This is a genomic window from Streptomyces sp. NPDC028722, assembly GCF_040637655.1.
Lineage (GTDB): Bacteria > Actinomycetota > Actinomycetes > Streptomycetales > Streptomycetaceae > Streptomyces.
Genome location: NZ_JBEZWU010000014.1, coordinates 55,244 through 167,305, shown reverse-complemented (window position 1 = coordinate 167,305; position 112,062 = coordinate 55,244). Strand labels below are relative to the sequence as shown.

Sequence of the window (112,062 nt, the reverse complement as noted above, 5' to 3'; positions counted from 1 at the left end):
TCGATGCCTCACCCAGTGTCATATGCGCCCGATGCCCCGATCCACGCGTGCCGGGGGCGGCACCGGCTGGTACGCGGTCCCACCGGTGCCGGGTTCGCCGCCCGCCCCGCCCCCCCTCTCGGCGGACCGGTGCCGACCCGTCGAGGAGCCGATGCCAAGGAAGTACCGTACGGGAGGCGGACGCGCACGGCCACCGGGGTGACCTGCGTCGACGGCCGCGGCGACCGCCGCTCACGCGGACCGGACCAGCGGTGTCCCGGAACGTGGGAGAGTCGGGGGGCAGCCCCCGGGAACCGGGCCGTCCGGGCAGGTGCACGGGGCGCCGGCCGGGGCACGAGGGGGTGGCGGGCCCGGTCGTGCACGACGTACGAATGATCACACCACGATCTGGCGGGTACCGGAAGTGAGGGAGCGGCGGATGGCTGGACGGGACGACACGGAGCGGGGGCCCTCGGCCCGTGCCGGCGTCTTCTCCGCCGACGAGGTCATCGGCGCTGACCTGGCCGCCGTGGACTGGGCCGCCACGCCTCTGGGGCCCCCGGAGGAATGGCCGCAGAGCCTGCGGACGGCCGTGAGCATCCTGCTGTCGTCCCGCTTCTCGATGTGGATGGCGTGGGGGCCCGAGCTGACGTTCTTCTGCAACGACGCCTACCGCCGCGCCACGCTCGGCCACAAGTACCCCTGGGCCCTCGGCCGCCCGGCCCCCGAGGTGTGGGCCGAGGTCTGGGACGACCTCGACCCGCGTGTCCGCTCCGTGATGACCACGGGCGAGGCCACCTGGGACGAGGCGCTGATGCTGTTCCTGGAACGGTCGGGATACCCGGAGGAGACATATCACACGTTCTCCTACAGCCCGCTGCGGGACGACTGCGGCGCCGTGGTGGGCATGCTGTGCGTGGTCAGCGAGGAGACCACACGGGTCGTCGGTGAGCGGCGCATGACCACGCTGCGTGACCTCGGCTCCGATCCGAGCGTGGTGCGCACCGAGCAGGAGATGCTGGAGTTCGTCGCCCGCCAGCTCGCCCGCAATCCGCGGGATCTGCCGTTCACCTGCACCTACCTCTTCCAGGACGACGGTTCGGCGCGGCTGGCGGCCGCCACGGGGATCGAGGAGGGCCATCCGGCCGCACCCGTGGTCCTGCCGAGCGGTGACCCCAAGGCCGTCTGGCCGGCGGGGCGGCCGGCCGACGGGCAGTCCGTGCGGGTGCCGCTGAGCGGCCCGCCGTACGACCGCCTGCCGTCCGGCGCCTGGCCCCAGCCGCCGGCGCAGGCCCTGGTGGTGCCCCTGCTGAGACAGGGCGAACCGCCGTACGGATTCCTGGTGGCGGGGCTCAACCGGTTCCGGCCGCTGGACGACACCTACCAGGGCTTCGTCGAGCTGGTCGCGGGCCACGTCGCGGCCGGTATCGGCAGCGCGCGCGGGTACGAGGCGCAGCAGCGCCGGGCCGAGGAACTGGCCGAGCTGGACCGGGCGAAGACGGCGTTCTTCTCCAACATCAGCCACGAGTTCCGCACCCCGCTGACCCTGATCATGGGGCCGGTCGACGAACTGCTCACCGGGCGGAACCACGACCCCGGACTGGGCGAGCGGCTGGAGGTCGTCCGCCGCAACGGGCTGCGCCTGGGCAAGCTCGTCAACGCGCTGCTGGACTTCTCCCGCATCGAGGCCGGCCGGATGCAGGCGACGTACGAGCCGGTGGACCTGGCAGCCGCCACGGCGGACCTGGCCAGTGTCTTCCGCTCCGCCATCGACAAGGCGGGGCTGGCCTTCGAGGTGGACTGCCCGCCCATGGACCAGCCGGTGTACGTCGACCGCGGCATGTGGGAGAAGGTGATACTCAACCTGCTGAGCAACGCGCTGAAGTTCACCTTCGAGGGCACCATCCGGGTCACCGTGCGCACGGAGGACGGCGGGGCCCGGGTCACCGTCTCCGACACCGGCATAGGGGTGTCCGCCGAGGAGATGCCCAGGCTGTTCGAACGGTTCCACCGGATCGAGAACGCGCGCGCCCGGTCCCACGAGGGCAGCGGTATCGGCCTGGCCCTCGTCAGGGAACTGGTCGGCCTGAACGGCGGGACGATCACCGCGGACAGCACCGAGGGTCAGGGCACCGCCTTCACCGTCCGGCTGCCGTTCGGTACGGCGCACCTGCCCGCCGGCAGCGTGGCCCCGGCGGACGGCGGGGCCACGGTGTCCGCGGCCGCCGACCCGTACGTGCAGGAGGCGCTGCGCTGGCTGCCGGGCGCCCCCTCCTCCGGGGCGGCCCAGGCCCTGGCGGCGGCATCGGAGAGCGCCCCCGGCCACCGCGCGGCCGGACGTGTCGTGGTCGCCGACGACAACGCCGACATGCGGGAGTACCTGGCACGCCTGCTGTCGGGCGCCGGGTACCGGATCACGGCCGTCACCGACGGGATGAGCGCGCTGGACGCCGTGCGGGCCGATCCGCCCGACCTCGTGGTCAGCGACGTGATGATGCCGGGCCTGGACGGGCTGGCCCTGGTGGCGGCGCTGCGGACCGACCCGCGGACCGCTTCGGTGCCGGTGCTGCTGCTGTCGGCCCGCGCCGGGCAGGAGGCCTCCATCGAAGGCCTGCAAGCGGGTGCCGACGACTATCTCGTCAAGCCGTTCGCCGCCGCCGAGCTGCTGGCCCGGGTCCGCGCGAACGTGGAACTGGCGCGGCTGCGCACGCATCACCTGCGGTGGCGCAACGCCCTGATCGACTCCCTCCAGGAGGCCTTCTTCGTCTGTGACGAGGAGGGCACCGTCATCGAGACCAACGCGGCGTTCACCGACATGCTCGGCTACCCTCCCGAGGGCCTGCCCTACCGACCCGTGCATCCCTGGTGGCCCGACCCCGACACGGACCCCGACGGGTACCGGCAGGCCGAGGCCGCCTTCGGGCGGCTGACGGGCAGCAGCGCACGCAGGACGAACGCCCTGCCCATGCGGCACCGTGACGGGCATCAGCTGTGGGTGAGCGCGACGTTCAACCAGGCCGAGGACCCCGACACCGGACGCCGGATGACCGTGGGCACGTTCCGGGACGTGACCGCGGAGCACTACGCCATCCAGCGGGAGACCGCTCTGGCGGCCCTGAGCACGCGGCTCTCACAGGCCACCAGCCTGTCCGACGCGCTCACGGGCGCCCTGCACGAGCTGAAGCAGCTGTGGCGGGCCCGGACCGTCCTGGCCGGCATCTTCGGCCGGCACGGTGAACCGGCCGTGACCGGTACCGACCCGTCCCTGTCCTGGCCGTCCCTGTCCGCCGGGCGCAGAAGTTTCCTGGAGCGGCTGCGGCAGCAGCCCACGCTCACCCCGGTCACCGCCCCGGGCGGGGCCGGGATCCTCCTCGAACACCCGCACGGCCCGCTGACGCTCTGGGTCGACCTGGGCGAACGCCGGCCCTTCACCGGCGAGGACCAGCTGCTGCTGACCCTGCTGGCCGGGCATCTCGCCCAGGGGCTGGTCCGTGTCCACCAGATCGACCAGCAGCGCGAGACGGCCATCGCCCTCCAGCGGGCCATCCTCGGACCGGCGCTGCTCCCCGACGGCTTCGCCGTGCGCTACGAACCCGCGACCCGGCCGCTCGAGGTCGGCGGCGACTGGTACGACACGGTGCCCCTGCCCGACGGCCGCATCGGCATCGTCGTCGGCGACTGCGTCGGTCACGGTCTGACTGCGGCCAGCGTCATGGGGCAGATGCGCAGCGCGTGCCGTGCCCTGCTGCTCCAGGAGCCGAGCCCCGCGCGGACGCTGATGGCGCTGGACCAGTTCGCCGCCGGTATCCCGGGCGCCCTGTGCACCACCGTCTTCTGCGGTGTGCTGGAACCGGCGACCGGACGGCTGGTCTACTCGAGCGCGGGACATCCGCCCGGGGTCCTCGCCCACCCGGACGGCACCGTCCAGCTGCTGGAGGAGGGCCGTGCACTGCCCTTGGCGGTCCGCCCCGGCCGGGCGCGTCCGGAGGGGGTCCGGACGATGCCGGGCCGTTCCACCCTGCTGCTGTACACCGACGGACTCGTGGAGCGGCGGCGCCGTTCCCTGGCCGCCGGCATCGAGCAAGCCGGCCAGGCCGTCCAGGAGGGCAGGGACACGGCGGTGGAGGAACTGGCCACGCAGATCATGAAGCGCCTGGAACCGGACGGCGGATACGAGGACGACGTGGCGCTGCTGCTCTACCGTCATCCCGCGCCGCTCCAGGTGACGTTCCCCGCCGAGTCCGCGCGGCTCGCCTCGGTGCGCCAGGCCCTGCGCGACTGGCTCGACCAGTGCGGACTGCCCCGGCACACCGTCCAGAACATCATGGTCGCGGCGGGTGAGGCGTGCGCCAACGCGATCGAACACGGGCACCGGGACGGCCCCGGGGGGACCATCCGGCTGAGCGGGCTGGCCCACACGCACGACCTGCTGCTCACCGTCACCGACACCGGCCGGTGGAAGGTTCCGCAGCCCGAGCTGAACCCGCACCGCGGACGCGGACTGAAACTGATGCGGGCGCTGATGCAGCAGGTCACCGTCACACCCGGCCCGAACGGCACCGTCGTCGAGATGCAGACGAGGATCACCTGATGACCATCCCGCTCACGCTGACCCGGGCGCGGCGCGCCGACGGCACGTCCGTGCTGACGGTGGTCGGCGAGATCGACCAGAGCAACGCCGGCACGCTGGCCGCGGCCCTCGACGGGATCGGCGGACCTGTCGTCGTGGATCTGGCCGGGGTGGAATACCTCGACAGCGCGGGCCTGAACGTGCTGTTCGCCCACAGCACCCGGCTGGAACTGATCGCGCCGTCCCTGCTGGCCCCGCTGCTCAGTATCTCGGGCCTGACCGAGCTGGTCCCGGTGCACGCGGCGAAGGACTGCGCGCCGGACGCTCCCCCGCCGTGACCACGGCCGGCGTGCGGGCGCGGTGCTCACGCGAGGGGGCGCGCGTCAGTCGGAGGAACGGTGCGGACGTCAGAGCGACGGGGTCTTCCCAGGTGTGAGGGTCATGACGGAGTCGAGCCCGAGAATGGTGAACATACGGAGCAGGCCGTCATCGAGTCCGGTGACGCTGAGGGAGCCACCCAGGGTGTCCAGCCGCTGGTACCAGCCCACCAGGGCGCTGACACCGGTGGAGTCCATGTGCTGCGTGCGTGAGGCGTCGAGAACCAGGTGACGGCACCCGGCGTCGATCAGGCCGTCGACCGCCGTCCGGAGCGAGGATGTCGTGTACAGATCCACGTCCTCGGGCAGTTCCGCCCTCGTCCGGTCGCCCTGACTCCCGGTGATGTGCAGCAACGTCCCACCTCCCCGTCCCGTGCGGTGCCCGCTGTCGGGTACCCAGGCTACCCGGCGGACACCCGGCCGACTTCCGCACCGCACGCCCCGGACGGCCCGGGGCCCCGGGAGCGCGCCTCCGTCGGCCGCCCCGGCGACCTGGGCCCGCTGCCTCGCGCGCGTGCCGACCGATCCGTGCCGTGGACGCCCGCGGCGGTCGCGGAGCCGTACGGGATCGTTCCGCTTCGTTCCACTGGGTTCCGGCGCCTCACGGCCGGGCCGCACGTACAGCCCGGCCGGGCGCAGGCCGAGCCCGCCACCCCGGGCGGCGAACACCTCCTCGAACACCGGGGCGCCCGTCACCGAGCCCGGTGGTGATCGCTCCTGTCAGCGTCGACACGCACAGCAGGGCGATCAGCCCCAGCAGCATCCAGCGGCCGCGGTGCTCGCGACACGCCTCGCCGACGGCCTGTTCATCCTTTCCGGAGCGGCCTCGCGGCCCGGTGGCCGGCGGGCCGCGCGCCCGCGACGACCGGAAAGTCCCCTTCCGTCCGCCGATTTGGCGCGGTACGGACTTCAAGGGCCGGTTCCGCGTGTGGTGAAGTCGTCAAGTGTGGGTACCGGCAGGACGACGCGACGCGACTTCCCGGAGGGGTGACGATGGGTTCGGTAAGTCAGCTACGGCAGTTGAGGGCCGTGTACGCAGGTGGTGTGGCGGCCTGGTCCTTCTGTCTGCTGTGGGAGATGGTCCGGGACGACGGGTCGGCGCGGCAGACGGTGGTGCTGCTCGGGCTGCTCGCCGTCTTCCTCGTCGCGCTGCTGTGGTCGACCTGGCGCCTCTGGGAGGCCGGGCCGCGCCGCTCCGGGAGCCGGGCGGAGGTCCTGTTGACCACGCGGGCCGACCAGGTCTGACGGCGCGCGGGCGGCGTTCCCGCCGGCCCGGGCATCGCCCGTCGCAACCGTGGAAGAAGGGCCCCATGACTTCACTCACGGAACAGCAGAACGCCGCCGACTTCTACGACTTCGAGACCGCCCTGACGGAGGAGGAACGCGAAGTCCTCCTCCGCACAAGGGCGTTCATGCGGGACGAGGTCCGGCCGCTGGTGGCCGAGCACTGGGCCGAGGGCACCTTCCCCGAGGAGCTGATCGGCCGTTTCCGTGCGAGCGGGCTGGCCGGGCTGGCCTACGAGGGGTACGGCGATCACGGTCCCGCCGCCAGCCATCTGCTGACCGGGATGATGGCGATGGAGATGAGCCGCGTCGACGCCTCGGTCGCCACCTTCTTCGGCGTCCACAACGGACTGGCCATGTACGCCATCCACCTGGGCGGTGACCGGGCCCAGCGTGAGCGCTGGCTGCCGGGCATGGCCAGGATGGACACCATCGGGGCGTTCGCGCTCACGGAGCCCCTCGACGGTTCCGACATCGCGGCCGGTATGCGCACCACCGCCCGGCGCGAGGGTGACACCTGGGTGCTCAACGGTGCCAAACGCTGGATAGGCAACGCCACGTTCGCCGACCACGTCGTCGTCTGGGCCCGGGACGTCGCCGACGACCAGGTCAAGGGGTTCGTCGTCGACAAGGGCACGGAGGGCTTCACGGCGGAGAAGATCGCCCACAAGGCGTCGTTGCGCATCGTCGAGAACGCGGACATCACCCTCACCGACGTCCGGGTGGCGGAGGCCGACCGGTTGCAGAACGTGTCCTCCTTCCGGGAGGTCGCCGAGATCCTGCGGGCCACGCGCAGCGGGGTCGCCTGGCAGGCGCTCGGCGTCATGATCGGCGCGTACGAACTGGCCCTGCGCTACGCCACGGAGAGGCAGCAGTTCGGCCGGCCCCTCGCGGGCTTCCAGCTCGTGCAGGACCTGCTGGTGAAGAGCCTGGGGAACATCACGTCCAGCTGGGGGATGCTGTTGCAGCTCGCCCGGTTGCAGGACGCCGGGGTTTTCCGGGACGAACACTCGGCACTGGCCAAAGCGCATGTCACCGGCCGTATGCGCGAGGTGGTGGCCTGGGCGCGGGAGATCTTCGGGGGCAACGGCATCGTCCTGGACTACGACGTCGCGCGCTTCTTCGCGGACGCGGAGGCCATCTACTCCTTCGAAGGCACCCGGGAGATGAACACGCTGATCGTCGGCAAGGCGATCACCGGGGAGAGCGCCTTCGTCTGACCGGCGCACGTACGGGATCCCGACTTCCGCCAGCAGGACGGCGGTTGCGCGCCGGACGCGGTCCGTTCCCGGAGAGCGGGAATGTCTGCGACAGCAACCGCTGGCACCGGCGCCTGCGCGCGATGACGCCGCGCTGAGCGCCGGTGGACCGGCCCGGGCACCCCGGTAGCGGACACGGCCGGGGTGCCGGACGCCTTCTCGTGCCGCTCAGTGTCTGCGGCCCCGGGCCGTCCAGCCGCTGCCCACCCCCGCGAGGTGCAGGGCGAGCACGGTCAGCCCGAGGAGCATGATGTTCGTCGAGGTGAAGGTGTCGTTGGTCGAGATGTCAGCCGCGTTGATCAGGAAAGCGATGAAGAACAGGACCGCCGAGACGATGGCCAACATGATGCTGATCCCTTCGATGCCGGATGGTGACGCACTCAGTGCACTGCGGATGCCCCTGACGGGACCGGCCACACCCTGACGGCCGGTGGGGGCGGGGGACGTCGTTCGTCCGCCGCCCCGGCGGGGGGACGGGGTGTGCGAGGGCGGTTCAGTCGCGGCGCGCGTCGACGTCGCCGTTGACCGTGGTCAGCTTCATCGCGGGCTCGTGGCCGGCGTTCCGGGTGGGAACGTCCACGGTGGTACGGCCGTTGGCCGTGGTGGCGGTGACCCGGTAGGCGGGGCTGTCGTGCGGAACGGTCACGCCGACCGAGCCGTTGGTGGTCGTCGCCGTGACGGCCGTCGGCGCGGAGCCGCAGGAGAGGGTCACGTCCCCGTTGGTGGTCGCGGCCGTCAGCCGGCGTGCGTCGAGGGCGACGGCGCGCACCGAGCCGTTGCGGGTGGCCAGCCGCGACACGGCCCCGCTCCGGCCGGAACGGGTCACCGTGACATCGCCGTTGACCGTCGTCAGGTCCAGGCCGGCGGCGACTCCCGCGGCGTCGATGCCGGCGTTGCGGGCGGTCACCGTGACGCTGACACCGTGGGGGACGCGCACCTCGGGCATGCGGGGGCAGGGCGTGTCGTCCGGGCTCCGGTCCGCGCAGGACAGGTCGAGGACCCAGGTGCCGTCGTGGTGGGACCAGTGACGGTCGGCGTGGCCGACGTGGTCGTCCACGGTGACCCGGTGGCCGTCGGCCGGACGTAGCCTCAGTCCGTTCTCGCTGGTGATGACAAGGGTGTCGCCCAGCGCGCCGGGCGCCGGTCCTGCCTCCGCCGTCCCACCGCCGGTCGCCCGGTGTTCGCCGCCGCAGGAGACGGCCAGGGGCAGCAGCGCCAGGGCGACGGTCAGGCGGGGCAGGCGTCTTGTCGTGGTCACCTTCATGTGCCTTCGGGTGCCCCGGGGTGGACCCGCCATGACCGTGCGGTGCCCGGCCCCTCTTCCTGGTCCCCGTTCTTCCGGTCGTGTACCTCGGTCGTCGTGGCCCGGGCGCCCTGGGCCGGACGGGCACCGGCCGGTGGCACCGCCGGACCCGCCGGGCCGAGCCGGCGGCTCCCACCACCCGGCCGCCGGCTCGGCCGTACGGATGGGACTCGTGTGCCGAGGGCCGCGATCCCGGGGAACCCCGGATGTGCGCGCCCATGGTGGGACCATGTCCCCTTCTCAGCACCCAGGTACGTCACGGCCACCGGGGCGGGAGGTTGCCTCATGATGAGCGCGCCACCGCCCCCGGGAGGGGACGCCGGTGACGGCCGCTACGGCGAGGATCTCTTCGCACCGGAACGCCCCGGGGAGGCCGCGCGGATCGACGCCGCCGCGCTCGTCTACGACCCGGTGACCACGCGCCGCCTGCGTGCCCTGGGCGCCGGGCCGGGCAGCCGCTGCCTCGACGTGGGTGCCGGCACGGGGACCGTGGCGCGCTGGCTGCTGGAGGAGGCGCGGGTCGACGAGGTGGTCGCCCTGGACCGGGACACCGGCCAACTCGACGTCGCCGCGAACCCCCGGCTGCGGGTGGTCACCGGCGATCTCACCGACGAGAGCCTGCGGCTCGGCGGCTTCGACCTCATCCACGCCAGGTTCGTCCTGATGCACCTGCCCCAGCGCCGCGGGCTCGTCACGCGGCTCGTGCGATGGCTCGCTCCCGGGGGCCGGCTGCTGCTGGGCGACGCCCTGGAGGTGCCGAACGCGCTGGACACGTCCTCCGCCTACCGGCGCACCATGGACGCCCTGTGGCTGGCGCTGCGGTCGACGATCGGCACCGACACCTCCGCCGTCCCGGCGTACCCGCACTTCCTCAGGGAGGAGGGCCTCCAGCACGTCGCCGCGGAACTCTTCGTCCCTCCGCTGGTCGCGGGCGGTCCCCTGGCCCGGTTCTGGTCCGAGACGTGGAGCCGGATGCGTCCCGCCCTGGAGGAGACCGGCCTGGTGGACGCCGCGGTCATCGACGAAGCGCTCGCCTACCTGGCCTCGCCCCGGCTGGCCGAGCTGGGCCCCGGCATGGTCATGGCCTGGGGGCAGCGGCCCTGACACGGTCATGGCCTGGGGGCGGCGGCACGGCCGTCGGCCTCCGTGCCGGGTCACCCGGGATCAGCGCCTTGGCCCGCGGCGCGGTCCGCTCACCGGCGGGCGCGTCGAAACGGGGCTGCCCGGACCCGGCGGCCCGCGCGGCCCGGTACCGCTCGGCGTCCGGCAGGCCCGCGCGACCGGGCACTGAGCGGCACGCACTGAGCGGCACCGGGCCGTGCCCTCACGGCGTGCGCGGACGGGCCGCCACCGGCAGCCGCGCCGGCACGGCCGGCCCGTGCGGGTTCCGGCCGGCGTCCGGGCCGGGCGGGTGCGCGCGGTGCAACCACTTCCGGTAGGCCGGCGCCTCGAGGGCCGCCGCCCAGTAGGCCGTCTCCAACTCCGGGTAGACATCGTCAAGTTCGTCCTCCGTACGGGCCGCCAGGAGGAGCCGTACCCCTATCGGGTCGCCCGCCAGGGGGCGGATCGCCAGATCGGTGCGGGGAGGGGCGGTCGGCTGGCTGACCGTGACCACCTCGCCGATCGCGGCCAGCGAGTAGGCGGTGAGGTAGTCACCGTGCAGGATCTCGGAATCGAGGCCCGCGGCCCGCAGCACCCGGCACAGGGCGTCCCACTCGCCGTCGACCGTGGAGTCGATCATCCAGCGGTCGCCGGACAGGTCGGCCAGGCTCACCTCCGTCCGCACCGCCGCGCGATGGTCCGCGGCGAGCGTGACGAACTGCGGTTCGCGTTCGACGAGCACGCGCAGGCACAGGCTGGACGGAACACGCAGCGGACTGCCCTCGACCTCGTGCACGAACGCCATGTCGAGGCGGCCGGCGGCGACCATGCCGAGCAGGGCATTGGCGGACACGTTCATCTCCAGCGCCGGCTCCACGCGCGGAACCCGTGCGCGCAGCAGGCGCAGCCAGCCCGGGATGGCCCGGCTCGCCGTGGCCCCGATGCGCAGCTGGAATCCCCCGGCGGCACGGGCGGCGGCGGTCCTGGTCTCCGTGACGAGTGCCGCGAACTCCGCCACCAGCGGCCTGGCCCGGCTCAGCACGGCCAGCCCCAGCGGGGTCGGCCGGCAGCCGGTCCGGGCCCGCACGAAGAGCTGCGCACCGAGAGCCCGTTCGATGCGCGCCAGCTGTGTGCTCAACGACGGTTGCGCCAGGCCGAGTTGCCGTGCCGCTTTGTGCAGACTGCCGGTGTCGGCGATGGCGCAGAGGACGCGCAGATGCCTCACCTCTAGCTCCATGGGGGGAGCGTAAGGGGGCGTGCGGCCCCGCACCAGATGTTCAAGTTCCAACGAAAGTGGACGAGTCGGCCGCCGATAGCCTCGCGCAATCCCCGATTGCCATCATCCGCCGTCCCGTTGGCCTGCCCGAGACTCACTGGCAACCGATCGTTCAACCCCACAGGACGAGTAGGAGCCCCCCATGACGTCGTTCCGCACCAGCACCGGGCCGAAGAACAGACGACTGCTGGCCCTCGCGCTCGGTGTCGGTCTGGCCTCCGCCGCGCTCGGCACCGCGAGCCCGGCGAGCGCCCAGAACACCGCCACGACACCGGCCCACTCCGCCACCGCCGGCTACGTCGGCTCGGGCGAGAAGACCGGCAACAAGGCGTTCTTCGACGCCGTACTGAAGTCGGTCGCCAAGAGGCAGGCCGCCCACCCCTCCCTCCAGTCGGTGACCGTCTACTACAACACCGCCCAGGCGCCGAGCTTCCGCTCCCAGATATCGAGCGCCGCCTCCATCTGGAACAGCTCCGTGTCCAACGTCAAGCTCCAGGCGACGACGGGCAGCGCCGACTTCACCTACTACGAGGGCAACGACTCGCGCGGGTCGTACGCCTCCACCGACGGCCACGGCAGCGGTTACATCTTCCTGGACTACACGCAGAACCGGCAGTACGACTCGATCCGGGTCACCGCTCACGAGACCGGCCATGTGCTGGGCCTGCCGGACCACTACAGCGGCCCGTGCAGCGAGCTGATGTCGGGCGGCGGCCCCGGCACCTCCTGCACCAACCGGTACCCGAACAGCACCGAGCGCGCCCGCGTCAACCAGCTGTGGGCCAACGGCCTCACCAAGGCCCTCGCGCAGGTGGCGAAGACCGGCTGACCCGGTGCACGAGCGGGCCGGTCTCCCCCACGGGCCGGCCCGTCACGGCGGTGCGGACCGCGGCGCCGATCCGCGGTCCGCACCGCCCCCGTGCACGACGGCAGGGGCCCGGCCTTCGTTCGATGAAGGCCGGGCCCCTGCGTCGAGAAGTGTCCGACGTGACCGGCAGGCCCCGCGGCCCGGCCTCACGTCCACGGCACGGCATTGCGCGTGGCATCCGCCCGCGTGTGCCTGCCATGCGTCAGAAACGACCCTGGGTGAGGCGCGTGAGCGGTCCGTGCGTGTGACGCTCGGCTCGGCGGCCCATCGCGTACGACGCCACGGTCATCGCGGTCAGGCCCGCGCTGACGCCGGCGGCGACCAGCTTGCGGTGGGCGACCACCGTCCAGGCCGTCTTGGCGGTGGCCGCGACCTGGCCCGACGCCGTGACCAGCGCCTGACGCCCGGTCTCGACGCCCCGGGCCGCCGTACGGACGGCGCCGCTCGTCACCTCCGCCGTCCGCTCGGTGCCGGCCTTCACGGCCGACGTCGCGCCGTCGGAGGCCGCCACGGCCTTCTTCGCCGCGTGACCGGCCGGCGCCGTCGCCTTGTCCGCCGTCCGCCGGGCCTTCGCGGCGGTCCGCTGCTCCTGGTCGGACTTTCTGCTCGTTCCGCTGCTCGATTCAGTCATGGGCTTCGCGTTGCCCGCCGCAGCACCGGCAAACGTGCCGGTGCGCACCCAGGAGCCGGGCGGGCGAAGGGAGATGGCGGGAAGGGCGGCCGCGGCCCGCGCGAACCGTCCGTCAGACCCCGTCGTCCGGCGGCAGGCTGGGCACGTCGGCACGGAAGAGGCTGAGCAGCAGCCCGTACGCCCGGCCACGCCCGGGGTCCCCCGGACGCGCCCCGGCGGTCATCGCGCCCGGCCTTTACGCCCCCCGCGCCCTGGCCCTCCCCCTGCCCGCGTCGGCAGGGGGCGTCTGACCTGCCGTCAACCGGCCGGGCGCTGCGGGCACCGTCGGAGGAATCCCGCCGCGCCACGGACGCTCGCCCGGTGCCGTGTGTCAGGCTGCCGCCGAGTGCCCCACTCAGCGGTCCGGGCCCGGCACAGCGCAGGAGGAAATGATCATGATGGCCGACGAAGACGCTCTCGGCTGGGACACCTCCGCCGCGGCCGACGCCTACCGCCGCCGCGACATGCGGCTGGCCGAGCGGCTGATCTTCCCCGCCGTGCTGCAACGCCTCGGCGGCGGGTCGGGCCCCGGCCGACTGGCCCTGGACGTCGGGTGCGGCACCGGCGCGGTCGCGGCGCGACTCGCCGGCACCGGGGAGTGGACGGTCCAGGCCGTCGACCCGTCGGCGGGCATGCTGGACATCGCCCGGGCCGACCGGCCCCACCCTCGTGTCTCCTACCGGCAGTTCGACGGCCGCACCCTGCGCTGGCTCGCCGACGACAGCGTCGATGCCGCCGTGTGCTGCCTGGTGTACTGCACCGACCCCGACGACGACCGGCTGGCCGGCCTCACCGCCGAGATCCACCGCGTCCTGCGCCCCGGCGCACCGTACGTCCTCGCCGACCTCAACCCGGCGGCGACCGGCGTGGCCTTCTCCATGCTGCGGCACGGCGAGCCGGACGCCGTGTACGGCGACCGCGACACCGTGGCCACGCTGCTGCGCCTGCGCGACGGCACCACGATGACGACCACCACTCACTACCGCTCCCTCGACCGCTACCGGACCCTGCTCGCCGACGCCGGTTTCCCCTCCCCCGCCGTGGACCTGCCCACGCTCCCCGCCGACGGCCCCCCGGACGAGGCTCCGGCGGAGACCCGGATCGCGCCGTACATGATCCTGACGACCCACGCCTGACCCGGCACGGGCCGGCGGGAGGCGGGTGCGAACGACAAGGAGGCCCGGACGCTTCTCGCCTCCGCCGCCGTCACTCGCCTCTGTCGTGCGGTTCCGGGCCTGGGCCGGGCGGGTCGGCGGGCCGGGGCGGGTAGTGGGTGGTGTCGTCGTCCGGCGGTGTGCCGTGACGGGGTTCGCGTGCCTTGCCGAACGCCGGATACGTGAGGGTGTCCCCCCTCCCCCACCCGAGCAGCACGGCCGCGAGGACGAACAGCAGGGTCAGGGCGGCGAAGGCCAGACCCAGCCACAGGCCCACACCGGTGCCGATGGTGGCACCCGTGAACGATGCCGCCAGCCGGCTGTACAGCTCGGCCAGGTCGGACACGTCCGCCGCCTTCAGGATGTAGACAGCCAGGAGGACGGACGACGGGACGAGTGCCGCTTCCAGGTACCGTCTGCCGGCCGTCACCGCGGCCATGACCAGCAGGGCGACCGTGGCGAACACCATGGCGACGATCAGCGCCGGTCCCGCGGTCGGGAGGTCCACCCCGAAGGCGTTCTCGCCGGCGCCCCCGCTGGTGGTCAGCCAGGGCAGGAAGAGCATGCCGAGACTCAGCAGCGCGCAGACCGCGGCAGCGGCCAGAGGCCAGTCACGTGACGTCTTCCATCGCGGGGCGAAACGGGAGCGGCGAGCCGAAGTCGTCGTCATTGCGTCCTCCTGGGGGTTCCACGACACCCGGGGGTCCGAACCCGGTCCCGGACGCGCCAAGGGCAGTGACCCGGTGGCTCCCACCCTCTCCCGCGTCCGGGGCAGCCGCACGTCGTACCGCTCTCCCGGTCCGCCGGTGTCCGTGCGCCGTGTGCGGGTGCAGGCCCCGACGTGCCGGGGTGGTCGTTGCGCCGGTGACGGGGGGGCCACCGTGGGCGGGGTGATTCTCGTTCCGGGCTGGTGGTGGGTGCGGGGTGTGGGGGCCGGTGGGCCGGGGGTGCGGGGGCCGGTGGGCCGGGGAGCGGGGGCCAGGTCTCCGCGTGGGTGTCTTCTCCGCGGCGTTCCTGCTCGCCGAGGCGGGCTCATGGCCGGGGGCCGCGGTGGTTCTCGTGGTGCTCAGCCTGTTCTACTGCATCCGGGTGACGCGCCGGATGCACAGGCTGCGGCCCGGGGCCGCACAGCTGAGCGGGGTCGAGGACGCGGGCCGAGCCGCGGGGGGCTCCTCAGAGCGGCGGGCCGTCGGGGAACGCCGCGGTACGCGGCGCCGCCCGCGTGGGGTGCCGTACGGGCGCACGCCCGCCGGTGTCAGAGGTCGAGGACGTCGAACATCGCCGAGGCGTCCGGTGCGGCGGTGCGGTCCAGTTTCTGTTCGGCCCAGATGACCTTTCCGCGCGCCGCGTAGCGGGTGCCCCAGATGTCCGCGAACTGGGAGACGAGGAAGAGGCCGCGGCCGCCCTCGTCGGTGGTGGCCGCGTGCCGCAGCCGGGGTGAGGTGTTGCTGCCGTCCGACACCTCACAGACCAGGGTCCGGCCCAGCAGCAGCCTGACGCAGATGGGCGGGGCGCCGTAGCGGATCGCGTTGGTGAGGAGCTCGCTGAGGATCAGTTCCGTGGTGAACGCCGACTCCTCCAGATGCCATTCGGCGAGTTTCCGGCTCACCTCGTTGCGTACCCGGGGCACCGCCGTGACGTCGAACGGGACTTCCCAGCTAGCGGCGCACGAAGGATCGAGGCGCCGGGTCCGGGCGACCAGCAGCGCCACGTCGTCGACAGGGTGTTCGGGCAGCATCGTCTCCACCAGGGCGCGGCAGGTCTCCTCCGGTGCGGGGTCGGCGCGGGCGATGGTCACGGAGAGCGTCTCCAGGCCCTCGTCGATGTCCCGTCCGCGGTCCTCGACCAGACCGTCGGTGAACAGGACGAGCCGGCTGCCCTCGGGCAGGTCCAGCTCGCCGGCCTCGAAGGGGTGTCCGCCGACGCCCAGCGGCGGTGACAGGGGCAGGTCGGGGAAGGTCACCCGGCCCTGGGGATCGGCGACGGCGGGTGCGAGGTGGCCGGCGCGGGAGAAGGTGCAGCGCCCGCCGACCGGGTCGTAGATGGCGTAGAGGCAGGTGGCGCCGGTGAGGGGTTCGCGGTCGTCGTCGGCGGTCGCGGTCTGCGAGTCCAGCCGGGTCACCATCTCGTCCAGGTGGCCGAGCAGTTCGTCTGGTGCCAGGTCCAGGGAGGAGAAGTTCAGCACGGCGGTGCGCAGCCGTCCCATGGTCACCGCGGCCTGTAGTCCGTGGCCCACGATGTCACCGACGACGAGCGCCACCCGGAAGCCGGGCAGCGGGATGACGTCGAACCAGTCGCCGCCCACGCCGGACTGTGCCGGCAGATAGCGTGAGGCGATCTCCAGCGCGTCCTGGTCCGGCAGGCCCAGCGGCAGCAGGTTGCGCTGGAGGGTCATGGCCATGGCGTGTTCGCGGGAGTACCGGCGTGCGTTGTCGATGGCGACGGCGGCGCGGGCCACCAGTTCCTCGGTCACGGCGACGTCCTCCTCGTCGAACGGGGGGGCGTCCGCACCGCGCCAGAAGTTGACCATGCCGAGGACCACTCCGCGCGCCCGGAGCGGCACGGTGATCAGTGAGTGGATGCCGTGCTCCAGCGCCCGCCGTGCTCCCTCGGGGTCCTGCGCGCGCCAGTCCCGGGCGGCGGCCAGGTCCGGCACGAGGACCGCTCTGCCCCGGCGCAGCGCCGCCACCATCGGGGTGTCGGCCATCACGAACCGGATCACGTCGCCGACCGGCTGGAGGGGGTGTCCGGGCTGTGAGGCGCGCAGGGCGGTGCGGCGCATCTCGTGCACCGCGCTCGAGGGCTCCTCGCCGCGCAGCACGGAGTCGAGGATCTCCACGGTGACGATGTCGGCCAGGCGCGGGACGGCCACCTCGGTCAGTTCCTCGGCCGTGCGCCGTACGTCGAGTGTGGTGCCGATCCGCATGCCCGCCTCGTACAGGAACGACAGCCGGCCCCGCGCCAGCTCGGCCTGCCCGGTGAGGGCCCTGAGGTCGGTGGTGTCACGGAAGGTGGCGACGAGCCCCTGACCGCCGCCGTAGGGGGCGGTGGGCCGGATGTTGACCGCCAGCAGCCGGTCCCCGGCCGGGATGATCTCGTCGGACACGGCCTCACCCGCCTCCAGCAGCCGGGTCAGGGCCGGTCCCAGGCCCAGTTCCCGCACGTGCCGCTGGTCGGCGTCGTCGGGGAGGTCCAGCAGACGGCTCGCCTCGTCGTTGGCGAGCAGTATCCGCCCGTCGCCGCCGACGATCAGTACGCCCTCGCGCACCGCGTGCAGCACGGCGTCGTGGTGCTCGTACATCTGGGTCATCTCGGCCGGGCCGAGCCCGTGGGTCTGCCGCAGCAGCCGGCGGCTGATCAGGGCGGCGCCGCTGGTGGCCAGCACGAGCGCCCCCGCCGCCGCGCCGAGCAGCGTGGGCAGCTGCTGGTTCAGGACGTCGCCCACGTTGGCGTACTCGATGCCGGCGGTGATCATGCCGACCACGCGTCTGCTCGCGTCCATCACCGGTACGACCGCGCGCACGGCGTCGGTCGGCCGGCCGTGGAACGTCTCGGTGAACGTCTCCCCCTCGGCGGCCCGGCCGACGCCCTGGGCCTTGGTGCCGATCAGCGCGGGGTCGGGATCAGTGAGCCGGACCCCGTGTGCGTTCAGGACGGTGACGAAGTCGACGCCGGAACCCTTCCGGGCCTGTTCCGCCGCCGCCTGCAAGCGGGCCGTGGGATCCGGTGACCGGAGCGCCAGTGCCGTGCCGGGCGCGTGTGCGAACGACTCCGCGGCGGCCAGGGACCGGTCCCTGGCGTTGCGTTCGGCGTCGTACCGGCCCTGTACGACCAGGGCGGAGGCGGCCACCGCCACCAGGACCAGCATGATCAGCGCCTGGAGCAGGAAGACCTGCGCGGCGAGGGTCCGGACGCTCAGCGAAGAGGACAGGCGGCGTCCGCGTGGCGGCCAGGGCTGCCTTCTCCTGCGGGACGGATCGGATGACCACCGGCTGCCGGGCGGCGGCGCCGCTCTCGCCCATGGCCGGCGGGAACGTCCGCTCATCTCCCTGTTCTAACACCCCCTCTCCGTGATCGGCGACCGGTGCGCCGGCCGAGGGGCCGGGCATGCCGGCGTGCGGCGCGGCCGCGAGCCCCGTGCCGATGCCCGCGCGGAGGGCCCGCGAAACATGCCGTGAGGTGGAGCAATCACCGGTGTGCCGTGGCCCGGCGCACCAGGGTGGGACTCTTGTCGAGTTCCTGTGACAGGAGTCCGTGTGCGAGGAGCACGTATCCCGAGACCTGGACATACCGGTCGGGTGTCGGAGGACGGCACCGGTACACGGGCGGGGGTGCCGGCCCCGCCGGCGTGGCTGCGGTGGCTTCCGGCCCTGTACGTCGCGGTCGTCCTGCTGCTGGAGCCCCTGACCCCGGTGGACTGGCCGGTGAGTTTCCTGCTGGTCGGTGTGTCTGTGGTGGCCGCTTTCGCCTACGGTCCCGTGGTCGTCGGCGTCGTCACCGTGTTCGCCGTCGCCCTGGAAGGCGTCCTGGCCGGTACCCCGTGCTGTGCCGGCCGGCCCGTCGGCTACCTCTGGGACCGTCACTACGTGGCCGACTACGTCTGCACCGGCCTGGTGGGCGTCCTCGGCACGATCCTGGCCGCGCACCGCATCCGCCGTGAACGCACGCTGGCCGACGTTCGGTCCGTGGCCGAGATCGCCCAGCGCGTCCTGCTCCGACCGGTTCCGCAGCGGATCGACGGTCTCGTGCTGGAGAGTCTCTACCTGTCCGCCGCCGCGGAGGCCCGCATCGGCGGTGATCTGTACGAGGCGGTCCGCACCCGGTACGGAGTCCGGCTGCTCATCGGTGACGTGCGCGGCAAGGGGCTGCTCGCGGTCGAGACCGCCGCGGCCCTGCTGGGCGCGTTCCGCGAGGCGGCGCACGACGAACCCGCCCTTCCCGCCCTGGCCGACCGGGTGGAGACGAGCATGGACCGCAGGGCGGCGCAGCTGGGCGGCGGTGAGGCGGGCGAACGGTTCGTCACCGCCGTCTTCGCCGAGATCCCCGCCGACTCCCCCGTGGTCCGCGTCGTCAACTGCGGCCATCCGCCGCCGGTGCTCATCCGTTCCGGCACCGTGGAGGAGCTGGACCGGGGCCGGTCGGCGCCGCCGCTGAACCTCGGCGTGCTGGTCGGGGAGCCGTACCACGTCGACGCGTACGCCCTGCGGCCCGGCGACCAGCTGCTGCTGTACACGGACGGCATCACGGAGACACGGGACGCGGCCGGGGCGTTCTATCCCCTGCTGCCGCGCCTGCGCTCCTGGGCCGCCCTGCCGCCACGGGACCTCCTGGAACGGCTCCACCAGGACCTGCTGGTCCACAGCGGCAACCGGCTCCGGGACGACATCGCGGCACTCGCCGTCCGCGTCCCCGCCGAGGAGCCGTCCCAGGGGCCCCGGCCCCCGGCCCGGTGACCACCGCCCCCGGCCGGCCGGTGGGTCGTCGCGGTCGACTCCCGCGCGTGTCCGCCGCCGTCGAGTCGTGTGAGGGTGCCGCCGGTTAGGCGGCGGGTGGACGGGAACCTGGTTCGCCGGGGTGTCGAGCCGGTAGGAGGAGTCCGGTGACAGCGTCGACGTCAGCGGCAGGCGGTCGCGGCCCGGACGCTCAGGAGAGCGGGTACGAGCCGGATCCGCAGCGGTGGCGTGCCCTGTGGGTCACTCTGGTGGCCGGTTTCATGAGCCTGCTCGACGTGACGATCGTGGCGGTCGCCCTGCCCACCATCCAGCGCGATCTGCACGCCTCGCCCGCGCAGGTGCAGTGGGTGGTGTCCGGGTACGCCCTGACCTTCGCCCTCGCCCTCGTCACCGCCGGCCGCCTCGGCGACGCGCTGGACCGGCGCCGTATCTTCCTGCTGGCCCTCGGCGGCTTCGTCCTCTTCAGCGCGGGCTGCGGAGCCGCTCCCGACATCACGCTGCTCGTGGCCGCCCGCCTCGCCCAGGGTCTGGCCGCCGGGTTCATGGCCCCCCAGAACTCCGCGCTCATCCAGCAGATGTTCCGCGGCGCCGAACGCGGCCGGGCCTTCGGTTTCTTCGGCGCCACCGTCGGCATATCCTCCGCCGCCGGTCCGATAACCGGGGGCACCATCCTCGCCCTCGCCTCCGGTGAGCAGGGCTGGCGGTGGATCTTCTACGTCAACGTCCCCATCGGCATCCTCGCCGTCCTCCTCGGCCGCCGCCTGCTGCCCCGCACCCGCCGCTCGGGACGGGGACACCTGGACGTGCCCGGCATCCTGCTCCTCGGTCTGGGTGTCCTCGCGCTGATGTACCCGCTGGTCCAGGCGGACTCCGGCGGCATCCACCGCCTGTGGTGGCTGTTCCCCGTGGGCGCCGCGGTCCTCGTCGGCTTCGCCCGGTGGCAGCATCGTCTCGTCGCCCGGGGCACCCAGCCGCTGCTCGACCCGCGCCTGTTCAGCACCGTGCGCGGCTACGCGGTGGGCGCCGGCATCGGCACCCTGTACTTCGTCGGCTTCAGCGGCGTCTGGCTGGTCTTCGCCCTGTTCTACCAGCGGGGCCTCGGCTTCTCCCCGCTCCAGTCCGGCCTCGCCGTCACCCCCTTCGCCATCGGCTCGGCCAGCGCCGCCGTGGTCGCCGGCCGGCTGGTGGAGCGGTTCGGCCGCCTGCTCACCGTGTGCGGCCTCACGGGTGTGATCGCCGGCTTCGGCGGCACCGCGCTGCTGCTGCGTCTCGCGCCCCTGCACAGCGCGCCGTGGATCGCCGCCCCGGTCCTCTTCCTCGGCGGCATCGGCAGCGGCTTCGTGGTCTCCCCCAACATCACCATGACCCTGCGGGACGTACCCGTGCGCATGGCGGGCGCGGCGGGCGGCGCCCTCCAGACCGGGCAGCGGCTGGGCGCCGCGCTGGGGACCGCCGCTCTGCCCGGCCTGTTCTACCTGGTGCTCGGCGGCAGCGGCGACTACCGCGGCGCCGTCGTCACCGCGCTGTGCTGCGCCCTCGCCGGCATGCTGGCCGCCCTGGCGCTCGCGCTGTTCGACCGGCAGCGCGACCGGCACGCGGACCGACCGCACCGGAAAGGTCCGGACGAGACCGCCGACGACCCGCTGCACGCCCGGCACACCTGACCGGCGTGCCACCTGGCCGCCGCCCCACCTGACCCGCGCTTCACCGGACCCCGCCGCCCGACCCGCGGAAACCCCGGCCCGGCGCGGACCCGGGCGTCGGCCGTCCGCGCCTCCCGGCCGGAGGAACAGGCCGCCGACGCCCGGCGCGCCGGATTACAGCGCGCGTTCCAGACGGTCCGCCATCAGCTTGACGAAGCGGGCCGGTTCCTTCGGCTGGCCTCCCTCGGCGAGGACCGCGAGGCCGTGCAGCAGCTCGGCGGTCTCGGCCAGTTCCGCACGGTCCTCGCGCTCCTTGTAGGCCTGGTTCAGGCCCTTGACCAGCTGGTGGTCGGGGTTGAGCTCCAGGATGCGCTTGGCGCGGGGCACCTCCTGGCCCATCGCGCGGTACATGTTCTCCAGGGCCGGGGTCAGGTCGTGCGCGTCGGAGACCACGCAGGCCGGGGACACGGTCAGCCGGGAGGACAGGCGCACCTCCTTGATGTCCTCGTCCAGCTGCTCCTTCATCCAGCCGAGCAGCCCGGCGTACTCCTCGCTCTGCTTCTCCCGCTCACCGTCGGCGGTGTCGTCGTCCTCGGCGTCGAGGTCGATGCGGCCCTTGGCGACGGAGCGCAGCTTCTTGCCCTCGTACTCGCCGACGGCGTCGGCCCACACCTCGTCGACGGCGTCGGTGAGCAGCAGCACCTCGATGCCGCGTTCCCGGAACGCCTCCATGTGCGGGGAGTTCTCGATGCTCTGCCGGGACTCGCCGGTCAGGTAGTAGATGTCGTCCTGGCCGTCCCGCATCCGCTCCACGTACTGCTTGAGGGTGGTCGGCTCGGTGTCGTCGTGCGTGCTCGCGAACGACGCGACGGCGAGGAGGGCGTCGCGGTTCTCCGCGTCGGTGACCAGGCCCTCCTTCAGCGCCGTACCGAACTCCCGCCAGAACGTGGCGTACCGGTCCCGGTCCTTGGCCATCATGTCCTTGACCGTGGACAGGACCTTCTTGGTCAGCCGCCGCCGCATCATCTCGATGTGGCGGTCCTGCTGGAGGATCTCGCGGGACACGTTCAGCGACAGGTCCGCCGCGTCCACGACGCCCTTGACGAAGCGCAGGTACGGCGGCAGCAGCGCCTCGCAGTCGTCCATGATGAACACGCGCTTGACGTACAGCTGCACGCCCCGCTTGGCGTCGCGCGTGAACAGGTCGTGGGGGGCGTGCGCGGGCAGGAACAGCAGCGCCTGGTACTCGAAGGTGCCCTCGGCCTGGAGCCGGATCGTCTCCAGCGGGTCGCGCCAGTCGTGGGCGATGTGCTTGTACAGCTCGTGGTACTCGTCCTCGGACACCTCCTCGCGCGAGCGGGCCCACAGGGCCTTCATGCTGTTGAGCGTCTCGGGTCCGGGTGTCTCACCGCTCGCGTCGGCCGTGGCGGGCGCCTCGGGCACCATCCGGATCGGCCAGGTGATGAAGTCCGAGTAGCGCTGGATGATCTCCTTGATCTTCCACGGGGAGGTGTAGTCGTGGAGCTGGTTCTCCGGGTCGGCCGGCTTGAGGTGGAGCGTGACCGAGGTGCCCTGCGGCGCGTCGTCGACCGCCTCCAGGGTGTACGTGCCCTCGCCGCGTGACGTCCAGCGGGTGCCCCGGCCCTCGCCGGCGCGCCGGGTCACCAGGGTGACCTCGTCCGCCACCATGAAGCCGGAGTAGAACCCGACGCCGAACTGGCCGATGAGCCCCTCGGTGCCGCCCCCGTCCTGCGCCTCCCGCAGTTCCTTCAGGAACTCGGCGGTGCCCGAGTTGGCGATCGTGCCGATGAGCTGCCCGACCTCCTCGTACGACATCCCGATGCCGTTGTCCCGCACGGTGAGGGTGCGGGCGTCCTTGTCGACGTCGATCTCGATGTGCGGGTCGGACACGTCGGCGTCCAGGGAGTCGTCCCTGAGTTTCTCCAGACGCAGCTTGTCCAGTGCGTCGGAGGCGTTGGAGACGAGTTCGCGCAGGAAGACGTCTTTGTTCGAGTAGACCGAGTGGATCATCAGCTGGAGCAGCTGACGGGCCTCTACCTGGAACTCGAATGTCTCGGTCGGCATGTTCGCGTGTACCTCACAGGTCCTGTTGCCGGAACTGGTGCCAGACACTGTAAAACACCACGTCACGGCGGTGGCCGGAATACGGGGCGGTGGCTGGATCCGTATCGCTCATGACCGGCGCGTCCCCGGGTACCCGACCGGCCCCGGCCCGGGTCCGCTGCGCGGGCCGACGGGCCGTCCGGCAGTCGAGCCAGACCACGGAGGCGCACAGATGAGCACGGTCAAGGAAGTGGTGGAAGTCGACGTCCCCGTCCACACCGCCTACAACCAGTGGACGCAGTTCGAGGAGTTCCCGAACTTCATGGAAGGCGTCGAGGAGGTCACCCAGCTGGACGCCAGCACAATCACTGGACCACGAAGGTCGCCGGAGTACGCCGGGAGTTCGACACCGAGATCGTCGACCAGCTGGCCGACGAGCGCATCACCTGGCGCACCACCACCGGCGACACCCGGCAGAAGGGCACGGTCCGCTTCGAGCGCCTCGACGACTCCCACACCAAGGTCGAGCTGGTGATGGAGGTCGAGCCCAGTGGAGCCGCGGAGAAGGTCGCGGACATGGTCGGCACGATCGACCGGCGGGTCAAGGGCGACATGCGGCGGTTCAAGCAGTACATCGAGGAGCGCGGCACGGAATCCGGCGCCTGGCGCGGTCGCGTCCGCCCCGGCGACCCCGGCCCCGCCCTCTGACCACCCCACCCGGGACAGGCGCCGTCGGTGTGGCCCCACCCCGGGTCAGGGGCCCCCGTCGGCGCCTACCCGCGTCCACGCCGCGTCGCCGGAGATCCCGGCCGGGCTGCGAACGCCGGGCTCGGCAGCAGGCTCCCCCGCCCTCGGCGGCATCCGCCGGCGGATCCGGTCCGGGACCGTGGGCTGGAGGTCGCTCGGGGGTGTCAGGTCGCCGGGACGACCTCGTGGCCCGCAGACCGCAGGACGTCGGCCGCGTCGTCGTACCTGTCGGTGGGGACGAGGACGAGGTCGGAGTGGTAGGTGGAGGTCACGAACACCGGGATCCCCGCCGAGCCCAGCGGCCCGACCACGGCGGCCAGCATGCCCGGCAGGTCGAGGCCGTGGGGGTCGTCGCCGTACAGGCCGGCCCAGTGTTCCTCTTCGCCGGAGGCGTCGGCAGTGACCTCCCGGAGAACGGTCAGACCCTCGGGAGCGCGTACGACCGCGTACCAGTCGTCATCGGCGAGCCGCGCTCCACCGGAGACGTGCTCGATCCGGAATCGGGCGGGCAGTGTCAGGAGTTTCCGGCGGGGAGGAGTCATGCGGCGAGCGTAGCCGTGCCGTTGCTCCCGCCGGCGAGCCGTTCAGCTCGGCTCCCACCGCTTCGGGGGAGGCGGCGGGCCCTCCAGCGCGCCGCGGAGCTTGTCCTTGATGCTCTTCGGCGGAGCTTCCTTCTCCTGCGTCGTGTGCATGAGGCGGGCCGTGGTCACCCGTATGTGACATTCGCGGTGCCGCTGCCGGAGGAGCACCACCCAGGCGCCGTCCTGGGTGAGGAGGGCGTGTCGCGCCGGTTCGTCCCCCGGCCGGGCATGGCGTGCCAGCGTGTCCGGCAGGTGGTGCAGGGCCGCGTCCTCGGCCGCCTCGACCGCCCGCGCCTCGTCGCCCTCGACGGGGTGAACGCCCGTCAGCATCCACCGGTGCAGCTTGAGCGACGTGCCGTCGACACGCTCCGTCACTCTCGTGTCCTCCTCGATGAGGACGTACCACTCAGCAGTCATGCCCGATGCCTGTCTGTCTTGGCGTTCACCTCTGCGCATCCTGCCATGTTGATCATCCGCGGCGGACGTCAGTGCCGGGCGGGCAGGACCTGGACGGTGTCTCCGACGGCGCGCTCGCCGGTGGCGTCGGACGGCTGGTTGACCAGCGTGCCGTTCACGGCCATCGCGGTGGAGCCGCCGCCGTCGAGGTTCATCGCCTGTACGGCACCGAGCGACTTCATGAACACGGCGGCTTCGTGGAGGGTGAACCCCTCGCTGCCGTTCGTCAGCCGCCCGTCGGCCGTCACGAGGAGCAGCCGGCCTCGCCTGTCGATGCCCGCCAGGGTGCGGGGCTGACGCACGTCGGCCCACGCGTAACCGAACGACGTGTCCGCGGGGTCGACGACTCCCTCGGCGGCGGCGTCGATGTCGACGCGGCCGTTGCGCACCAGCGTCGGGGCCGCGCTGACGAGGGAGTCGCCGCCGTGGAGCGTGATCCGCCCGCCCCGGGTGTCGCGCACGGTCTCGTCCACCCTGATCCGGTCGTACGGCCCGGCGTGCGCCGTCAGCCAGCCGGCCGCCCGGCCGATGCCCTGGAGCACGCGTCCGTCCGCGGGTACCCGTCCGCCGCGCGGGCCGGCGGAGACGACCCGGCCGGACGCGTCCAGCACGACCTGGGCGCCGGCACCGGTGGGCAGGGCGGCCCGGAAGGCCGGGGTGAACGCGACCATGTCGTCGGCCAGCCGGCACGTGACGTCCTGCCGCGGCAGCTCGGTGGGCGTGCCGCCGGGCCGGCCGCAGTCCCGAACCGTGCCGGGCAGCCGGTCGATGCCCTGGATCCGGTAGGCGGCGTCGGCCGATCGGGCGGTGACGGTACTGGTCAGGTCGGCGATCCGGAGGTCGTGGCCGCCGTCCGCGAGGAGCAGCGCGGAGCGGGATCCGACCGCCATCGACTCCAGTTCGCCGTCGTAGGCGCCGATCCCGGACATGGTGCCCGGTACCCCGTCGGCCGGTGACAGGACGAAGAATCCGCCGTTGACGGCGACCAGGGAGCGCAGTTCGCGCGCCACCGCCGAGGTGGTCGCGCGCCGCGTCACATCGCCGTCATGGGTGGCCTCGACCGATCCGTCGAAGGTCTCCGGGTCGATCACCGCGACGTGGATGTTCTCCAGGTCGGCCGGTTCCTGCGCGTCGTACCCGGTCCAGGACAGGGTCGGGTGGAACCCCGCCGCGGTGACGGCCGACGCCGTGGCCCGGGCCTCGTCCCGGGTGGTGAAGCGGCCGACGCGGACCCGGTACCCCATCAGGCCGTGCGGGGTGTCGGCGTAGCGGGGCCACCGCACGCTCTCCACGCGTGGCCGCAGGCCCGCCCCGGTGAGCCGGCGCGCCGTGTCGTGCGCCCAGGTACGGGTGGCGACCTCGGCCCAGGTCACCGGCGCGTCCGGGTCGTCGGGGGCCGGCCGGGTGCCGCGGGGGGCCTGGACGGTCACGGTCCAGGAGTGCGTGATGCCGGGGTGGCGGATGACACCGGTGCGGACCGTGACACCGGGAGCGGGGGTCCGGGTCGTCCACCGCTCGGCCGGGGCGGTGTGCGCGGCGCCGGCCTCCGCGGGGCCGGGCAGGGACGCGGACAGCGTCATGGCGAGCACGGCGGTCGTGGCGAGCCGCGCGCGGACACGAGCGGAGCGCCGTGCGGCGTCCTGGGTACGGGAGTGACGCATGCCCGTCCACCTCACCTCTGGTTCGGGGGCGGCCGGCCCGGCGGGCCGTCCGGCCGCCCGGCACGCGGCCGGAAACGGTGGTCCACTCCACCGGTCGTGCGTGACGGCCACCGCCCCGTGAGCCGACGTCGGCGCGACGGGCGGGTGAACTCGACGGCTCCCGCCCCGACGTGAGCGCGGCACTCAGACCCGGTGGGCCGCCTCCAAGTCCCGTTTGAGGTTGCCCAGGGTCCTGTCGATGTTGCCCGTCTGGAAGTCGGCGAACGTCTTCCCCCCGGTGGCGATCCGGTCGAAGAGCTGGGCGACGGGAGCGGGCCACGCGCGCCGGTCGTCCGTCCAGGTCTCCGTCACCCGGCAGCCGGTGCCCTCCGGCGCGAAGGTGTACTCCCAGGTGGCGATGGGACCCCGCAGTCGGGGGCGCCTGACCCCGATCGCGTGGACGCGGAAGGCGAAGCGGCGGCCGGGATCGGCCGCTGTCACCGTGCACCGGGTGACCCAGCGGAACGTCCCCCGCTTGTTGCGTCCCTCGAACGTCGTTCCCACGATGGCCCGTTCGCCCGGCACGCCGCCCACCGTGCCCTGGTTCTCCGGGCTCCACCGGCCCATGTCAGCGGGGCGGCACACCGCCTCGTAGACCGTCTCCGGCGGGACGTCGATGAAGATACTGCGGGACACGGTGAATACGCGGGTCACGGCGACGTCCTCCCGGGGACACATTCGGTACTTGCGGGTGGCGATCGTGTCATGTCAGGGGCGGACCGTGGTGTCCGGTGCCCGGGGAAAAGGGGTCGTGGTGCCGGCCTCCGCGGAACCGGGTCGCGGGCGCGGCCGGATCCTTTCGGTCGGACCGGCGTTCGCGAACATTCCCGGGACGTACGGCATCTCACCCGGGGAAGGCAGACCCGGAAGCCGACAACGAAGGAGTACACGACTCATGACGACTCGGCAGCACAGGAGTCACACCCCCCAGGCCCCGACGACCGCCCGGTCCGGACGCCGCCGGCACCTCGGCCGGGCGATACTCGCCGTGACCACCGCCGCCGGACTGGGCCTCGCCGGCACGGGCGCCGCGCGGGCCGCCGGGACGCGAACGGCGACCACGGCGCCCACCTGCTCCGTATCCGCCCTGAGCGCCTCGTTCGGCAAGCAGCTGGCCGGCGGCATGAACCACCAGGGCGTGGTCGTCAAACTGACGAACACCGGTGCCCGCACCTGCCTGCTGCGGGGCTTCCCGGGCCTCGGCCTGGAGAACGCCGCTCACCGGACGCTTCGGTCGACCACCCACTGGGGCGACACCTGGTACGCGAAGAGCCCCGCCAAGTCCACGCTGACCCTCCGCAAGGGCGGGAGCGCCGAGGCGGTCATCTCCTGGACCCATGCCAACACCGGCACCCCGGACGCCGTCCGTGCCGCGTACCTCCAGGTGACGCCGCCGGCCGCGACCAGCCACAAGACGCTCGCGTTCCCGCAGTGGGTGGACCAGGGTGACCTCCAGGTCACGGCTCTCGCGTACCGGATCGACGTCCAGGACTGAGCGCCGCGGGCCGCGCCGGGGCCACGCCGTCCCCACACCTGGCCCACGCCGTCCCCGGGCCAGGGCCGCGTCCCCTCCGCACCACTGCCGGGACGGCCGCGCCTCCTCCGCACCATGGCCGGGATCGAGCCGACCTCGGGCCGGCCGGTCGGGGGCCGGCCGGCCGACGGGGATTGGACGGCCCGGGTTCGGCCGAGGCGGACCGGCGTGGGGCGGGACCGCCGGGACCGCCGGGACCGCCGCGCTCCCCCCGCACCACGGCCCGGATCGAGCCGACCTCGGGCGGGCCGGTGCGGGCGGGACCGGATGGGGTCGGTCTAGGTGGACCGGCGTCGGCCGGGACGGACGGACCGGCGTAAGCCGAGGCGGCCCGGCGTGGGCCGAGGCGGTCGCGCCCCCTCCGCACCACGGCCGGGATCGAGCCCACCTCGGGCCGGCCGGTGCAGGGGGGCGGCCGGTGCGGGCCGGGGTCAGCCGGATACCCCTCAGGAAGCCGGGGCAGGCCGGGCCCCGCAGGAAGCCGGGTCAGCCGGATGCCCCCGCACGACGCCGGGCCCGGACGGATGTCACCGCACAAGGCGCCGGGGCCGGACGGCCGATCGCGTTCGTGCCCCGCCGTTCTCCGGCGCGCGCGACCGCCGCACTCGACGGACCGTGGCATGACCGTGGCATGAACGCGCGCACGAAGGGAACCCGCCCGCCCATGCACATCGACCTCACAGGACGTACCGCCCTGGTCACCGGCTCCACGCAGGGCATCGGCGCGGCCATCGCCCTCGCTCTCGCCCGGGCCGGCGCTCGCGTGGGCGTCAACGGCCGCGACGAGCGGCGGGTGGCCGACAGCGTCGAGTCGCTGGCCGGCCAGGCGCCCGGCGCGCAACTGGTGCCGGTGGCCGCCGACGTGTCCGGCGAGGAGGGCGCGGCCCGAGTGGCGGAGGTGCTGCCGCAGGTGGACATCCTCGTCAACAACCTGGGCGTCTTCGGCGCGGCCGACCCGCTGGAGATCAGCGACGCGGAGTGGCGGCGCTACTTCGAGGTGAACGTGCTGGCCGCCGTACGGCTGACCCGGCAGTACCTGCCGGGTATGACCGAGCGCGGCTGGGGGCGCGTCCAGTACGTCGCCAGTGACTCGGCTGTCGCGATCCCGGCGGAGATGATCCACTACGGGATGTCGAAGACCGCGCTGCTGGCGGTGAGCCGTGGGTTCGCCAAGAAGGCGGCGGGCACGGGCGTGACGGTCAACTCGGTCATCGCCGGGCCCACGCACACCGGGGGCGTCGAGGACTTCGTGTACGAACTCGTCGACCGGGACGTGCCCTGGGACGAGGCGCAGCGTACGTTCATGCGCGAGCACCGCCCGCAGTCCCTCATCCAGCGGCTGATCGAGCCGGAGGAGATCGCCCACATGGTGGTCTACCTCAGCTCGGAACAGGCGTCGGCCACGACCGGCGGAGCGCTGCGGGTCGACGGCGGATACGTCGACTCGATCCTGCCCTGAGCCGGGGCTCCTGAGGGACACGTCGGGCCGCCGGTTCACGTGCCGCGTCCGCCGACGGGCCGCGAGCGACCGTGCCGTTCACCCGTAAGGGCCAATCTGGCGGCCGGCTCGGGGCCCGGGCGCATGACCGGCCCGGCGTCGGCGAGATATCGGACATGGACGAACCTGCACTGGGCGGACCGCTTCCGGCGCCGCGCCGCCCGACCGTGTACGACGTAGTGTTCAGGGCGGACTTCACCTCGACGGCACAGTGGGTCGCGGGCCGCTCGTGGGCCTATCCGGGAGGAGGCCCGGTCAATCCGGGCGACGACAAACTGGACTACCTGGTGCCCGATGCCGGCTACAGCCGCTCGGGCGTCTTCCGGGCCGGCCGCCGGCCGGACGGGAGATGGAACACGGGCCTGCTGACCACCGAGGGCAGCGAGGAGGGGTTCACCGTCCGGCCGGGGGACGTGCTCGAGGCCCGCGTACGGCTGCCGGAGGAGACCGGCGCCTGGCCGGCCATCTGGACGTGGCGGGACGGCGACCAGGAGATCGACGTCTTCGAGTACCACCCGGACAACCCGGACCTGCTGGAACTCACCAACCATGTGCACGGCGCCAACCGTTACCTGCGGGACGACGCCGTCCGCCCCGGCGCCTGGATCGAGCTGCGCACCGAGTTCGGGCCCCGCTCCGTGGTCTGGTGGCTGAACGGCGCGCAGGTCTTCTCGGACGGACGGGGTGTGGGACACCACTGGTACGCGTACCTCATCGTCAACCTCTCGGTGTGCGGCGGGCGGTACCACCCGCCGCCCGAACCCGGGACGACCGAGATGTCGTACGAGGTGGCCGACCTCGTCGTACGGCGCCCCTCCGCCGGCGGCACCGGCCACGGCGCGGCAGCCGCCGCCGGGCGTCCCGGGACGGCGTCCGCGGCGGGAGGCGGCGAGCAGTCGCCGGCCGGGCCGTGACCCGCGCCGCCCGGTCCTCCTGCCGCGCGGCCACCCGGCGGCCCGCGGACGCCGTCCGGGCCCGGCGGATCAGCCGTGGGAGACCGCCAGCCCGTAGAAGGCGACCCGTGCTCCCTTCGTGGTGCTGTCCGAGGACGACTGGTTGTACGAGCCGGCCTTGAAGTACTGCTTGTACGGCTTGAAGGAGGACGGGATGGCGTAGTGGGTGGTGCTGCCGTTGACGGTCAGGTCGATGGTGTTGCCGCCGGAGACGGCGATCGTGTAGGTCCAGGTCTTGCCGGTCGCCACGTGCCCCACGGCGTGCGGTGTCTGGCCGCCGGACGGGGAGTCCTCGGTGCCGAGGACGATGTCGCCGCCGGCGTGGTAGTACAGCTCGAGCAGCGGCTTGGTGGAGGAGCCCCCGGTGCCGAGGTGGATCTGGCCCACGCAGACGTTGGACGTCACCGACACCACGCGGAGTGTGGCGCTCATCCGGTGGGAGCCGCTCAGGGACCAGTCGGCGGCGCTGCCGTCGCGGTTCATCTCGCGCAGTTCGGAACGGGCGTAGTGGGAGTTCGGAGTCGTGACCCCCTTCTCCGGTGCCCAGAAGGTCATCGCACCGTCGCGCGTGTCGGTGTAGAAGTACGCGTCCTGGTAGCCGTCGGCCCCCTGGAGCCGGGACGAGGGGATGGTGGTCGGCGATCCCGGGGAGCCGACCGGTTCCTGGAGCTGCCATACGGACAGGTCGAAGTTGCCGCCGGGCGCGACATGCGGATCCGCGGCGTTCGCGCTGCCGTTGCCGAGCGCTGCCAGTGTGCCGACGAGGCCCGCGACGGTCATCGTCGCGAGGAGTCTGGAACGGGTCATGTGGGGTGAACCTCCCGGATACGGCGGTGGGTGGATCATGACGATCGTTCAGCCTGCTGAACGCTGAGCGCATTCTTGGATGGCTCGTGGGTCCGTGAACCTAAAAGTCTGAACCAGACACGTCAAGAGGTGCCGCGAGAATCCGCTGCGGCGATCCCCCGCGGCCCGCTCGCGCGAGACCGGTGGGACTGCCGGTCCGGTCGTCCCGCACAGCGCCCACAGCGCCGCCGCCGGGCCCGGGCCCGGGCCCGGCGGCGGCGCCATCGGCCGGCGTACGCCCGCGCGTGCCGGCGGATCCGCGGGCGCGCCCGTTGTGCCGGTGCACCGTACGGGGGCACCGGCGTTGTGCCGCGTCACAAGGCGGCCCGCGCCGGCTTCCCGCAAAAGCGCAGGTGGCGGTGGTGCCGGCCCGGCCGGGTGACCCGGACGTACGGCTTCCGCCCTTCCTTACGCGTCAGTAAGGTCGCGGGAATGACCGGACAGACCCCCCTGGGACCCGCCGCCCCGCGGTACCGTCCGGGCCCGCCACGGCACGCGACGGCCGTGCTGTGGGACCGGTTGCGCGGCGACGGAGCGTGCGTCGTGACCGGCGAGCCCGGCAGTGGCCGCTCGGCCTTCCTCGGCTGGGCCGCCCGCGCGTTCACCGCCGGGCCGGTCGTGACCGTACCCGCCGGCCCCGCGCGGTTCCGCCGACCGCTGGCCGGGCTGCGGGCGTTGTGCCGCGCGGCCGGGGTGCCGGCCGGCGCCGGGTGCGCCGCCCGCCCGGAGCGGGAGATCATCGACGCGCTGGAGGCGACGGCCGGGCCCCGGACCGTACTCCTGTGCGTCGACGACGCGCATCTGTGGGACCCCCTCTCCCGGGCCGCTCTCGGCCGGCTCGCCGCCCGTCCCGCCGCGGGGGGCCGGATCGCCGTACTGCTCAGCGTCGCCGGGCACCGGCCCGTGGACCCGGAGTTCGGCGGTCTGCCGCTGCTGTGCCTGGACCCCCTCGCCTCACCGGACGCCGCGTCCCTGCTGGACGACGCCGCGCGGGGCGTGCTGGACCCCGCGGTACGGGACGAGATCTCGGCCGCGGCGGAGGGCAATCCCGCGCTCCTGCTGCACCTGCTCCACCGGCTGACCCCGGCTCAGCTGAGCGGCCTCGCGCCCCTGCCGCGTCCCCTGGCCGACGCCGGGACACTGAGCGCGCTGGCCGGTGGACACCTCGCCGGACTGCTCCCGGGGCAGTGGGACCTGCTCCTGGTGACCGCGGCAGCCGTACAGGTCTGCGGTGAACCGGCCGTCGATGCCGATGTCGTACGCCGCGCGGCCGCCGGACTCGCCGGGCACCCGCCATGGCCCGGACCCCGGCCGGGGCCACGCTCCACCGACGCGAGCGGACGTGTGCCGATTCCCCTCCCACCGTTCGAGCCGTTCGAGCCGTTCGCCGGCGACGGCCCGCTCGCGCTCCGCCCGTCGCCCCACCCCCAGGAGCCCGGCGCCGACGAGGGCGGACGTGTTCCGTGCCCCGTCCCGTTGCCCGAGCCGCTCGTCGCCGCCGACGGACGGCTCGGCTTCCGCAGTGGGCTGCTGTGCCGCACGGTGTACGCGACCGCGCCGGCCGGGCGGCGCCGTGCCGCCCATGACGCCCTGGCCCGTGCGCTGCCCGACGGGCGCGGCCTGCCGGCGTTGCTGCACCGGGCCTGGGCGGTCACCGCCCCCGCCCCGTCGCTCGCGGCCGACCTGGCGGCCGCCGCGTCCGACCCGGCCCCGTCGGCCCCGCCCGCGTTGCGCTGCACCGCCCACACCCGCGCCGCCGAACTCACGCCGGACGGCACCCGGCAGGTCCGGTGGTACACGGCCGCCGCCGAACTCGCCGTGCTGGCCGGGCAGTCCGCCCGCGCGCTGCGGCTGCTCGACACCGTCCGCGGTCGCCCGGCGCCCCCGGCGCTGCACGCGCGCGCCGAACTGCTGCGCGGGACGGTACTGCGCTGGGACGGCCCGGTGGACGACGCCCGGGAGACCCTGCTGCTCGCCGCGGCGTGGTTCGCCCCCCACGACCCCGAGCAATCCGCCGAGGCCGTCCTGGGCGCCGCGGACGCGGCATGGTCGGCGGGCGACCTCGCGGCATGCCTGCGAGCGCTGGCGGAAGGCCCGGCGCCCGCACACCCCTCGTCCGGCGCGTGCGGCGGTGAACACCCGCCCCATCCGGGCCGAGTGCGTCCGCCGGCCGGGCCCCCTCTCCCGCCCGCCCGCTCCCGCGCCGCGACCCGGTCGTGCGATGCCGCCCTCGCACCCACCGATCCCCGCTCCGCGACTCCGGCACCCGCGATCCCCCGGCCACCCACCGGTCCTCGCCTCCCGACCCGGCCGGCCGGCGCCGCCGTCACGCCGTCCGCCGTCCTGTGTGACCACCGCGCGGGCCTGCGGGCGGTCCTGCTGGGCCGCTTCGACCAGGCCGCCGCCCCGCTGCGGCGGGTCGTGCGCCACGCGGACGCCCAGCCGGCCCTCCCCCGCCCGGCGGACGATCCGGAGCGGTTCCTGCGGGCAGCAGCAGCGGCGCTGCTCCTCGGGGACACCGCCGCCGCCCGGCGGGCCGGTGCGCGGGCGCTCGCGGTGGCCCGTACGAACCGGTCCGCCGTGCACGAGGCGCGGGCCCTGGAGTACCTGGCCTACGGCGAACTCCGCGCCGGACGGCACGCGCTGGCCCGTACGCACGCCGAGGAGGGCCTGCGCACCGCGTACCGCACCGGGCAGCGCAACACGGCCGCCCACCATCACGCCGTACTGGCCCTGGCTGCGTCGATCGAGGGCGAGGCGCACACCGTCGCCGAGCAGGTGACGGCCGCGCTGGCCGTCGCCCGCCGGCACGGACTGGCCCAGGCGGCCGCCCTGGCCCAATGGGCGGCCGCCCGCGCCGATCTGGGCCACGGCCGGCCCCGGGAGGCCGCCGAACGGCTCGGCCCGCTGGTCCGGCCCGGCCCGGGGCGCGGTCACTTCGCCGTCTGGATGCTCGCCGTACCGTGCTACGTGGAGGCGTGCGCGCTCGCCGGGCAGCCGGACCGGGCCCGGGACGCGGTCGAGGACCTCGCGCGCTGGGCGGCGTGCGACGCCGATCCCCAGGCTCCCGCCCAACTGCTGCGCTGCCGTGCCCTGCTGGCCCCGCCCGAGACCGCCGACCCGCTGTACCGGCAGGCGCTGCACCGGCACGGGGAGGTCACCGGCGGTGACTTCGAGCGGGCCCGTACGGAGCTGCTCTACGGCAAGTGGCTGCGCAGACGCCGCCGGCCGCGCGAGGCGCGTGCCCAACTGCGGGCCGCCCAGTTCGGTTTCGAGCGGTGCGGCGCCCGCCCGTGGGCGCAGCAGGCGGCGGCGGAACTCCGGGCGAACGGGGTGGCCGGGGCGGGCGGAGCCGCGGCGGCGGGTGGAGCGGTGTCCCGGGGCGGTGACACCCGGCCGGACGCGCTGGCCCGGCTGACCCCGCAGCAGCTCCGCATCGCCCGCGGGGTCGCCCAGGGCCTCACCAACCGGGAGGTGGCCCTGAGTCTGTCGGTCAGCACCCGCACCGTCGACTACCACCTGCGCAACGTCTTCTCCGCTCTCGGCGTCCGTTCCCGGACGGAGCTGGCACGCCTGGTGGAGCGGACGGAAAAGTCCGCTGCACACCCCTAGGGACCGACCAGGCGGTATGTCATTCTTCGAGCACGACGAGTCAGCCGCCCCTGGGGAGAACCGCGATGCACCCTGCCGTACGGCCACGGCCCGTGCCCCGGCCGGGGCCCCAGCCCGCACCCCGGTCGCGCGCGCCGCGCTCCCGGTCGCTGATCGACGCCGAGGCGCTGCGGGTGCTGCACCGTGCCGCCCGCACGCTGCTGGACGGCCTGCCCGGCCTCACCGACCGGCTGGTCGCCGCCCTGCGGGAACGGCAGCCGGCGTACCGGGCCGCGCTGGACGGCGACCGTCCCGGCACCTGGCAGGAGGTGCACCGCTCGCTGCGGCACAGCGTCGCCTCCCTGCTCGATCCGCGCGGCACCCGCGAGACCGCGCGCCACTGCTCCTGGCGCATCGGGGTCACCCGCGCCGAGCAGGGCATCCCCCTGGACGCGGTGCTGCACGCCTACCGCCTGGGCGGTGCCCTGGTGTGGCAGGAACTCCTCGACGTGACGTCCCGTACCGCTCCCGAGGACGTACGGCTCCTGGTGCATGTGGCGGGCGGCGTCTGGGACTTCGTCGACGAGCACTGCACGCTGGTCGCGGACGCCTACCGGCAGACCGAACGGCAGCTCGCCCGGCGGCGCGAGAACCGGGTGCGGCTGCTGGCCGCCGCCCTGCTCGACGGCACCGGCCGCATCGCCGACCTGCCCGAGACGGCCCAGGCCCTCGGACTGCCCGAGCGGGGCCGGTACACCGTCGTGGCGGTCGCGGGCGCACGGTCCGCCGACGCCGTGCGCGCCCTGCTGCCCCCGCGGGTGCGGGTGCACTGGCACACCGGCCCGGAGACGGACTACGGCATCGTCGCGGCCGGGGACGGCGTCCCCGCGGCAGGGGACGGCCTGATCCCCGTACCGGCCGCACCGCCGGACGGGCTGCGCGTCGGGATCGGTGACGCCGTGGACGGGCTGGCCGCCGTCGGCGGGGCGCGCCGGCTGGCGGACACCGCCCTGCGGCTGTGCTCCGGGTCGGGTGGCACGGTACGGCTGGCCGGTCACCTGCCCGAGGCGCTCGTGGTGTCCTGTCCGGACCTCGCCGCCTTACTGGCCGAGCGCGCGTTCGGTCCGCTCGCGCGGCTGGACCCGGCCGACGCCGGCGTGCTCTTGGACACGGTGGCCACCTGGCTGGCCTGTGACGGTTCCGCGCAGCGGGCGAGCCACCGGCTGTACTGCCACCGCAACACCGTCCTGAACCGCCTGCGCCGCTACGAGCAGCTGACCGGCCGTTCGCTGTCCCGCCCCGCCGATCTGGCCGAGACCGTCCTGGCCCTGGCCGCCCGCCGGCTCCTCCCGGCTCCCCAGGCCCCCTGACACCCCGTCGCGCCCGGTCTGCCGGGCGGTGTGGCGCGGCGGCCGTCACGGGCCGCCGTGCCCCCCGCCCTGTCAGGCGGCCCGCCACAGAGCCGGGACCGCGGGGGGCTCCCAGCCGGGCTGGGCCGTGTGCGGCTGGAGGCAGGTGTAGGTGCGGCCCGCGTAGGTGACCTGGTCCCCCGCCCGGTAGGTGGCGCCCACGGCCCAGGTGCCGCCCGGCGGCGGGGGGTCCGTCGGGGTGGGGCCCGGGCCGGGGTCCTGCGGGACGTCGAGGACGAAGTCGAACGCCGCCTCCCGGCCGCCGCCGGCGTCCCGCACGGTCATCAGCAGCCGCGGGTCGAAGATCGTGTCGGTGCTGTTGCGCGGCTCGTTCGGGAAGTACAGCTGCGTGGTCAGGATCGGCCGGCCGGGCGCCTGCACCTTGACGTGGAGGTGCCGGGTGCGGCCCGGGTAGAGGCCCGGCACGATCGTGGTGAGCGCGAACGAGCCCCGGGAGTCGGTGTACTGGTGCCCCCGCAGCCGGAACCCGGTGTTGTCGTACGCGCCGTTGGTGTCGGCCTGCCAGAAGTCCAGTAGAACGCCGGTCAGGGGGCGGCAGGCCCGGCCGAAGACGTAGCCCGTCACGGTGAGGGGCGTTCCCGGCATGCCCGGTTCCAGGAGGCTGGTGCGCTCCGGCGAGCGGGGTTTGAAGTAGGGGCCCTCCATCTGTTCCGGAGTGGGGTCGTCGCCGTCGTCGCACGGCGGGGTGAGGCCGGGTGCCGTGCCGCCCGCGGCCAGGGTACGGGCGAGGGCCGGGCCGCCCATCAGGGCGACGGGGATCGCCGCGGTGGCCGCGAGCGCCGCGCGCAGCACCGTCTTGCGGCCGACGAGCCGGGGAGAGCGCGTCCCGTCCGCCGTGCCCGGGCCGTTCGCACCCACGTCGTCCATGTGCGCTCCGTCCGTGCCTGCTCCGTCCCTGCGTGCTCCGTCCATGGCTGCTCCTCCTGTGGGGGGTCGGATCGGCAACGAACCTAGGCGCGCGCCGACGGGGCTTCGAGGGACTGGTGAGGGCGGCTGTGGTGTTTTCGGAAGTCGCCGGGGCTGATGCCGGTCTCCCGCCGGAAGAACCGGCTGAAGTAGGCGGGGTCGGCGAATCCGGTGCGGGCGGCGACCTGCCGTACCGACAACTGGGTGTGGGCGAGCAGCCGTTGCGCCTGGTACGCGCGCGCCTCGATCAGCAGCCGTCCGGGCGGGCGGCCGGTGGCGGTCCGCACCGCCTGCGTGAGGTAGCCGGGTGTCACGCCCAGCCGGCCGGCGCACTCCCGTACGGACCACCCCGCCGCCTCGGGACGGGCGAGCAGCCGGGTGAACGCCTCGGCCACGGCGGCCGGCCGCCCCCCGGACTCCGGTTCGCGGCCGTCACCGGTGCGGCCCGGCAGCCGGGCAGCACGCACGAGGAGCACGTGGAGCAGGGAGCGCAGCACGCTCTCGTGTCCGGGGGCCCGCTGCCGGTGTTCCGTGACGAGTTCGGCCATCAGGCGCCCGACGGAGCGGTCGTGTTCGGCGTCCAGGGCGAACCAGCACTGCCGGCCGAGTCTCCGCAGTATCTGGCGGTCGCGGGGGTGGTCCACCAGGAAGTCGTCGGTGAACAGCACGAGAGTCCCCTCCGGCCCCCGGCCGCCCTCCCAGTGGTGCACCTGGCCGGGCAGGACGACCGCGAGGTGCGGGGGCCGTACCGGCCAGCGGGCGAGGTCGACGACGTGGGTGCCGGAACCCGCGCTCACATGGACGATCTCGTAGAAGGTGTGCCGGTGCGGCCGGTCCCAGCGGGACAGCGGGCCGACCGCCTCGAAGGTGCCGGCGGCGAACGGTACGGCGGCCGGCCCGGCCACCTCCAGCCGGTGCAGGGGTACGTCCCCGGCCGGGGGCGGCAGGCCGGGAGTTCCCGGTAGGACGGTGGTGCTGCGCATCGGCCGTGGTCCCCTCTGTGGACGGTGTCGGGTCTCTCATCGGTACCCCATCGGCACGGGGTAGGTACAGACCAATCCGGTCGGTGTGACGATGCGCGGGCGCGGAGGCCGGAAAACGGTGCCGGGCCGCCGCTCACCCGCACGCCCTGGTCCGTACCAGCCTCTTGCCCCTCGGCCGCCCGCGCCGCAAGCTCCCTCCATGGAGTTGGAGTTGCGGCAGCTCAGGACCATCCGGGCCATCGCGGACGCGGGCAGCCTCACCCGGGCGGCGACGGCCCTCGGGCTCGCGCAGCCCGCGCTCAGCGCGCAGCTCAGGCGCATCGAACGAGCCCTGGGCGGCGCGCTGTTCGAGCGCGGGCAGTACGGGGTGCGGGCCACCGCCCTCGGGGAGCTGGTCCTGGAGCGCACCCGGATCGTGCTGCCCGCGGTGAGCGAACTCCAGCAGGAGGCGGCCCGGTTCGCCCGCACCCGGCGGGACGGGGAGCGGCTGCGGATCGGCGGCACCCACGGGCCGCTGCTCGGCGCGCTGGTGGACCGGCTGGCGGACGCGGCCCCCGGCACCGCCGTGACCACCTGCGCCTCCTGGTCGGAGCGGGAACTGGCCGGGCTGCTGGCCGAGGGGCGCCTGGACTCCGCGCTCACCGGCGCCTGCGGCTCCGCGCCCCCGCCCGACACCTCGCACCTCGTCTGGGAGGAGATCGCCGCCGACCCGGTGTTCGTCATGCTCGCCGACGGCCGTCCGCTGGCCCGCGGCCGGGAGATCGACCTGGCCGCGCTCGCGTCCGAGGAGTGGGCGTGCGTACCGGGAGACGGCTGTTTCGCGGACTGTTTCACCGCGGCCTGCGCCCGGGCCGGGCCTCGCTTGACCTTGCCCCCAGGGGCAGGGTTTAGCGTGAGGCGAGGTGAACGGCATGAGGATCAGCGAGCTGGCGCGCCGGGCCGACGCGACGGCCAAGGCGGTGCGGTACTACGAGTCGCTGGGGTTGATCACACCCCAGCGGCTCGCCAACGGCTACCGGGACTACGACGAGGAGGACGTACGCCTCGTACGGGAGATCAGGGCTCTGACCCGGCTGGGCCTCCCGGCCGAGCGCACGCGGCCCTTCCTGGAGTGCCTGGCGGCCGGGCGGGCACACGCCGACGACTGCCCGGCCTCGCTGGCGGGCTACCGCGAGGCCATCGACGAACTGACCGGGCGTATCGAGGCGCTGACCGCTCGCCGCGCGGCGCTGATCACGCAGCTGGACACGGCCGCCCACCGGGGCAGCGGCGTCGCACCACCGGGCGGGGAACACTACCTGTCGCTGCCCGCCGGGCTGCCCGTCCCCGAGGACGACGGCGCCGCGGACCATCTGCCGGGCATGAGGGTGCCGCGGATCTCCCTGCCCACCACGGCGGGCCGGGAGGTCCGGCTCGACACGCTCGGCCCCCGCCGGACGGTGCTCTACGTCTACCCGCTCACCGGCCGCCCCGGCACCGATCTGCCGGAGGGCTGGAACAGCATCCCCGGGGCCCGCGGGTGCACCCCGGAGTCCTGCGGCTTCCGCGACCACTTCCAGGAGCTGCTCGACGCCGGTGCCGGGCGGGTGTACGGGCTGTCCAGCCAGGACTCCCGGTACCAGGGCGAGGTCGTGGAGCGGCTCCGGCTGCCGTTCGACATGCTCTCCGACCCGGGACTCCGGCTGGCCGGCATGCTGCGCCTGCCCACGTTCACGGCCGGCGGGACACGCCTGTTCCGGCGGCTGACGCTCGTCGTCCGCGACAGCGTGATCGAGCACGTCTTCCATCCGGTCTTCCCGCCGGACGCACATGCCGGCCAGGTGCTCACCTGGCTGCGCGAGAACCCCCTGTGAGCGACTTTCCCCGTACGGCGTGCCGCCGCGACGCCGGAGCCGTGTCCCCGACCGACCGAGAGACCGACCATGTACCTACCGCACCACTTCACGGCCGACGAGGCCGCCGTCCGTGACCTGCTCGCCCGGCAGGGCGCGGCCGACCTGGTCACCATGACCGGGCGGGGCCTCCTGGCCACACTGCTGCCCTTCGAGTACGACCCGGAAGCCGGTGAGCACGGCTCCCTCGTCGGGCACCTGGCGCGCGCCAACGACCAGTGGCGGGAGCCGGTCCAGGGCGAGGCCATGGCGATCGTCCGGGGACCGGAGGGCTATGTGACACCGTCCTGGTACCCGTCCAAGGCCGAGCACCACCGGGTGGTGCCCACCTGGAACTACATCACCGCCCATGTGTACGGGCGGCTGGTCGTGCACAACGACCCCGCCTGGGTGGCCGCGCAGCTGCGCCGGCTCACCGACCGGCACGAGGCCGGCTCCGCCGAGCCCTGGTCCGTCGACCAGGCGCCGGCGAAGTTCGTGGAGGCGCGGCTGCGGGCGGTCGTCGGCGTCGAGCTGGTCATCAGCCGGATCGAGGCCAAGTTCAAGCTGAGCCAGAACCAGCCGCGGCCCGACGTCGAGGGAGTCGCCGCGGGCCTGGAGGCCCGGGGCCGGGCCCATGACGCGGCGCTCGCGACAGCCGTGCGCACCCACAACCCGCCCGCCACCGCCACCTGCTGAGCACGGCTCGTCGTCGCTCACCGCCTGAGCCGCCCGTCTCCGCCGCGTGGTTCGCGGAGGCGGTCGGTCGGTCCGTGGCGTCCCCGGGGCGCAGGAGCAGGCCGAGAAGACCGGGGAAGCGTGCGTCGAACTCCGCGCGGCGCAGCCGGTTGACCCGCCGGGGGCCCTCGTCCCGCTGCTAGACCAGCCCGCCACCGCGCAGTACGGACCCCTGGGGGCCGTGGCCACGATCGCGTTCCTCGGCCCGCTCGTCATCGCCTTCGCCGGCTCCTGACGACCGGTCACCCCGCTGCCCGGGTGCGGGGCGGCCGGTGGGGTCCTCGCGCTGGGCGGGGCGGCGTGCCCCCGGGCGCCGGCCGGGCCGGCTCCGGGCCGCGGTGGCGGTGGCGGCCTGCTGCGGGCCGGTGCGTGCTCGGCCCGACCCGCATGGCCCGGCGCGTGCGCGGCGGTCAGGCGCCGGCGCTCGCGGTGCCGGGCGCCGTGCTGCTGAGCGCACGGTACCGGTGTCGCGTCGTACGGCGTCGCGCAGGCCGGGGCCGCGCTCCTGGACCCCGCTCCCCCCTGCGCCCGGCACCGGCCGAGCCGTGACGGCAACCCCGCGCACGGCCCTCAGGCGGACGGACGGCCGTCGGGGCCGAAGCTCGCGAAGTAGGCGGCGGCCATGTCCTCAGCGCCGTGACCCTGCGCCGCGGCACGCTCCAGGCGCTCCGCGCTCGCGGCGGCCACGTCCAGGCGCACGCCCGCGCGTTCGCCCGCCTCGACGATGAGCCGGGCGTCCTTGGCGGCCGTGTCCACCGCGAACTGGGGCGGGGACAGCTGGTCGTCGAGGATCAGCCCGGCCTTGACGCGCAGGTACGGCATGTCGAGCGGGCCGCCGTCGATGGCGTCGAAGAAACTCTGCGGGTTCACACCGAGCCCCTGTGCCAGGGCCATGGCCTCGCCGGCCGCGGCGGTGGCCGCGATGACCCAGCTGTTGGCGACCAGCTTCAGCCGCGTCGCACTGCCGGCCGCGCCGTCCTCGCCGGTCCACACGGTGCGGGAACCGACCGCGTCGAACACCGGGGCCACGGCGTCGCGGTGCTCGCTCGGCCCCGCGGCGAGGACGAGCAGTCGGCCGGCCTCGGCGGGCCGGCGGGTGCCCAGCACGGGCGCGTCGAAGAGGACGAGGCCGTGTTCGTGCGCGAAGGCGGCCAGTTCGCCGATGGCCTCGGTCCCCACAGTGGTGGACTGGGCCCACAGGGTGCCGGGGCGCAGTGCGGGGGCGGCCTCGTGCAGGACGTCCAGGACGGCGCGGCCGTCGTAGAGCATGGTCAGGACGGCGTCGGCGCCCTCGACGGCCTCGGCGGGTGTGCCGGCGACGTGCGCGCCGTGGGCGGCCAGGGGTTCGGCCTTGGCGCGGGTGCGGTTCCAGGCCCGGACGGTGTGCCCGGCCCGGACGAGGTTGCGGGCCATCGCGGCGCCCATGATGCCGGTGCCCAGGACGCTCACGGTGAGCTTGGCGGACATGTCGTCACCTTCCTGATGGTTGCTTGCGGGCGTTTCGGGGCCGGGCGGCGCGCCCGGGCGACGCGGTTGCCGGGCCGGCCGGAGCCCGGTACGGATCCGGATCGTTCAGGCGGCGGTCCGCGCCGAGGCGGCGCGGACGAGGCCGCCCGGCCACGTCCGGTCGCCGAGGAACACCGGCTTCGGCGTCTGCCGGACCGGCTCCGCGGCCGCCCGGCCGATCTGTGTCTCCCGGCTGAGGATACGGACCCGGCCGCCGGGCAGCTCCTCCACGCCCCGCAGCCTCCCGCATGCGCCGGCGGCCGAATCCATGCACTGTGGCTAAACCGGCGGTGCGCTGACGGGCAACCGTCCCGCGCCCGCCGTTCTTACGGTGGCGAGGCACCCCCGAACCAAGGAGAACGTCGATGTCCGATACCGTGACGCCGGTGAAGCCGGTACTGGAACCCGCCGCAGCCGATTTCGTGGCGGCGACCGCCCAGCCGCCGTACCTGTTCGACCTGCCGCCGGCGGAGGGCCGCAAGGCGGTCGACGAGGTGCAGTCCGGCGCCGTCGACAAGCCCCCGGTCGACGAGGAGTGGATCACCGTTCCGGGTGGCCCCACGGGCAGTGTCCGTACCCGCGTCGTCAGGCCCGCCGGCGTCACCGGCACCCTGCCGGTCATCCTCTACATCCACGGCGCCGGCTGGGTGTTCGGCAACGCCCACACCCACGACCGTCTGGTACGCGAACTCGCCGTCGGCGCACGGGCCGCCGTCGTCTTCCCCGAGTACGACCTCTCCCCCGAGGCCCGTTACCCCGTCGCCATCGAGCAGAACTTCACCGTCGCCCGGTGGATCGTGGAACAGGGCGCCGACCACGGCCTGGACGCGGCCCGCATCGCGGTCGCCGGTGACTCCGTCGGCGGCAACATGACCGCGGCCCTGACCCTGATGGCCAAGGAACGCGGCGGCGTCCCGCTGGTCCAGCAGGTGCTGTTCTACCCCGTCACCGACGCCGCCTTCGACACGTCGTCCTACCACCAGTTCGCCACCGGCTACTTCCTGCGCCGCGACGGCATGCAGTGGTTCTGGGACCAGTACACGACCGACGCCGCCGAACGCGCGGAGATCACCGCCTCCCCGCTGCGCGCCACCACCGAACAGCTCACCGGCCTGCCCCCGGCCCTGGTCATCACCGGCGAGGCCGACGTGCTGCGCGACGAGGGCGAGGCGTACGCCAACAAGCTGCGCGAGGCCGGTGTCGCGGTCACCGCCGTGCGCTTCCAGGGCATCATCCACGACTTCGTCATGCTCAACGCCCTGCGCAGCACCCACGCCGCCACGGCCGCCATCGACCTGGCCGTCCGCACCCTGCGCACCGCGCTGCGCACGGACTGAGCCGGACCGGCGGCTCGGCTCCGGTCGTCACACCGGCTGGAGCCGGGTGCGCAGGAGGCAGAATTCGTTGCCCTCCGGGTCGGCGAGGACGTGCCAGCTCTCGGTGCCGGTCTGGCCGACGTCGGCGGGCCGGGCACCGAGAGCGAGCAGCCGCTCCAGCTCGGCGTCCTGGTCACGGTCGGTGGCGCTGACGTCGATGTGCAGCCGGAGCTTCCCGGTCCGCGGCTCGCCGCTGGGGCTGAGGACGAGGGTGGGCTGCGGGCCGCCGAAGCCGGCGCCGGGCGGCCCGATCTCGATGCTTCCGTCGTCCTCCCGGGCGAGTTCGACGTAGCCGAGGACCTCGCTCCAGAACGCGGCGAGCCGCTCCGGGTCGGCGGCTTCGATGACCAGCTCACTGATGCGGCATGCCATGCCCGTCAGTGTACGAAGACGACCGGACCCCGCGGCACCACGGCACGTCAGGTACGCCTCAGGTCTCGTCGAGGCGGCGTACGTCCTCCTCGTCCCACTTCCGGGTGTCGCGGGGCTGGGTGTAGGGCTCGGCCTGCGGCGGATGGCCGCCCGCGATGGCCCGCTGCCGTACGGTCTCCGCGTCGAACTCCAGGCCGAGCAGGATCGCCAGGTTGGTGAGCCACAGCCAGACCAGGAAGACGATGACGCCGGCCATGGTGCCGTAGGTCTTGTTGTACGACGCGAAGTTGGCGACGTAGAACGCGAAACCGGCGGAGACGACCATCCAGATCAGCAGGGCGAGGACGCTGCCCGGGGTGAGCCACTTGAAGCCCTTGACCTTGGCGTTGGGGGTCGCCCAGTACAGGATGGCGATCATCACGGTGACGAGCAGGACCAGCACCGGCCACTTCGCGATCGTCCAGACCGTCAGGGCCGTGTCGCCGATCCCGAGCGCCTGTCCGGCGCGGCGGGCCAGGCCGCCGGTGAAGACCACGATGAGGGAGCTGGCCACGGCGAGCACCATCAGCACGACGGTGACGCCGACACGGACCGGGAGGATCTTCCAGACCGGACGGCCCTCGGGCATGTCGTAGACGGCGTTGGCGGAGCGGATGAAGGCGGCCACGTAGCCGGACGCCGACCACACGGCCAGCACGATGCCGAGCACGGCCACGAGCGAACCGGTGCCGGAGCCGTTCTGCAACTGCCGCACGGCCTGGGTGATGATGTCCCGGGCGGGACCGGGGGTGAGGTTCTTCAGGTTGGCCAGCACCTTGTCCGTGACGGACCTGCCGGCGACGGCCAGCAGCGAGACCAGCACGAGCAGCGCCGGGAACAGGGACAGGACCGCGTAGTAGGTGAGCGCAGCGGCCCGGTCGGTCAGCTCGTCGTCCCGGAACTCGCGCAGGGCCCCCTTGAACACCGCGGCCCAGGCCCCCTTGGGCAGCTTCGCGGGATTGTCCGGGGCCCGCCGTTCGACGTCCTCGCCGGGACCGGCCTCCTCGGGCGCCGGGATCCGCGTCTGCGGAGTCTCGTCATCGGACTGCCGGTCGTGTCGCCAGGGGACATGCAGCTTTGCCATACGACCCGGGTATCCCTGCCGCGCGGCCTCAAGCACCCGTGCTCGCCCCCGCACCCGGAGACACGGCACGGCGAGGTTCCGTGGTGTCCGGGCCGGAGTCGCGGACGGTCAGCCCCTGCCTCCGCTGAGGTTTCCCCACCGGGGGCCTATCTGCTTCCACTCCTCGTCCCACTCGGCCATGCGCCGCCGGATGAGACGGTTCCGGATCACCCATCCCACGCCCCAGACGGCCGCCCCGGCCGAGGGGGCGAGGAGGGCTCCGGTGAGGGCCGCCTGGAGGTCGGCCCCCGCGCCGGTGACGGGCGCGGACACGATCCGGTCCGCCTGGTTCGTCCACACCGTGACCGGGGACCCGGCGGGGTGTCCCGGGAGGACCTTCATCCGGTCGGTGTGCACCGAGCCGTCCGGATCGGTCCAGCGCACCGCGGCCCACACCCGTCCGTCGTCGTATCCGGTGCCGGCCGCCGGGGTCCTGGCCACGTCGTCGGTGAGCACCGCGGACACGGCGTGCAGCCGGGCCTGCCGCGCCGCGAACACCGACTCGGACGTCTGGGCCGCCGCCAGGCCGGCGAAGACGCCGGCGGCCAGCGCGAGCACCCAGGTGGCGAGGACGATCCAGGCCTCGACGACATCGCTGTGCCGCCGCAGCGGGTTGCGGCGCCATCGCCACAACCGCACCTGGGTGACCGTCGTGGGAGGTGTCTGTGTCATCGTCACCGCCTCCTGGCGCGCGGTCTCGCGGACCCGGGCCGCCGAACCTCACGACACCATCGTGCACCCCGGCCGCGACCGGGGCGCGTCCGCGCCGAGGAAGCCGTACGGCGGGCCGGTGCCTAGGAGGGCGTGAGCGGCAGGTCGTCGGTGTAGGCGTTCACGGGCTGGGCGACCGGGCGGGCGTCCGTGACATCGAGGGCCGCCTCGGCGGTCCTCGTGCCGAGGCGGCCCCGCGGGTGCCAGGTGCCGGTCACCGCGAGCCAGGTGTCGGCGGGGGGCGCCTCGGTGCCGTACACGCGCACCTTGACGGTCTGCGAGTCGGCCGCGCAGCACGAGAAGACGATGCGGGTCAGGTACCAGCCGTCGCCCTCGCCGGCCGGGGTGACGAAGCCCGTCAGCCGGACGGTGCGGCCGCGGACGGCGTGGCTGCGGTCCTGCTGGACGCGCCTGGTGAAGTCCGTGAGGGTCAGGGGCAGGGGCGAGGTCGCGGGCAGGGGGGCGAACCCGGTCCGTACGGCGACGGGCTTGCCGTTCGCGCGGGCCGCCGTGTACGCGCCGAGGGCGGGCGGCGCGTAGAAGAGCAGGCTCAGGGCCGGGAGGAACAGCAGCCAGGCGATGCGCGGGGCGGCGGTGTGATCGTGCCCGTGCCCGCCCCCGTGCGCGTGGCTGTTACCGTGCCCGCCCCCGTGCGCGTGGCTGTTCCCGTGCCCGTGTCCGTGGTCGTCGTGGGATGCGGGCCGGCGTCCGCCCCGGGTGGCCGCCGCCGCCAGGCCGAGCAGCAGCAGGATCACCCCCGAGGTGATCAGCATGGGGCGCAGTCCGGCCCTGACGTACCGCAGGTAGGTGTCGGTGAGCAGGGCCGAGTGCAGGAGGCCCGCGCCGGTCAGGGCCAGGAGCAGGGTCTGGACGTGGCGTCTCACAGCAGCGCGCCTCCGGTCAGGACGCTCAGGGCGACCGCGACCACGGTGGTCGCCGCGGAGAACCGCCAGGCGAAGGCGCGGCCGAAGGTGCCCGCCTGGAGGGCGATCAGCTTCAGGTCGACCATCGGGCCGACCACCAGGAACGCGAGCCGGGCGGTGGGCGGGAAGCCGGTGAGGGAGGCGGCGACGAACGCGTCGGCCTCCGAGCAGACGGCCAGCAGCACGGCGAGGACGGCCAGGAAGAGCACCGCCGACCAGGGGGTGCCGGAGAAGGTGTCGAGGACGGCGCGGGGCACGGCGACGTTGAAGGTGGCGGCGGCCATCGCGCCGAGCACCAGGAAGCCGCCCGCGTGCAGGAAGTCGTGCTGGAAGCCGAGCCGGAACTCGGTCCAGCGGCTGTGTCCGTCCCGGTGGCCGGTGTGCCCGGGGCGCAGGAGGGGCCGCAGCCACTCCTCCTTGCCGAGCCAGAGCCACAGCCAGCCCATCACGGCCGCCGTCGCGAGGGAGGCCAGTAGCCGGGCGGCGACCATCGCCGGGTTGCCGGGGAAGGCGACGGCGGTGGCCGTGAGGACGACGGGGTTGATCGCCGGCGCGGAGAGCAGGAAGGCGAAGGCGGCGGCCGGGGTGACGCCCCGGCGGATCAGGCTGCTCGCGACGGGTACGGAGGCGCACTCGCAGCCCGGCAGGACCGCGCCGGCGACACCGGCGACCGGTACGGCGAGAGCCGCCCGCTTCGGCAGCACCCGGGTGAACAGCTCGGCCGGGACGAAGGCGTTGATCGCGCCGGACAGGGCCGTGCCCAGGAGCAGGAACGGCAGCGCCTGGACGGTGATGGCCAGGCAGACGGTGCGCCACGCCTGGACGGCCGGCTGGTCCAGCCACCGCGTGCCCGCCGCGAGGAGTACGACGGCGGTGCCGGCGGCGAGCGCGAGGACGGCGGTGCCGGACGGCCGGGGCCGGACGCGGCGCACGGGCGGGCCGGCGGGTGCGACCGCCGGGCGTTCCGTCACGCCAACCAGTTCATCCGTTTTTTCCATGATCGCTCCGGATGTCGGTGTCCGGCCGACGATAGGCGAGAGGGGCCGCTCGGCGGCGCCTACACGCCGCGCGAGGCCCGCCCGGACGCGCGTACACGCCGCCGGGAGGTGACCGGACGGCACGTGCGCCCGTCGGTGGCTCTTCTCACAATCCGGCGTGAAAGGGCCCGGGAGTGACGGCTGCCACGTCGCCGGACGCGCGGGATGGCTACGTTCGTGACCCATGCCGTCCCTCCCCTCCCCCACCGCACGTGTCCGCGCCGGCGCCCTCCTGGCCTCGGCAGCGACCCTCCTGTCCGCCGGTCTCCTCCAGCCGGCGACGGCCGCCGCCGCGTCCCCCGTCACGGGCGCGGCGCACGCCACGGCCGCCGTCCTCGACCTGGACGGCACCGGCCGCACGCCCGTGATCCACGGCGAGGACAGGGCGTACGACACCGCCAGCATCGTCAAGGTCGACATCCTCGCGGCGCTGCTGCTCCAGGCACAGGACGCGGGACGGCAGCTCACCGCGCGGGAGCGGAAACTGGCCGAGCCGATGATCCGGCGCAGCGACAACACGGCGGCCGACACGCTGTGGCGGCAGATCGGCCGGGCCTCCGGGCTGGCGGCGGCCAACAGGCGGCTGGGGCTCACCGCCACGACGGGCGGGCCCGGAAACAGGTGGGGGTTGACCCGGACGACCGCGAGCGACCAGGTACGACTGCTGCGGAACGTGTTCGACGCGGGCGGCCCGGCGCCCACCGCGCTGGACGCGGACTCCCGCGCCTACGTCCGCACCCTGATGAGCCGGGTCCTGCCCGAGCAGTCCTGGGGCGTCTCCGCGGCAGGAGCCGAGGGCGCCGGGCGGATCCTGAAGAACGGCTGGCTGGAGCGCAGCACGACCGGCCGGTGGGACGTCAACAGCGTCGGCGAGGTCACCGTCGGGGGGCACCGTTGTCTCGTCGCGGTCCTGACGGACGGCAGCGCGTCCATGAGCGACGGGGTGGCCCTGGTGGAGCGGACGGCGCGGGCGGCCGTGGCCTGAGGGGCCGGCCCTCCGCCAGGCGACGGGGGCCGCTCACCCAGGGTGTCCACACCCATACCCGGACCCCTGTGACGCGCCTGTGACAGTCGGCGGACACCCCCATGAAGTCCGGCAACCAATCTGGTGGAACAAGGGCAAAACGCCCTAATCGGAACAGCCCGAGCCGTTCTGCCGGAGGAACCACCATGAGCGCCACTCTCGTCCCGTCGCCCACCGAAGCCCCCGCCCCCGCGCTGGCTCCGCGCGAGCGGGAGACGCTCCGGCACATCGCCGCCGGCCGCACCTACCTGCAAACGGCCCGCCACATGGGACTCTCCACCCACACCGTGGACGCCTACCTGCGCCGCATCCGGGCCAAGCTCGACATCACCAGCACGGCCCAGCTGACCCGCACGGCCATCGCCATGGGCCTGTGACCGCCATGGGCCTGTGACGGCGGGCCGGAGCGCGATCCGCAGGCCTTGGCGCGGCCAGGGCTTTTCGGCCGGCGTGGAACGGGCACGCGGTCCGGGTACGACTTCCGAACCGGAGGAGCTGTACCACGATGGCCGAGTACGAACGTTCCCGCACGATGCCCGCGCAGCCCGAGCACGTCTTCGACCAGGCCGCGAACGTCGCCCAGCTCGACGCCTGGCTCCCGGACGGCCTCCACGTGGACGCCGGGGACCCGCCCGCCGTGACCGTGCACGAGGACGGCACCGGCCAGGACGTGCCCGCCCTGCTGCGGTCCCAGCCGGACCAGATGCGTCTGGAGTGGGGCACCCGCGGACAGGGCAGCTACACCGGCTGGCTCCAGGTGGCGGGCATCGGCAGCGGTGCCAGCGAGGTCACCGTGCACCTGTCCTTCTTCGCCGGGGGCCACGACCCGGGCGAGCAGGCCGTGTACGAGGCCCTGGACGGCAGTCTGCAACGGCTGGAGGAACAGGTGCGGATGCGGGTCGACAACCCGGCCGGCTGACATGGCGGGGCAGGTTCACCGGTATCCGCTGACCCTGACCACACCCGTCAAGCAGCACGTCTTCGGCGGCCGTGCCCTCGCCGACCGGCTGGGCCGCTCCGGGTTGCCCTCCGGCCCGGTCGCCGAGACCTGGGAGGTCAGCGACGTCGACGGCGAGGGTGCGGCCGTCACCGAAGGGCCGCTGCGTGGCCGGACCCTGCGCGAGCTGATGGCACAGGACCCCGGCGGCCTGCTGGGCGACCGCCCGCACGGGCCGCGCTTCCCGCTCCTGGCGAAGTTCATCGACGGCAGCCGTCCGCTGCCGGTGCATCTGCACGCCGACGACGAGACGGCCCGCCGCCTGGAGGGGGAGCCGAACGGCAAGACGGAGGCGTGGCACGTCCTGGACGCGGCGCCCGGGGCCACCGCCCTGGTCGGGGTCCGGCCCGGGGTCGGCGGGGAACGGCTGCGCCGCGCGCTGCTCGCGCAGGACTTCGACGCGGTCATGCGCCGGCTGCCGGTGCGCGCCGGGCAGACCGTCTACGTACCGGGCGGAACCCTGCACAGTTTCGGGCCGGACACCCTGGTCTACGAGATCGAGCAGACCTCCGACATCCAGCAGCACGCCATGCCCTGGCGGATGGAGGACGGTGCGCCGCTGGACGAGGGCGAGCGCGAGGCGAACATCGCACGGCTGCTCGACGAGTGGCGGCCCGGGCCGCGGCCGGAGTTCCAGCCCGGGCTGAGCGTCACGGTCGAGGACGCGGTCGTGCGCACGGTGCTGTGCGCGGGGCCGTACTTCGCGCTGGAGCGGTGGACCGCGGGCACGGCGGCGCCGGTCAGCCGGACGTTCTCCACGGCCCAGATCCTCAGCAACGCCGGCGCCCCGGTGACCGTCACCTCCGGTGACTGGACCGGGCGGCTCGGCCGGGCGCGGACGCTGCTGCTGCCGGCCGCGCTCGGCCGGGTGCGGGTGGACGGGCCCGCCGATGTGCTGTTCGGCTTCCTCCCCGACCTGGAGGCCGGCATCCGGGCCCCGTTGACGGCCGCCGGACACGGGCCCGCAGCGATCGCCGCGCTCGGGGAAGGCCTCTGACGCACCGGCACCGGCCGGCACCGGTCCGGGCGGACGCCGGAACCGGTGGGCACCGGCTCCGGCGCGGTCAGGTCAGTTCACGGAGGACCCCAGGGTCTGGGTCGAGTAGGCGCATTCCGTGTAGAGGTAGCCGGGCCTGAGTTCGGCGGTGTCCGAGGCCGGGGTCGTGACTCTGTCACCGTGCGGCTTGTGCACGAAGTACGTCGTGCCCGCGGGAAGAGCGATGGTGCGCTGCGGATAGTCCCTGCCGCTGTGGTTGCACGGCTTGAAGCGGGCGGCCAGCGTGTCGGCGAGCGAGTAGGACCGGCAGCCGCCGCATCCCTTGAGGGTGAAACTGCCGGTGACCGGGCCGGTGTACAGGACGGTGATGTCGTCCGGGCTGTCGTTCTTGACCGTGATCGAGATGCTGCCGCCGGACGCCGTGGTGGGCAGCTTCCGGCCGGCCGCGGGGAGCGTCTGGGCGACCTCGGCGGCTATGGCGGTCTTCTGCGCGCGCGCCCGGTTCCGGTCGTGCTCGTGGTCGGCGGCGAACTGCTCCATCGTCTTCTGGGCGGCGGCGAAGTCACCGTCCCGGTACTCGTCGACACCACAGGCGTACGCGCCCGAGTCACCGGAGCGCACCGCCCGGCCCGCGGCCCGCGCCAGCCCGCCGCCCGTGTCGCCCGCCGACCGGGACAGGTCGCCGATCCGGGTGTTCAGGGTGTGCAAACGCTCCACGGCCGCGCAGGGTTCGTCACCGCCGACGGCCTTCTCCGCCGTCTTCACCGCCGAGTCCACGGCGGGCACCACCTTCGCCGCCGGCGCGGACCGCGGGAAGGTGTCCAGCAGGTCGCCGAAACGGGTCACCCAGTCGGCCCCGCCGGCCGCGAGGCGCTGTGCCCCGCACTCGTACAGGGCGTTCGCGAGCCGGTCGTCGGGCCAGTGGACCAGCGAGCCGAGCCGGTCCCGCGGCATCGTGCCGGGCACGGTCCGCAGGTACTTCAGCGGCTCGACGGCGTCGCAGTACTGCTGGTGGCCGTACGGAGCGCCGACCGTCGTGTAGTAGGTCCGCAGGCTGTCGGGGACCTTGCGGGCGGCGCGGGAGCCGGGATGGCCGGCGGCGAGGTCGCGGTAGACCTCCAGGGCCGTCAGGTACTCCGTGCGGGAGGTGCGGAACGGCTGCCGGCCGCTCGCGGCCACCAGGTCGTCGGCCCGCTCCAGACGGCCGAGAAGCTGCTGCTCCACCGCCTCGTCACGGGCGTCCTGGTACCAGAGGGCGCCGCCGGCCGGTACGGCGAGGAGGAGCACGCCGAGCAGCAGCGCCAGGGGCGCGCTGCCCGGCCGGACCAGCGGGGTGCGCAGTCCGGTGAGAGCGCCGTGGACGGCCGCCGCCAGCAGGAGAACGGCGTAGCCGGCGAGCGCGGCGCCCGGGACGCCGTCGGCGTCCGCGGGGAGCGCGAAGAGCAGGAACAGGCCGGTCACCACCCAGCACGCGGCTGTCGCGAGCCGGCGCCGCAGCAGGGCGTAACCGAGTCCGAGACCGCTCAGGTTGAGCACGGCGACCGCGACGGCCCGCCGGACGTCCGGCGGCCCTGGCGGCGGCCCCGGCGGCATCGGCGGCATCGGCGGCGGGCCCGGCGGCAGGTGCGGCTGCGGTGGTCCCGCCCACCCCTGACCCGGACCGTACGGACCTTCGGACATGACGGCTCCCCCCGGTCAACTGCGCCCGCATGTCTGCGAATTCGCAGTGTACGGGCGGGGGCGTGGGCCCGACAGGGGTCTTGGAATCCTCCTCCCGACGACGCGGCGCCGGTCGCGCTGGAGCGGCTGAACGGGTCGCCGCACAGGACGTGACGTCCGCCGTCCCGGCCCGTGCACGGCCCCCTTTCGGCCCCTTTTTCCCGTCCGTGGCCCGGCGGGGCACGGTGTCGCCGATGATGGGCAGGACGTAGCCCGGCGAGGGGAGGGAGACGGCCGTGGGGTGGACGACCGAGGAGTTCGGGGAGTCGCACGAGGGCATCGTGGGTGCCGTCCTGGCCGACGGCAGCGAACCGAAGCCCGCCTACTTCGACATCGGCAGCGGCGCCGAGATGTACGCGACCAGCGAGTGGTGGGCGTACGACGGCGGCATGACCCGGCCGAAGGCGGCGGCGGTGCGGGCCTCGTGCAGCTGCGGCTGGCGCGGCCCGAGCGTGCCGGTCCCGTGGGAGGAACTGGCCGAGGACGGTCTGGAGGACCTGGACGTCTCGCGTGCGCGCCGGGACTGGAGCGAGCACATCCATGCGGTCGAGCGGCAGACGGTGCCGCTGCCGGAGGAGCTGGCCCAGCTGCTGAACGCCGTGGAGGACAGGCTCTTCGCGCTGGCCGAGGACGCACCCGCCGCCGCCCTGCGAGCCGTCGCCGCCCTGGACCGCCTGACCCGGCGCGCCGGGCGGGAAGCGGCCTGCGTGATCGAGGAGGACCCCGACCGGCGGTGGGAGGACCTCGGCAGGGCCCTGGGCGTCGGCGCGGACCGGGCGCAGTCCCTCGTCACCCACTATCTGCTGCTCCGCTGAACCGGCCCTCCGTCCGCGCCGCGCCCTGCCGCGCCCTGCCGCGCCCTGCCGCGCCGGCGGAGTTCCGCTCACCCGCCCCCGTGCAGCGGTCACGACGCGTGCCCTCCCCTGTCCGGCGCAATAGCGGTGCGCCTGAGGGGCGGGCGGGCGCGCCGGGTGTGACCGTGGGGGGAGAACCGCGGACGCGCCGGTGAGGAGAGGGCATGGCCAACAGGGTCGGCGAGAGCTGTGAGCAGCTGAGTGCCGTGGCGGACGCCGTGCTCTACGAGGGATATCTGCTCTATCCCTATCGCCGGTCCTCGGCGAAGAACCGGGTCCGCTGGCAGTTCGGGGTGCTGCTGCCCCGGAACTGGGTGGAGCGGGACGGGCCGGTCACGCCGGGGATCTCCGGCTCCGCCGACTCGTGGTACCAGCTGACCGAGTGCCCGCTGCGGGTCCACGGCGACGACGCGGCCGTACGGGTGCGGGTGCGCTACCTCCAGATGCAGCACAAGCAGGTGGAGGCCACTGACGGCGACGGGCGGCACCGCCCGGTGGAGTCGCTGCGGACGGCCGACGGGGTGACCCACCTGTCGTTCGAGGAGGCGGTGCCCCGCGAGACGGAGCTGGTGCTGCCGCTGGCGGAGCTGCTGGGCGACGGGCGGACCGTGCCCGTGGGTGCGCCGGCCGGGGCGGAGTACGAGCCACTGCCGTCGGGAGCCGGACGGACGGTGCGGCGGCGCCGGGAGGTGCGGGCCGCGACGACGGTCGTGGCCGAACCGCTCGGGCCGGGGCTGTACCGGCTGCGGGTGCGCACCGAGAACACCGGCGACGCCACGGATCCGCAGGCCCCGCGGGGTGCGGTGCTGGGGCAGGCGCTGCTCGCCACCCACACGCTCCTCGCCGGTGAGGCGGTGGAGTTCGTGTCGCTGATCGATCCGTCCGCCGCGCTCGCGGAGCACGTGGCCGGCTGCCGCAACGCGTTCACGTTCCCGGTGCTCGGCGGCGCGTCGCCGGCGTCGGCGGACGGTGACGGGGCGACGGGCGCGTTCCTGCTCTCCGCGCCGATCATCCTCCCCGACCATCCGCAGGTGGCGCCCGAGAGCCCGGGCGACCTGCACGACGCGGCGGAGATCGACGAGATCCTCACGCTGCGCACGATGCTGCTGACCGACGAGGAGAAGGCCGAGGCCCGGGCCACCGACCCACGGGCCGCCCGGATCCTGGACCGCGTGGAGACCATGCCCCAGGAGGTCTTCGCCCGGCTGCACGGCACCATCCGCTCCCTGGCCCCCGCGCAGGCACCGGACTCCGGGCGGCCCGCCTGGTGGCAGGAGCACGGCGACGACGGACTGTCCCCGACGACGGACACCGTGCCGGTGGGCGGGGTGCCGGTGGGCGGCGGCAGCCGGGTGCGGCTGCGCCCGCGCGGGCGGGGCGCCGACGCCCAGGACATGTTCCTGGAGGGACGGACCGCGCAGGTCGCCGGCGTCTTCCACGACGTGGACGGCAGCGTCCACCTGGCCGTCACCGTGGACGACGATCCCGCCGCCGAACTGCACGGCTGGTACGGCCGGTTCCACTACTTCCGGCCCGAGGAGCTGGAGCCGCTCGGCACCGGCGGCGCACCGCACCCTCCCGGGCCGCCCCGGCCGCAGGCCCCACGGCCCGCGCGGCCGGCCGACCGGCCGGAGCGGGGCTGGTCCGATGCCCGCACGTGAGACACCGGCGGGCGGCCACCGGACGGCCGCCCCCGGGGAACCCCCCGTACCGACGCTCGCGGCCCCCTCGGCCGCGGCCCGCAATCCATTCCGCAACCGGCTGCAACGGAGGCCGCAGACATGACCACACAGAGCGGTACGACCGAAGTGCGTGGTGAGCCCAGCAGGGCCGAGGCGCGGGAGGGCTTCGACGAGATCACCATCCTGTGGATCTCGGAGGGGATGAGCTGCGACGGCGACACCGTGTCGCTGACCGCGGCGGGGCAGCCGTCCATCGAGGACGTGGTGCTCGGGCTGATCCCGGGCCTGCCGAAGGTGAACCTCGTCAACAAGGTCCTCTCGCCCAGCCTGGGCGGGGAGGACTTCCTGGCCCCGTACCGGGCGGCGGCCAACGGCGAGCTGGCACCGTTCATCCTCGTCATCGAGGGCTCGATCCCGAACCAGAACATCATCGAGGGCGACGGCTACTGGACGTCGTTCGGCAACGACCCGGACACCGGCGAGCCGCAGACGCTGAACTGGTGGATCGACCAACTGGCGCCCAAGGCCTGGGCGGTGGTCGCCGCCGGTACCTGTGCGACGTTCGGCGGCATCCACGCCATGGCCGGCAACCCGACCGGCTGCATGGGGCTCGCGGACTACCTGGGCTGGGACTTCAAGGCGCTGTCGGGACTGCCGATCGTCAACGTGCCCGGCTGTCCGATCCAGCCGGAGAACTTCATGGAGACCCTGATCTGGACGCTCCAGCACGCGGCCGGTGCCGCTCCCCCGCCGCCGCTGGACCACATGCTGCGACCGCAGTGGCTGTTCGGCAAGACCGTGCACGAGGGCTGCGACCGGGCCGCGTACTACGAGCAGGCCGACTTCTCCAAGGACTACAACTCCCCCAAGTGCCAGGTGAAGATCGGCTGCTGGGGCCCGGTGGTCAACTGCAACGTGCCCAAGCGCGGCTGGATGGGCGGCCTCGGCGGCTGCCCCAACGTCGGCGGCATCTGCATCGGCTGCACCATGCCGGGCTTCCCCGACGCCTTCATGCCGTTCATGGACGAACCGCCGGGCGGCACCCTGTCGTCGATGGTGATCAGGCCGTACGGGGCGGTCATCCGCCGGCTGCGCGGCCTGACCAACGACATGGTGAACCACGAGCCCAGGTGGCGTCACAACAAGGAGAAACTGACCAGCGGTTACGACCCGTACTGGCGCGCGTGACCCGGCAGGCCGCCGCGCCCGTCCCGCAGTCCGTCACCTATCCGCCGCACCCGAACAGCGAGGGGCACCACCGCAGATGACCACCACCGAGTCCCGGCCCACAGGACGCAAACCCGCCCAGATCGTGGACATGTCCTGGGATCCGATCACCCGGATCATCGGCAATCTGGGGATCTACACGAAGATCGACTTCGCCAACCAGGAAGTCGTGGAATGCCACAGCACCTCGTCGCTGTTCCGCGGCTACTCGGTGTTCATGAAGGGCAAGGACCCCCGTGACGCCGGGTTCATCACCTCGCGGATCTGCGGCATCTGCGGCGACAACCACACCACCTGCTCCAACTACGCCCAGCAGATGGCCTACGGCGTCAAGCCGCCCAAGCTGGCCGAGCACATCACCAACCTGGGCGAGGCCGCGGAGTACATCTTCGACCACACGATCTTCCAGGACAACCTGGTCTTCGTGGACTTCTGCGAGGCGATGGTCAAGGCCACCAACCCCAGTGTCCTGGCCCGCGCCGAACGCACGGACGCGCCCCGCGGGGACATCCACGGCTACCGGACCATCGCCGACATCATGAAGGCCTTCAACCCGTTCGAGGGCGAGGTCTACAAGGAGGCGCTGAAGGTCAGCCGGATCACCCGGGAGATGTTCTGCCTGATGGAGGGCCGGCACGTGCACCCCTCCACGCTCTACCCCGGCGGGGTCGGCACGATGCCGCAGCCGAACACCTTCACCGACTACCTGAGCCGGCTGATGCACGTCATCGACTTCATCAAGAAGGCGGTGGCGATGAACGACGACGTCTTCGACTTCTTCTACGAGGCCCTGCCCGGCTACGAGGAGGTCGGCAGACGCCGCATCATGCTCGGCTGCTGGGGTGCCTTCCAGAACCCGGACGTCGTCGACTACCGCTACGCGACGATGAACGAGTGGGGCCGGGCGATGTACGTCACCCCGGGCATCATCGTGGACGGCAAGCTCGTCACCAACAACCTGGTAGACATCAACCTGGGCCTGCGCATCATGCTGGGCAGCTCGTTCTACGAGGACTGGGTCAACGAGGAACCCTTCGTCACCCACGACCCGCTCGGCAACCCCGTCGACATGCGCCACCCGTGGAACCAGACCACGGTCCCGGTGCCGCAGAAGCGCAAGTTCGACGGCAACTACAGCTGGGTGATGAGCCCGCGCTGGTACCACCAGCAGAGCGGTGAGCACCTCGCCCTGGACACCGGCGGCGGCCCCCTCGCCCGGCTCTGGTCGACCGCGCTGAGCGGCCTGGTCGACACCCCGTACGTCAAGACGACCGGCGGCGGCATCCGCATCACCCTGCCCAAGGGCGAGAAGCTGCCGGAGACGACCCTGGAGTGGCGCATCCCGAAGTGGAGCAACACCCTGGAACGGGACCGCGCCCGGCCGTACTTCATCGCCTACGCCGCCGCCATGGCCCTCCAGTTCCTGGAGGAGGCGATGCAGATGCTCCGCAGCGGCGACACGAAGGTGTACGAGAACTTCGAGGTGCCGGACGAGGCCATCGGCTGCGGGTTCCACGAGGCGGTGCGCGGGGTCCTCTCCCACCACCTGGTGATCCGCGACAAGAAGATCGCCAACTACCACCCGTACCCGCCGACCCCGTGGAACGCCAGCCCCCGCGACATCTACGGCACCCCGGGCCCGTACGAGGACGCCGTGCAGGGCCAGCCGATCTTCGAGGAGAACGGGCCGGACGACTTCAAGGGCGTCGACATCATGCGCACCGTGCGCAGCTTCGACCCCTGTCTGCCGTGCGGCGTCCACATGTACATGGGCAAGGGCAAGACCCTGACCACCGTGCACTCGCCGACGTACGGAGCCGACCATGGCTGATGCCGCGCGGCTCGCGGACCCGGCGGTGGAGGCGCGGCTCGCCCGTCTGGACGAGGTGCTGGCCGGGCTCGAGGCCATGCCCGGCCCGGCGCTGGAGGCGGTGGCGCTGCTGACCGAGGTCTACGGCGAGGCCCTCGCCCGGGTGCTGGACCGCGCGGAGGGACCGCTGCGGGAGCGGCTCGCCGAGGACGAACTGCTCGGGCACCTGCTGGTCCTGCACGACATCCACCCCGAGCCGCCCGAGCGCCGGGCCGCCCGCGCGGTGGAGAAGCTGCGGCCGGCGGTGCGCGAGCGCGGCGGTGAGCTGGAGTGGGCCGGCCTGGAGGGGCAGGTGGCACGGGTGCGGCTGAAGTCCGGTGGCGGCGGCTGCGGCTCCGGCTGCGGCAGCGGCGGCGGCAGCGGCTCCTCGGACGTCACCGAGGCGGTCCGGGCGGCGGTGCTGGCCGTCGCTCCCGAGCTGACCTCGGTGGAGACGGTGGAGGCCACCCCCAAACGCGTCGCGGCCCCCGCGTTCGTGCCGCTGACCAGCATCCGACGCCGGCCCGTGGCCCAGGAGACGCCGTGAGCGTGGACGGAGCGCTCGCGCGGATGATCCGCTCCGCCGCCGACCGCGTGGAGCGGGCCGGGGCCGAGTCCTGCGAACTGTGCGCCGCCCCGGTGGGCCCCGAACACGCCCACCTGTACGAGACGGGTCCCGCCGAGGTGCGGTGCGCGTGCCGTCCCTGCTCGGTGCTGTTCGCCGCCGACGGGGCCGGTGAGGGCCGCTACCGGCTCGTGCCCCGGCGCCGGCTGCGGCTGCCGCCGGTCGACACGGCGGTGCTGGGCGTCCCGGTGGGGCTGGTGTTCTTCGTGCCCCGCTCCGACGGCACGGTCACCGCGCAGGGGCCGAGCCCGGCCGGGGCCATGCGGTGGGAGGTGGACGCGGCGGCCTGGCAGCGGCTGACGGCCGTGGTGCCGCAGCTCGCCTCCATGGCACCCGACGTCGAGGCGCTGCTGGTGAACAGCGTGCGCGGCCTGGACGAGCACTGGATCGTGCCGGTCGACGACTGCTTCCGGATGACGGCCGTGATCCGCCGCGAGTGGCGGGGCCTGTCCGGTGGCGGCCGGGTGTGGCCGGCCGTAGAACAGTTCTTCGAAGAGCTGACCGAACGGTCGTAAACACCGAAAAGGAGATCGGACATGGGCAGCATCCGAGTGGGCCGCCCCCAGGCGAAGCCCGACACGCCCACCCACGTGCGCGGACTGCACCAGGGCAACTGGGGCCCTTACCACCGTCAGACCGGACACCACGAGGACGGCACCTCCGACGCGCGCCGCTCCACCGGTATCCACTGGAAACGGCACGACGCCCTGGTGCAGGAGATGCCGAACATCTCGCCGGGATGACAGAGCGGGACGAGAGAAAAGGAAGTGACCGTCATGGACGTCCGCAGGCGAAGAGGGACCGCGCGCGCGGAGTTGTCGGGACGCCGGCTGCTGCTGATCCAGGCCGCGCTGGCCGGCGGCGTGGTCGCGGCGCTGGTCGTCAAGGAGTTCCCGGGTCTCGTGCGCGAGGTGCGGATCTACCGGATGAGCGGGGGCCTGCGCGCCCGCCGCCGGTATCCGTGAGGCCGGCGTGCACGAGCTGTCGATCGCGACCGCGATCGTGGAGCGGGCCGGGGAGATCGCCCGGGCGGACGGCGCCGGCGGTGTCTCGTCGGTGACCGTCCGGGTCGGTGAGCTGGCGGGTGTGGTGCCGGACGCGCTGCACTTCGCCTTCGAGGTGGCCCGTGACGGTACGGCCCTCGCGGCGTCCCGGCTCGTCGTCGAGCGGGTGCCCGCCCGGGCCTGGTGCGGGGAGTGCGCCGAGGAGTTCGCGGTCGGCATGCCGCCGTTCTTCTGGTGCCCGCGCTGCGACCGGCCGTCGCGGGAGTTGCGCAGCGGGCGCGAGCTGGAGATCACGGGGGTCGAGGCGGTGCCGGTCCCGCCCTGACGGCGGGGCCGGCACCGCCCGGCCGCTCAGCAGATGCGGGGCAGCTGCTCTCCCAGCGGCAGGTCCACCACGCGGGTGCCGCCGAGACCGGTGGCGACTACCACCATGCCCGGGTGGTCCGCCACGCACTCGCCGATGAGGGCCGCGCCGGTGCCCTGCGGGTGGGCGCGCATGGCCGCCAGCACGCCCTCGGCGTGCTCGGGGGGTACGAAGGCGACGAGCCGGCCCTCGTTGGCGACGTACAGGGGGTCCAGGCCGAGGAAGCCGCAGGCGTTGGCGACCTCGTCCGGGACCGGGACGGCCCGTTCACGCAGCCGGACCCCGGTGCCGGAGGCGCGGGCGATCTCGTTGAGGGACGCGCCGAGGCCGCCCCGGGTGGGGTCGCGCAGGACGTGGATGTCCGGGGTGACCGCCAGCATGGCCGCCACGAGGCCGGCCAGGGGCGCGGTGTCGGAGGCGATCTCGATACCGAACTCCAGGCCTTCCCGCACGCTCATGATGGCCACGCCGTGCAGGCCGATGGGGCCGCTGACGATGACGGCGTCACCCGGCCGGGCGCGCTGCGGGCGGATGTCGACGCCGTCGGGCACGAGGCCGACGCCGGCGGTGGTGACGTAGACGCCGTCGCCGTGCCCGGACTCCACGACCTTGGTGTCACCGGTGGCGACGGTCACGCCCGCCGTCCGGGCCGCCGCGCCGACGGCACGTGCGACGCGCTCCACCACGGCCAGTTCCACGCCCTCCTCGAGGATGAAGGCGGTGGACAGGTACGCCGGCCGGGCGCCGCTCATGGCGAGGTCGTTGACGGTGCCGTTGACGGCCAGGTCGCCGAGGCTGCCGCCGGGGAAGAACAGGGGGCGTACGACGTAGGAGTCGGTGGAGAAGGCCAGCCGGGCGCCCCCCAGGTCGAGGACCGCCGAGTCGGCGAGGGCGGCCAGGATGGGGTTGCCGTACGCGGGGCTGAAGATCTCCTCGATCAGTTCGGCGGACAGCGTGCCGCCCCCGCCGTGGCCCATGACGACGACCGGCTGGTCGCGCAGGGGCGCCGGGCAGGTCCAGTTCGCGGGGTCGACGGCCGACGCGTCCGCCGCGTCGGTGACGGCGGCTTCGGTGGCTTCGGTGGCTTCGGTGGCGAGGTCAGCCAACGGAGTTCATCTCCTCCTGCGGGATACGGGATCCCTGCTGTGCCGGGGCGTTCATCCGGCGGTACAGGTAGTAGGCGGCGCAGGCGCCCTCGCTGGAGACCATGGTGGCGCCGAGCGGGGTGCGCGGGGTGCAGGCCGTGCCGAACGCCTCGCACTCGGTCGGCTTGATCAGCCCTTGCAGGACCTCACCGGCCCGGCACACGGCGGGTTCCTCCGTGCGGATGCCGGTGACGTCGAAGCGGTGCTCGGCGTCGTAGGCGCGGAAGGCGTCGGTCAGGCGCCAGCCGCTGGCCGGAATGCGTCCGATGCCGCGCCAGTTGCGGTCGGTGACCTCGAAGACCGCCTCGATCATGCGCATGGCCGCCGGGTTGCCCTGGTCGCGTACGGCGCGCGCGTAGGCGTTGTCCACCCCGTACTGTCCGCGCTCCAGCTGGTGGACGGCGCGGCGGATGCCTTCGAGGATGTCGAGGGGCTCGAAGCCGGTCACGACGATGGGCACCCGGTGCTTCGCGGCCAGCTCCGGGTACTCGGCGGTGCCCATCACGCTGCACACGTGACCCGCGGCGAGGAAGCCCTGCACCCGGCAGCTGGGCGAGGTCATGATGGCCTCGATCGCCGGGGGGACCCGGACGTGGGACACCAGCAGGCTGAAGTTGTCCAGGCCGAGCCTGCGGGCCTGGTGCACGGCCATGGCGTTGGCGGGGGCCGTCGTCTCGAAGCCGATCGCGAAGAACACGACCTGGCGGTCCGGGTTCGCGCGGGCGAGGTCGAGGGCGTCGAGCGGGGAGTACACCACGCGTACGTCACCGCCCTCGCCCTTGACGCGGAACAGGTCGCGGTCGGTGCCCGGCACGCGGAGCATGTCGCCGAAGGAACAGAAGATCACGCCGGGGCGGGCGGCGATCTCCAGTGCCTTGTCGATGACGTCGAGCGGCGTGACGCACACCGGGCAGCCGGGTCCGTGGATCAACTCCACGTTCTCGGGCAGGAGTTGGTCGATGCCGTGGCGGATGATGGAGTGGGTCTGGCCGCCGCAGACCTCCATGAGCGCCCAGGGGCGGGTGGCGGTGGCGCGGATCTCGTCCAGCAGCCGGTGCGCCAGGGCGGGGTCGTTGAACTCGTCGAGGTACTTCATCGGGTCTCACTTCCGCTCTCCTGCCGGGCCGCCTGCTCCCAGGCGTCACCGAACTCCTCGTCCAGCAGTCCGAGTTGCTCGAACAGTTCCAGGGACGCCCGGGCCGACTCCTCGTCCAGGCGCTGGAGCGCGAAGCCGACGTGGACGATGACGTACTCCCCCACCCGCACATCGGGCAGATACTCGAGGCACGCCTGTTTCTGCACTCCGCCGAAGTCGATCAGCCCGGTGAGCGGGTCGGCGCGATGGTCGATGGACACGACCTTGCCGGGCACTGCCAGACACATGGGTCACTCCGTCTCGTGGTGGACGGCTGTTCCCGCGACCATCAGCTGGCCGAGCGCGAGACCGCCGTCGTTCGGGGGGACTTCGCCGTGCCGCAGGAGCGTGAAGCCGTCCCGGCCGAGCAGGGCGGCGCACTCCTCCTCCAGCAGGGCGTTGGCGAAGACGCCGCCGGTGAGGGCGACGGTGGCCAGGCCGGTGGCCGTGCGGGCGCGGCGGCAGATCTCGGTGACGGCGCGCGCGACGCCGCGGTGGAAGCGGGCGGCGAGTACGGGGGCGGGGGTGCCGCGCGCCCGGTCGTGCAGGAGCGCCCGCAGCATCGGTGTGGGGCTGCACGTGAGGCGGTCGGTACCGCTGAGCCCGAACGGGTAGGCCACGGCGTCCGCGCCGGCGGCCTCCAGCGCCGCCGCCTCCAGTTCCAGGGCGGCCTGCGCCTCGTAGCCGGCCCGGTGGCACACGCCGACGAGCGAGGAGACGGCGTCGAAGAGCCGCCCCATGCCGGAGGACGGCACACAGGCCACCTGGCGTTCCAGCTGGCGCCGCAGCACCGCGCGTTCGGTGTCCGAGCAGGCGGCGACGCTCGGCAGTTCCGGCGTCCACGGCAGTCCCGCCGCCCACAGCCGGGCCAGGGCCGTTCGGCAGGGGTTGGCCACGCCGGCGTCTCCGCCGGGCAGCGGGGCAGGGGCCAGGTGCGCGAAGCGCCGGTAGCCGGTGTAGTCGGCGAGCAGGACCTCGCCGCCCCACACCGTGCCGTCGTCGCCGTAGCCGGTGCCGTCGAAGGCGACGCCGATGACGGGTGTGGTGCCGTCCAGACCGTGCTCGGCCATGGAGGCGGCGACGTGGGCGTGGTGGTGCTGGACCAGCACCGGCCCGGGCAGGCCGAGCCGGGCGGCCCGGGTGTGCGCCCGGCGGGTCGAGTGGTAGCCGGGGTGCCGGTCGGCGGCCACCCGCCGGGGGGTGACTCCGGTGAGGCGGGTGAGGTGCCGCTCGGCCCGTTCGGCGGCGTCCAGCGTGGCCAGCTCGCCCATGTCGCCGATGTGCGGCCCGAGCCAGGCGTGGTCGCCCTCGCCCAGGCAGAGGACGTTCTTGAGGTCGCCGCCGACGGCGAGCGTGGGCCGGACCGGGACCGGCAGGCGCACCGGGCGGGGGACGTAACCGCGGGAGCGCCGCAGGACCTGTGCGGTGCCGTCGGGGCGGACGCGCAGCAGGGAGTCGTCGCACGGGGAGGCGATGGGCCGGTCGTGGGTGAGCCAGGCGTCGGCGAGGCCGGCCAGCCGGGTCAGCGCCTGGGCGTCGTCGGTGACGATGGGCTCGCCCGAGCGGTTGCCGCTGGTCATGACCAGGACGCGGGGGCCGGGGGGATCGCCGGGCAGCCCGAACAGCAGGGTGTGGACGGGAGTGTAGGGCAGCATCACGCCGACGTGCGGGCTGCCGGGGCAGACCTGTCCGGCGAGGCGGAGGCCGTCGGGGGGTGTGCGGGGGCGCAGCAGGACGACGGGGCGCTGCGCACCGGTGAGGGCGGTGCGTTCCGCGTCGGAGAGGACCGCGATCCGTTCGGCCGTGGACAGGTCCGCGCACATCACCGCGAAGGCCTTGCCGCCGCGCTCCTTGCGGTCGCGCAGCGCGGTGACGGCCCGGGCGTCGGTGGCGTCGCAGGCCAGGTGGTAGCCGCCGACGCCCTTGACGGCGACGATCCGCCCGGCGGCGAGCAGCGCGCGGGCTCCCGCGAGGGCCGCCGCGTCCCGGGCCGGGCGGACCCCGGAACCGTCGGCCGGGACCAGGGCGAGCCGTGGGCCGCAGTCGGGGCAGGCGACGGGCTGGGCGTGGAAGCGCCGGTCGGCCGGGTCGCCGTACTCCCGGGCACACGCGGGGCACATCGGGAAGCCGGCCATGGTGGTGGCGGCGCGGTCGTAGGGCATGCCGGTGGCGACGGTGAAGCGGGGGCCGCAGTGGGTGCAGGTGAGGAAGGGGTGGCGGTGGCGGCGGTCGCCCGGGTCGGCCAGTTCGCGCAGACAGTCGGCGCAGGTCGCGGTGTCGGGCGGGAGGTGGGTGCGGCCCGGGGAGCGCTCGGTGGAACGGATGCCGAAGGGGCCGGTGGCGCCGGTGGCGGGGACGTCCTCGCAGCCGACGCCGGTCACGGTGGCCAGCGGGGGCGGCCGCTCGGCCAGCCGGCGGACGAACAGGTCCACCTCGTCCGGCGGACCCTCGACCTCGATGAGCACGCCGTCGGCGGTGTTGCTCACGAACCCGGGCAGGGCGAGAGCGGCGGCCAGCCGGTGGACGTACGGCCGGAAGCCGACCCCCTGCACCGTGCCGCGCACGGTGATGCGGCGGCGGACCGGTCCGGTGGCGGGCGCCGTCACGCGACGGGGGCGGAATCGGGGTCGTGGACGTGCGGGTGGGGGGCGAGCGGCGGGCGGTGGGGCGGGGTTCCGTCGCGGGCGGCGAGGGCGCGGTCGAGCAGGGTGCCGACGCCGGAACCGGTCCGGGCGCAGGACCGTACGATCTCCACGCCCGGGTTGACCTGGTGCACGTTCTCGTGGAAGAGGCTCTCGTCGAAGCCGGCCGGCCCGGCGAGGTCGGTCTTGGTGATCACCACGAGGTGGGCGGAGCCGAACGCCGTCGGGTACTTCAGCGGCTTGTCCTCGCCCTCGGTGACGGCCATCAGCACGACGCGCAGGGTCTCACCGAGGTCGTAGGCGGCCGGGCAGACCAGGTTGCCGACGTTCTCCACGAAGAGCACGGAGGTGTCCGGCGGCAGCCAGCCCGCCAGCCGGGCCCGGACCTGACGGGCCTCCAGGTGGCACAGTCCGTCGGTGAGCAGCTGCTGGACGGGGGCGCCGGAACGGGCCAGCCGGACGGCGTCGTTCTCGGTGGCCAGGTCGGCGGTGAGCGCGGCCACCGGGACGCCGCGCTCCACCGCTCGGGCCAGGACCCGGCCGAGGAGTTCGGTCTTGCCGCTGCCGGGGCTGGACAGCAGGTTGACCACGGTCACGCCCTGCCGGGCGAGGTCGCCGCGCAGGCTCGCGGCCAGGTCGTCGTTCTTCGCCAGGACGGCCTGTCTGACGTCGGACCGGCACATGGGCGCTGCTCCTCGGGTGGGGTGACGGGACGCGGGCCGCATCGCGCGCGGCCCGGCGTCTCACCGATTCTGGGTGCCGCCGGGCGCCGTCGCGGGCAGCGTTGCCGGGGGCGGGGTACCGGATTCCACCGGGCGGCCCAACGGAGGCAGCGGGCCGGCCGGATCGTCGAGCAGGGCGGGGACGAGTGTGTGCAGCGCGTCCACGGCCCGGCCGACCGCCTCCCGCACCGGTGCGCTCAGTGAGCCGAGAAGGTCGTCGCCGTCCGGCAGCACACCGGGTTCGCAGGCCAGGACGAGGACCCTGGGCAGGGGCTCGTCGCCCAGGTGCCCGGCCAGGGCCAGGACCGTCGCCGGGTCCATGCCGTGGGCCTCGGGCGCGACGGTCCCGTCGGGGGGTTCGGCCTCGATCAACGAGAGGGTGCCGGGGCGGTGGCCGCGCGGGGCCGCGTCGACCAGGACTGCGGTGGCACAGCCGGCCAGCAGGTCGTAGGCGAGGTCCATGCCGCGGATGCCGTAGTCGCGCACCCGTACCCCGGGCGGCAGCGGGCGCTGTCCGAGTGCGCGGATCACCTCGGGGCCGAAGGCGTCGTCGGCGAGGAAGATGTTGCCGACGCCGGCCACCAGGATCCGGGGCGTCACCGGGCGTCCCCGGCGGCCGGGGCGAGGGGCCGGGGTGAGCCGGCGGGTGTCTTGCGGACGAAGGCCGAGCGCAGGGCGTGGTAGGGGGCCGAGGGGTCGAAGAAGACGGCGTGCATGCGGGCCAGTTCCGCCTGCCGGTGGTCGGCCAGGGGGCGTTCCCGCTCGTCCTCCGCGCGGGCCGCCGCCTTGGCGGCGATCCGCCCGTCGAGGTCCGGGGCGGTGGCGAGCGCGGTCGCCAGCCGCCGCACCCGGGCCGTGAAGTCCCCGGGCGCGGCCGGCACCAGCCGGTCCACGAGGCCCAGCCGTTCGGCGGACGCGGCGCTGACCGGCAGTGCCTCCGTGGTCAGGCGGCGGGCGTGGCCGGGGCCGACGCGGCGCGGCAGGGTGTAGGTCCAGAACTCGGAGCCGTACAGGCCCATGCGCCGGTAGTGCGGGTTGAGGACGACGCCCGTGCGGCACCACACCTCGTCGGCGGCGAGGGCCAGCATGGCCCCGCCGGCCGCGGCGTTGCCGGCGAGGGCGGCCACCACCAGCCGGTCGGTGGTGCGCAGCACGGCCTCCACGAGGTCGTCCATGGCGTTGAGGTTGGTCCAGGACTCCTGGGCCGGGTCGGGGGCGGCCTCGATGACGTTCAGATGGATGCCGTTGGAGAAGAAGTCGCGCATCCCGCCGAGGACGAGGACGCGGGTGGGGCGGGTCAGGGCCTCCCGGTAGGCGGCGAGCAGTCTGCGGCACTGGTCGGTGCTCATCGCGCCGCCCGGGAAGGAGAAGGCGAGGAAGCCGACGTCATCGTGCTGGTGGTAGCGGATGTCGGTCCAGGTGCGCCGGCCGGGCGGGAGTTCCAGGGGGGCGGGGTCGTCCGGGAGCCGCAGGCCGGGCCGGCGGGAGGCGAGCACCGAGACGGCCGGGCGGCGGAAGGGCGCCGGGTCGCCGGAGTCGCGGCGGGGACGCAGTTCCGGGATCCAGACCGCGCCGTCGCGGGTGGCCCGGCAGACGGCTCCGGCGCGCTGGGCCAGCAGGGCGCCCGGACGGCCGCGCAGCCGGTCCTCGGGGTGCCCGCCGTGCAGGAACACCTCCTGGCCGAGGAGCTCGTCCAGGACGCCCGGCTGGGAGTCGGCGCCGCGGAGCTTGCGCAGGACCGTCTCGGTGTCGTCGCGCTCCCAGTCGATCCGCCGCTGCTCCTGCCGGAAGAAGTCGCGCCAGACGACCGTGACCGACGCGTCGGTCTGCTGGAGGGGCTTGTACGAGGCTTCGGCGTAGCGCCGTACGGCCGTCAGGACGGCGGTGACGGCGGCGTCGGAGGCCTCGTTGCGGTAGAGGTCGCTCTTGCCGACGGGCGGCACGGGGAACGGCTCGGCCGCCCAGATCGCGCCCGCGTCCATCGCCGCCTCGGCCCGGAGCACGGTCACACCCCACTGCTCCGCCCGGCCGGCGACGGCCCAGTCCAGCGCGGACGGGCCGCGGTCGCCCGGCGGGCCGGGGTGCACGATCAGGCAGGTGTGGTCGCGCCACACGTCCTCGGGCAGGGCCGTCCTGAGCATCGGCGCGATGATCAGCTCCGGCCGCAGCTCGCGCACGGCGGCGCGGACCGGGTCGGGGCCGTGTGCGGCGAGCACCACGTCCACCCGGTGCCCGAGGTCCGACAGTTCGGCGTACACGCGCTGGGAGAGGCTGTTGAACGCGCTGGCGACCAGCAGGATGTCCATGGGACGGCATGGTCGCCGTTCGCCGCGGTGCCGCGAAGAACCGCCGCGGCGTTTCGCCGGCCTCACCCGGGTCGCTTCCGCCATCCGGAGCGCACGGCGGGGCGGGCGGCGGGGGCGCACGGTCGTCGTACGGCGGGGCCGCGCGGGTGTCGTACGGCCGGCCCGGCTCGTCGCGGCGGTGACCGCTCGCCGACGCCGGGCAGAGGCGTGAGCAGCGGGGTGGCCGCCGTCCGTAGGGGATCGACCGGGAGCGGGTCAGGCCGCGAGGGGCCGGCCGGGGGTGAGGCGGTCGAGGAGCTGGTCCTGGTGGAGTTCGGCCACCGGGGCGAGCAGGTCGGGGTGGCGGAGCAGGGCGGCGGCGCGCCGGTCGCCGGCGTCCGGGGCGAGCAGCCGGCGGAACTCGACCGGCGCGGACGCGGTGTGCTCTCCCCCGGCGAGTGCGGCGACGGCCGCCCCCGCCAGTGCGGCGTCGGTGAGCAGCGCGGCGGCCCAGCTGGCCACGATCTCGTCCACCCAGGTACGCCACGCCCGCTCGCCGGCCGGGTGGCCGTCGGCCGGCTCCGCGCCGCTGAGCCAGTCGAGGCGGGTCGCGCCCCCGGGGCCGGCCAGGGCGACCAGGGCGGCGTCGATCTCGGTGGGATACCGCAGCCAGGCGGCCACGGTCACGGCCTGCCGGGCCTGCGCCTCGCACAGCGCGGCGGCCAGCGCGCCACCGCACGGCGGGTAGGCGACGGTCAGCCAGCGTGCCGTCGCGGCTATCAGGGGAGACAGGTCAGTGAGCACAGCCGGGCCGTCCGAGGTGCGCGGGGGAAAGGACTTCCACGTCACGGTAGCCGGGAGCCGGGCACCTGAAAAAGGGGGTGCGAACCAGGTCATATGTGTCCTCGCCCACGTCGGACGCGGTTCCGCCGGGTGACGCGCCGGATGACCACGTGTCGCCCTCCCCGGCGAGGGAACCCGGTGCGCGCCCCCAGAAGGGCACGTGAACACGTACGGGAGGTCTCATGACGACGGACGCCGCAGGCTACGACGACCAGGGCGAGGTTCCCCTCGCGGGATACGCGGCTCTCGCCTCCGTCTTCGCGGCGGGCGTCGGCACTTTCGCGGTCGTGGCCCGGCAGCGGGGAATCCGGCTGCCGGAGGAGGTGCCGCCGTGGGACGTCGCACTGCTCGGCGCCGCGACGTACAAGGCGTCGAGGGTGCTGACCCGAGACAAGATCACCAGCTTTCTGCGGGCCCCGTTCACCCGCCGTACGGGCCAGGGAGAGGCCAGCGAGGTCATGGACGAACCCCGGGGCACCGGCCCCCGGCGGGCCGTCGGCGACCTGCTGGCCTGCCCGTTCTGCACCGCCGCCTGGACCGCCGGCGCCCTGGTCTGCTCCTACGCGGCGGCGCCCCGGCTCACCCGGCTGGTGTGCGGGGGCCTGAGTGCGCTGACCTTGTCGGACTGGCTGCACTACGCCTGGACGTGGACCCAGCAGGCGACCGAGGACTGAGCCGGCCGCGGCACCGCCCGCGTGGACGGTATGCCGTCCACGCGGGCGGTCGGCCGTCCACGCGGGCGGTCGGCCGTCGCCGTCCGTCCCGTGCACGTGGAGGTCCGGGGCGCCCACCGTCCCGCGTACGGCGGGGTCCGGGGTGCCGACCCGCGCGCGGGGAGGTCCGGGGCGCCCCCGTGCGGGCTATTCGTCGTCCGCCGCGGAGGTCAGCTCCACATCGAGTACGCCGTCGTCCTGGAACAGTTCCGACGCCAGCCGGGAGGGGTCCGCGGTGCCCTCCAGCCGCAGCAGGACCCGGGCGGCGGCATCGGCGCGGTCGGGCAGCCGTTCGACCTTGACCTGGACGATCCGGAAGCCGCGCCGGGTGCAGGCCTCCATCAGGCGCGGCAGCAGCGCCGTGCCTGTCCGGTAGGTCAGGCGCGCCTCGAAGGTGGCGGCGGCCGCGCCGGGGACCAGACGGTGCGAGAGCCGCGAGTAGCCCCGCACCACCAGGAAGTGCAGCGCCGTCACCACCACCGCGAGCAGGGGCAGCCCGCCGCCGCAGGCCATGCCGACCGCACAGGTCAGCCAGACGGTGGCGGCGGTCGTCAGGCCCCGTACGGCATCACGGCGTACGAAGATCAGGCCGCCGCCGATGAAGCCGATCCCGGAGACGATCTGCGCCGCGACGCGGGAGGGGTCGAAAGAGACGTTCTCCAGGCCCAGCACCGCGCTGAACCCGTGCTGGGAGACCTCCATCATCAGCGCGCTGGCGATGCCGACCAGCGTGTGGGTGCGCAGGCCCGCGCTCTTCTGCTGGGCCGCGCGCTCCCAGCCGATCAGGCTGGACAGCACGAGCGCCAGGCCCAGTTCGGCCAGCTGCCGCGGCCCCTGCCCGTTGTGGATGTCCCACAGCGGTGCGGCCAGTCCCACTCCTGTCATGCGCACCTCGCACGATGATCAGCCGATCCTACGCCGCCGACGCCCGCCCCGCGCCACGGCGACGGCGCCGCCGGACGGCCGGAGACGGTGACGCGGGGCGGCTGCGGGGGTACCCGTGCGGGGCCGCCACGCCCGCGGGACGGCGCTGCCGTCAGGACTTCGCGCGAAGGGACCGGCATCATGCGGCACGACGAGATGATCGGGAAGGTGCAGGCGCTGGCCCAGCTGCCCGACCGGGGAACGGCCGAGCGGGCCGCGCACGCGGTGGTGACCACGCTGTCGGAACGGCTGCCGTCCGGGCTGGCCCGGCATGTGGCCGCCCAGCTGCCGCACGACATGGCGGCGGCCATGCGGGAGGCGGCCGACGCCTCGGCCGGGCCGGACTCCGGCACGTCGGGCGAACGGTTCGGGCTGACCGCGTTCGCCGGACGCATCGCCGTCCGGGCCGGTACCGACGAGGACACGGCACTGCGGGAGGCCGCCGCGGTCCTGGAGGTGCTGGACGCCGCCCTCGCCCCGGAACTGACCGAACGGATGGCCGGGGCGCTGCCCGCCGACATCCGCGAGCTGCTGCCGACGGGCCGGGCCGTGTAGGACGCGGACCCGTACGGCGTGACCGTAACCGGTGTTACTGGTTGAATTCGTATGCATACGCTCACCGGGGGCAGGCGGAGCAGTGACGCCCCCACTCCGAAAAGGTGCTCCAATGGCCTTCTTCGCCGTCTCCCGGAACAAGCCGCTCGTCCTGCTCTCGATCACCGACCTGGTGACCGAGCACGACCGGATGCACGAGGAGAACCAGCAGCTGCGGCGCGCGATCACCTCGCACGCCGTGATCGACCAGGCCATCGGTGTCCTGGTCGTCCTGGGGCAGCTGACGCCGGAAGGGGCCTGGCGGGCGCTGCGGGACGTCTCCCAGCACACCAACACCAAGCTGCGGGCGGTCGCCGAGCACGTCCTGGACCACGCCCAGGGCGGCGCGCTTCCCGAGTCCGAGCGGACCGAACTCGGGAAGGCGATCGTCCGTCACCGCTGGTGCGGCGGGACGCCGGTCACCGCCGGCCCGCCCGGCTCCCCCGGCGGTGCCGGGAGCGACGGGACGCCGGAGGCCGCAGCACCCACCGGTCCTCAACCTGATCCAGCCCGTACAGCAGGAGGCTGAGGACCGGGAACAGCAGAACCGCGACGATGATCACTGGAGGCTCCCCCTCCTGCCGGGGACACCGACGCGAGTGCCCTGCTGCGGCGTGCCCACCCTCGCCGGCTGTGAAGGTCCTGTGACCGCCGTGGACCGGCCCGGCCCCTCGGCACGGGAGCGGACCGGCTGACGGACGCCCGCCCTGACGCGGTCCGCGTCCCTGCCCGGCCCGGTGGGGGCCGGCGCCGCGCACACCGCCCCGGCCGAGCGGCCGCACTGGTTCGGAGGCGGCCGGCCCGGCGGGCCGTCCGGCCGCCCCAACCGGCGCCTGTTCGGCGTACGGCCCGTTCGACGGCGTCGCCCGTGCGACTCCGCCCCGCAAGCCCCTGGGCCCCGCAGGGACCTTCGGCCCCGCCGGTCCGGTACGCCGGTTCGGCCGCGACCGGCGGGTGCCGTATGCGCACCGTGGCGTGCGCGCGGGTGGCACCGGTCGCCGGGAGGCGGGCCCGACGCGTGCGCTCGGCGCGCCCCCTCGCCGCCCTGTGCTTACGGTGCTGTGGAGGTGACCGGCCGTCATGGGTGGCGAGGAGGCGCGAGCGGTGGTGGGTGAGCAGCGCCGACGGGTGACCGGGCGAGGCGGCGGGCGGCGGCCCGCCGGCCGGGTGCCGGGCAGCCGGCCGGCGTACTCGGTGCGGCTGCCGGCGCCACCCCGGCCGGAGCCGCCCGCGCCGCCGGCCGAGTGGACGGTGCCGTGGCTGCGGGTAGCCGCGGCCTTCTCCTGGCGGCTGATCCTCGTAGGCATCGTCGTCTACGGCGTTTTCAGCGTCCTCGGCAGCTTCCAGCTGATCGCCGTGGCCCTGTTCCTCGCGCTGGTCGTGACGTCCGTCCTGCGCCCGCTCGTCGACCTGCTCGGCCGGTTCCTGCCGCGGCCGGTCGCCGTGGCCCTGGCGCTGATCGGCAGCCTGCTGCTCCTGCTGGCCCTGCTCGCCCTCGTGGGCAGTGCGGTGGTGAACGAGTCGGGCCGGCTGGTGGGTGACTTCCGCGGCGGTACGCACCGCATCCAGGAGTGGCTGCAACGGCCGCCGTTCCGGATCAGCGCGGGCCGGCTCTCCGCTTTCCAGGACCAGCTGACGGGTTATGTCTCCGCCCACCAGGCGGCTCTGCTCAGCAGCGCCGTCAGCGAGTTCGGCCGGGTGGTGGAGGTGGCCGCGGGCGGCGCGCTCGCGCTGTTCGCGTCGGTGTTCTTCATGCACTCCGGCGAGCACCTGTGGGGCTGGGCACGCGACGAGCTGATGCCCGCCGGTGCCCGTGCGGCCTGGGACCGGGCGGGGCGGGCCGCCTGGCACAGCTTCGCCGGGTACACGCGGGGCATCATCATCGTGGCCGCCACCAACGCCGTACTGGTCGGTGTCGCCCTGCTGGTGCTGCGGGTGCCGCTGGCGCTGCCGCTGGCCCTGCTGGAGTTCTTCGCGGCGTTCGTGCCGCTGGTGGGCTCGCCGGTCGCCCTCGCGGTCGCCACGGTCGTCGCGCTCGCCGGGCGCGGACCCTTCACGGCGGCGTGCGTACTGGTCCTGATCGTCGTGATCGGCCAGCTCGAGGGGCATGTGCTGCATCCGCTGGTGATGAGCTGGGCGGTACGGCTGCACCCGCTGGTCGTCGCCCTGTCCGTGATCGCGGGCAGCATCGTCGCCGGGGTGATCGGTGCCATCGTGGCGGTTCCGCTGGTCTCGGTGGTCTGGTCGGTGCTGCGCGCCCTGCGCGCCGTACCCCCCTGACGATCCGCCGGACCGCGCGGTGGTGCGCGTTGTCACAGTGCCGGTGACCGGTCGGGCGGCATGGACGGTGCCGACCGGTGGCACCCGGGTCACCGTGCGTGGGACAGGAGTGACCTTGCAGGCTGTACGGCGTGATCTGTCGGACGCGGTACGGACGGTACGACGGGCCTGGACGGGACCGGGCCGGGAACGGGACATGGCCCTCCAGGCGGTGAAGGCCGCGCTGGCCGCGTGGCTGGCCTGGGTGGTGGCGGGGTGGTGGCTGCACGCACCGGTGGCGTTCGTCGCGCCCTGGGTGGCGGTCGTCCTGGTGGAGTCGACCGTCTACCGGTCGATCGCCCACGGGCTGCAACAGCTCGCGGCGATCGCGGCCGGCACGATCGCCGCCACCGCGGCCGGGCTGCTGCTGCACAGCACGGTGGCCGCGATGGCGGTCGTCCTTCCGCCGGTGATGCTGCTCGGCCGGTGGCGTCGGCTGGGCAGCCAGGGCATCAACGCGGCCACCGGCGCCCTGTTCGTCCTCACCAACGCACCCGTGAGCGTCGCCACCTCCACGGCCCGGCTCACCGAGGCCCTGTTCGGGGCGGTCGTCGGCATCGCCGTCAACGCGCTGGTACGGCCCCCGCTGTATCTGCGCGACACCCGCTCCGTGCTCCAGGACGCGACCGAGGAGGCCCACGACATCCTGCGGGACGTCGCGGACGGGCTGGCCGGGGGACACTGGGACGCCGAGGAGGCCGGGGCCTGGCACGAGCGGGCCCTGCGGCTGAACCGGCTGGTGGAGGAGGCCCGCTCGGCGGTCGAGTGGAGCCGGGAGAGCCTGCGGGTCAACCTGCGCCGCCGGCGCGCCGGCGCCGTGCCGCCGCCCGGCAAGGAGTACGACGACGCGCTCGTGGTCCTGGACTACGCGTCCGTCCACACCGCGGGGGTGACCCGCACGGTCATGGAGGCAGCCGCCGAGGACCGTCCGCCGCCCCGGCCGCGGCCCGGTCCGGCCCGGCGCTACGCCGAGTTCCTGCGCCAGACCGCCCACGCGCTGCGGCTGTACAGCCGCAGCCGGTTCGGCGACGCGTGCGAGGACGAGCTGAGCGAGTCCGTGGCCCGGCTGCGCGACACGCTCGGCGAGCTGCGCCGGGACCTGGCCCGCTCCGTCAGGGAGGATCCCGACGAGGTCGCCACCTACGGCGCGCTGCTCGCCCAGGCCCACCGGCTGGCCGGCCAACTGGCCGCCTCGGGCACCTGAGCGCTCCGGCCGCAGGGCGTCACTGACGTCCACGAGGCCGGTGGGCGACACCCTTGGGGGTCACCGCCGGGGCGAATCCCTCGGGGTCACCGCCGGGCCGGGCGGACCGCCGGTGCCGTGGCCCGGCGCCGGGTCCGCTGGGCGGGCCGCTCGGGCCCTCGTACTCACGCGCCGCCCGCCGCCGTCTCCCCGGGTTCCCGCACTCCGAACACCGCCGGGCCCACCGTGAGGACGCCGTCGGTCAGCGGCCGGCAGCGCACTCCCCCGCCGCCGCGCAGCGCGCGCTGGGCACCGGGCCCCAGGGTGGTGTCCATCCAGGCGCACGGCCGGGCGGCCCGGCGCACCTCCAGTTCCACCGGTCCGGCCCCGCAGTCGAGGTAGACCGTCGACCCGATGTACGCGTCGATGTCGACGCCGCGCAGCAGGACGTTGCGCCGGGTCCGGAGCAGCCCGGCCGGGTGGGGCCCCGGCTGCGGCAGCCGCTCGGCAGCCATGAGGGTGACCGACGCGTTGCGGTGGGCGGGGCGGTTGAAGTAGCGGTCGCCGACGATGCCGAGGCCCGCACGGACCTCGGCCGTCGTCACCAGTTCCCCGGGCGGCAGCTCGGGCGGACCGTCGCCGGGCCGGCCGGAGAACCGGTGCACCGGGGAGACCAGCAGCTGGAGTATCTCGACGTGCGGCACGCACCGAGCCTAGTCACTCCCGCTCACCGCGGTGGGCCTGCTGCTCCTGGCCCGGCTGCCGGCCCGCCGGCTGCCGGCCCTGGCCGGGACCGGGCCGACGGCACGGCCCGGTCCCGGCCGCCGGGTTCCCCTCAGCCGGTGGCGAAGTCCCGCAGCGAGTCCTGGGGGCCGTTGAACCGGTCGTGGTCGCCGACCGTCTTGCCGGTGGAGGTGTACTGCCACATGGTGTGTGTCTTCCAGCCCGACGGCAGTGCTCCGACCGTGGAGGCGTAGCGCGCGATCCACAGCGGGTTGGTCGCGCCGAAGCCGGCGTAGTTGCCGGTGCACTGGGTCCACCAGCTGGTGGCCGTGTAGATGACCGCGGCACGCCCGGTGCGGGACTTGTACCGGTCGAGGAAGGCGCGGATCCAGCTGACCATGCCGCTCTTGGACTTGCCGAAGCAGTCGGCGCCGTACGGGTTCCACTCGATGTCGAGCACTCCGGGCAGGGTCTTGGCGTCGTTGGACCAGCCACCGCCGTGCTGCACGAAGTAGTCGGCCTGGGCGGCACCGCCGGAGGTGTCCGGGGTCGCGAAGTGGTAGGCGCCGCGGATCAAGCCGGTGTTGTACGAACCGGTGTACTGCGAGCTGAAGTAGGGGTTGGTGTAGGAGGTGCCCTCGGTGGCCTTCGTGTAGGCCCATGTGGTGCCGTCGCCCCACAGCTTCTTCCAGTCGACGGCTCCCTGATAGCTGGAGACGTCGACGCCCTCGGCCTGGGAGGCGCGGGGGACGGGGGGCGGGGTGCCGTCGGTGCCGTCGTGGGCGAGTACGCCGATACCCATGTAGGCGCTGCCGCGTACGGGAGCGCCGCCGGCCGGCAGGGGCACGGCCGGGACGCTGGACAGGAACAGGAGGAGGCCGGTCAGGGTGCCGGTGAGGCACAGGGAGTACCGGCCGCGGAAGGGGGCTACGGAGTTTCGCACGCACTCCATCTGACCCGGGGTCGGGTCGTCCCGCACCCCGGGTACCGCCCAACGATGCCTTCCGCGGCCGGTCCTTGAGCCGTTCGGGTGGCCGTCAGCCGTCGATGCGGTGCTGGCTCCAGAAGGAGGTCAGGTCCGTGCTCGTGGCGGCCTGGGCCGCCGCCTTGAACTCGGCCGTGGTGGACACGCCGTACCAGTGCGCGCTCGCGTAGTCCTTCAGCAGCTTGGCCATGGCGGTGTCACCGAGGACGCGCCGCAGGTCGTGCAGGGCGCACTTGCCGTAGCCGTAGACGACGGTGGAGTACCGGGAGGAGTGCGCGTCCCAGTAGGCCATCGAGTTGGTGATCTTCTCGGTGCTGGAGGCCCAGGAGACGCTGCTCCAGCAGTTGCTGCCGGTCTTGCCCTGGGCGAGGTCGGTGGCGTAGTCGGTGAACGCCTCGTCCAGCCAGGGGCTGGTGTACTCGTCGTCGCCGACGATGCCGTACCACCACTGGTGGGCGATCTCGTGGGTGAGGGCGGTGGTGCTGACCAGGTCCAGGACGAAGCCGGGGTACTCCATGCCGCCGAACCAGTAGTTGTTGTCGATGACGGCGTCCAGTTCCCCGTAGGGGTAGGCGCCGAACCGGGCCGCGTGGGCGTCGACCGCGGTCCTGGCGGTGCTGAGCATCGACTGGGCGCTGGAGGAGCTGATGCCGGAGACGGAGTACACGTTCACCGGGACGCCGGCGGCCGAGGTGCCGGAGATCTTGGTGAACGGTCCGGCGGCCCAGGCGAAGTCGCGGACCTTGGCGGCGGTGGCGGTGGTGACCGTACGGCCGCTGGAGCCGGGCGTCTCCGTGGAGGTGCCGGTGGCCGGGACCAGCAGGCTGGTCGGGTGGTCCAGGGTGACCTTGAAGTCGGCGGCCAGGGAGTAGAACGACTCGCCGTTGTCGGTGTACGGGTCCAGGTGCCAGCCGGCGCTGTCGCGGACCGCGAGGACGGGCAGGGCGTTGCCGATGAAGCTGAACGCGCCGTCGTGGCCGAACCGGTCGGCGCCGCTGGGCACGGTGATGCCGAGGTCGAAGCCGATGGTGGCGGACTGGCCCTGGGCGAGCGGGGACGGCAGGTCGATCTTCAGGGCCGTGCAGGCCACGGAGAGGGCGCCGGCGCTGCCGCCGGTGACGTTGCTGACCTTGACCGGCATCGCGTCGCAGGTGCCGTGGTAGTTGTCCCACAGCCGCAGGTAGACCTCGCCGAGCGCGGTGGCGGAGGCGTTGGTGAAGGTGGCGCTCTCGTGCCCGGTCCAGACGGTGCCGCTCGTGTCGCTGCTGAGGTTCACGGTGTACGCGGGTGCCGCGGGGGTGCGGGTGGAGTCGGCGGGTGGTGGCGTGGTGCCGCCGGAGGTGTCGAGGGTGATGTCGTCCAGGACGAAGCTCGTCTGGAGGCTGGAGTCCTCGGTGCCGGTGAAGGACAGGTTCACCGTCTGGCCCGCGAACGACGACACGTCGATGGTCTTGTGGACGTAGCCGGTGTTCTGGTCCAGGTTCGAGTAGGTGGCCAGCGTCGTGCTGCCGATCTTGGCCGTCAGTTTGTCGTACGCGACGGACGTGGTGGTCTCGGCGGTGTCGGTGTGCAGCCAGAAGCCGAGGGTGGCGGTGGCGCACCCGGAGGGGATCGTCACGCTCTGGCCGAGGGTGTCGGTGCGGGTGCTGCCCGCGCCGTCCAGCCAGGCGTAGGAGCCGCCGCCGTGGGCGCTCTGTCCGGAGCGGCTGGTGATCACGGTGGACGGGGACTGGGTCCACGGTGAAGTGCCGCTCTCGAAGCCTCCGTTGCTGATGACCTGGGCGGGGGCGCAGGCGGCGGGGGCGGAGGCCGGGCCGGCGGCGGCGGGGGTGGCGGGGAGTACGAGGGCGGCCACCGCGGCGACGGTGAGCGCACCGGCGCCGAGGGCCTTGTGGGGGGTGGTTCTCACACGCTACTCCTTCGTGGCGGCCGGGGTTCCGGCCTGCTCGAAGGCCGCCCGGCCGGGGTTCGCCGGGGCGGCCGCGTACGGGGCTTGCGCGATCGCTCGTGCCGAGGAGCCCGTCGCGCCCCATGGGGTCGGGGCGGCGACTGCCGGTCGACTGCCGAAAGAGTGACAGATTTGACCGGTCCATGCCAGATGGATAAAGCGGGCGCCCCGCCCCGGCGCCGTGCGCGCCACCGCCGTCCGGCGCCGCCCGCCCTCCGGCGGGCGGGCGGCGCCCGGATCAGCCGTGACGCAGCGTCATGAGGACGGCCCGCAGCCGGCTTCCGTCCGGACCCGGCCAGCCGGTGGCGACATGCCCGAGCGCCTCCCGCGGGGGCAGCGGCGGATTCTCGTCGACCGGGGTCAGCACGCGGTGCACGTGCAGGACCGTCCCGTGGGGCGCGGGCAGGCGGGTGCCCTCCCGGTCGTCGGCCGGCTCGGGGGCGAGGCCGTCGGGGACGAGGGCGGCGCCGGTGTGGGAGCGGGTCACCTCGTGGTCGGGTGTGTCGCTGACGCTCTGCGCCATCGCCTGCGCCCGGCCCTCGATCAGCGCCAGCAGCTCGGTGAACAGCACCGGGTCGTGGCAGCCGTCGTAGACCCAGCGCTTGCCCAGCACCCCGTGCTCCATCGTGCCGACCAGGGCGTGTCCGGCGCCCTCCAGCGGCGCCCCGCGGTAGGTGAGCGGCACCAGATACGCCGTCCGCTCGGGGCTAGCGGTGTCGGTGGCCACGATGAACTCCATGCCGACCTCGCCCTCGGGGTCGTCCAGCCGGAACCCGCCGGACCTCTCCAGCACGGGCGCGCCGGGCCCGCCGCGGTACCAGGGGCGGGTGGGGAGCCAGTCGGCGAGCAGTTCCGTCTTGCTCGGCTTCAGGGTGGTGTCGTGGATGACGGCCATACCGGTGGTTGCCTCCCGTGCTGCGGATACGGTCCCGGCTCAGCCTTCCACACCGCCCCCGCCGGTCAACGCCGGACTCAACCCGGCCCAGGGGTTGGGCGGTTCGCCGGTCACCGGCCCGCACACCGCGGCGCCCCGCTCGTGTGCCGTGCGGACGGCGAGCGGGACGAGGGCCGCGGGGACGCCGTAGACGAGGTGGCACAGCCGGTCCGGCGGGTGCCGGGCGGCCCAGGCCGGCCGGGTGAACGCCGAGACGTACGTCGACCAGTGGCCCTCGAAGGTGACGGTCAGGTCGCCCAGGCGGGTGTAGCCGGGCGCCGGGTGGACGCCCGGGTTGAGGACGACGGGGCCGGCGCCGAGCCGCCGCAGGTCCCGGACCAGGCGGCGGCAGGCGGGCAGGCCCTCCGGGCCGGCGGTGACCCGGTCCAGGAAGCAGCCGTCGGTCCCGTACCAGTCCCGGTGGCGGCGCATCTCCTCGGTGATCCGGTCCCGGTCCCGGACGCCGTAGTCGGTGTCGACATAGCCGACGAGGCGGGCGCCGGCCGCGCGCAGGGCCCGGGCCGCCGCCGTGAACGCGGGATCGGGAGCGGCGCCGGGTCCGCTCGCCGGGTTGAGGACGACCGCGTAGGTGCGGTCGGCCGCCGCGATCAGCCGGTGCCAGGCGCCGGGGTCCTCGGCCGGGTGCACGTACAGCGGTACCAGCAGGCTCACGGCACGCGCTCCGCGTCGGCCGTCCACAGCGCGGCGAGGGCGTCGTCGAGGCTGTGGTCCGGCCGCCAGCCGAGGGCCCGGGCTGCGGCGGAGATGTCCGAGCACTGCCAGGACGCCTGCGCGGAGCGCGCCGAACCGGCCGTACTCTCCTCCACCCGCCCCCGGAACCCCGCCCGCCGGGCCAGTCCGTGCACCAACTGCCGTACGGGGACGGCCGTTCCGCTGCCGATGTTGAGCACGGCCGGCAGGGGCCCGGGGGTGGTGACGGCGTACTCGGCCGCCCGGGCCACGTCGCGTACGTCGACGAAGTCGCGGTGCGCAGAGAGGTCCCCGAGGCGCAGTACCGCCGCCGGGTCCTGCCCGGCCGAGCGGAGCAGCGCGGCCAGCCGGCCGGGCAGGGACGCGAGGGGTGCGCCGGGGCCGACCGGATTGCCGACCCGCAGCACCACCGCGTCCAGGGCGGCGCAGGTGACCGCCACCGTGCCCGCCAGCTTGGTCGCGCCGTACGGCGTCACCGGGCAGGCGGGCGCCGACTCGGTGACCGGCACGCCCGGGGTGCCCGGCCCGTACTCGGCGGCCGAACCCAGGTGCACCAGGCGGGCGGTGGGAGCCGCCTCGCGCAGTGCCGCGCAGAGTACGGCCGGGCCGCGGGTGTTGACCTCGGCCAGCGTCACGGCGTCGCCGCCGGTGGCGCCCGCGCAGTTGACCACGGCGTCGGGGGCGGCCGCCGCCACGGTCTTCGTGAGCCGCTCGGGCGGATCGGCGGCGAGGTCGGCACCGAATGCCGCGGAGGCGGTGCGGCCGGCGGTGAGGACGTGCGCGCCCGGGAGGGCGCGCAGCCGCTCGGCCACGTGGCGGCCCAGATACCCGGTGCCGCCGAGGACGAGAATGCGCATGTGGTACTCAGGCTCCCTTGAGCAGCAGGGACTTGCGGCTGGTGAACTCGGCGTTGGCCCGGTCGTAGTCGTCGGGACGGCCGATGTCCAGCCAGTAACCGTCGAAGTCGTAGGCGTGTGGCGGGTCCTGGTCTCTCAGCAGGTCCAGGACGAGTTCGTCGAAGCCGAGCGGCAGGCCCGGTGTGTAGCCGTCCAGGGTGGCGCGGCTGAGGCCGTAGACGCCCATGGAGACGCGGTAGTCCATGCTGGGTTTCTCGGTGAACGCGACGACCCTGCTCGCGTCGGTGGTGAGCACGCCGAAGTCGATGTGGACCTTGCGGGCGTACGTGGCGATGGTCAGCGGGGCACCGGACCGCTCGTGGCGGCGCAGTACGTCGGCGTAGTCGAGGTCGGTGAGGACGTCGCCGTTCATGACCAGGAACGTCTCGGGCAGCCGGTCCTTGAGGGTGAGCAGCGGGCCCATGGTGCCGAGCGGGTTCTCCTCGGTGGCGTAGTCGACGTTCATGCCCCACTGGGAGCCGTCGCCGACGTACGCGCGGATGATCTCGCCGAGGTGGCCTATCGCGAGGGTGCAGCGGGTGAAGCCCGCCGCCGACAGCTGACGCAGCACGATCTCCAGGATGGCGTGCTGGTCGCCGATCGGGACGAGGGGCTTGGGCAGCGCGGTGGTGTAGGGCCGCAGCCGGACGCCCTTGCCTCCCGCCAGGATCACTGCGTGCATGGCTCCTCCTTAGTTGACGCAAGGACTCGGGGGGACGTGCCGGTCGGTTCAGATGTTGTAGATGCCGGTCTTGTAGCGGGCCAGGTTGGCCGGGTCGCGGAAGAAGTCCACGGTGTGGGCGAGGCCCTGTTCCAGGGTGTGGGCGGGCTGCCAGCCGGTGGCCCCGGCGAGCCGGGTGGCGTCGGCGACCAGCCGCATGACCTCGGAGTCGGCCGGCCGGATGCGCGCGGGGTCCTCGCGGATGTCGAGGGCGGTGTCCATCACCTTGCCGATCAGTGCGACGAGGTCGCCGACGGAGATCTCGCCGCCCGTCCCGGCGTTGAAGGTGCGGCCGACGACCTGCTCGGCGGGCGCGGAGCCGACGGCGAGGAACGCCTGCGCGGTGTCCCGCACGAAGGTGAAGTCACGGGTGGGGCGCAGATCGCCGAGGGTGATGGTCCGCTCCCCCGCCGCGACCTGGCCGATGACGGTGGGGATGACGGCGCGCATCGACTGGCGCGGGCCGAAGGTGTTGAACGGGCGGAGTGTGACGACCGGGGTGCCGAAGCTGGCGTGGTAGCTGTCGGCCAGCCGGTCGCCGCCGGCCTTCGAGGCGGCGTACGGGGACTGGGTGTTGATGGGGTGGTCCTCGGTGATGGGCACGGTCCGCGCGGTGCCGTAGGTCTCGCTGGTGGAGGTGTGCACCAGCCGGGGCGTGCCGAGGGCGCGGACCGCCTCCAGCACGTTGAGGGTGCCGGTGACGTTGGTCTCCACATAACTGTGCGGGGCCTGGTAGGAGTACGGGATCGCGATCAGTGCGGCCAGGTGGTAGGCGACGTCGGCGCCGTCGAGCAGGCCGCGGACCGAGCCGGGGTCGCGGACGTCGCCGAGGACGATCTCCACGTGGTCCAGGACGTCGGGGGCGAGGGTCTCCAGCCAGCCGTAGGAGGAGAAGGAGTTGTACTGGGCCATGGCTCTGACCCGGTGGCCGCGGGCGACGAGGGCCTCGGTGAGGTGGGAGCCGATGAAGCCTTCGGCTCCGGTGACGGCGGCGAGCGGTGCGGAGGTCAAGTCGGGGGTCCTTCCGGTCGGTTGCGCGAGGACGGGCGGTGTGGGTCAGGCGTGCCGGGCGGGCCGGCCGAGCAGCCGCAGGGCGCAGGCGACCAGGGCCGGCACGGCCGCGCCGCAGCACAGCGGCAGGGCGGTACCGCCCGGTGGCAGGTGCAGCAGCGGTACCGCGCCGGCCGTCGCGGCGGCGGCCAGACAGATCACGGCCGGGGGCCAGGCGGCCCCGAACGCCTGGAGGAGCAGCGCGGTCCACAGGGTCGCCGCGAGCAGCAGCAGCGGGGCCGGTGCCGCGCCGGTGAGGCAGGCGGCGGGCAGCAGCGGCAGCACGTAGGCGAGCAGGCAGCCGCCGAGGACGGCGGCGGAGCGCAGCAGGAACCCGGCGGGGGTGGCGCTGGCGCGCAGGGCGGCGACGGACAGGCCCCGGTAGCGGAACAGCAGCCATTCGGCGGGGCCCATGCTGACGGTCAGCACGATCACCGCGTACGGGTCGCGCCGCCCCTCCAGCAGGACCAGCACGCCCGCGGCCAGCCCGAACAGTCCGTACGGCAGCGACCACCGCAGTTGGGGCCGGGCGCCGCCGGCCGCGGCCGGGGCAGCGAGGGCGCCCCGCAGGGCGTGGCCGGTGCCGGCGAGGGTGGCCAGCAGCGCGAGCAGCGGCAGCCCGGCGCGCACGGCGGTGCCGGGTTCCCACCAGGGCAGTACGGCGGTGCCCGCGATCAGCGGGGTGAGCGCGGCCAGCAGCAGCCGCTCCCGGGCCAGGACCAGCAGAACGCCCGCTGCCGCGAGGTACAGCGACTGCGCTGCCGCCGCCGCGAGCACCGGGCCGGCGGTGCCGGCGAGCGGGACGGCGCACGCGGTGGCCAGGGCGGCGCCCAGCGGCGCGCCGGTGAGCAGGGTGCGGGCGGCCTCCCTGCGGCCGGTGGCCAGCCGCAGGTGGGCGCGGTGGCCGAGGCCCTGCCCCCACGCCCAGGAGACCAGTCCGGCGGTGATGAGCGCGGCGGTGTGCCGGCCGGGGTGCCACAGGGGCGCGGTGAGCAGGTAGGCGAGGCCCGGCAGCGCGAACAGCACCCCGCGCAGCAGGCTGCGGACGGTGTCCGGGCGCCAGGGGTCGGCGACCGGCGGCGGTTCGGGGAAGGTCCGGGGTACTTGCTCGTACAGGGCGGCGGCCAGGGAGAACAGGCCGGTGTGGCCGTACCGCTGCCTGATCTCGTCGGCCGTCAGGCCCTCGGCCTCCAGCAGGGCGGCCACCTCGTACGGGTGGACGGCCGGGCCGACGCGGTCGGCGAGGTCGGCGGCCAGCCGGCTGACCGCCTCCGGGTCGGGGCCGCGCCTGGGCAGGCGCAGGGCCATCGTGTGGTCGTCGCGGCGCGCGGGCGGCTCGGCGAGCCGCAGCGCGAGGGTGTCCTGTTCGGGGCCGCCCGGTTCGAGCGCCATGGGGCCGCTCATCCGGAGAGGCTCCCCGCGGCGACGCGGAGCGCCTCGCCCTGCGCGGCCGGCGCGGTGGACGGCCGGAAGTGGGCGGGCAGTTCGAGGTAGATCGAGCGGAACGTGTCGATGGTCTGGCGCAGCGTGAACTGTTCGATCACCCGCAGCCGGGCCGCCTCGCCCATCGCCCTGCGCCGTTCGGCGTCACCGAGCAGTTCCAGTGCCGCCGCCGCCATGCGGGCCGGGTCGCGCGGCGGGACGACGAGCCCGGTGCCGCCCACGGCCTCCCGGACGCCGCCGACGTCGGTGGAGACGGTGGCCCGGCCGCAGGACATGGCCTCGATGAGGGTGAACGGGAAGCCTTCGCTGATGCTGGAGAGCATCACGACGTTCCCGGCGGCATAGGCGTCCTTGATGTCGTCGACGCGGCCCTCGAAGGTGACGGCGTCGGCGTGTCCCAGTTCGGCGGCGAGGGCCTCGCAGCGTTCCCGGTACGCCTCTCCGCCGCGCGGTGTCCCGCCGAAGAGCCGCAGCCGGGCCTCGGGTAGTTCCTTGCGGACCAGGGCGAACGCGCGGATGAGGGTCTCCAGGTCCTTGATGGGGTCGACGCGCCCGGCCCAGCTGAGCGTGGGCACTCCTGGTTCGGGTCCGGCGGGCGGGAACGCCGCCGGGTCCACACCGTTGTAGACGGTGCGGATGGCCTGCGGGTCGGCGCCGCCCTGCTCCTCCCAGAGCCGGTTGTAGCGGTTGCCGGGGGTGATCAGGGCGGCGCGGCGGTAGCTCTCCTCGGCCAGCAGCCGGAAGAAGCCGAGGACGAGGGCCTTCACCGGCCAGCGGTAGGGGGCGGTGCGGTAGCCGAGGTAGCGTTCGCGCAGGTAGACGCCGTGTTCGGTGAGCAGCAGGGGGACGTCGTACCGCTCCAGCGCGGCGAGCCCCGGCAGCACGGCGACCCCGCCGCTGACCGCGTGGGTCACCCCGTGCCGGGGGGTGGGCGCGGCGAGCGGGCGCAGGGCGTGTTCCAGCAGGGCGGTGGCGGTGACCGCGTCGTGCAGGGTGGGCCCGGCCTCCCGGACCGCGAGTCCCGGGCGGTTCCAGACCGCGGCGAGGAGGGCGATGGCCCGGTCGCCGCGCAGGAAAGCGCTCAGTGTGCCGTCGGCGGCGGCCCGGGCCATGGTGTACAGCGCGGGCGGGAACTGGTCCTCGGCGTGCGGGTCGAGGAGCGCGGTGAGGAAGCGTTCGTAGGCGGCGGTGAGCCGGTTGCGGGCCCGGCCCCGGGGCGGGCGGCCCTGCGGCGGGGTTCCCCACATGGGTACGGAGAGCACGCTGTGGACGTGGGCGGGCAGGTCCCATACGACGGGTTCGCGTCCGGTGCCGGTGACGGCGACGACCTCGAAGTCGAGGTCGGGCATGCCGTGGACGAGCTGGTCGCACCAGACGCTGACGCCGCCATGACTGTGCGGGTAGGTGCCTTCGGTGAGCAGGGTGACGTGCGCCGCGCCGGAGCGGCGCGCGCCGTGCTGAACGTGCATGGCTGGGGCTCCACGGCCGAGGTGTGGGGTGGTCGGGCCGGTTCCGGGCGCCGACGGGTGGCCGGAACCCGGGCCGGTCCCGCCGGCTCCCGTCACGAGGCGTGCGGGAGCCGGCCGGACCGGCCCCGGGTCCGGTGCGGCGTTCAGTTGTCCGGGGTGTACGGAACCTGCTCGGTCACGCCCGCCGGGATCCTGGTGTGCGGGGCCGGGGCGGTGGCCGCGGCGGTGGTGCCCGCGGTCGCGGCGGGTGCGGTGGCGGAGGACGGCAGGGTGAAGGTGAGCGCGCTGCCGGCGGAGGCGGTCCAGCCGGACACGGCGCCCGCGTAGGCGGTGCCGAAGGCGGTGGTGCCGCGGGTGGTGCCGGCGGGCAGGGTGGCGGGAACGGCGGCGCCGTTCGGTCCCTGCACGGTGACGGTGTCGCCGATGCGGTAGGCGGTGACCTGGCCGGCCTGTACGGCGGTCCTCCAGGCGGCGCGGCGCTGGAGTTCGACGCCGATGTCCTTCATCCGCAGGTTCACCACGGGGGTGTTGTCCGCGAACAGGGCGTCGTAGCCGTCCAGTACGCCGTCGAGTACGGGGTAGGCGATGCGGTCCTCGGCGAGGTTCGACTGGTGGATGAAGTGCGGCCTGGGGTCGTCGGACAGTACGTGTCCGAGGGCGATCCGGGTCTCCAGCGGCACGATGTAGCCGGTGTAGCCGGTGCCGGTGTCCAGCGGGGCGGACAGACAGGTGGTGGTGGCCGGGTTGTCCTCGCAGATGCCGCTGCCGCCCTGGGCGCGGCCGGTGTAGAGCCAGTTGTACTCGTCGACCTGCTCGGCGGCCCGGCCCGCGTTGTAGAAGACGTTCATCGGGTAGCGGGCGACCGTGGTGGCGGGGCCGACCTGGCGCTGCTGGGGGTCGCGGGAGTTGTCCGAGGCGAGCCAGGTGACGTTGTTGTCCGCGAGGGCGAGGGCCAGGTTGGGATTGTCCGCGGGCTGCTGCGGCAGGATCCTGAGGCCGGAGTGCTCGCCGGTGACCAGTTCCGTGCTGTCGAGCGGGAGTCCGGCGACCTGGCCCCAGACACGGTTGGTGGCGATCTCGTTGTCGATCGTGGTGCGGCTGACCCACTTGGTGCTGCCGTCGGCGTTGGTGGTGCAGGTCCACGGGACGACGGTGACGTTCTGCTCGCAGCCGAGGAAGGCGTGCGTGTAGGTGTGGTTGACCCAGCGGAACTGGTTCCGGTCGGTGATCAGCCTGTCGGCGAGCTGGTCCACGCCGTCGTCGTCCTCGCGCTGGTCGGTGCTGCCGGCGCCGTTGTAGACCAGGTCGAAGGTGAAGTGGTGGCTGTCCTGCCAGGCGGTGGCGTGGTCGACGTCCGCCGGGGTCATTCGGATGGGGCTGGGCGTGCCGGCGCCGCCGGTGCAGTCGACGTCGCCGGGTGTGCAGTTGAGCCGGGTGTCCCAGCGGTCGTCGGCGGCGAACACGTCGTCCACGTGCACGGCGAAGTAGTTGCGGGAGGCGCCGAGGTGCACCCCGCCGGTCATCCACTCCACGATGCCGCGGGACAGCAGCCGGAACTGCTGCTGGTACTGGTTGTAGACGAAGGTGACGACCAGTTCGCGCCGCCCGTCGTGCCGGTACTCGCCGACCAGGGAGCCCTGCCGGGTGGTGCCCGGGATGGGGGCCTGCACGTACGGGGTGAAGTCGGCGCCTGCGGCGGGTGTCGACAGGTAGGCGTAACTCTCGCCGACGGTGGGCGAGTTGTCCTCGAACGGTACCGGGCCGTCGAGGTAGCCGAAGACTCCGCCGCGGCCGGCCGCGGTGACCTGGGCCTGGACGCCGTCGATGCTGCCCGAGTAGCCGCCGGAGGTGGGGACCTGGAGTCCGGCCTGGGGGCGGGCGTAGGTGTAGGCGTCGACCTGTGGGATCGCGTAGGTCTGCTCGTAGGCGGCGAGCGCGGTCATCTCGGCGCTGCCGGCCGCGAACGGGTTGTCGTTGGGCAGCACGACGGCCTGGAACCTGGCCCGCGGCCGGCCGTCGACGGTGTCGGCGAGGAAGCCCGCGTCGATGGCGGGCCGGTCGGACCGCGTGAGGTCGACCTTCGTGTACGGCGTACCGGCGGCGTCGAGTTCGGCGGCGATGGCGTCGGTGGCCGGACCACCGTCGCTCACCACCAGGACTCTGAGGTCGATGCGCGGCGTGGTGGCGTCGGCCTCGGCCGGGCCGGCCCCCAGGCCGAGCGCGGCGATGAGCGCGCCCACCGTCAGCGCGGTGGTGCGTACGGTCCGCTTCATGCGGTGAAGTCCCCTCCCCGGGCAGGGGTGAACACGGCTCCCATGGAGCCGACACCCCCTCGCGTGACGCCGGCGTCCCCCTCAGAAGCCGGTCGTCAACGCATCTGTCGCGTCACATGGTGATGTCTCTGTGTAGCTTCTGTGGTCGAGTTACGGAACCTGACGGAAAATCACAGGTGTCCGCCAGTGCCCCGAAGCAACCCGAACAACCGTTTTTGCGTCGTCTTCGCACAGGGGTCGCGGCGCACGAAGGGGCCCGGTCCGCTGGTCCGGCCGGGGGGCGGCGCACCGGCGGCCCATGACGGTCCGCCGGGCGACATGTCGGGTCCGTACCGCGCGGGACCGATGACCGGGGGCGGTTTCCGGCCACCCGGGTCACGGGGCCGAGGAGTCCGTCAGGCGCAGACGACGCGCGTCTCGGGCGCGTAGACAGGCCCGCCGTCGGTGTGGGTGCTGTCGCTGAACTCGGCGTAGTAGTACGAGTAGAAGCCTATGTTGCCGTTGCAGCCGGAATCGGCGGCGACCTGGAGGGTCAGCGTGACGGTGCGGCTCTGACCGGGCGGGATGGTGGCCCCGTAGTTGCCGCCGAGGTTGCTCGGTCCGGTGCCGGCACAGGCGCTGCTGCCGCTCGCGGTCGCCAGGCTGCACCCGGTGAAGCTGTACTTCAGGTCCGGGCGCTGGGTGGTCAGCCAGGTCGGGTCGATCGTCTGGTACACGAACCAGATGTCGTAGGTCCTGTTGTTGGTGAGGGTCATCGACAGCTTCACCGTTCCCCCGGGGGTGGTGGTGGCGCTGTCGGTGGCGAAGGTGAGGGGAGCCGGCGCGGGGTCGGCGCTCGCGCTCGGGGCGAGGCCGCAGACGGCGAGGAGGAGGGCGAGGACGGCGGTGAGCCCGAGGCGTCCGAGCAGAGGTGATCGCATGGCCCGGGAGGCTAGGCAGGCGTGCGTCACGCCGTCTGCCCCGCCGCACCGGCCCCGGACAGGGTTCGGCCGAAAGTGGCCGTGGCGCGACGAGGGCGCGGGGACACCGTCACGGCGCGTCACGCGTCGCATACGCCCACGCCGGGGTGCGGTGACGGGAGGGGGGCGCGGGGCCCGCGGCGGGAGTGGTGCGCGAGTCGGCATTGGCGCGGACAAGATGCCCCCACGACGGCGGAACGAGGGCCCCCGGTTGTGATGGGGGCCGCTTCCGGCCGGAACACGGTTTCCGGCCGGACGGAGCGGCCCCGGGGGGTTCTCGTTCTCCCCCGGGGCCGCCGAGCCGGTCCGGTCGCCGGGTCACGCCTGCGGGTCGCCGCCGTCGGGGGTGCTGTCCGGGATCCAGGAGCCGTGGATCCCGGCCGTCACCCGGCGGGGCAGGTCGACGGCAGCCACCTGGCCGAGGCCGGTGGCGTCGAGGACGAGCAGGCGGGAGGCGTCCTGCTTGAGGTCGGAGACGACCGTGAGCAGATAGCCGTCGTCCTCGGCGGTGGCACCGGCGGCGGGGACGAAGACGGCCTCGCTGGGCAGCCGGGCGTCGCCGGCCCGGTGGATACGGCGGGCGCCGGTCACGCGGTCGTACTTGACGATGCCGTAGCCGCCGTAGCCGTCCTGGTCGGGGAAGGAGACGGCGTACTGGTAGCGGTGCTCGGCGCCCAGCCGGTCCTCGTTGATGGTGGGGAACTCCACCGCCAGGTCGTCAACGATGCGCTCGTCGACGGCGCCGGTCACCAGGTCTATCACCCAACGGCGCTGGTAGGAGCGGGCGTTGGGCTCACTGCCACGGCCGGGTGCGCCGACCCACCAGTTCCACGACAGCTGGAATCCCGCACGGTCGACGGTCGGGCCCTCCAGCACGATCCGGCCCGCCGCGTCCTCGTAGGCGTTGGCGGCGTGCAGCATGCTGCCGGGCTCGACCGGGAACCAGCGGACGGCGCCCGCTCCGTCGCGGCCCCGGGGCATGACGCCGATCCGGGCGGGCTGGGCGTCGTTCCAGCTGTACGGGATGCCCGAGTGCTCGCCGGGGTCGAAGGTGACGGTGCCCTCGACGAAGACGACGTGGTTCCGGGTGAGGGCGAAGTCGTGCTTCAGCGCGGCCGTGGCTCCCGGGATCTCGGCGCTGTGGCTGATGCGGCCCGTGGCGTCGGAGACGTGATAGGTCAGGTACGGCGGGAAGGGCGAGGACCCGAAGAAGTGGAGTTCGCCGGTGACCGGGTCGGCCTTGGGGTGCGCGGTCATCGCGGTCCGCAGCCGGCCGTCGAAGTCGTAGGCGCCCACGGTGTCCAGGTCCGCGGTGAGTTCGAAGGGCAGGTTGGATTCGCACAGGGCGAGCAGACGGCCGGCGTGTTCGATGACGTGGGTGCCGGCGGTGCTGGCGGTGAGGTCGGGGCCGTGCTCGGTCAGGTAGGGGGCGCCGTCCAGGGCCGGGGTGCGCACCCAGCGGTTGCGGTACCACTCGGCGCGGCCCTCGCGCAGCCGGATGCCGTGGACCATGCCGCTGCCCTTGAACCAGTGGGTGGGGGTGACGCCGGGCTTCGGGTTGTGGCTGTTGCGGACGAGCCGGCCGGTCAGCTCGGGCGGCAGAGCGCCTTCGACGGGGAGGGCGGTGGCGGTGATCTCGTCGGCGACGGGCTCGTAGTGGCCGGTCAGGTAGGGCTTGGTGCTCATCGTGCGTCCTCTCGGTCGGAGTGCTCGCGGGGCGTGGGGGCGGTGGTGGGTCAACGGGCCTGTTCGGCCTGGGCCTTGAGGGCGGTCAGCCAGGCCTCCAGGGACTGGTGGAGGGCGGTGCGCAGTGCGTCGGGCCGGGCCTCGGCCGGTGCGCCGCTCCAGGACTCCTCGGTACGGACCGTGACCCGGTCGCCGGTCCGCTCGAAGGTCCACACGTGGACGCCGGTGATGCCGGCGGAGGGGCCGCCCCAGACGATCCGCTCGCCGGGGACGATCTCGCGGACGGTGGAGGTGATGTCCAGGCCGTGGGTGCGCCAGGTGAACGTGGTGCCGGGCCGCAGCGGACCGTCCAGCCGGGCCGACTCGACGCCGGCGTTCCAGGTGGGCCAGGCGTCGACGGCGGTGTGCAGCTCCCAGACGGCGGCGGCCGGGGCGTCGATGTCGGTGGACAGGCGTACGACGACCGGGGCGTTCTCTTCGATGGTGTACATGACGGGTGTTCCTCTCGGTGGTGGACCGGGTGAGCCGGGTCGGCGCAGGAGCGCGGTGGTGGGGACGGGTCAGGGCGCGGACGGGCCGGTCCCGGTCAGCGGGACGGTGTCCGGTGCGGCCGGTACGGCCCGGCGGCGGGCCAGGGCCGGGGCGAGTGCCGCGGACAGGGCGAGAAGGGCCGCGGAGACGGCGAACGCGGTGCGGTAGCCGGTGGTGAGCGCTTCCGCGTGGGTGCGGCCGGCGGCCGCGTGGGCGGTGACCGAACCGGCGAGGGTGGTCAGTACGGCGAGGCCGGCCGCGCCGCCGGCCTGCCGGGTGGTGTTCACCAGTCCCCCGGCCAGTCCGGCGTCGGCCCGCGGCACCCCGGCCACCGCGAGGGCGGTCAGCTGGACGAAGGCGACGCCCAGTCCCAGCCCGATGAGGACGGCCGGTCCGAGGACGTCGGACCAGTAGCCGCCGTCGGCACGGATGCGGGAGAGCCAGAGCAGCCCGGCGGCCTCGGTGAGCAGGGCCGTGGCGGCGGTGACCGGCGGTCCCGGGCGGCGGGCCAGGCGGGGGGCGACCGTGGAGCCGAGCATGGTGGCCGCGGCGAGCGGCAGTTGGCCCAGACCGGTGACCAACGGTCCGTAGCCGAGGACCTGTTGCTGGTAGAGCGGCAGGAAGAAGAACAGGGCGGTCCACACCGAGCCGAGCAGCGCCATCAGGACGTTCCCGGCGGTGACCGTGCCCGTGGCGAAGAGGCGGGGCGGCAACAGCGGGTCGGGGTGCCGGTGTTCCAGGCGGGCGAACACGGCGAGGAGCACGGCCGCCAGGGCGAGGGCGGCGAGTACCGGCGCGGCGCTCCAGCCGGTGCGCCGCGCCGTCGTCAGCGCCCAGACGAGCGCGGTCAGTGCCGCGGTCACGGCGGTGGCGCCCAGGACGTCGAACCGGCCCGGCCGGCCGCCGGGGACGCGGGGCACGAAGGCCGCCACTCCCCCGGCGACCACGGCGGTGCCGAGCGCGACGGCGTGGAAGGTCCAGGCCCAGCCCAGCAGTTGGGTCAGCAGCCCGCCGAGCAGCACTCCGGCCGCCGCTCCGGCGCCGGACACCGCTCCCCACACCCCGAGCGCACGTCCGCGTCCCGGGCCGGGCGGGAACACGTCCATCACCAGGGCCAGTGCGGCGGGGGCCACCACGGCGGCGCCGACCCCCTGAGCCGTGCGGGCGGCGATGAGCGGGCCGGCGCTGTGGGCCAGGCCCGCCGCCAGTGACGCCGTACCGAAGAGGGCGAGGCCCGCGAGCAGGGTCCGGCGGCGCCCGAACAGGTCCGCCGCCCGCCCACCGGCGAGCAGCAGGGCACCGAAGGCGAGGCCGTAGGCGTTGACGACCCAGGTCGTGCCGCCGTCCGACAGGCCCACGCCGGCCCGGATGCGGGGCAGGGCCACGTTGACGACGGAGGTGGCGAGCATGACCGTGAACTGGGCGCCGGCCAGGGCCGCGAGGGCGGCGCGCGGACGGACGCGGCGGGTGGTTCCGGTCGGTGACTTCACGGTGGCCTCCTGGGCGGGATGTCGGCTGCATGAATGTGTGGTCAACCACTCACAAGGGAGCCCGGAAAAAGGGCGGGGTGCCACACCCCGCCCGGGCGGCCCCGGTGCCGGTCCCGGATCTCCCGGGGCTCCGGCTCGGCCGCGACCCGCCGGCTCAGTAGTGCCTCATGCCGGCGGCCAAGGTCCGGGTCCACGGCGCGTCCACCTCGTCGGCCCCCATGGAGACGATCAGATGGCACAGCATGCCCCGGGCGAAGAACTCCTGGACCTGCGGTCCGCTGCCGCCCGAGGCGCCGCGCACGTATTCCACCAGCCGCGCGTACCCCTGCCGGACGACCTCCCGCACCGCCGGCTCGGACACCGCCGCCGCCTGCGCGTGCAGCTGGATCAGCATCAGGTCGTTGTCGCTGATCAGCCGGGCGTAGGCGTCGCCCATGGCGCCGAGCACCAGCTCCGCGGAGCTGCCCCGCGCCTCGGCGGCGGCCCGCTCCAGGCAGGTGCGCACCTGGACGAAGCAGTGCTCGACCACGGCGGTGAAGAGCGATTCCTTGTTCGGGAAGAGCCGGTAGACGTAGGCCTGGGAGATGCCGGCCGCCCTGGCCACCTCGGTCGTGGTGGTGCCGAAGTACCCGCGGGCTGCGAAGGCTCCGATCGCGGTCCGCAGGACCGTCTCGCGGCGCTCCTCGGCGGTGGACAACTGGCGGGGCCGTTCGGTCTTCATGTGAGTACTCAATCACTCACACTTCCGGGTGTCAAGGAGACAGATGGCACGGCACTGCGGGAGACGGATGGCATGCGGTGCCCGAACGCGGGTATGCGCGCTGCGACTTCGCACATCGGCGACACACCAGGAGGCGCACATGCTGATGGCACACCCCGCGGTACTACAGGACCTCATCGCCCAGTACGAGGCCCTCACGCTGCTCGGGGCCGAGGAGAGCACCCCGGAGGCCCGGCAGCGGCTCGCGGACGTGTCGTACACGCTGTGCGTGGCCACCGGCACCCGGGATGTCGACATGGCCCTCATCGCCGCCCGGCACCGGCTCTCCGGCGCCCGCCCGGAGGACGACTCACTGCTCGAGATGGCGGGCCCGGCGGAACCGGCGGCCGCGCTCTGACGCGAACCGGCACACCGGCCGACGGCGAAGCCACCGGTGTGCCGGTCCCCGCGCAACGGGCCGGACCTCCGGGCCCGTTGCGCCATCCCTCCCCCTGAACCAGTTGCCTCCCGCTTCTGGTCGGCGAGCCCTACCGGACGGTATACAGGCCCGGTCGAACGCGCGCGGGCCGCTCCTGAGGTGCCGCCCGCGCGACGCAGCAGCTCAGGGGGAGGACGCATGACGCACGACAGACGCCCGGCGGGCAGGGCGGCGGGCCGGCGGCGGAGCGCCGTAGTGGGGGCGGCACTGGCCGGATGCACCCTGGTCGCGGCCGGCACGGCACCGGCCGTGGCACACCCCGGCGGGCACGGCCGCGCAGCCGCCTACGTGGCGCTCGGCGACTCCTACACCTCGGGTCCCGGGATTCCCCGCCAGGTGGACGCCGACTGCGCGCGCTCCGACCACGACTACCCCTCGCTCGTGGCGGCCCGGACCGAGGTGACCGCGTTCACGGACGTGAGCTGCGCTGGCGCCACGACAGCCGAGATGTGGCAGGCGCAGGGCACGAACGGACCCCAGCTGGACGCGCTCGACCGGCACACGGACCTGGTGACGCTCCAGATCGGCGGCAACGACGTCGGATTCGGCCCCATCATCGGCACCTGCGCCCGGCTCGCCGCCCAGGACCCGGCCGGCAACCCCTGTGAACGCGCGTACCACGCCTCCGGGTACGACGAGCTGGCCCTCGCCGTCGTGCGCACCGCGCCGAAGGTCGACCGGGTGCTGCGGGCCGTGCACGCCCGCGCACCGCACGCCCGGGTGGTCGTCGTCGGCTACCCCGACCTGCTCCCCGACGACGGCGTCGGCTGTTTCCCGCAGGTGCCGTTCGCCCGGAAGGACTTCACCTATCTGCGGGACACCGAGAAGCGGCTGAACCTGATGCTGCGCCTGGTGGCCGGCGTGAACCGGGCCGCGTACGTGGACACCTACGGCCCGACCATCGGTCATGACATGTGCAAGGCGCCCGCCGACCGCTGGATCGAGCCGCTCCAGCCGGCCTCCCCCGCGGCCCCGGCCCACCCCAACGCCAAGGGCGAGGCGGCCATGGCGCAGGCGGTCCTGGACCGGCTGCGCACGGACCGCGGACGCGGCTGAGCCGGACGGCACCGGCCCGCGCCCCGCGCCCGGGACCGCGGACCGCCGGGGCGGCCTCCGTGACCGAGGCCGCCCCACGGCCGTGTCAGCCGCCGAGCGCTCCCAGCACCACCGCCTGCGCCTCCTCCTGGACCCGGGCGAGATGGCGGGCGCCGAGGAAGGACTCCGCGTACACCTTGTACACGTCCTCCGTGCCCGAGGGCCGGGCCGCGAACCAGGCGTTGTCGGTGGTGACCTTGATACCGCCGATGGCCGCGCCGTTGCCGGGCGCCTCGGTCAGGACGGCGGTGACCGCCTCGCCGGCAAGCGTGTCCGCGGTGACCTGGGCCGGCGACAACTGGCCGAGCAGCGCCTTCTGTTCGCGGGTCGCGGGCGCGTCGATGCGGGCGTAGGCGGGTTCGCCGAAGCGGGCGGTCAGACCGGCGTAGTGCTCCGAGGGCGTCCGGTCGGTGACGGCCGTGATCTCGGAGGCGAGCAGCGCCAGGATGATGCCGTCCTTGTCGGTGGTCCACACCGAGCCGTCCCGGCGCAGGAAGGACGCGCCGGCCGACTCCTCGCCGCCGAACCCGAGGGCGCCGCTGACCAGTCCGTCCACGAACCACTTGAACCCGACCGGCACCTCGACCAGCTGACGGCCGAGGTCGGCGGCGACCCGGTCGATCATGGTGGAGGAGACCAGGGTCTTGCCGATGCCCGCGCCGGCCGGCCACTGCTCACGGTGCCGGTAGAGGTAGGAGATGGCGACCGCGAGGTAGTGGTTGGGGTTCATCAGGCCCGCGTCCGGGGTGACGATGCCGTGCCGGTCGGCGTCGGCGTCGTTGCCGGTGGCGATCTGGAAGCGGTCGCGCTGCTCGATGAGGGAGGCCATCGCGTACGGCGAGGAGCAGTCCATGCGGATCTGGCCGTCCCAGTCCAGCGTCATGAAGCGCCAGGCGGGATCGGTGTACGGGTTGACCACCGTCAGGTCGATGCGGTGTTCCTCGGCGATCCGCCCCCAGTAGGCGACGGAGGCGCCGCCGAGCGGGTCGGCGCCGATGCGCACACCGGCCGCGCGGATGGCGTCCAGGTCCAGCACGCTGGGCAGGTCGCCGACGTAGGTGCCGAGGAAGTCGTAGCGCCGGGTGGTGTCCGCGGCGAGCGCGCGGTCGTACGGCAGCCGGCGTACGTCCTTCAGGCCGCCCGTGATGATCTGGTTGGCGCGGTCCTGGATCCAGGAGGTGGCGTCGGAGGCCGCCGGGCCGCCGCTCGGCGGGTTGTACTTGAACCCGCCGTCGGCGGGCGGGTTGTGCGACGGGGTGACGACCACACCGTCGGCGAGGCCGGTGGTGCGGCCCCGGTTGTGCGTCAGGATCGCGTGCGAGACGGCGGGCGTGGGCGTGTAGCCGTCCGCGCTGTCGATCAGCACGGTGACGTCGTTGGCGGCGAACACCTCCAGTGCGGTCGCCCTGGCGGGCTCCGACAGGGCGTGGGTGTCGGCGCCCAGGAAGAGGGGTCCGTCCGTGCCCTGGGCGGCCCGGTACTCGCAGATGGCCTGGCTGGTGGCGGCGATGTGGTCCTCGTTGAAGGCACCCGCCAGGGACGAACCACGGTGCCCCGAGGTGCCGAACGCCACCCGCTGTCCCGGGTCGGCCGGGTCGGGGTGCAGCGTGTAGTACGCCGTGACCAGCCTGGCCACGTCGACAAGGTCCTCGGGACCGGCCGGCCGGCCGGCTCGCTCGTGCGGCATGAGTCCGTTCCTCCGCATCGGTGGGGGTCGTACGCTCACCCCATCTTTCCTCGTCAGGGGCGTGGCATGCACGTGCGCACCACCGGCCGGGCCGCAGCGGGCCCGGCCGGCGGCTCCCCATGCGGGTCGCGCGGGTCAGCCGATGTGGTAACTGTCCCCGTACACCTTCCAGTCGAGCGGGGTGTTCAGGTCGAGGTTGCCCTTGCGCAGGAAGACCCGCTGCGCGGTGTCGACGCGGCTGGTGTCACTGTGTGCCTCCTCCTGCTTCATGGCCCACACACGGGCGTCCAGGAAGGCGTTGAGGTAGGTGGTCTCGTTGCCGCCCTGGGCCGGCGGCTTCGCGGTGCGCAGGGCGCGCTTGCGGATGTTGCGGAAGCTGGTGGGGTCGTCGCCGTCGCCGTGCATGACGAGGGCGTCGTAGTAGGTGAACTGGCCAAGCGCGCGCAGACCGTCGGTCCTGCCCTGGGTGACGGCCGGGTTGAAGTAGACGCGGTCGCGTTCGTCGTTCTGGGCCTGCTGGAACGCGCTGTCCTGGGCGGCCCTGCGCCAGTCCTTGGGGAAGTCCGGGTCGAGCCCGGCGTGCGAGTCGCTGCCGTCGACCCGGCGCAGAGCGGGCAGATACTTGGCCAGGACGTTGCCGGGCTTGCGGTCGGTGTAGAGCTGGACGAGGTCGAGCATGTCGCCGGTGCCGGAGCAGAAGCCGATGATGCCGGCGGTGTAGCCGCGTCCGTCACCGATGTCCTCGATGTACTTGTACTGGGCCTTCCAGTCGAGCGAGGAGTTCTCCGCGCTCGACACCAGCTGCATGGCGATCTCCTTCTTCGCCGGGTCGTCCAGGCCCGGCGCGGCGGCCGAGGCCGTGCCCGCGCGGGAGACGCCGAGCAGGGTGCCCGAGGCGACGGCGCCGAGCGCGGCGACGACGGTCCGGCGGGAGAGGCGGGCAGGGGTTGCCGGCTCACGGTGTGCGTGCACCACAGGGGCTCCAAGTGGGGGGTGGGCGTGGGCGGTTCGGTCCGTACCGCCTACTGGTAGGAAAGTTTCCTATCAAAGGCGGAGGGGCCCGGTAACCCGGCGCGGGGGAAGTTCGTAGGATCGAACAACCCTCGTGGGGCCCCCGGCCCCCGGGCGGGCTCAGCCGTGCCGCGCCTCGTCCCGCTCCCCCGTGAAGGCGTACAGCTCCTGCGAGGTGCTGATGAGCTCGCGCATCTCCTCCCGCGAACCGACCATGGGCTGCGAGCCCTTGAGCGGGACCTGGGCGCTCTCGGGCAGGAACCGCACGGTGAGCAGGCCGATGGCGCCCGCCAGCACCAGGTAGTAGGCGGGCATCAGGTCGTCGCCGGTGAGGTCGACGAGGGCGGTGGTGACCAGGGGGGTGGTGCCGCCGAAGGCGGCCACGGCGAGGTTGAAGCCGATACCCATGGCCGCGTAGCGGACGGCGGTCGGGAACAGGGCGGGCAGGGTGGCCGCGCTGGGCGCGGCGAGCAGGCCAGCAGGGTCGACAGGATCAGCACCCCGAGGATGGGCGGCCAGGTGCCGTGCGCCTTGATCAGCAGGAACGCGGGGACGGCGAGCACCATCATGGCGGCCGCGGCCACGGCGTAGAGGGGCCGTCGGCCGACGCGGTCGCTGAGCCGGCCGAGGAAGGTGATCAGCACGACGATCCACACCATGCCGACGAGCACCAGGACGTCCGCCGAGCCGCTGGAGCGGTGCAGGGTCTCGGTCTGATAGGTCGGCAGATAGCCGGTGACCATGTAGTTGGTGACGTTGTACAGCAGCACCAGCCCCATGCAGACGAGCAGGGGCCGCCAGTGCCTGCGGACGATGTCCCTGAACTCGCTGCGCGCCGACTCCTGCGCCAGGGCCTTCTCCTGCTCGTCCAGCTGCTGCCGGAAGGCCGGGGACTCCTCCAGTTTGAGCCGCATGTAGAGGCCGATCACCCCGAGCGGCCCGGCGATCAGGAAGGGCACGCGCCAGCCCCAGGAGAGCATCTGGTCGTCGCTCAGGGCCAGGTTGAGCACGGTGACCAGGGCGGAGCCGAGGGCGTAACCGACGAAGGTGCCGAAGTCGAGCCAGCTGGAGAGGAAGCCGCGCCGGCGGCCCGGGGAGTACTCGGCGACGAAGGTGGTGGCGCCGCCGTACTCGCCTCCGGTGGAGAAGCCCTGGACCATGCGGGCCAGCAGGAGCAGCACGGGCGCGGCGACGCCGATCGTGGCGCAGCCGGGGACGACACCGATGACGAAGGTGCCGGCCGCCATCATGATCATGGTCGTGGCCAGTACCTTCTGCCGGCCGACCCGGTCACCGGGCGGCCCGAAGACCAGGCCGCCCAGGGGGCGTACGACGAAGGCGGCGGCGAAGGTCGCGAAGGAGGAGATGAGCTGGGCGGCCGGGGAGGCGCCGGGGAAGAACACCTTGCCGATGGTGGCGGCGAGGTAGCTGTAGACGCCGAAGTCGAATCACTCCATGCAGTTGCCGAGCGCGGAGGCGCCCACGGCCCGCCGGAGCAGCGGGGACTCGACGACCTGGACGTCGGCCGCGCCGAAGGCCCGCCGGTTGCGGCGGAGCCTGCGGGTCAGCTCCTCGCGGACCTGGCGCGGCAGCCGCGCCACGGCCCCCGGCGCCCGCCCCGCGGCTGCCGTTCCTCACCGGACGTCGCACCGTTCACCGGCGTCTCCTTCGTCTCGCACCTGTGATCACCCGCCTGCCCCTGGGGCCGGTGCAGAAACGGAGGCCCTGAGTCCCATTACGCGCGGACCTGCGACGGCGCGCGTCCGGTGGCGTCGGGTGGGCGTCCGGCGGGCGTTCGGCGAGCGCCCGGTAGGTGCGGCCGACAAGCTGGCACCGAGTGACAATGCCCTATAGACATTCGGCATAAGTAGGACATAATGGAGGCAGTTCGGACAGCGTTGTCACGCGTGCCCCACGTGCCACATGTGGTCATGCCGCCTGCCGCCCGCCCCACCACCTCCCCGCCCGCGTTTCCCCGCGACTTCCAAGGAGCCGCTCCCCGTATGGCGTACGGAGCCCACCGCAGCCGCCTTCTGCCTCCCCACCCCGATCTGAGCCGCGCCCGCGACTGCGAGCAGTGCCTCGGCTGGGGGACCGTCGTCACCCGCGACGGCGACCACGAGCTGTGCCACGCGTGCCAGCCCGGTCACGGTGACGACGAGGACACCACCGCCTCCTAGCCGGCCCGGCCCCAACCTTCACCCCCCTCCGGGACCGACCCGGGCCCACCCGCGCGGCCGTGCCGGAGGCACCCTGGTGGCCCGCGACGAGTTCTCCCCCGTCATCGCGGGTCTCGCCGTCACCTCCGGCATCGACGCCGACCTCGGCCCGCTCGCGACGGCCGCGTACTGATCCTCATGGTCGTCGGCCCGCCGGCCGCCCGGTACGCCGAGCCGCTCGCCCTGCGGCTGACCGGCCGCCGCCGGCGCACGGCAGCGCCCGCCGGGGCGGCTGTGGACGCCGTGACGCCGGAGCAGTCACTGGCCACCCCCGCCCGTGATCACCGGTCCGCACCGACGTACTGTGAAGACATGTCCGCACCCCTTCCGGGACCGCTGGCCCATCTGGAACCGCTGCTCGGCCACTACGGCTACTGGGCCGTGGGGGCCGTGGTCTTCGTGGAGGACTTCGGGGTCCCCGCACCCGGCGAGACGATGCTCCTCGCGGCGGGCGTCTACGCGGGCGCCGGCCGGCTGGACGTCGCAGCCGTGGCGGCCGTCGCGTTCGTCGCGGCCGTCGCCGGTGACAACCTCGGCTACCTGATCGGCCGGACCGGCGGGCGGGCCTTCGTGCACCGGTGGGGCCGGTACGTCCTGCTGACCCCAAAGCGGTTCGAGGCCGCCGAGGAGTTCTTCCGCCGGCACGGGGGCCGGATCGTGACCGTGGCCCGGTTCGTCGAGGGCCTGCGCCAGGCCAACGGCATCATCGCCGGCACGACCGGCATGCGCTGGCGCCGCTTCCTCGCCTTCAACGCCCTCGGCGCGGCCCTCTGGGTCGGTCTGTGGACGACCCTGGCGTACCTGGCCGGCAGCCACATCACGGCGGTGTACGACCAGATCGAGCGCTACCAGCCCTACGTCCTGGTGGCCGTCGCGGCCGTCGTCGCGGGATTCGCCGTACGGCACCTCCTGCGGCGGCGGCACGAGCACTGAAACGGGCACGGGGTCCGAAGGGACGGCGGGCCACTGGTTTGGGCGGCGGCACAGCGGTAATCCGAATACCGACCACAGACCGCGTCGACGTTGGGATGTGACAAGCGATGGCCGGCAACAAGAAGGCCAAGGGCAAGGCGGAGCAGGCCAAGGGCAAGCTCAAGGAGACCGCGGGGCGTGCCGTCGGCAACGAGCGCCTGGAGGCCGAGGGCCGCATGGAAGGCGCGGCCGGAGACGCCCGGCAGGCGAAGGAGAAGGCGAAGGACGTCTTCAAGCACTGACGTCTCACGTACTGCCATCCTCAGAACCGACGTCCTCGCACACCGAGGTACGCCGACTTTGCGGAACGGGTCCGGACATCCAGGGGAAGCGGATGTCCGGACCCGTTCCGCTGTGCGCGCGGACCCGCCCCCGGCCGGCGTTCTGCGCTGTACCGTCCCCGCGAACCATTCGTGCGCATCCGGAGGATTCCCCGGAAACGTCCCTTTGACCGGCGGCCCAGTGGGTAGCCGGGCAGGGACGGACGACCACCCCCCTGGTGCACAGGAAGGGCCCCTCCCCCCAGAGGAAAAGGGCAACGAGGTATGGACATCCCGCGCAGGACGAACGTGACGACCCAGGCCCGCTCGGTACCCCCGCGCTACAGCCGCACCTGGGACGCCGGTGTATCCAGCATCGCCGAGGCGAGAGACGCCGTCGCCGCCCTTCTGGCGAAGGTGCGGCCCGCGCTCGGGCGGCGCCCGGTGCAGGACGCCCAGCTCGTCGTCAGCGAACTGCTCACCAACGCGGCCAAGCACGCGCCCGGCCCCTGCGCCCTGCGTCTGGAACTGCTGGCCGGCGCGCTGCGCGTCTCCGTCACGGACACCTCCGGGGAGCCGCCGCGGCGGCGTCCTCCCGACCCCGGGCGGGTCGGCGGCCACGGGCTGCACCTGGTGGCGATGCTCTCCCGCGGCCTGGAGGTGACCTGGCTGCCGCAGGGCAAGCGGATCAGCGCGATCGTGCCGTTCCTCGCGGCGGGAGTCGTCTGAGCGGTCCGCCCGGACGGACCGGCCCCGCGCACCCCGCCGTCCCCGACGGGGTCCGGGCGGATCAGGCCACCCTGATGCCGATGATGCAGGTGTCGTCGTCGGTGTCCGACCTGCTGTAGGTGAGCAGCCGGTCCAGCTGCTGGTCGAGGGTGGTGGAGACCGCGCCCGCCGTCTCCAGCAGATGGGCCACGGACTCCTCCACCGAGCGGTCCCGGCGCTCGATCAGGCCGTCGGTGTACATCAGCAGGGTGTCCCCCACGGCCAGCTGGAGTTCCTCCTCGTCGTAGCGCGCCTCGGGCACGGCGCCCAGCAGCAGCCCCTTGACCGGGGGCAGCGCGGTCGCCTCGGGCCCCCCGGGCTCGTCCGTCTCCCGCACCAGGACCGGCGGCAGATGCCCCGCCCGCGCCCAGCGCAGGGTGCGCCGCTCACCGTCGTACAGACCGCAGACGGCGGTCGCGGTGACCGCTCCCGTCAGATGGTGGGCGACGATGTTCAGCCACGACAGCAGCTGCGCCGGGCCGGCGCCGGTCACGGCGAGGCCGCGCAGCGCGTTGCGCAGGACGACCATGCTCGTCGCCGCCTCGATGCCGTGTCCGGCGACGTCGCCGACGCACAGCAGGATCAGCCCGGAGGGCAGCACGACGGCGTCGTACCAGTCGCCGCCGACCAGGTTCTCGGTCTCGGCGGGCCGGTAGCGCACCGCCACCTGGAGGCCGGGCACCCGGAGCGGGGCCTGCGTCGGCGGCATGATGGCGTGCTGGAGCTGAAGGGTCAGCCGGTTGCGCTCCACGGCCTGCTGCTCGGTGTGGGCCAGTTGGTCGCGGGTGGCGGCGAGCGCGACCTCCGTCCAGTGCTGGGCGGAGATGTCCTGGTAGGCGCCCCGGACGACGAAGAGCTGGCCGTCGGTGTCGAGGACGGGCTCGGCGACCACCCGCATGTGCCGGGTCACGCCGTCCGGACGCAGCAGCCGGAACGCGGCCGAGGCGGGCCTGCGGTGGTGCATGACGGTGCGCAGGAAACGGCCGAGGGTGACGGCGTCGTCCGGGTGGGCGTGGGCCGGCAGGTCCTGGAGGGCGACCGGCAGGCTGGTGCTGGGGCGGCCGTACAGGCTGAACAGCTGGCCGTTCCAGGTGATCTCGCCGGTGAGCAGGTTCTCCTCGAAGCCGCCGATCCGGCCGAGCCGCTGGGCGTGCTGGAGCAGGCTGGCCAGGCGGGCCGCCTCGTCCTCGATCCGCCAGATCAGCAGCACGCTGGAGCCGTGCCGGCTGACGCTGATGTCGGCGACGGCGGACAGCGGCACGTCGTCGACCAGCGCGGTCAGCCGCATCCGGTGGGCGCGGAACGGTTCACCGGTGGCATAGACCCGCTCCACCCGCTGGAACAGCTCGCTGGCGCCGGCGGCCATCGGGTAGGCCTCCAGCAGCAGGGCGCCGCTCACGACGGCGCGGGGCCGGCCCGCCGGGTCGAGGAAGCGGCTGTTGACGTGGTGGATACGGAAGTCGACGAGCTGACCGGAGTCGTCCAGGTGCGGCACCAGCACCAGGGCCGGGTCGTGCAGACCGTCCGCGAGGTCCGTCAGTTCGATCACGTCGGGCAGCAGCCGGGGCTCCTGTTCCGTGCCGAGCGGCGGTGCGGTGGTCTCCAGGGAGTGCGCGCACAGCTCGGCGAGGGCCTCCACCTGCCGGACGACCGGGCGCGGCAGCGGGCTCTCGGGCTTCGGCCAGGCGATCTCCAGGACGCCGTAGATCCGGCCGCCGGCGCCGGCGGGCAGGGCGATCCGCGCTCCGTCGGCGTACTCCCGGCGGCCGATGGTGGGCAGCCCGGACCCGGCGAGCGAGGGCAGCCACTGCCCGTCGGGCTGGTTCAGGCCGCGCCGGGCCACGGTGGCCACGTCGGGCGGGACGTAGCGCCAGCGGGCCGCCTCGCCGGGCGGGAAGCCGGCGCTGCCCGCGAGGGAGAGGGAGCCGTCCGAGCCGGCCGCCCAGATGGCCACGGCGACCGCGCCCAGCGGGCGCAGGGCGTGCTCGAGCAGCGAGTCGGCCATCGCCTGGGTGTCGTCGGCGGCCAGGACACCGCTCTCGGCGGCGCGCAGCCGTACGGCCGCGGACTCCTCGGCGGGGCCGGCCGGGTCGGCCGCGGCCGCGGCCGACAGGAACGCCTCGGTGACCTCCGAGACGCGGTCCCGGGCGGCCTGGTTGATGACCTCCACCGCGAACTCCAGCGGGGTCATCTGGGCCTGCTCGGTGAGTTCGGCGAGCTGGCGGGCGGCCTGCGCGGGGCCGCAGCCGAGGCGTTCGACCAGGATGCCCTTGGCGAGTTCGACCAGCGCCCGGCCCTCGGCCTCGGCCTGCGCCGCCCGCACCTCCCGGCGCAGCCGCTCCACCGTGGCGGCGAGCCGGCCGACCGGAGAGGTGGCGGGCACGTCGGCGGCCGGGATCTCCGGCAGCACGACGTCGACGGCCGGGATGCCCGCTGCCGGGATGCCCGGCAGGACCATGTCGACGGCCGGGACGTCCCCGAGGGGGACGCCGGGCAGCACCGCGTCCGCGGCCGGGACCTCCCCGGCCGGCAGCTGGGAGGGCACGCCGGCCGGCAGGTCCGCCCCGGTGGGCGGTTCGGGCTCGTTCACCGGATCCGTACTCCTAGACCTGTGGACGGACGGGCTCGCCGTGTGCTCCTCATGCGGGGAGCCAGCGCCGGACACAGGCGATGAGGTCATTGGTGTCCACCGGTTTCGTGACGTAGTCGCTGGCGCCGGAAGCCAGACTCTTCTCCCGGTCGCCCTGCATGGCCTTGGCGGTCACCGCGATGACCGGCAGATCAGCGTACTGCGACATCTTGCGGATCTCCGCCGTGGCCGTGTACCCGTCCATCTCGGGCATCATCACGTCCATCAGGACGAGTTCGACGTCCGGGTTGTTCACCAGGGTGTCGATGCCCTTGCGGCCGTTCTCCGCGTGCAGCACCCGGAAGCCGTGCAGCTCCAGGATGCCGCTGAGCGCGAACAGGTTGCGGGCGTCGTCGTCCACGACGAGGACGGTACGGCCGCGGGTGTGGTCGTCGCCCAGATGCGGCGCCGAGTGCTGGGGCTCGTCCCCGCGGACGAGGGTGAGCACCTCGCCGGGCTCCTCGGCCGACAGGTGCAGCGCGATCCGCTCGCGCAGCTCGTCCAGGCTGAACAGGTACTCCAGCGAACCGCCCGCGGGCTCCTCGGTGAGGGGGTCGGTGCGGTGCGAGACGTGCACCAGCACCGGGACGCTCGTCAGGGCGGAGTCGCCGCGCAGGGCCTCCAGGAAGCGGGCCGACTCCCCGTCGGGCGTGCCGAGTTCCACCACGACGCAGTGGCACGGCTCGTCCGCCAGGGCACCGGCCGCCTCCTGGGCACCGACCGCGGTGATGATGTCGACGGGCGTGCCGCCGCCGTCGGCGCGGCTGTGCGCGAGGTCCCCGATCACGCTCTCGGCGACCAGCGTGAGCAGCCCGCGCGGGCGTTCCTCCACGACGAGCAGGCGGCGCGGGCGCTCCCGCCTCGCGGTGGCCGGCGGCAGCCCGAGGGGCGCCTCCTGCCCGGGCGTGAGTTCCGTCCGCTCCGGTTCGGCGGGGTGCGGGGCGGGGCGTCCGCCGCGCAGGTGCTCCTCGAAGTCCGGCCGGGCGACGGGCAGGAAGAGGGCGAAGGTGCTGCCCTTGCCGGGAGTGCTGTCCACGGTGACGGCGCCGCCGAGCAGGTGGGCGATCTCCCGGGTGATGGACAGGCCGAGCCCGGTGCCGCCGTACTTGCGGCTGGTGGTGCCGTCGGCCTGCTGGAACGCGCCGAAGATGGTCTCCAGCTGCTGCTCGGGGATGCCGATGCCGGTGTCCTTCACCCGGAAGGCGACGATCGCCCCGCCGCGCATCACGCCCGGGGGCACCTCGTCGTCCGCGGCGGGTTCGACGCGCAGCTCGACGCCGCCCTGTTCGGTGAACTTCACGGCGTTGGACAGCAGGTTGCGCAGGATCTGCCGGAGCCGGGAGTCGTCGGTGAGCAGGTCGGCGGGGGCACCGGGCGCCGTGGTGATGGTGAAGTCCAGGCTCTTCTGCGACGTCATCGGCTGGAAGGTGGCCTCGACGTACTCGATGAGCTGGCGCAGCGAGACGCGTTCGGGCGCCACGTCCATCTTGCCGGCCTCGACCTTGGACAGGTCCAGGATGTCGTTGATCAGCTGGAGCAGGTCCGAGCCGGCGGAGTGGATGATGCCCGCGTACTCGACCTGCTTGGGGGTGAGGTTGCGGGAGGGGTTCTGGGCCAGCAGCTGGGCCAGGATGAGCAGGCTGTTCAGCGGGGTCCGCAGCTCGTGGCTCATGTTCGCCAGGAACTCGGACTTGTACTTCGAGGCGAGCGACAACTGCTGGGCGCGCGCTTCGAGTTCCTGCCGGGCCTGCTCGATCTGGAGGTTCTTCGCCTCGATGTCCCGGTTCTGGTCGGCCAGCAGGGAGGCCTTCTCCTCCAGTTCTGCGTTGGACTGCTGGAGTTCCTCCTGGCGGGCCTGCAACTCGGCGGAACGGGACTGGAGTTCGCTGGTCAGCCGCTGCGACTCCTCGAGGAGTTCGTCGGTGCGGGCGTTGGCGACGATCGTGTTGACGTTCACGCCGATGGTGTCGACCAACTGCTGGAGGAAGTCCCGCTGGACCGTGGTGAACCGGGTGACCGCGGCGAGTTCGATGACGCCGAGGACCTGCTCCTCGAAGACGATGGGCAGCAGCAGCAGCGCGGTGGGCTCCACCCGTCCGAGCCCGGAGGAGATGGTGACGTACCCGGGCGGCAGCTGGTCCACGGCGATCGTACGGCGGCTGCGCGCGGCCTGGCCGACCAGGGAGCGGCCGAACGGGATACGGACGGGCCGGGAGTCCGCCTCGGGCCGCCCGTAGGCGCCGACGAGCCGCAGCTCGGGTCCGGCCGTACCGTCCTCGGCGAGGTAGAAGGCGCCGTACTGGGCGGACACCTGCGGCACCAGCTCGTCCATGATCAGCTCGGCGACGACCGGCAGGTCGCGGTGGCCCTGCATGAGGCCGGAGATCCGGGCGAGGTTGGTCTTGAGCCAGTCCTGTTCCTGGTTGGCCCGGGTGGTCTCGCGCAGGGACTCCACCATGGAGTTGATGTTGTCCTTGAGGTCGGCCACCTCGCCCGAGGCGTCGACGGTGATGGACCGCGTCAGGTCGCCCTCGGCGACCGCGCTGGCCACGTCGGCGATGGCGCGGACCTGCCGGGTGAGGTTGCCGGCGAGTTCGTTGACGTTCTCGGTGAGGCGCTTCCAGGTGCCGGAGACGCCCTCGACCTCGGCCTGGCCCCCGAGCCGGCCCTCGGTGCCCACCTCGCGGGCCACGCGGGTGACCTCGTCGGCGAACGCGGAGAGCTGGTCGACCATCGTGTTGATGGTGGTCTTCAGTTCGAGGATCTCGCCGCGGGCGTCGACGTCGATCTTCTTCGACAGGTCGCCCTTGGCCACGGCGGTGGTCACCAGCGCGATGTTGCGGACCTGGCCGGTGAGGTTGTTGGCCATGGAGTTGACGTTGTCGGTGAGGTCCTTCCAGGTGCCGGCCACATTGGGCACGTGCGCCTGGCCGCCGAGCCGGCCCTCGGTGCCCACCTCGCGGGCCACACGGGTCACCTCGTCGGCGAACGCCGACAGCGTGTCGACCATGGTGTTGATGACGTCGGCGAGCGCGGCGACCTCGCCCTTGGCCTCGACGGTGATCTTCTGCGACAGGTCGCCCCGGGCCACGGCCGTGGCGACCTGGGCGATGGAGCGGACCTGGCCGGTCAGGTTGGAGGCCATCACGTTGACGTTGTCGGTGAGGTCCTTCCAGGTGCCGGCCACGCCGCGCACCTGGGCCTGGCCGCCGAGCCGGCCCTCGGTGCCCACCTCGCGGGCCACACGGGTCACCTCGTCGGCGAACGCGGAGAGCTGGTCCACCATCGTGTTGATGGTGTTCTTCAGCTCCAGGATCTCGCCCCGGGCATCCACGGTGATCTTCTGCGACAGGTCGCCCTGCGCCACCGCGGTGGCCACCTGGGCGACGTTGCGGACCTGCGCCGTCAGGTTCCCGCCCATGAAGTTCACCGAGTCGGTCAGGTCCCGCCAGGTGCCCTTGACGCCCTTGACGTCGGCCTGCCCCCCGAGCCGGCCCTCGGTGCCCACCTCACGGGCGACACGGGTCACCTCGTCGGCGAACGCGGAGAGCTGGTCCACCATCGTGTTGATGGTGCTCTTCAGCTCCAGGATCTCGCCCCGGGCATCCACGGTGATCTTCTGCGACAGGTCGCCCTGCGCCACCGCGGTCGTCACCTGGGCGACGTTGCGGACCTGCGCCGTCAGGTTGCCGGCCATGAAGTTGACCGAGTCCGTGAGGTCCCGCCACACGCCGGCGACGCCGGGGACCTGGGCCTGGCCGCCGAGGCGGCCCTCGGTGCCCACCTCGCGGGCCACCCGGGTCACCTCGTCCGCGAACGCCGACAGCTGGTCCACCATCGTGTTGACGGTCTCCTTCAGCTGAAGGATCTCGCCGCGCGCGTCCACGTCGATCTTCTGCGACAGGTCGCCCTTGGCCACGGCGGTGGCGACCTGGGCGATGTCCCGGACCTGCGTGGTCAGGTTGCCCGCCATCGCGTTGACGGAGTCGGTCAGATCGGCCCACGTGCCGGAGACGCCCGGTACCTGCGCCTGCCCGCCGAGGGTGCCCTCGGTACCCACTTCACGGGCCACCCGGGTGACCTCGGAGGTGAACACGGACAGCTGGTCGACCATCCCGTTGAAGACAGTGGCGATGTCGCCCATGAGACCGGTGGAGTCGTCGGGCAGCCGTGTGCCGAAGTCTCCGTCCCGCACCGCGGTCAATCCCGCGAGCAGTCGTCTCAGTTCGTGGTCACCCGGGACCGCTTCGGTCGTCCCGGTCGCCTTGCCGGCCATGCGCACCCTCGATCCGCTCCCCTAGAGCCCCCGCGCCGAGGACTCGGAACCGCGGCCGGGAGCGTGCTGCGACCCGACCGTTGGTGTGTGCATTTCCGCAGTTCACGGATTTGCATGATGAGAAAAATACGCCGCAGGCTAACCCACTTCCGCAGGCTGGGACAAAGTAATCGGCCAACACTTCCGGCCCGGGAAAACAACTCGCGCACCGCAGGTGTGAGGATCGCGAAGCGGGGTATCCGGATAGTTTTCGCCCGGATCTGCGGGTGCGCGCCGGAGATGCGTCGGCCTCTCTCACCAGGGTCGCCGGAGGCCCGCCGCCGTCAGGTCCCGGCCGGATATCGCCGTCCGTCGTGCCCTGCCGTCGGGCGGGCGGACCGGCGCGGGACCGTCACCCCGGGCGACGCCCGACCCACCGCAGTGAGCAGCGTCACCCGAGCATGGCGTCATCCGAGCACGATGTCACCCGCGCACCACGTCACCCGCGCACCACGTCACCTGCCGCGACTTCACCTGAGCACGATCGACCGGCTCCCGAGCGGCACCAGCTCCCCCACCACCGGCGCCCCGGGCACCTCCCCGGCGACGAGCAGCCCGCCGGAGGTCTGCGCGTCGGCGAGCAGCAGCCGGGTGTCCTCGTCGGCGTCCCCGAAGTCGGTGTGCGGCGCGACCCACTCCAGGTTGCGCCGGGTGCCGCCGCTGACGTACCCGTCCCGTACGGCCTCCCGGGCGCCGTCCAGGTACGGGACGGCGGCGGTGTCGATCACGGCGGTGACCCCGGAGGCCCTGGCCAGCTTGTGCAGATGGCCCAGGAGACCGAAGCCGGTGACATCGGTCGCGCAGACGGCCCCCGCGGCCAGGGCGGCCTCGGAGGCGTCCCGGTTGAGCGCCGTCATCGTGGCGACGGCCTGCTCGAACCGCTCACCGGTGGCCTTGTGCCGGTTGTTCAGCACGCCGAGGCCGAGCGGCTTGGTCAGCGACAGCGGCACCCCCGGGCGGCCGGCGTCGTTGCGCAGCAGCCGCCCGGGGTCGGCGATGCCGGTGACGGCCATGCCGTACTTCGGCTCGGGGTCGTCCACGCTGTGCCCGCCGCCGACGTGGCAGCCGGCCTCGGTGGCGATGTCGAGGCCGCCGCGCAGCACCTCACGGGCGAGGTCGAAGGGGAGCCGGTCGCGCGGCCAGGCCAGCAGGTTGACGGCGAGCACGGGCCGGCCGCCCATCGCGTACACGTCGGACAGGGCGTTGGCGGCGGCGATGCGGCCCCAGTCGTAGGGGTCGTCCACGACCGGGGTGAAGAAGTCGGCCGTGCACACCAGGGCGCTCCCCCGGTGACCGACCACGGCCGCGTCGTCGCCGGTGGCGAGCCCGACGAGCAGCGGGGTGTCGCCGCCGGCCGGCGGTGCCGCGGTCAGTCCCGCGATCACGTCCTCCAGTTCACCGGGCGGGATCTTGCAGGCGCAGCCGCCTCCGTGGGCGAACTGGGTGAGCCGTACGGGCGCCCGGTGCGTCGGTGTCGGTGTCATACCGGTGATCTCCTGGGGCAGTAGCCTGTCGAGCGGTGGAGGCGTGTGGGTGCCTGGTGGCCCTCCCGGTCCTCAAAACCGAGGTGCCCGAGGATCTCGGGCAGGCGGGTTCGATTCCCGTCCGCCTCCGTCCCCCGCCGGAGCCCGGCATCGCCGGCGCCGGTCGTCGACGCGCTCGGTCCAGCCTCCGGCGTCCAGGAACTCCAGCAGCGGTACGGCCACCCGGCGGGTGGTGTCCAGGGCGCGGCGGGCCTCGCTGAGCGTGAACGGCTGCGGCAGAGGGGCCAGGACGGCGGCGGCCCCCGCGTCCGCGCCGGGCAGCAGCACGATCCCGTCGGCGATGCGCAGCAGCGCCCCGGCTGCCGCCGCGGCGGCCAGCGCCCGCCGGTCGAGCCCCAGTTCGGCCAGCCGCCCGGCCTCGGGCGCGCGGAACGGCGTACGGGCGAGGTCCCGGCGTACGGCGTCCACGGCCGCCCGGACCGGCCCGGGCAGGGCGGGCCCGGGACGGTCGGCGGGGTACAGCCGGCCCTGGTGGGCCCGGACCCGGGGCTGGGCCGCGGCCAGCGCGTCGACGAGGGCCCGGTCGGGAAGGCCGAGCAACCGGCGGGCCGCCTCGGCGGGCAGGCCGGGCTCCAGCGGGTGCGCGCGGGCGTGCCGGCCGGTCTCCTCGGCCAGCCTGACCGCGAGGGCCTGCCAGTGCGCCGGGTCGGCCAGCCAGTCCCCGGCGACGGGGTCGCCGGGCGCCGGGATGCCCATCGCCCGCAGGTCGGCGCGCCGGACCAGCTTGCGGCGGCGCAGCTCGGCAGCGCCGTCGGGGCGGCCGGTCATGGTGTCCAGCTCGGCCGCGCGGGCGCGGCCGGCGCCGCGCCGGGCCAGCCGGGGCGGCCGTACGTCGAGGACCGTCACCCCGCAGGGCGGACGGCCGCCGCCCGGTTCCCGCAGCACGGCGCGGTCACCGGCCCGCAGGGGCAGCCCCCGGCCGAGGGTGAGCCGGGCGGTGTCCGGGCCGAGCGGGCGGACGGTCACCGGCACGGCCGCCGTCCCGATGTGCAGGGTGACGCCCCGGGGCAGCTCGGCCACCGGCTCCCCGGTGACCCGGACGTCGATCACCTCGGCACGCAGCCAGCGGTCCGGGGTCAGCAGGACCTCGCCGCGGCGCAGGGTGCCGGCGCCCGGACCGTGCACGTTGACGGCGACACGGGCCACCGCGCCGACGGCCGTCCGCTCCTCGTGCAGGCTCTGGAGGCCGCGGACCCGCAGCACGGCCGGCCCGTCCCCGGTGACCAGCCGGTCGCCGACGCGCAGGGTGCCGGCCCCGAGCGTGCCGGTCACCACGGTGCCGTGGCCGCGGACGGTGAACGCCCGGTCGAGCCACAGGCGGACGTCGGCTCCGGTGTCGGGTACGGGCAGCCGGCCGGCCAGGGCGGCCAGCTCGGCCCGCAGATCGTCCAGCCCGGCCCCGGTGACCGCGCTGACGGCGACCGCCGGGGCCTTGCCGAGGGAGGTCGCGGCCAGGCGTTCGACCGCGTCGGCACGCACCGGTTCCGGGTCGGCGAGGTCGCTGCGGGTCACCGCGAGGACGGCGTGCCGGACGCCGAGCGCGTCCAGGACGGCGAGGTGTTCGGCGGACTGCGGCTGCCAGCCCTGGTCGGCGGCGACCACGAACAGCACGGCGGGCACGGGCCCGGCACCGGCCAGCATGGTCGGTACGAAGCGCTCGTGCCCGGGTACGTCGACGAAGGCGAGGGCCTCCTCCCCGACGCGGGTCCACACGAAGCCCAGGTCCAGGGTCAGTCCGCGGCGGCGCTCCTCCTCGTACCGGTCGGGCTCCATCC

General features: G+C 73.9%; 94 protein-coding genes, 1 tRNA gene and 6 pseudogenes (1 of these 101 running past the window's edge). 45 read left to right on the top strand and 56 right to left on the bottom strand.

Going from position 1 to position 112,062, the window contains the following annotated elements; translation table 11 throughout:
• Nucleotides 1–418 precede the first annotated feature (418 nt).
• Complete coding sequence (locus AB0F03_RS22275) at nucleotides 419–4,570, top strand: SpoIIE family protein phosphatase (protein WP_361994633.1); 4,152 nt, start codon at nucleotides 419–421, stop codon at nucleotides 4,568–4,570.
• The gene (locus AB0F03_RS22270; RefSeq protein WP_361994630.1) at nucleotides 4,570–4,887 is read left to right on the top strand and encodes an STAS domain-containing protein; all 318 of its coding nucleotides are present in this window, start codon (nucleotides 4,570–4,572) and stop codon (nucleotides 4,885–4,887) included. Before AB0F03_RS22275 ends, AB0F03_RS22270 begins: the two co-directional genes overlap by 1 nt.
• Nucleotides 4,888–4,956: 69 nt before the next feature.
• Here AB0F03_RS22270 and AB0F03_RS22265 read toward each other — a convergent pair whose 3' ends face one another.
• Nucleotides 4,957–5,280, bottom strand: coding sequence for an STAS domain-containing protein (locus AB0F03_RS22265; protein WP_361994627.1), 324 nt, complete (start codon nucleotides 5,278–5,280; stop codon nucleotides 4,957–4,959).
• 639 nt (nucleotides 5,281–5,919) lie between these two features.
• Between AB0F03_RS22265 and AB0F03_RS22260 the strand changes: the two genes are divergently transcribed.
• Both AB0F03_RS22260 and AB0F03_RS22255 read left to right on the top strand, forming a co-directional pair.
• Entirely contained in the window at nucleotides 5,920–6,171 is a 252-nt protein-coding gene (locus AB0F03_RS22260; RefSeq protein ID WP_361994624.1) for a hypothetical protein, read from the top strand.
• Nucleotides 6,172–6,236: 65 nt separating this feature from the next.
• Nucleotides 6,237–7,430 carry an acyl-CoA dehydrogenase family protein gene (locus AB0F03_RS22255; protein WP_361994621.1) on the top strand — a complete coding sequence of 398 codons (1,194 nt, stop codon included), beginning with the start codon at nucleotides 6,237–6,239 and terminating at the stop codon, nucleotides 7,428–7,430.
• Between the two features lie 207 nt (nucleotides 7,431–7,637).
• On the opposite strand, the gene AB0F03_RS22250 is transcribed toward AB0F03_RS22255, so the two are convergent.
• Both AB0F03_RS22250 and AB0F03_RS22245 read right to left on the bottom strand, forming a co-directional pair.
• Nucleotides 7,638–7,814, bottom strand: a complete 177-nt coding sequence (locus tag AB0F03_RS22250; protein WP_163010864.1) for a hypothetical protein — start codon at nucleotides 7,812–7,814, stop codon at nucleotides 7,638–7,640.
• Between the two features lie 148 nt (nucleotides 7,815–7,962).
• On the bottom strand, nucleotides 7,963–8,733 hold the full coding sequence (locus AB0F03_RS22245) for a DUF4097 family beta strand repeat-containing protein (RefSeq protein ID WP_361994617.1): 771 nt from the start codon (nucleotides 8,731–8,733) through the stop codon (nucleotides 7,963–7,965).
• A gap of 324 nt (nucleotides 8,734–9,057) precedes the next feature.
• Here AB0F03_RS22245 and AB0F03_RS22240 point away from each other — a divergent pair, with 324 nt between their 5' ends.
• Nucleotides 9,058–9,876: a class I SAM-dependent methyltransferase gene (locus AB0F03_RS22240; RefSeq protein ID WP_361994614.1), complete on the top strand. Its 819-nt coding sequence runs from the start codon at nucleotides 9,058–9,060 to the stop codon at nucleotides 9,874–9,876.
• A 220-nt stretch (nucleotides 9,877–10,096) separates the two neighbouring features.
• Here the strand turns inward: AB0F03_RS22240 and AB0F03_RS22235 are convergent, their stop codons facing one another.
• The gene (locus tag AB0F03_RS22235; RefSeq protein WP_361994611.1) at nucleotides 10,097–11,110 is read right to left on the bottom strand and encodes a LysR family transcriptional regulator; all 1,014 of its coding nucleotides are present in this window, start codon (nucleotides 11,108–11,110) and stop codon (nucleotides 10,097–10,099) included.
• Between the two features lie 181 nt (nucleotides 11,111–11,291).
• Here AB0F03_RS22235 and snpA point away from each other — a divergent pair, with 181 nt between their 5' ends.
• Nucleotides 11,292–11,978 (top strand): snapalysin, encoded by a 687-nt coding sequence (snpA, locus tag AB0F03_RS22230; RefSeq protein WP_361994608.1) that lies wholly within the window; start codon nucleotides 11,292–11,294, stop codon nucleotides 11,976–11,978.
• A 241-nt stretch (nucleotides 11,979–12,219) separates the two neighbouring features.
• Here snpA and AB0F03_RS22225 read toward each other — a convergent pair whose 3' ends face one another.
• Nucleotides 12,220–12,648, bottom strand: a complete 429-nt coding sequence (locus AB0F03_RS22225) for a hypothetical protein (protein ID WP_361994605.1) — start codon at nucleotides 12,646–12,648, stop codon at nucleotides 12,220–12,222.
• Between the two features lie 434 nt (nucleotides 12,649–13,082).
• On the opposite strand from AB0F03_RS22225, the gene AB0F03_RS22220 reads away from it, so the two are divergent.
• Nucleotides 13,083–13,823 (top strand): class I SAM-dependent methyltransferase, encoded by a 741-nt coding sequence (locus tag AB0F03_RS22220; RefSeq protein WP_361994603.1) that lies wholly within the window; start codon nucleotides 13,083–13,085, stop codon nucleotides 13,821–13,823.
• Between the two features lie 70 nt (nucleotides 13,824–13,893).
• Here AB0F03_RS22220 and AB0F03_RS22215 read toward each other — a convergent pair whose 3' ends face one another.
• Both AB0F03_RS22215 and AB0F03_RS22210 read right to left on the bottom strand, forming a co-directional pair.
• A complete protein-coding gene (locus tag AB0F03_RS22215; protein WP_361994600.1) occupies nucleotides 13,894–14,511 on the bottom strand; it encodes a hypothetical protein in 618 nt (205 codons plus the stop codon).
• Between the two features lie 585 nt (nucleotides 14,512–15,096).
• A complete protein-coding gene (locus AB0F03_RS22210) occupies nucleotides 15,097–17,886 on the bottom strand; it encodes a SpoIIE family protein phosphatase (RefSeq protein WP_361994597.1) in 2,790 nt (929 codons plus the stop codon).
• A gap of 286 nt (nucleotides 17,887–18,172) precedes the next feature.
• Here AB0F03_RS22210 and AB0F03_RS22205 point away from each other — a divergent pair, with 286 nt between their 5' ends.
• Entirely contained in the window at nucleotides 18,173–19,294 is a 1,122-nt protein-coding gene (locus tag AB0F03_RS22205) for a PP2C family protein-serine/threonine phosphatase (RefSeq protein ID WP_361994594.1), read from the top strand.
• 146 nt (nucleotides 19,295–19,440) lie between these two features.
• On the top strand, nucleotides 19,441–20,958 hold the full coding sequence (locus AB0F03_RS22200) for an MFS transporter (RefSeq protein ID WP_361994591.1): 1,518 nt from the start codon (nucleotides 19,441–19,443) through the stop codon (nucleotides 20,956–20,958).
• Nucleotides 20,959–21,111: 153 nt separating this feature from the next.
• On the opposite strand, the gene htpG is transcribed toward AB0F03_RS22200, so the two are convergent.
• The gene (gene htpG / locus AB0F03_RS22195) at nucleotides 21,112–23,022 is read right to left on the bottom strand and encodes a molecular chaperone HtpG (protein ID WP_361994588.1); all 1,911 of its coding nucleotides are present in this window, start codon (nucleotides 23,020–23,022) and stop codon (nucleotides 21,112–21,114) included.
• A gap of 211 nt (nucleotides 23,023–23,233) precedes the next feature.
• Between htpG and AB0F03_RS22190 the strand changes: the two are divergent.
• Nucleotides 23,234–23,709, top strand: a pseudogene (locus tag AB0F03_RS22190) (SRPBCC family protein).
• A 203-nt stretch (nucleotides 23,710–23,912) separates the two neighbouring features.
• Here AB0F03_RS22190 and AB0F03_RS22185 read toward each other — a convergent pair.
• The 4 genes from AB0F03_RS22185 to AB0F03_RS22170 form a co-directional block, all read right to left on the bottom strand.
• Nucleotides 23,913–24,290: an ACT domain-containing protein gene (locus AB0F03_RS22185; protein WP_361994585.1), complete on the bottom strand. Its 378-nt coding sequence runs from the start codon at nucleotides 24,288–24,290 to the stop codon at nucleotides 23,913–23,915.
• A gap of 42 nt (nucleotides 24,291–24,332) precedes the next feature.
• Nucleotides 24,333–24,746, bottom strand: a complete 414-nt coding sequence (locus AB0F03_RS22180) for a hypothetical protein (protein WP_361994582.1) — start codon at nucleotides 24,744–24,746, stop codon at nucleotides 24,333–24,335.
• 68 nt (nucleotides 24,747–24,814) lie between these two features.
• Complete coding sequence (locus AB0F03_RS22175; RefSeq protein ID WP_361994579.1) at nucleotides 24,815–26,446, bottom strand: phosphodiester glycosidase family protein; 1,632 nt, start codon at nucleotides 26,444–26,446, stop codon at nucleotides 24,815–24,817.
• Between the two features lie 183 nt (nucleotides 26,447–26,629).
• On the bottom strand, nucleotides 26,630–27,139 hold the full coding sequence (locus AB0F03_RS22170) for an SRPBCC family protein (RefSeq protein WP_361994576.1): 510 nt from the start codon (nucleotides 27,137–27,139) through the stop codon (nucleotides 26,630–26,632).
• A gap of 241 nt (nucleotides 27,140–27,380) precedes the next feature.
• Between AB0F03_RS22170 and AB0F03_RS22165 the strand changes: the two genes are divergently transcribed.
• The 3 genes from AB0F03_RS22165 (at nucleotide 27,381) to AB0F03_RS22155 (ending at nucleotide 30,431) form a co-directional block, all read left to right on the top strand.
• A complete protein-coding gene (locus tag AB0F03_RS22165; RefSeq protein WP_361994574.1) occupies nucleotides 27,381–27,980 on the top strand; it encodes a DUF4232 domain-containing protein in 600 nt (199 codons plus the stop codon).
• 703 nt (nucleotides 27,981–28,683) lie between these two features.
• Nucleotides 28,684–29,478 carry an SDR family oxidoreductase gene (locus tag AB0F03_RS22160; protein ID WP_361994571.1) on the top strand — a complete coding sequence of 265 codons (795 nt, stop codon included), beginning with the start codon at nucleotides 28,684–28,686 and terminating at the stop codon, nucleotides 29,476–29,478.
• A gap of 155 nt (nucleotides 29,479–29,633) precedes the next feature.
• Entirely contained in the window at nucleotides 29,634–30,431 is a 798-nt protein-coding gene (locus tag AB0F03_RS22155) for a beta-glucanase (protein WP_361994568.1), read from the top strand.
• A gap of 69 nt (nucleotides 30,432–30,500) precedes the next feature.
• On the opposite strand, the gene AB0F03_RS22150 is transcribed toward AB0F03_RS22155, so the two are convergent.
• Nucleotides 30,501–31,277 carry a polysaccharide lyase family 7 protein gene (locus tag AB0F03_RS22150; RefSeq protein ID WP_361994565.1) on the bottom strand — a complete coding sequence of 259 codons (777 nt, stop codon included), beginning with the start codon at nucleotides 31,275–31,277 and terminating at the stop codon, nucleotides 30,501–30,503.
• A 471-nt stretch (nucleotides 31,278–31,748) separates the two neighbouring features.
• Between AB0F03_RS22150 and AB0F03_RS22145 the strand changes: the two genes are divergently transcribed.
• Both AB0F03_RS22145 and AB0F03_RS22140 read left to right on the top strand, forming a co-directional pair.
• Entirely contained in the window at nucleotides 31,749–34,928 is a 3,180-nt protein-coding gene (locus AB0F03_RS22145) for a LuxR C-terminal-related transcriptional regulator (RefSeq protein WP_361994561.1), read from the top strand.
• Nucleotides 34,929–34,993: 65 nt separating this feature from the next.
• On the top strand, nucleotides 34,994–36,277 hold the full coding sequence (locus tag AB0F03_RS22140) for a helix-turn-helix domain-containing protein (protein WP_361994558.1): 1,284 nt from the start codon (nucleotides 34,994–34,996) through the stop codon (nucleotides 36,275–36,277).
• A 72-nt stretch (nucleotides 36,278–36,349) separates the two neighbouring features.
• Here the strand turns inward: AB0F03_RS22140 and AB0F03_RS22135 are convergent, their stop codons facing one another.
• Together AB0F03_RS22135 and AB0F03_RS22130 are read right to left on the bottom strand one after the other, a co-directional pair.
• A complete protein-coding gene (locus AB0F03_RS22135) occupies nucleotides 36,350–37,204 on the bottom strand; it encodes a carbohydrate-binding protein (protein ID WP_361994737.1) in 855 nt (284 codons plus the stop codon).
• Between the two features lie 83 nt (nucleotides 37,205–37,287).
• Nucleotides 37,288–38,226: an AraC family transcriptional regulator gene (locus AB0F03_RS22130; RefSeq protein WP_361994555.1), complete on the bottom strand. Its 939-nt coding sequence runs from the start codon at nucleotides 38,224–38,226 to the stop codon at nucleotides 37,288–37,290.
• A gap of 199 nt (nucleotides 38,227–38,425) precedes the next feature.
• Here AB0F03_RS22130 and AB0F03_RS22125 point away from each other — a divergent pair.
• The 3 genes and pseudogenes from AB0F03_RS22125 to AB0F03_RS22115 form a co-directional block, all read left to right on the top strand.
• Nucleotides 38,426–39,082: pseudogene (locus AB0F03_RS22125) on the top strand (LysR family transcriptional regulator); the annotation flags it as partial.
• 55 nt (nucleotides 39,083–39,137) lie between these two features.
• Nucleotides 39,138–40,079 (top strand): MerR family transcriptional regulator, encoded by a 942-nt coding sequence (locus AB0F03_RS22120; RefSeq protein WP_361994552.1) that lies wholly within the window; start codon nucleotides 39,138–39,140, stop codon nucleotides 40,077–40,079.
• 69 nt (nucleotides 40,080–40,148) lie between these two features.
• Entirely contained in the window at nucleotides 40,149–40,796 is a 648-nt protein-coding gene (locus tag AB0F03_RS22115) for an FMN-binding negative transcriptional regulator (protein WP_361994549.1), read from the top strand.
• Nucleotides 40,797–40,878: 82 nt separating this feature from the next.
• Here the strand turns inward: AB0F03_RS22115 and AB0F03_RS22110 are convergent.
• From AB0F03_RS22110 to AB0F03_RS22100, 3 genes and pseudogenes are all read right to left on the bottom strand, one after another.
• A pseudogene (locus AB0F03_RS22110) lies at nucleotides 40,879–41,004 on the bottom strand (transcriptional regulator); the annotation flags it as partial.
• A 401-nt stretch (nucleotides 41,005–41,405) separates the two neighbouring features.
• Nucleotides 41,406–42,302: an NAD(P)-dependent oxidoreductase gene (locus AB0F03_RS22105; RefSeq protein WP_361994546.1), complete on the bottom strand. Its 897-nt coding sequence runs from the start codon at nucleotides 42,300–42,302 to the stop codon at nucleotides 41,406–41,408.
• Between the two features lie 105 nt (nucleotides 42,303–42,407).
• Nucleotides 42,408–42,611 carry a hypothetical protein gene (locus tag AB0F03_RS22100; RefSeq protein ID WP_361994543.1) on the bottom strand — a complete coding sequence of 68 codons (204 nt, stop codon included), beginning with the start codon at nucleotides 42,609–42,611 and terminating at the stop codon, nucleotides 42,408–42,410.
• A gap of 95 nt (nucleotides 42,612–42,706) precedes the next feature.
• On the opposite strand from AB0F03_RS22100, the gene AB0F03_RS22095 reads away from it, so the two are divergent.
• Nucleotides 42,707–43,678 carry an alpha/beta hydrolase gene (locus AB0F03_RS22095; RefSeq protein ID WP_361994540.1) on the top strand — a complete coding sequence of 324 codons (972 nt, stop codon included), beginning with the start codon at nucleotides 42,707–42,709 and terminating at the stop codon, nucleotides 43,676–43,678.
• Between the two features lie 27 nt (nucleotides 43,679–43,705).
• Here the strand turns inward: AB0F03_RS22095 and AB0F03_RS22090 are convergent, their stop codons facing one another.
• From AB0F03_RS22090 to AB0F03_RS22070, 5 genes are all read right to left on the bottom strand, one after another.
• Entirely contained in the window at nucleotides 43,706–44,089 is a 384-nt protein-coding gene (locus AB0F03_RS22090) for a VOC family protein (protein ID WP_361994537.1), read from the bottom strand.
• 58 nt (nucleotides 44,090–44,147) lie between these two features.
• Entirely contained in the window at nucleotides 44,148–45,212 is a 1,065-nt protein-coding gene (locus AB0F03_RS22085) for a YihY/virulence factor BrkB family protein (protein ID WP_361994534.1), read from the bottom strand.
• A gap of 108 nt (nucleotides 45,213–45,320) precedes the next feature.
• Nucleotides 45,321–45,923, bottom strand: a complete 603-nt coding sequence (locus AB0F03_RS22080; protein WP_361994531.1) for a hypothetical protein — start codon at nucleotides 45,921–45,923, stop codon at nucleotides 45,321–45,323.
• A gap of 122 nt (nucleotides 45,924–46,045) precedes the next feature.
• On the bottom strand, nucleotides 46,046–46,846 hold the full coding sequence (locus tag AB0F03_RS22075; RefSeq protein WP_361994528.1) for a TIGR03943 family protein: 801 nt from the start codon (nucleotides 46,844–46,846) through the stop codon (nucleotides 46,046–46,048).
• A complete protein-coding gene (locus AB0F03_RS22070) occupies nucleotides 46,843–47,883 on the bottom strand; it encodes a permease (protein ID WP_361994526.1) in 1,041 nt (346 codons plus the stop codon). Before AB0F03_RS22070 ends, AB0F03_RS22075 begins: the two co-directional genes overlap by 4 nt.
• Nucleotides 47,884–48,106: 223 nt before the next feature.
• Here AB0F03_RS22070 and AB0F03_RS22065 point away from each other — a divergent pair, with 223 nt between their 5' ends.
• The 4 genes from AB0F03_RS22065 to AB0F03_RS22050 all read left to right on the top strand — a co-directional run bounded on the left by AB0F03_RS22065 (nucleotide 48,107) and on the right by AB0F03_RS22050 (nucleotide 50,940).
• The gene (locus AB0F03_RS22065; RefSeq protein ID WP_361994523.1) at nucleotides 48,107–48,907 is read left to right on the top strand and encodes a serine hydrolase; all 801 of its coding nucleotides are present in this window, start codon (nucleotides 48,107–48,109) and stop codon (nucleotides 48,905–48,907) included.
• Between the two features lie 185 nt (nucleotides 48,908–49,092).
• Nucleotides 49,093–49,323, top strand: a complete 231-nt coding sequence (locus AB0F03_RS22060; RefSeq protein ID WP_361994520.1) for a helix-turn-helix transcriptional regulator — start codon at nucleotides 49,093–49,095, stop codon at nucleotides 49,321–49,323.
• A 128-nt stretch (nucleotides 49,324–49,451) separates the two neighbouring features.
• The gene (locus tag AB0F03_RS22055) at nucleotides 49,452–49,865 is read left to right on the top strand and encodes an SRPBCC family protein (protein WP_361994517.1); all 414 of its coding nucleotides are present in this window, start codon (nucleotides 49,452–49,454) and stop codon (nucleotides 49,863–49,865) included.
• A gap of 1 nt (nucleotide 49,866) precedes the next feature.
• Entirely contained in the window at nucleotides 49,867–50,940 is a 1,074-nt protein-coding gene (locus tag AB0F03_RS22050; RefSeq protein WP_361994514.1) for a type I phosphomannose isomerase catalytic subunit, read from the top strand.
• Between the two features lie 72 nt (nucleotides 50,941–51,012).
• Here AB0F03_RS22050 and AB0F03_RS22045 read toward each other — a convergent pair whose 3' ends face one another.
• Nucleotides 51,013–52,620 carry a hypothetical protein gene (locus AB0F03_RS22045; RefSeq protein ID WP_361994511.1) on the bottom strand — a complete coding sequence of 536 codons (1,608 nt, stop codon included), beginning with the start codon at nucleotides 52,618–52,620 and terminating at the stop codon, nucleotides 51,013–51,015.
• A 275-nt stretch (nucleotides 52,621–52,895) separates the two neighbouring features.
• Between AB0F03_RS22045 and AB0F03_RS22040 the strand changes: the two genes are divergently transcribed.
• The 9 genes from AB0F03_RS22040 to hypA all read left to right on the top strand — a co-directional run bounded on the left by AB0F03_RS22040 (nucleotide 52,896) and on the right by hypA (nucleotide 60,225).
• A complete protein-coding gene (locus tag AB0F03_RS22040) occupies nucleotides 52,896–53,474 on the top strand; it encodes a hypothetical protein (RefSeq protein WP_361994509.1) in 579 nt (192 codons plus the stop codon).
• Nucleotides 53,475–53,677: 203 nt separating this feature from the next.
• Complete coding sequence (locus AB0F03_RS22035; RefSeq protein ID WP_361994506.1) at nucleotides 53,678–55,174, top strand: hypothetical protein; 1,497 nt, start codon at nucleotides 53,678–53,680, stop codon at nucleotides 55,172–55,174.
• Nucleotides 55,175–55,294: 120 nt separating this feature from the next.
• Entirely contained in the window at nucleotides 55,295–56,383 is a 1,089-nt protein-coding gene (locus tag AB0F03_RS22030; protein ID WP_361994503.1) for a hydrogenase expression protein HypE, read from the top strand.
• Nucleotides 56,384–56,459: 76 nt separating this feature from the next.
• The gene (locus tag AB0F03_RS22025) at nucleotides 56,460–58,253 is read left to right on the top strand and encodes a nickel-dependent hydrogenase large subunit (RefSeq protein ID WP_361994500.1); all 1,794 of its coding nucleotides are present in this window, start codon (nucleotides 56,460–56,462) and stop codon (nucleotides 58,251–58,253) included.
• Nucleotides 58,246–58,818, top strand: a complete 573-nt coding sequence (locus tag AB0F03_RS22020; RefSeq protein WP_361994498.1) for a NifU family protein — start codon at nucleotides 58,246–58,248, stop codon at nucleotides 58,816–58,818. Before AB0F03_RS22025 ends, AB0F03_RS22020 begins: the two co-directional genes overlap by 8 nt.
• Entirely contained in the window at nucleotides 58,815–59,411 is a 597-nt protein-coding gene (locus AB0F03_RS22015) for a DUF5947 family protein (RefSeq protein ID WP_361994495.1), read from the top strand. Before AB0F03_RS22020 ends, AB0F03_RS22015 begins: the two co-directional genes overlap by 4 nt.
• A gap of 21 nt (nucleotides 59,412–59,432) precedes the next feature.
• Complete coding sequence (locus AB0F03_RS22010) at nucleotides 59,433–59,639, top strand: hypothetical protein (protein ID WP_361994492.1); 207 nt, start codon at nucleotides 59,433–59,435, stop codon at nucleotides 59,637–59,639.
• 33 nt (nucleotides 59,640–59,672) lie between these two features.
• The gene (locus tag AB0F03_RS22005; RefSeq protein ID WP_361994489.1) at nucleotides 59,673–59,861 is read left to right on the top strand and encodes a hypothetical protein; all 189 of its coding nucleotides are present in this window, start codon (nucleotides 59,673–59,675) and stop codon (nucleotides 59,859–59,861) included.
• Between the two features lie 7 nt (nucleotides 59,862–59,868).
• On the top strand, nucleotides 59,869–60,225 hold the full coding sequence (hypA, locus tag AB0F03_RS22000) for a hydrogenase maturation nickel metallochaperone HypA (protein WP_361994486.1): 357 nt from the start codon (nucleotides 59,869–59,871) through the stop codon (nucleotides 60,223–60,225).
• Nucleotides 60,226–60,251: 26 nt separating this feature from the next.
• Here hypA and hypE read toward each other — a convergent pair whose 3' ends face one another.
• The 8 genes from hypE to AB0F03_RS21960 all read right to left on the bottom strand — a co-directional run bounded on the left by hypE (nucleotide 60,252) and on the right by AB0F03_RS21960 (nucleotide 68,997).
• Entirely contained in the window at nucleotides 60,252–61,241 is a 990-nt protein-coding gene (hypE, locus tag AB0F03_RS21995) for a hydrogenase expression/formation protein HypE (protein ID WP_361994735.1), read from the bottom strand.
• A 121-nt stretch (nucleotides 61,242–61,362) separates the two neighbouring features.
• Nucleotides 61,363–62,505: a hydrogenase formation protein HypD gene (gene hypD, locus AB0F03_RS21990; RefSeq protein ID WP_361994483.1), complete on the bottom strand. Its 1,143-nt coding sequence runs from the start codon at nucleotides 62,503–62,505 to the stop codon at nucleotides 61,363–61,365.
• Nucleotides 62,502–62,792 carry a HypC/HybG/HupF family hydrogenase formation chaperone gene (locus AB0F03_RS21985; RefSeq protein WP_361994480.1) on the bottom strand — a complete coding sequence of 97 codons (291 nt, stop codon included), beginning with the start codon at nucleotides 62,790–62,792 and terminating at the stop codon, nucleotides 62,502–62,504. Before AB0F03_RS21985 ends, hypD begins: the two co-directional genes overlap by 4 nt.
• Nucleotides 62,793–62,795: 3 nt before the next feature.
• A complete protein-coding gene (gene hypF, locus AB0F03_RS21980; protein ID WP_361994477.1) occupies nucleotides 62,796–65,150 on the bottom strand; it encodes a carbamoyltransferase HypF in 2,355 nt (784 codons plus the stop codon).
• Nucleotides 65,147–65,869: a hydrogenase nickel incorporation protein HypB gene (hypB, locus tag AB0F03_RS21975; RefSeq protein WP_361994474.1), complete on the bottom strand. Its 723-nt coding sequence runs from the start codon at nucleotides 65,867–65,869 to the stop codon at nucleotides 65,147–65,149. Before hypB ends, hypF begins: the two co-directional genes overlap by 4 nt.
• Nucleotides 65,870–65,929: 60 nt before the next feature.
• On the bottom strand, nucleotides 65,930–66,508 hold the full coding sequence (locus AB0F03_RS21970; protein ID WP_361994471.1) for a hydrogenase maturation protease: 579 nt from the start codon (nucleotides 66,506–66,508) through the stop codon (nucleotides 65,930–65,932).
• Complete coding sequence (locus AB0F03_RS21965; protein ID WP_361994468.1) at nucleotides 66,505–68,214, bottom strand: enoyl-CoA hydratase-related protein; 1,710 nt, start codon at nucleotides 68,212–68,214, stop codon at nucleotides 66,505–66,507. The genes AB0F03_RS21970 and AB0F03_RS21965 overlap by 4 nt, the downstream gene beginning before the upstream one ends.
• A gap of 255 nt (nucleotides 68,215–68,469) precedes the next feature.
• The gene (locus AB0F03_RS21960) at nucleotides 68,470–68,997 is read right to left on the bottom strand and encodes a hypothetical protein (protein ID WP_361994465.1); all 528 of its coding nucleotides are present in this window, start codon (nucleotides 68,995–68,997) and stop codon (nucleotides 68,470–68,472) included.
• 221 nt (nucleotides 68,998–69,218) lie between these two features.
• Between AB0F03_RS21960 and AB0F03_RS21955 the strand changes: the two genes are divergently transcribed.
• A complete protein-coding gene (locus AB0F03_RS21955; protein WP_361994463.1) occupies nucleotides 69,219–69,710 on the top strand; it encodes a DUF1360 domain-containing protein in 492 nt (163 codons plus the stop codon).
• Nucleotides 69,711–69,896: 186 nt separating this feature from the next.
• Here AB0F03_RS21955 and AB0F03_RS21950 read toward each other — a convergent pair whose 3' ends face one another.
• Entirely contained in the window at nucleotides 69,897–70,634 is a 738-nt protein-coding gene (locus AB0F03_RS21950) for an MgtC/SapB family protein (protein WP_361994460.1), read from the bottom strand.
• 180 nt (nucleotides 70,635–70,814) lie between these two features.
• Between AB0F03_RS21950 and AB0F03_RS21945 the strand changes: the two genes are divergently transcribed.
• The 4 genes from AB0F03_RS21945 (at nucleotide 70,815) to AB0F03_RS21930 (ending at nucleotide 74,790) form a co-directional block, all read left to right on the top strand.
• Nucleotides 70,815–71,228, top strand: coding sequence for a DUF2267 domain-containing protein (locus AB0F03_RS21945; RefSeq protein WP_361994457.1), 414 nt, complete (start codon nucleotides 70,815–70,817; stop codon nucleotides 71,226–71,228).
• Between the two features lie 112 nt (nucleotides 71,229–71,340).
• On the top strand, nucleotides 71,341–71,796 hold the full coding sequence (locus AB0F03_RS21940) for an ANTAR domain-containing protein (RefSeq protein WP_361994454.1): 456 nt from the start codon (nucleotides 71,341–71,343) through the stop codon (nucleotides 71,794–71,796).
• Nucleotides 71,797–72,347: 551 nt separating this feature from the next.
• Complete coding sequence (locus AB0F03_RS21935; RefSeq protein ID WP_361994451.1) at nucleotides 72,348–73,547, top strand: AI-2E family transporter; 1,200 nt, start codon at nucleotides 72,348–72,350, stop codon at nucleotides 73,545–73,547.
• A 136-nt stretch (nucleotides 73,548–73,683) separates the two neighbouring features.
• Complete coding sequence (locus AB0F03_RS21930; protein WP_361994732.1) at nucleotides 73,684–74,790, top strand: aromatic acid exporter family protein; 1,107 nt, start codon at nucleotides 73,684–73,686, stop codon at nucleotides 74,788–74,790.
• A 164-nt stretch (nucleotides 74,791–74,954) separates the two neighbouring features.
• Here AB0F03_RS21930 and AB0F03_RS21925 read toward each other — a convergent pair whose 3' ends face one another.
• From AB0F03_RS21925 to AB0F03_RS21850, 16 genes are all read right to left on the bottom strand, one after another.
• The gene (locus AB0F03_RS21925) at nucleotides 74,955–75,473 is read right to left on the bottom strand and encodes a molybdenum cofactor biosysynthesis protein (protein WP_361994449.1); all 519 of its coding nucleotides are present in this window, start codon (nucleotides 75,471–75,473) and stop codon (nucleotides 74,955–74,957) included.
• 131 nt (nucleotides 75,474–75,604) lie between these two features.
• Entirely contained in the window at nucleotides 75,605–76,444 is an 840-nt protein-coding gene (locus AB0F03_RS21920) for a lysozyme (RefSeq protein WP_361994447.1), read from the bottom strand.
• Between the two features lie 85 nt (nucleotides 76,445–76,529).
• On the bottom strand, nucleotides 76,530–78,386 hold the full coding sequence (locus tag AB0F03_RS21915) for a M1 family aminopeptidase (protein WP_361994444.1): 1,857 nt from the start codon (nucleotides 78,384–78,386) through the stop codon (nucleotides 76,530–76,532).
• Nucleotides 78,387–78,663: 277 nt separating this feature from the next.
• Complete coding sequence (locus AB0F03_RS21910; protein WP_361994442.1) at nucleotides 78,664–79,320, bottom strand: 1,4-alpha-glucan branching protein; 657 nt, start codon at nucleotides 79,318–79,320, stop codon at nucleotides 78,664–78,666.
• Nucleotides 79,321–79,359: 39 nt separating this feature from the next.
• Complete coding sequence (locus AB0F03_RS21905; RefSeq protein ID WP_361994439.1) at nucleotides 79,360–80,031, bottom strand: spherulation-specific family 4 protein; 672 nt, start codon at nucleotides 80,029–80,031, stop codon at nucleotides 79,360–79,362.
• A complete protein-coding gene (locus AB0F03_RS21900; RefSeq protein ID WP_361994436.1) occupies nucleotides 80,028–80,927 on the bottom strand; it encodes an NAD(P)-dependent oxidoreductase in 900 nt (299 codons plus the stop codon). The genes AB0F03_RS21905 and AB0F03_RS21900 overlap by 4 nt, the downstream gene beginning before the upstream one ends.
• Before the next feature lie 7 nt (nucleotides 80,928–80,934).
• The gene (locus AB0F03_RS21895) at nucleotides 80,935–81,648 is read right to left on the bottom strand and encodes a sugar phosphate nucleotidyltransferase (RefSeq protein ID WP_361994433.1); all 714 of its coding nucleotides are present in this window, start codon (nucleotides 81,646–81,648) and stop codon (nucleotides 80,935–80,937) included.
• 48 nt (nucleotides 81,649–81,696) lie between these two features.
• On the bottom strand, nucleotides 81,697–82,698 hold the full coding sequence (locus tag AB0F03_RS21890) for a GDP-mannose 4,6-dehydratase (RefSeq protein WP_361994430.1): 1,002 nt from the start codon (nucleotides 82,696–82,698) through the stop codon (nucleotides 81,697–81,699).
• A 45-nt stretch (nucleotides 82,699–82,743) separates the two neighbouring features.
• Nucleotides 82,744–84,141 carry a hypothetical protein gene (locus tag AB0F03_RS21885; protein ID WP_361994427.1) on the bottom strand — a complete coding sequence of 466 codons (1,398 nt, stop codon included), beginning with the start codon at nucleotides 84,139–84,141 and terminating at the stop codon, nucleotides 82,744–82,746.
• A complete protein-coding gene (gene pelF / locus AB0F03_RS21880; RefSeq protein ID WP_361994424.1) occupies nucleotides 84,138–85,649 on the bottom strand; it encodes a GT4 family glycosyltransferase PelF in 1,512 nt (503 codons plus the stop codon). The genes AB0F03_RS21885 and pelF overlap by 4 nt, the downstream gene beginning before the upstream one ends.
• A 143-nt stretch (nucleotides 85,650–85,792) precedes the next feature.
• Complete coding sequence (locus tag AB0F03_RS21875; protein ID WP_361994421.1) at nucleotides 85,793–87,922, bottom strand: hypothetical protein; 2,130 nt, start codon at nucleotides 87,920–87,922, stop codon at nucleotides 85,793–85,795.
• Nucleotides 87,923–88,317: 395 nt separating this feature from the next.
• Nucleotides 88,318–88,842: a hypothetical protein gene (locus AB0F03_RS21870; RefSeq protein WP_361994418.1), complete on the bottom strand. Its 525-nt coding sequence runs from the start codon at nucleotides 88,840–88,842 to the stop codon at nucleotides 88,318–88,320.
• A gap of 357 nt (nucleotides 88,843–89,199) precedes the next feature.
• The gene (locus tag AB0F03_RS21865) at nucleotides 89,200–90,567 is read right to left on the bottom strand and encodes a carotenoid oxygenase family protein (RefSeq protein ID WP_361994415.1); all 1,368 of its coding nucleotides are present in this window, start codon (nucleotides 90,565–90,567) and stop codon (nucleotides 89,200–89,202) included.
• A gap of 50 nt (nucleotides 90,568–90,617) precedes the next feature.
• The gene (locus AB0F03_RS21860) at nucleotides 90,618–91,058 is read right to left on the bottom strand and encodes an SRPBCC family protein (RefSeq protein WP_361994412.1); all 441 of its coding nucleotides are present in this window, start codon (nucleotides 91,056–91,058) and stop codon (nucleotides 90,618–90,620) included.
• A gap of 69 nt (nucleotides 91,059–91,127) precedes the next feature.
• Nucleotides 91,128–92,588 carry an MFS transporter gene (locus tag AB0F03_RS21855; RefSeq protein ID WP_361994410.1) on the bottom strand — a complete coding sequence of 487 codons (1,461 nt, stop codon included), beginning with the start codon at nucleotides 92,586–92,588 and terminating at the stop codon, nucleotides 91,128–91,130.
• Between the two features lie 154 nt (nucleotides 92,589–92,742).
• Nucleotides 92,743–93,309 (bottom strand): TetR/AcrR family transcriptional regulator, encoded by a 567-nt coding sequence (locus tag AB0F03_RS21850; protein ID WP_361994407.1) that lies wholly within the window; start codon nucleotides 93,307–93,309, stop codon nucleotides 92,743–92,745.
• Nucleotides 93,310–93,448: 139 nt separating this feature from the next.
• On the opposite strand from AB0F03_RS21850, the gene AB0F03_RS21845 reads away from it, so the two are divergent.
• Both AB0F03_RS21845 and AB0F03_RS21840 read left to right on the top strand, forming a co-directional pair.
• Nucleotides 93,449–93,706, top strand: a complete 258-nt coding sequence (locus AB0F03_RS21845) for a DUF5133 domain-containing protein (protein ID WP_361994404.1) — start codon at nucleotides 93,449–93,451, stop codon at nucleotides 93,704–93,706.
• 219 nt (nucleotides 93,707–93,925) lie between these two features.
• The gene (locus tag AB0F03_RS21840) at nucleotides 93,926–94,843 is read left to right on the top strand and encodes an SGNH/GDSL hydrolase family protein (RefSeq protein ID WP_361994401.1); all 918 of its coding nucleotides are present in this window, start codon (nucleotides 93,926–93,928) and stop codon (nucleotides 94,841–94,843) included.
• 85 nt (nucleotides 94,844–94,928) lie between these two features.
• On the opposite strand, the gene pgm is transcribed toward AB0F03_RS21840, so the two are convergent.
• The 3 genes and pseudogenes from pgm to AB0F03_RS21825 all read right to left on the bottom strand — a co-directional run bounded on the left by pgm (nucleotide 94,929) and on the right by AB0F03_RS21825 (nucleotide 99,181).
• Entirely contained in the window at nucleotides 94,929–96,569 is a 1,641-nt protein-coding gene (gene pgm / locus AB0F03_RS21835) for a phosphoglucomutase (alpha-D-glucose-1,6-bisphosphate-dependent) (RefSeq protein ID WP_361994398.1), read from the bottom strand.
• Between the two features lie 135 nt (nucleotides 96,570–96,704).
• On the bottom strand, nucleotides 96,705–97,544 hold the full coding sequence (locus tag AB0F03_RS21830; protein ID WP_361994395.1) for a chitosanase: 840 nt from the start codon (nucleotides 97,542–97,544) through the stop codon (nucleotides 96,705–96,707).
• Between the two features lie 156 nt (nucleotides 97,545–97,700).
• Nucleotides 97,701–99,181 (bottom strand): annotated as a pseudogene (locus AB0F03_RS21825) (MFS transporter).
• 402 nt (nucleotides 99,182–99,583) lie between these two features.
• On the opposite strand from AB0F03_RS21825, the gene AB0F03_RS21820 reads away from it, so the two are divergent.
• The 5 genes and pseudogenes from AB0F03_RS21820 (at nucleotide 99,584) to AB0F03_RS21800 (ending at nucleotide 101,760) form a co-directional block, all read left to right on the top strand.
• Nucleotides 99,584–99,760 (top strand): hypothetical protein, encoded by a 177-nt coding sequence (locus AB0F03_RS21820; protein ID WP_361994392.1) that lies wholly within the window; start codon nucleotides 99,584–99,586, stop codon nucleotides 99,758–99,760.
• 52 nt (nucleotides 99,761–99,812) lie between these two features.
• Nucleotides 99,813–100,009 (top strand): annotated as a pseudogene (locus AB0F03_RS21815) (cation:proton antiporter); the annotation flags it as partial.
• A gap of 102 nt (nucleotides 100,010–100,111) precedes the next feature.
• Nucleotides 100,112–100,732, top strand: coding sequence for a DedA family protein (locus tag AB0F03_RS21810; RefSeq protein WP_361994729.1), 621 nt, complete (start codon nucleotides 100,112–100,114; stop codon nucleotides 100,730–100,732).
• 107 nt (nucleotides 100,733–100,839) lie between these two features.
• Nucleotides 100,840–101,013, top strand: a complete 174-nt coding sequence (locus AB0F03_RS21805; protein ID WP_361994390.1) for a CsbD family protein — start codon at nucleotides 100,840–100,842, stop codon at nucleotides 101,011–101,013.
• Between the two features lie 303 nt (nucleotides 101,014–101,316).
• Nucleotides 101,317–101,760, top strand: coding sequence for an ATP-binding protein (locus tag AB0F03_RS21800; protein ID WP_361994387.1), 444 nt, complete (start codon nucleotides 101,317–101,319; stop codon nucleotides 101,758–101,760).
• A gap of 61 nt (nucleotides 101,761–101,821) precedes the next feature.
• On the opposite strand, the gene AB0F03_RS21795 is transcribed toward AB0F03_RS21800, so the two are convergent.
• From AB0F03_RS21795 to selD, 3 genes are all read right to left on the bottom strand, one after another.
• A complete protein-coding gene (locus tag AB0F03_RS21795; protein ID WP_361994726.1) occupies nucleotides 101,822–104,257 on the bottom strand; it encodes a SpoIIE family protein phosphatase in 2,436 nt (811 codons plus the stop codon).
• A 181-nt stretch (nucleotides 104,258–104,438) separates the two neighbouring features.
• Nucleotides 104,439–108,704, bottom strand: coding sequence for a HAMP domain-containing protein (locus AB0F03_RS21790; protein ID WP_361994384.1), 4,266 nt, complete (start codon nucleotides 108,702–108,704; stop codon nucleotides 104,439–104,441).
• 509 nt (nucleotides 108,705–109,213) lie between these two features.
• Nucleotides 109,214–110,227, bottom strand: a complete 1,014-nt coding sequence (gene selD, locus AB0F03_RS21785; RefSeq protein ID WP_361994382.1) for a selenide, water dikinase SelD — start codon at nucleotides 110,225–110,227, stop codon at nucleotides 109,214–109,216.
• A 37-nt stretch (nucleotides 110,228–110,264) separates the two neighbouring features.
• Between selD and AB0F03_RS21780 the strand changes: the two genes are divergently transcribed.
• Nucleotides 110,265–110,357 (top strand) — tRNA-Sec (locus AB0F03_RS21780).
• Between the two features lie 35 nt (nucleotides 110,358–110,392).
• Here AB0F03_RS21780 and AB0F03_RS21775 read toward each other — a convergent pair.
• Nucleotides 110,393–112,062 (bottom strand): annotated as a pseudogene (locus AB0F03_RS21775) (SelB C-terminal domain-containing protein) (its annotated part continues 67 nt past the right edge of the window); the annotation flags it as partial.

What these genes read in the sequence shown, in the direction of transcription:
- AB0F03_RS22275 (WP_361994633.1), top strand. Translation starts at nt 419, where the DNA reads ATGGCTGGACGGGACGACACGGAGCGGGGGCCCTCGGCCCGTGCCGGC.
- AB0F03_RS22270 (WP_361994630.1), top strand. Translation starts at nt 4,570, where the DNA reads ATGACCATCCCGCTCACGCTGACCCGGGCGCGGCGCGCCGACGGCACG.
- AB0F03_RS22260 (WP_361994624.1), top strand. Translation starts at nt 5,920, where the DNA reads ATGGGTTCGGTAAGTCAGCTACGGCAGTTGAGGGCCGTGTACGCAGGT.
- AB0F03_RS22255 (WP_361994621.1), top strand. Translation starts at nt 6,237, where the DNA reads ATGACTTCACTCACGGAACAGCAGAACGCCGCCGACTTCTACGACTTC.
- AB0F03_RS22250 (WP_163010864.1), bottom strand. Translation starts at nt 7,814, where the DNA reads ATGTTGGCCATCGTCTCGGCGGTCCTGTTCTTCATCGCTTTCCTGATC.
- AB0F03_RS22245 (WP_361994617.1), bottom strand. Translation starts at nt 8,733, where the DNA reads ATGAAGGTGACCACGACAAGACGCCTGCCCCGCCTGACCGTCGCCCTG.
- AB0F03_RS22240 (WP_361994614.1), top strand. Translation starts at nt 9,058, where the DNA reads ATGATGAGCGCGCCACCGCCCCCGGGAGGGGACGCCGGTGACGGCCGC.
- AB0F03_RS22235 (WP_361994611.1), bottom strand. Translation starts at nt 11,110, where the DNA reads ATGGAGCTAGAGGTGAGGCATCTGCGCGTCCTCTGCGCCATCGCCGAC.
- snpA (WP_361994608.1), top strand. Translation starts at nt 11,292, where the DNA reads ATGACGTCGTTCCGCACCAGCACCGGGCCGAAGAACAGACGACTGCTG.
- AB0F03_RS22225 (WP_361994605.1), bottom strand. Translation starts at nt 12,648, where the DNA reads ATGACTGAATCGAGCAGCGGAACGAGCAGAAAGTCCGACCAGGAGCAG.
- AB0F03_RS22220 (WP_361994603.1), top strand. Translation starts at nt 13,083, where the DNA reads ATGATGGCCGACGAAGACGCTCTCGGCTGGGACACCTCCGCCGCGGCC.
- AB0F03_RS22215 (WP_361994600.1), bottom strand. Translation starts at nt 14,511, where the DNA reads ATGACGACGACTTCGGCTCGCCGCTCCCGTTTCGCCCCGCGATGGAAG.
- AB0F03_RS22210 (WP_361994597.1), bottom strand. Translation starts at nt 17,886, where the DNA reads ATGAGCGGACGTTCCCGCCGGCCATGGGCGAGAGCGGCGCCGCCGCCC.
- htpG (WP_361994588.1), bottom strand. Translation starts at nt 23,022, where the DNA reads ATGCCGACCGAGACATTCGAGTTCCAGGTAGAGGCCCGTCAGCTGCTC.
- AB0F03_RS22185 (WP_361994585.1), bottom strand. Translation starts at nt 24,290, where the DNA reads ATGACTCCTCCCCGCCGGAAACTCCTGACACTGCCCGCCCGATTCCGG.
- AB0F03_RS22180 (WP_361994582.1), bottom strand. Translation starts at nt 24,746, where the DNA reads ATGACTGCTGAGTGGTACGTCCTCATCGAGGAGGACACGAGAGTGACG.
- AB0F03_RS22175 (WP_361994579.1), bottom strand. Translation starts at nt 26,446, where the DNA reads ATGCGTCACTCCCGTACCCAGGACGCCGCACGGCGCTCCGCTCGTGTC.
- AB0F03_RS22165 (WP_361994574.1), top strand. Translation starts at nt 27,381, where the DNA reads ATGACGACTCGGCAGCACAGGAGTCACACCCCCCAGGCCCCGACGACC.
- AB0F03_RS22160 (WP_361994571.1), top strand. Translation starts at nt 28,684, where the DNA reads ATGCACATCGACCTCACAGGACGTACCGCCCTGGTCACCGGCTCCACG.
- AB0F03_RS22155 (WP_361994568.1), top strand. Translation starts at nt 29,634, where the DNA reads ATGGACGAACCTGCACTGGGCGGACCGCTTCCGGCGCCGCGCCGCCCG.
- AB0F03_RS22150 (WP_361994565.1), bottom strand. Translation starts at nt 31,277, where the DNA reads ATGACCCGTTCCAGACTCCTCGCGACGATGACCGTCGCGGGCCTCGTC.
- AB0F03_RS22145 (WP_361994561.1), top strand. Translation starts at nt 31,749, where the DNA reads ATGACCGGACAGACCCCCCTGGGACCCGCCGCCCCGCGGTACCGTCCG.
- AB0F03_RS22140 (WP_361994558.1), top strand. Translation starts at nt 34,994, where the DNA reads ATGCACCCTGCCGTACGGCCACGGCCCGTGCCCCGGCCGGGGCCCCAG.
- AB0F03_RS22135 (WP_361994737.1), bottom strand. Translation starts at nt 37,204, where the DNA reads ATGGACGACGTGGGTGCGAACGGCCCGGGCACGGCGGACGGGACGCGC.
- AB0F03_RS22130 (WP_361994555.1), bottom strand. Translation starts at nt 38,226, where the DNA reads ATGCGCAGCACCACCGTCCTACCGGGAACTCCCGGCCTGCCGCCCCCG.
- AB0F03_RS22120 (WP_361994552.1), top strand. Translation starts at nt 39,138, where the DNA reads ATGAGGATCAGCGAGCTGGCGCGCCGGGCCGACGCGACGGCCAAGGCG.
- AB0F03_RS22115 (WP_361994549.1), top strand. Translation starts at nt 40,149, where the DNA reads ATGTACCTACCGCACCACTTCACGGCCGACGAGGCCGCCGTCCGTGAC.
- AB0F03_RS22105 (WP_361994546.1), bottom strand. Translation starts at nt 42,302, where the DNA reads ATGTCCGCCAAGCTCACCGTGAGCGTCCTGGGCACCGGCATCATGGGC.
- AB0F03_RS22100 (WP_361994543.1), bottom strand. Translation starts at nt 42,611, where the DNA reads ATGGATTCGGCCGCCGGCGCATGCGGGAGGCTGCGGGGCGTGGAGGAG.
- AB0F03_RS22095 (WP_361994540.1), top strand. Translation starts at nt 42,707, where the DNA reads ATGTCCGATACCGTGACGCCGGTGAAGCCGGTACTGGAACCCGCCGCA.
- AB0F03_RS22090 (WP_361994537.1), bottom strand. Translation starts at nt 44,089, where the DNA reads ATGGCATGCCGCATCAGTGAGCTGGTCATCGAAGCCGCCGACCCGGAG.
- AB0F03_RS22085 (WP_361994534.1), bottom strand. Translation starts at nt 45,212, where the DNA reads ATGGCAAAGCTGCATGTCCCCTGGCGACACGACCGGCAGTCCGATGAC.
- AB0F03_RS22080 (WP_361994531.1), bottom strand. Translation starts at nt 45,923, where the DNA reads ATGACACAGACACCTCCCACGACGGTCACCCAGGTGCGGTTGTGGCGA.
- AB0F03_RS22070 (WP_361994526.1), bottom strand. Translation starts at nt 47,883, where the DNA reads ATGGAAAAAACGGATGAACTGGTTGGCGTGACGGAACGCCCGGCGGTC.
- AB0F03_RS22065 (WP_361994523.1), top strand. Translation starts at nt 48,107, where the DNA reads ATGCCGTCCCTCCCCTCCCCCACCGCACGTGTCCGCGCCGGCGCCCTC.
- AB0F03_RS22060 (WP_361994520.1), top strand. Translation starts at nt 49,093, where the DNA reads ATGAGCGCCACTCTCGTCCCGTCGCCCACCGAAGCCCCCGCCCCCGCG.
- AB0F03_RS22055 (WP_361994517.1), top strand. Translation starts at nt 49,452, where the DNA reads ATGGCCGAGTACGAACGTTCCCGCACGATGCCCGCGCAGCCCGAGCAC.
- AB0F03_RS22050 (WP_361994514.1), top strand. Translation starts at nt 49,867, where the DNA reads ATGGCGGGGCAGGTTCACCGGTATCCGCTGACCCTGACCACACCCGTC.
- AB0F03_RS22045 (WP_361994511.1), bottom strand. Translation starts at nt 52,620, where the DNA reads ATGTCCGAAGGTCCGTACGGTCCGGGTCAGGGGTGGGCGGGACCACCG.
- AB0F03_RS22035 (WP_361994506.1), top strand. Translation starts at nt 53,678, where the DNA reads ATGGCCAACAGGGTCGGCGAGAGCTGTGAGCAGCTGAGTGCCGTGGCG.
- AB0F03_RS22030 (WP_361994503.1), top strand. Translation starts at nt 55,295, where the DNA reads ATGACCACACAGAGCGGTACGACCGAAGTGCGTGGTGAGCCCAGCAGG.
- AB0F03_RS22025 (WP_361994500.1), top strand. Translation starts at nt 56,460, where the DNA reads ATGACCACCACCGAGTCCCGGCCCACAGGACGCAAACCCGCCCAGATC.
- AB0F03_RS22020 (WP_361994498.1), top strand. Translation starts at nt 58,246, where the DNA reads ATGGCTGATGCCGCGCGGCTCGCGGACCCGGCGGTGGAGGCGCGGCTC.
- AB0F03_RS22010 (WP_361994492.1), top strand. Translation starts at nt 59,433, where the DNA reads ATGGGCAGCATCCGAGTGGGCCGCCCCCAGGCGAAGCCCGACACGCCC.
- AB0F03_RS22005 (WP_361994489.1), top strand. Translation starts at nt 59,673, where the DNA reads ATGGACGTCCGCAGGCGAAGAGGGACCGCGCGCGCGGAGTTGTCGGGA.
- hypE (WP_361994735.1), bottom strand. Translation starts at nt 61,241, where the DNA reads ATGGGCCACGGCGGGGGCGGCACGCTGTCCGCCGAACTGATCGAGGAG.
- hypD (WP_361994483.1), bottom strand. Translation starts at nt 62,505, where the DNA reads ATGAAGTACCTCGACGAGTTCAACGACCCCGCCCTGGCGCACCGGCTG.
- AB0F03_RS21985 (WP_361994480.1), bottom strand. Translation starts at nt 62,792, where the DNA reads ATGTGTCTGGCAGTGCCCGGCAAGGTCGTGTCCATCGACCATCGCGCC.
- hypB (WP_361994474.1), bottom strand. Translation starts at nt 65,869, where the DNA reads ATGTGCCGGTCCGACGTCAGACAGGCCGTCCTGGCGAAGAACGACGAC.
- AB0F03_RS21965 (WP_361994468.1), bottom strand. Translation starts at nt 68,214, where the DNA reads ATGGACATCCTGCTGGTCGCCAGCGCGTTCAACAGCCTCTCCCAGCGC.
- AB0F03_RS21955 (WP_361994463.1), top strand. Translation starts at nt 69,219, where the DNA reads ATGACGACGGACGCCGCAGGCTACGACGACCAGGGCGAGGTTCCCCTC.
- AB0F03_RS21950 (WP_361994460.1), bottom strand. Translation starts at nt 70,634, where the DNA reads ATGACAGGAGTGGGACTGGCCGCACCGCTGTGGGACATCCACAACGGG.
- AB0F03_RS21945 (WP_361994457.1), top strand. Translation starts at nt 70,815, where the DNA reads ATGCGGCACGACGAGATGATCGGGAAGGTGCAGGCGCTGGCCCAGCTG.
- AB0F03_RS21940 (WP_361994454.1), top strand. Translation starts at nt 71,341, where the DNA reads ATGGCCTTCTTCGCCGTCTCCCGGAACAAGCCGCTCGTCCTGCTCTCG.
- AB0F03_RS21935 (WP_361994451.1), top strand. Translation starts at nt 72,348, where the DNA reads ATGGGTGGCGAGGAGGCGCGAGCGGTGGTGGGTGAGCAGCGCCGACGG.
- AB0F03_RS21920 (WP_361994447.1), bottom strand. Translation starts at nt 76,444, where the DNA reads ATGGAGTGCGTGCGAAACTCCGTAGCCCCCTTCCGCGGCCGGTACTCC.
- AB0F03_RS21910 (WP_361994442.1), bottom strand. Translation starts at nt 79,320, where the DNA reads ATGGCCGTCATCCACGACACCACCCTGAAGCCGAGCAAGACGGAACTG.
- AB0F03_RS21900 (WP_361994436.1), bottom strand. Translation starts at nt 80,927, where the DNA reads ATGCGCATTCTCGTCCTCGGCGGCACCGGGTATCTGGGCCGCCACGTG.
- AB0F03_RS21895 (WP_361994433.1), bottom strand. Translation starts at nt 81,648, where the DNA reads ATGCACGCAGTGATCCTGGCGGGAGGCAAGGGCGTCCGGCTGCGGCCC.
- AB0F03_RS21885 (WP_361994427.1), bottom strand. Translation starts at nt 84,141, where the DNA reads ATGAGCGGCCCCATGGCGCTCGAACCGGGCGGCCCCGAACAGGACACC.
- pelF (WP_361994424.1), bottom strand. Translation starts at nt 85,649, where the DNA reads ATGCACGTTCAGCACGGCGCGCGCCGCTCCGGCGCGGCGCACGTCACC.
- AB0F03_RS21875 (WP_361994421.1), bottom strand. Translation starts at nt 87,922, where the DNA reads ATGAAGCGGACCGTACGCACCACCGCGCTGACGGTGGGCGCGCTCATC.
- AB0F03_RS21870 (WP_361994418.1), bottom strand. Translation starts at nt 88,842, where the DNA reads ATGCGATCACCTCTGCTCGGACGCCTCGGGCTCACCGCCGTCCTCGCC.
- AB0F03_RS21865 (WP_361994415.1), bottom strand. Translation starts at nt 90,567, where the DNA reads ATGAGCACCAAGCCCTACCTGACCGGCCACTACGAGCCCGTCGCCGAC.
- AB0F03_RS21860 (WP_361994412.1), bottom strand. Translation starts at nt 91,058, where the DNA reads ATGTACACCATCGAAGAGAACGCCCCGGTCGTCGTACGCCTGTCCACC.
- AB0F03_RS21850 (WP_361994407.1), bottom strand. Translation starts at nt 93,309, where the DNA reads ATGAAGACCGAACGGCCCCGCCAGTTGTCCACCGCCGAGGAGCGCCGC.
- AB0F03_RS21845 (WP_361994404.1), top strand. Translation starts at nt 93,449, where the DNA reads ATGCTGATGGCACACCCCGCGGTACTACAGGACCTCATCGCCCAGTAC.
- AB0F03_RS21840 (WP_361994401.1), top strand. Translation starts at nt 93,926, where the DNA reads ATGACGCACGACAGACGCCCGGCGGGCAGGGCGGCGGGCCGGCGGCGG.
- pgm (WP_361994398.1), bottom strand. Translation starts at nt 96,569, where the DNA reads ATGCCGCACGAGCGAGCCGGCCGGCCGGCCGGTCCCGAGGACCTTGTC.
- AB0F03_RS21820 (WP_361994392.1), top strand. Translation starts at nt 99,584, where the DNA reads ATGGCGTACGGAGCCCACCGCAGCCGCCTTCTGCCTCCCCACCCCGAT.
- AB0F03_RS21810 (WP_361994729.1), top strand. Translation starts at nt 100,112, where the DNA reads ATGTCCGCACCCCTTCCGGGACCGCTGGCCCATCTGGAACCGCTGCTC.
- AB0F03_RS21805 (WP_361994390.1), top strand. Translation starts at nt 100,840, where the DNA reads ATGGCCGGCAACAAGAAGGCCAAGGGCAAGGCGGAGCAGGCCAAGGGC.
- AB0F03_RS21800 (WP_361994387.1), top strand. Translation starts at nt 101,317, where the DNA reads ATGGACATCCCGCGCAGGACGAACGTGACGACCCAGGCCCGCTCGGTA.
- AB0F03_RS21795 (WP_361994726.1), bottom strand. Translation starts at nt 104,257, where the DNA reads ATGGTCCTGCCGGGCATCCCGGCAGCGGGCATCCCGGCCGTCGACGTC.
- AB0F03_RS21790 (WP_361994384.1), bottom strand. Translation starts at nt 108,704, where the DNA reads ATGGCCGGCAAGGCGACCGGGACGACCGAAGCGGTCCCGGGTGACCAC.
- selD (WP_361994382.1), bottom strand. Translation starts at nt 110,227, where the DNA reads ATGACACCGACACCGACGCACCGGGCGCCCGTACGGCTCACCCAGTTC.